This is a genomic window from Kitasatospora sp. NPDC015121 (assembly GCF_055562955.1).
In genome coordinates, this window is record NZ_JBVHEH010000007.1 from 169,707 (window position 1) to 281,523 (window position 111,817).

General features: G+C 76.3%; 107 protein-coding genes (2 of these 107 only partly in view). 49 read left to right on the forward strand and 58 right to left on the reverse strand.

The features are described 5' to 3' along the window. A protein-coding gene (locus ACZ3J7_RS12515) for an acyl-CoA dehydrogenase (protein ID WP_465619664.1) crosses the window boundary here: on the reverse strand, positions 1–1,226 show its 5' portion. Its footprint begins 571 nt before the window's first position; the window shows 1,226 of its 1,797 coding nt (coding positions 1–1,226); its start codon is at positions 1,224–1,226; the stop codon falls past the left edge of the window. Positions 1,227–1,412: 186 nt separating this feature from the next. On the opposite strand from ACZ3J7_RS12515, the gene ACZ3J7_RS12520 reads away from it, so the two are divergent. From ACZ3J7_RS12520 to ACZ3J7_RS12530, 3 genes are read left to right on the forward strand one after another with little or no spacing between them, the layout of a single operon-like run. After that, positions 1,413–2,027, forward strand: coding sequence for a (2Fe-2S)-binding protein (locus ACZ3J7_RS12520; RefSeq protein ID WP_465619666.1), 615 nt, complete (start codon positions 1,413–1,415; stop codon positions 2,025–2,027). Beyond that, positions 2,024–3,028, forward strand: coding sequence for an FAD binding domain-containing protein (locus tag ACZ3J7_RS12525; protein ID WP_465619668.1), 1,005 nt, complete (start codon positions 2,024–2,026; stop codon positions 3,026–3,028). The genes ACZ3J7_RS12520 and ACZ3J7_RS12525 overlap by 4 nt, the downstream gene beginning before the upstream one ends. Further along, a complete protein-coding gene (locus tag ACZ3J7_RS12530) occupies positions 3,025–5,130 on the forward strand; it encodes a xanthine dehydrogenase family protein molybdopterin-binding subunit (RefSeq protein WP_465619671.1) in 2,106 nt (701 codons plus the stop codon). The genes ACZ3J7_RS12525 and ACZ3J7_RS12530 overlap by 4 nt, the downstream gene beginning before the upstream one ends. 25 nt (positions 5,131–5,155) lie before the next feature. On the opposite strand, the gene ACZ3J7_RS12535 is transcribed toward ACZ3J7_RS12530, so the two are convergent. Then, positions 5,156–5,659 (reverse strand): Asp23/Gls24 family envelope stress response protein, encoded by a 504-nt coding sequence (locus tag ACZ3J7_RS12535; protein ID WP_465619673.1) that lies wholly within the window; start codon positions 5,657–5,659, stop codon positions 5,156–5,158. A 183-nt stretch (positions 5,660–5,842) separates the two neighbouring features. On the opposite strand from ACZ3J7_RS12535, the gene ACZ3J7_RS12540 reads away from it, so the two are divergent. Next, positions 5,843–6,448 (forward strand): flavodoxin family protein, encoded by a 606-nt coding sequence (locus tag ACZ3J7_RS12540; protein ID WP_465619675.1) that lies wholly within the window; start codon positions 5,843–5,845, stop codon positions 6,446–6,448. Positions 6,449–6,482: 34 nt separating this feature from the next. Here the strand turns inward: ACZ3J7_RS12540 and ACZ3J7_RS12545 are convergent, their stop codons facing one another. After that, positions 6,483–7,097 (reverse strand): DUF7691 family protein, encoded by a 615-nt coding sequence (locus ACZ3J7_RS12545; protein ID WP_465619677.1) that lies wholly within the window; start codon positions 7,095–7,097, stop codon positions 6,483–6,485. 62 nt (positions 7,098–7,159) lie between these two features. Further along, positions 7,160–7,726: a 3'-5' exonuclease gene (locus ACZ3J7_RS12550; protein ID WP_465619678.1), complete on the reverse strand. Its 567-nt coding sequence runs from the start codon at positions 7,724–7,726 to the stop codon at positions 7,160–7,162. 186 nt (positions 7,727–7,912) lie between these two features. Here ACZ3J7_RS12550 and ACZ3J7_RS12555 point away from each other — a divergent pair, with 186 nt between their 5' ends. Beyond that, the gene (locus ACZ3J7_RS12555) at positions 7,913–8,173 is read left to right on the forward strand and encodes a hypothetical protein (protein ID WP_465619679.1); all 261 of its coding nucleotides are present in this window, start codon (positions 7,913–7,915) and stop codon (positions 8,171–8,173) included. 25 nt (positions 8,174–8,198) lie between these two features. Here the strand turns inward: ACZ3J7_RS12555 and ACZ3J7_RS12560 are convergent, their stop codons facing one another. Genes ACZ3J7_RS12560 through ACZ3J7_RS12580 form a run of 5 tightly spaced genes read right to left on the reverse strand, consistent with a single transcriptional unit; the run spans position 8,199 to position 15,035 of the window. Next, positions 8,199–9,491 carry a dipeptidase gene (locus tag ACZ3J7_RS12560; RefSeq protein ID WP_465619680.1) on the reverse strand — a complete coding sequence of 431 codons (1,293 nt, stop codon included), beginning with the start codon at positions 9,489–9,491 and terminating at the stop codon, positions 8,199–8,201. After that, on the reverse strand, positions 9,488–11,206 hold the full coding sequence (locus tag ACZ3J7_RS12565; RefSeq protein WP_465619682.1) for a dipeptide ABC transporter ATP-binding protein: 1,719 nt from the start codon (positions 11,204–11,206) through the stop codon (positions 9,488–9,490). The genes ACZ3J7_RS12560 and ACZ3J7_RS12565 overlap by 4 nt, the downstream gene beginning before the upstream one ends. Beyond that, positions 11,199–12,164 (reverse strand): ABC transporter permease, encoded by a 966-nt coding sequence (locus ACZ3J7_RS12570; protein ID WP_465619684.1) that lies wholly within the window; start codon positions 12,162–12,164, stop codon positions 11,199–11,201. Before ACZ3J7_RS12570 ends, ACZ3J7_RS12565 begins: the two co-directional genes overlap by 8 nt. Then, positions 12,164–13,294, reverse strand: coding sequence for an ABC transporter permease (locus ACZ3J7_RS12575; RefSeq protein WP_465619685.1), 1,131 nt, complete (start codon positions 13,292–13,294; stop codon positions 12,164–12,166). The genes ACZ3J7_RS12570 and ACZ3J7_RS12575 overlap by 1 nt, the downstream gene beginning before the upstream one ends. A gap of 52 nt (positions 13,295–13,346) precedes the next feature. Further along, positions 13,347–15,035 (reverse strand): ABC transporter substrate-binding protein, encoded by a 1,689-nt coding sequence (locus ACZ3J7_RS12580; protein ID WP_465619687.1) that lies wholly within the window; start codon positions 15,033–15,035, stop codon positions 13,347–13,349. Between the two features lie 660 nt (positions 15,036–15,695). Between ACZ3J7_RS12580 and ACZ3J7_RS12585 the strand changes: the two genes are divergently transcribed. The 4 genes from ACZ3J7_RS12585 to ACZ3J7_RS12600 all read left to right on the forward strand — a co-directional run bounded on the left by ACZ3J7_RS12585 (position 15,696) and on the right by ACZ3J7_RS12600 (position 20,078). Then, positions 15,696–16,337: an HNH endonuclease family protein gene (locus ACZ3J7_RS12585; RefSeq protein WP_465619689.1), complete on the forward strand. Its 642-nt coding sequence runs from the start codon at positions 15,696–15,698 to the stop codon at positions 16,335–16,337. 134 nt (positions 16,338–16,471) lie between these two features. Beyond that, a complete protein-coding gene (locus tag ACZ3J7_RS12590) occupies positions 16,472–17,506 on the forward strand; it encodes an alpha/beta fold hydrolase (RefSeq protein WP_465619691.1) in 1,035 nt (344 codons plus the stop codon). 216 nt (positions 17,507–17,722) lie between these two features. Beyond that, on the forward strand, positions 17,723–19,375 hold the full coding sequence (locus ACZ3J7_RS12595; protein ID WP_465619693.1) for an alkaline phosphatase D family protein: 1,653 nt from the start codon (positions 17,723–17,725) through the stop codon (positions 19,373–19,375). Positions 19,376–19,547: 172 nt separating this feature from the next. Further along, a complete protein-coding gene (locus ACZ3J7_RS12600) occupies positions 19,548–20,078 on the forward strand; it encodes a hypothetical protein (protein WP_465619695.1) in 531 nt (176 codons plus the stop codon). Between the two features lie 7 nt (positions 20,079–20,085). Here ACZ3J7_RS12600 and ACZ3J7_RS12605 read toward each other — a convergent pair whose 3' ends face one another. Continuing rightward, positions 20,086–20,664, reverse strand: a complete 579-nt coding sequence (locus tag ACZ3J7_RS12605) for a hypothetical protein (protein ID WP_465619697.1) — start codon at positions 20,662–20,664, stop codon at positions 20,086–20,088. Between the two features lie 176 nt (positions 20,665–20,840). Here ACZ3J7_RS12605 and ACZ3J7_RS12610 point away from each other — a divergent pair, with 176 nt between their 5' ends. Then, positions 20,841–21,524 (forward strand): GNAT family N-acetyltransferase, encoded by a 684-nt coding sequence (locus tag ACZ3J7_RS12610; RefSeq protein WP_465619699.1) that lies wholly within the window; start codon positions 20,841–20,843, stop codon positions 21,522–21,524. Here ACZ3J7_RS12610 and ACZ3J7_RS12615 read toward each other — a convergent pair. Then, positions 21,488–21,829, reverse strand: a complete 342-nt coding sequence (locus ACZ3J7_RS12615; protein WP_465619701.1) for a cupin domain-containing protein — start codon at positions 21,827–21,829, stop codon at positions 21,488–21,490. The two genes, ACZ3J7_RS12610 and ACZ3J7_RS12615, sit on opposite strands and share 37 nt — an antisense overlap. An 85-nt stretch (positions 21,830–21,914) precedes the next feature. On the opposite strand from ACZ3J7_RS12615, the gene ACZ3J7_RS12620 reads away from it, so the two are divergent. Continuing rightward, the gene (locus tag ACZ3J7_RS12620) at positions 21,915–22,643 is read left to right on the forward strand and encodes a nucleotidyltransferase domain-containing protein (RefSeq protein WP_465619703.1); all 729 of its coding nucleotides are present in this window, start codon (positions 21,915–21,917) and stop codon (positions 22,641–22,643) included. Here the strand turns inward: ACZ3J7_RS12620 and ACZ3J7_RS12625 are convergent. Continuing rightward, the gene (locus tag ACZ3J7_RS12625) at positions 22,603–24,081 is read right to left on the reverse strand and encodes an alpha/beta fold hydrolase (RefSeq protein WP_465619705.1); all 1,479 of its coding nucleotides are present in this window, start codon (positions 24,079–24,081) and stop codon (positions 22,603–22,605) included. The two genes, ACZ3J7_RS12620 and ACZ3J7_RS12625, sit on opposite strands and share 41 nt — an antisense overlap. Positions 24,082–24,204: 123 nt before the next feature. On the opposite strand from ACZ3J7_RS12625, the gene ACZ3J7_RS12630 reads away from it, so the two are divergent. Beyond that, positions 24,205–24,870, forward strand: coding sequence for a TetR/AcrR family transcriptional regulator (locus ACZ3J7_RS12630; RefSeq protein ID WP_465619707.1), 666 nt, complete (start codon positions 24,205–24,207; stop codon positions 24,868–24,870). Positions 24,871–24,912: 42 nt separating this feature from the next. Here ACZ3J7_RS12630 and ACZ3J7_RS12635 read toward each other — a convergent pair whose 3' ends face one another. From ACZ3J7_RS12635 to ACZ3J7_RS12645, 3 genes are all read right to left on the reverse strand, one after another. Beyond that, positions 24,913–25,563, reverse strand: a complete 651-nt coding sequence (locus ACZ3J7_RS12635) for a lysophospholipid acyltransferase family protein (protein WP_465619708.1) — start codon at positions 25,561–25,563, stop codon at positions 24,913–24,915. 148 nt (positions 25,564–25,711) lie between these two features. Then, on the reverse strand, positions 25,712–26,482 hold the full coding sequence (lepB, locus tag ACZ3J7_RS12640; RefSeq protein ID WP_465619710.1) for a signal peptidase I: 771 nt from the start codon (positions 26,480–26,482) through the stop codon (positions 25,712–25,714). Between the two features lie 239 nt (positions 26,483–26,721). After that, positions 26,722–29,910: a M28 family peptidase gene (locus ACZ3J7_RS12645; RefSeq protein WP_465619712.1), complete on the reverse strand. Its 3,189-nt coding sequence runs from the start codon at positions 29,908–29,910 to the stop codon at positions 26,722–26,724. A gap of 325 nt (positions 29,911–30,235) precedes the next feature. On the opposite strand from ACZ3J7_RS12645, the gene ACZ3J7_RS12650 reads away from it, so the two are divergent. After that, positions 30,236–31,660: a helix-turn-helix domain-containing protein gene (locus tag ACZ3J7_RS12650; RefSeq protein WP_465619714.1), complete on the forward strand. Its 1,425-nt coding sequence runs from the start codon at positions 30,236–30,238 to the stop codon at positions 31,658–31,660. 39 nt (positions 31,661–31,699) lie between these two features. Here the strand turns inward: ACZ3J7_RS12650 and ACZ3J7_RS12655 are convergent, their stop codons facing one another. Then, entirely contained in the window at positions 31,700–32,272 is a 573-nt protein-coding gene (locus ACZ3J7_RS12655) for a hypothetical protein (protein ID WP_465619715.1), read from the reverse strand. A gap of 145 nt (positions 32,273–32,417) precedes the next feature. Here ACZ3J7_RS12655 and ACZ3J7_RS12660 point away from each other — a divergent pair, with 145 nt between their 5' ends. Together ACZ3J7_RS12660 and ACZ3J7_RS12665 are read left to right on the forward strand one after the other, a co-directional pair. Continuing rightward, positions 32,418–33,248, forward strand: coding sequence for a hypothetical protein (locus ACZ3J7_RS12660; RefSeq protein ID WP_465619717.1), 831 nt, complete (start codon positions 32,418–32,420; stop codon positions 33,246–33,248). 155 nt (positions 33,249–33,403) lie between these two features. Then, positions 33,404–33,943, forward strand: coding sequence for a putative immunity protein (locus ACZ3J7_RS12665; RefSeq protein ID WP_465619719.1), 540 nt, complete (start codon positions 33,404–33,406; stop codon positions 33,941–33,943). Between the two features lie 112 nt (positions 33,944–34,055). Here ACZ3J7_RS12665 and ACZ3J7_RS12670 read toward each other — a convergent pair whose 3' ends face one another. The 3 genes from ACZ3J7_RS12670 to ACZ3J7_RS12680 all read right to left on the reverse strand — a co-directional run bounded on the left by ACZ3J7_RS12670 (position 34,056) and on the right by ACZ3J7_RS12680 (position 36,232). After that, positions 34,056–34,640 (reverse strand): hypothetical protein, encoded by a 585-nt coding sequence (locus ACZ3J7_RS12670; protein ID WP_465619722.1) that lies wholly within the window; start codon positions 34,638–34,640, stop codon positions 34,056–34,058. 103 nt (positions 34,641–34,743) lie between these two features. Then, positions 34,744–35,691 (reverse strand): 5'-nucleotidase, encoded by a 948-nt coding sequence (locus tag ACZ3J7_RS12675; RefSeq protein WP_465619724.1) that lies wholly within the window; start codon positions 35,689–35,691, stop codon positions 34,744–34,746. Positions 35,692–35,797: 106 nt separating this feature from the next. After that, on the reverse strand, positions 35,798–36,232 hold the full coding sequence (locus ACZ3J7_RS12680) for a MarR family winged helix-turn-helix transcriptional regulator (protein WP_465619726.1): 435 nt from the start codon (positions 36,230–36,232) through the stop codon (positions 35,798–35,800). Positions 36,233–36,302: 70 nt separating this feature from the next. Between ACZ3J7_RS12680 and ACZ3J7_RS12685 the strand changes: the two genes are divergently transcribed. The 9 genes from ACZ3J7_RS12685 (at position 36,303) to ACZ3J7_RS12725 (ending at position 47,020) form a co-directional block, all read left to right on the forward strand. Continuing rightward, positions 36,303–37,259 carry an SDR family NAD(P)-dependent oxidoreductase gene (locus ACZ3J7_RS12685; RefSeq protein ID WP_465619728.1) on the forward strand — a complete coding sequence of 319 codons (957 nt, stop codon included), beginning with the start codon at positions 36,303–36,305 and terminating at the stop codon, positions 37,257–37,259. Then, on the forward strand, positions 37,256–38,125 hold the full coding sequence (locus tag ACZ3J7_RS12690; RefSeq protein WP_465619730.1) for an amidohydrolase family protein: 870 nt from the start codon (positions 37,256–37,258) through the stop codon (positions 38,123–38,125). The genes ACZ3J7_RS12685 and ACZ3J7_RS12690 overlap by 4 nt, the downstream gene beginning before the upstream one ends. 43 nt (positions 38,126–38,168) lie before the next feature. Further along, a complete protein-coding gene (locus tag ACZ3J7_RS12695) occupies positions 38,169–39,656 on the forward strand; it encodes an acyl-CoA synthetase (RefSeq protein ID WP_465619732.1) in 1,488 nt (495 codons plus the stop codon). Between the two features lie 54 nt (positions 39,657–39,710). After that, positions 39,711–40,166, forward strand: a complete 456-nt coding sequence (locus tag ACZ3J7_RS12700; protein WP_465619734.1) for a MaoC family dehydratase — start codon at positions 39,711–39,713, stop codon at positions 40,164–40,166. A 99-nt stretch (positions 40,167–40,265) separates the two neighbouring features. Next, positions 40,266–40,694, forward strand: coding sequence for a VOC family protein (locus ACZ3J7_RS12705; protein ID WP_465619736.1), 429 nt, complete (start codon positions 40,266–40,268; stop codon positions 40,692–40,694). Between the two features lie 40 nt (positions 40,695–40,734). After that, positions 40,735–41,016, forward strand: coding sequence for a hypothetical protein (locus tag ACZ3J7_RS12710; protein ID WP_465619738.1), 282 nt, complete (start codon positions 40,735–40,737; stop codon positions 41,014–41,016). A 41-nt stretch (positions 41,017–41,057) separates the two neighbouring features. Beyond that, the gene (locus ACZ3J7_RS12715; protein WP_465619740.1) at positions 41,058–41,717 is read left to right on the forward strand and encodes a TIGR03086 family metal-binding protein; all 660 of its coding nucleotides are present in this window, start codon (positions 41,058–41,060) and stop codon (positions 41,715–41,717) included. Positions 41,718–41,885: 168 nt separating this feature from the next. After that, complete coding sequence (locus ACZ3J7_RS12720; protein WP_465619742.1) at positions 41,886–45,254, forward strand: DUF4132 domain-containing protein; 3,369 nt, start codon at positions 41,886–41,888, stop codon at positions 45,252–45,254. A 158-nt stretch (positions 45,255–45,412) separates the two neighbouring features. Next, complete coding sequence (locus ACZ3J7_RS12725; protein WP_465619743.1) at positions 45,413–47,020, forward strand: hypothetical protein; 1,608 nt, start codon at positions 45,413–45,415, stop codon at positions 47,018–47,020. 50 nt (positions 47,021–47,070) lie between these two features. Here the strand turns inward: ACZ3J7_RS12725 and ACZ3J7_RS12730 are convergent, their stop codons facing one another. The 3 genes from ACZ3J7_RS12730 to ACZ3J7_RS12740 form a co-directional block, all read right to left on the reverse strand. Beyond that, complete coding sequence (locus ACZ3J7_RS12730) at positions 47,071–48,000, reverse strand: DUF389 domain-containing protein (RefSeq protein ID WP_465619745.1); 930 nt, start codon at positions 47,998–48,000, stop codon at positions 47,071–47,073. Between the two features lie 181 nt (positions 48,001–48,181). Beyond that, positions 48,182–48,931 carry a phosphotransferase family protein gene (locus ACZ3J7_RS12735; protein ID WP_465619746.1) on the reverse strand — a complete coding sequence of 250 codons (750 nt, stop codon included), beginning with the start codon at positions 48,929–48,931 and terminating at the stop codon, positions 48,182–48,184. An 85-nt stretch (positions 48,932–49,016) separates the two neighbouring features. After that, entirely contained in the window at positions 49,017–49,427 is a 411-nt protein-coding gene (locus ACZ3J7_RS12740) for a winged helix-turn-helix transcriptional regulator (protein ID WP_465619748.1), read from the reverse strand. A gap of 98 nt (positions 49,428–49,525) precedes the next feature. On the opposite strand from ACZ3J7_RS12740, the gene ACZ3J7_RS12745 reads away from it, so the two are divergent. Beyond that, positions 49,526–50,413 carry an NAD(P)H-binding protein gene (locus ACZ3J7_RS12745; protein ID WP_465619750.1) on the forward strand — a complete coding sequence of 296 codons (888 nt, stop codon included), beginning with the start codon at positions 49,526–49,528 and terminating at the stop codon, positions 50,411–50,413. A 195-nt stretch (positions 50,414–50,608) separates the two neighbouring features. On the opposite strand, the gene ACZ3J7_RS12750 is transcribed toward ACZ3J7_RS12745, so the two are convergent. Next, positions 50,609–51,472: a helix-turn-helix transcriptional regulator gene (locus ACZ3J7_RS12750; RefSeq protein WP_465619752.1), complete on the reverse strand. Its 864-nt coding sequence runs from the start codon at positions 51,470–51,472 to the stop codon at positions 50,609–50,611. Between the two features lie 143 nt (positions 51,473–51,615). Between ACZ3J7_RS12750 and ACZ3J7_RS12755 the strand changes: the two genes are divergently transcribed. After that, positions 51,616–52,395, forward strand: a complete 780-nt coding sequence (locus tag ACZ3J7_RS12755; protein WP_465619754.1) for an NAD(P)H-dependent oxidoreductase — start codon at positions 51,616–51,618, stop codon at positions 52,393–52,395. A gap of 162 nt (positions 52,396–52,557) precedes the next feature. Here the strand turns inward: ACZ3J7_RS12755 and ACZ3J7_RS12760 are convergent, their stop codons facing one another. Next, positions 52,558–53,283, reverse strand: a complete 726-nt coding sequence (locus ACZ3J7_RS12760) for a hypothetical protein (RefSeq protein WP_465619756.1) — start codon at positions 53,281–53,283, stop codon at positions 52,558–52,560. A 342-nt stretch (positions 53,284–53,625) separates the two neighbouring features. Here ACZ3J7_RS12760 and ACZ3J7_RS12765 point away from each other — a divergent pair, with 342 nt between their 5' ends. Next, positions 53,626–54,012 carry a peptidase inhibitor family I36 protein gene (locus tag ACZ3J7_RS12765; protein WP_465619758.1) on the forward strand — a complete coding sequence of 129 codons (387 nt, stop codon included), beginning with the start codon at positions 53,626–53,628 and terminating at the stop codon, positions 54,010–54,012. A gap of 89 nt (positions 54,013–54,101) precedes the next feature. Continuing rightward, positions 54,102–54,359 carry a hypothetical protein gene (locus tag ACZ3J7_RS12770; RefSeq protein ID WP_465619760.1) on the forward strand — a complete coding sequence of 86 codons (258 nt, stop codon included), beginning with the start codon at positions 54,102–54,104 and terminating at the stop codon, positions 54,357–54,359. Positions 54,360–54,581: 222 nt separating this feature from the next. Here ACZ3J7_RS12770 and ACZ3J7_RS12775 read toward each other — a convergent pair whose 3' ends face one another. Then, positions 54,582–55,217 carry a TetR/AcrR family transcriptional regulator gene (locus tag ACZ3J7_RS12775; protein WP_465619761.1) on the reverse strand — a complete coding sequence of 212 codons (636 nt, stop codon included), beginning with the start codon at positions 55,215–55,217 and terminating at the stop codon, positions 54,582–54,584. 133 nt (positions 55,218–55,350) lie between these two features. Here ACZ3J7_RS12775 and ACZ3J7_RS12780 point away from each other — a divergent pair, with 133 nt between their 5' ends. The 6 genes from ACZ3J7_RS12780 to ACZ3J7_RS12805 all read left to right on the forward strand — a co-directional run bounded on the left by ACZ3J7_RS12780 (position 55,351) and on the right by ACZ3J7_RS12805 (position 60,091). Then, positions 55,351–55,533: an NAD(P)-binding protein gene (locus ACZ3J7_RS12780; RefSeq protein WP_465619763.1), complete on the forward strand. Its 183-nt coding sequence runs from the start codon at positions 55,351–55,353 to the stop codon at positions 55,531–55,533. Positions 55,534–55,571: 38 nt separating this feature from the next. Beyond that, on the forward strand, positions 55,572–56,663 hold the full coding sequence (locus tag ACZ3J7_RS12785) for a flavin-containing monooxygenase (protein ID WP_465619765.1): 1,092 nt from the start codon (positions 55,572–55,574) through the stop codon (positions 56,661–56,663). Then, positions 56,660–57,499, forward strand: a complete 840-nt coding sequence (locus ACZ3J7_RS12790) for an SDR family NAD(P)-dependent oxidoreductase (protein WP_465619767.1) — start codon at positions 56,660–56,662, stop codon at positions 57,497–57,499. Before ACZ3J7_RS12785 ends, ACZ3J7_RS12790 begins: the two co-directional genes overlap by 4 nt. Positions 57,500–57,627: 128 nt before the next feature. Continuing rightward, positions 57,628–58,899, forward strand: a complete 1,272-nt coding sequence (locus tag ACZ3J7_RS12795) for an MFS transporter (RefSeq protein WP_465619769.1) — start codon at positions 57,628–57,630, stop codon at positions 58,897–58,899. 33 nt (positions 58,900–58,932) lie between these two features. Further along, positions 58,933–59,445 carry an LLM class flavin-dependent oxidoreductase gene (locus tag ACZ3J7_RS12800; RefSeq protein WP_465619771.1) on the forward strand — a complete coding sequence of 171 codons (513 nt, stop codon included), beginning with the start codon at positions 58,933–58,935 and terminating at the stop codon, positions 59,443–59,445. A gap of 76 nt (positions 59,446–59,521) precedes the next feature. Then, positions 59,522–60,091, forward strand: a complete 570-nt coding sequence (locus ACZ3J7_RS12805; RefSeq protein ID WP_465619773.1) for a hypothetical protein — start codon at positions 59,522–59,524, stop codon at positions 60,089–60,091. A 41-nt stretch (positions 60,092–60,132) separates the two neighbouring features. Here the strand turns inward: ACZ3J7_RS12805 and ACZ3J7_RS12810 are convergent, their stop codons facing one another. After that, the gene (locus tag ACZ3J7_RS12810; protein WP_465619775.1) at positions 60,133–61,218 is read right to left on the reverse strand and encodes a DUF5937 family protein; all 1,086 of its coding nucleotides are present in this window, start codon (positions 61,216–61,218) and stop codon (positions 60,133–60,135) included. 100 nt (positions 61,219–61,318) lie between these two features. On the opposite strand from ACZ3J7_RS12810, the gene ACZ3J7_RS12815 reads away from it, so the two are divergent. Then, positions 61,319–62,593 carry an MFS transporter gene (locus ACZ3J7_RS12815; protein WP_465619776.1) on the forward strand — a complete coding sequence of 425 codons (1,275 nt, stop codon included), beginning with the start codon at positions 61,319–61,321 and terminating at the stop codon, positions 62,591–62,593. Here the strand turns inward: ACZ3J7_RS12815 and ACZ3J7_RS12820 are convergent. Then, positions 62,545–64,011, reverse strand: coding sequence for an alpha/beta fold hydrolase (locus ACZ3J7_RS12820; protein ID WP_465619778.1), 1,467 nt, complete (start codon positions 64,009–64,011; stop codon positions 62,545–62,547). The two genes, ACZ3J7_RS12815 and ACZ3J7_RS12820, sit on opposite strands and share 49 nt — an antisense overlap. Before the next feature lie 459 nt (positions 64,012–64,470). On the opposite strand from ACZ3J7_RS12820, the gene ACZ3J7_RS12825 reads away from it, so the two are divergent. The 4 genes from ACZ3J7_RS12825 to ACZ3J7_RS12840 all read left to right on the forward strand — a co-directional run bounded on the left by ACZ3J7_RS12825 (position 64,471) and on the right by ACZ3J7_RS12840 (position 69,144). Then, complete coding sequence (locus ACZ3J7_RS12825) at positions 64,471–65,838, forward strand: discoidin domain-containing protein (protein WP_465619780.1); 1,368 nt, start codon at positions 64,471–64,473, stop codon at positions 65,836–65,838. A gap of 2 nt (positions 65,839–65,840) precedes the next feature. Next, on the forward strand, positions 65,841–67,133 hold the full coding sequence (locus ACZ3J7_RS12830; protein ID WP_465619985.1) for an MFS transporter: 1,293 nt from the start codon (positions 65,841–65,843) through the stop codon (positions 67,131–67,133). Continuing rightward, entirely contained in the window at positions 67,130–68,221 is a 1,092-nt protein-coding gene (locus ACZ3J7_RS12835) for a hypothetical protein (protein ID WP_465619782.1), read from the forward strand. The genes ACZ3J7_RS12830 and ACZ3J7_RS12835 overlap by 4 nt, the downstream gene beginning before the upstream one ends. Before the next feature lie 71 nt (positions 68,222–68,292). Beyond that, positions 68,293–69,144, forward strand: a complete 852-nt coding sequence (locus tag ACZ3J7_RS12840; protein ID WP_465619784.1) for a hypothetical protein — start codon at positions 68,293–68,295, stop codon at positions 69,142–69,144. A 26-nt stretch (positions 69,145–69,170) separates the two neighbouring features. Here the strand turns inward: ACZ3J7_RS12840 and ACZ3J7_RS12845 are convergent, their stop codons facing one another. After that, on the reverse strand, positions 69,171–69,755 hold the full coding sequence (locus tag ACZ3J7_RS12845; RefSeq protein ID WP_465619785.1) for a DinB family protein: 585 nt from the start codon (positions 69,753–69,755) through the stop codon (positions 69,171–69,173). A gap of 187 nt (positions 69,756–69,942) precedes the next feature. On the opposite strand from ACZ3J7_RS12845, the gene ACZ3J7_RS12850 reads away from it, so the two are divergent. Continuing rightward, complete coding sequence (locus ACZ3J7_RS12850) at positions 69,943–70,530, forward strand: mycothiol transferase (RefSeq protein WP_465619787.1); 588 nt, start codon at positions 69,943–69,945, stop codon at positions 70,528–70,530. 7 nt (positions 70,531–70,537) lie between these two features. On the opposite strand, the gene ACZ3J7_RS12855 is transcribed toward ACZ3J7_RS12850, so the two are convergent. The 8 genes from ACZ3J7_RS12855 to ACZ3J7_RS12890 form a co-directional block, all read right to left on the reverse strand. Then, on the reverse strand, positions 70,538–71,536 hold the full coding sequence (locus ACZ3J7_RS12855; protein ID WP_465619789.1) for an aldo/keto reductase: 999 nt from the start codon (positions 71,534–71,536) through the stop codon (positions 70,538–70,540). Further along, complete coding sequence (locus ACZ3J7_RS12860) at positions 71,533–72,507, reverse strand: Gfo/Idh/MocA family oxidoreductase (RefSeq protein ID WP_465619791.1); 975 nt, start codon at positions 72,505–72,507, stop codon at positions 71,533–71,535. The genes ACZ3J7_RS12855 and ACZ3J7_RS12860 overlap by 4 nt, the downstream gene beginning before the upstream one ends. Position 72,508: 1 nt before the next feature. Then, positions 72,509–73,813, reverse strand: a complete 1,305-nt coding sequence (gene ligA / locus ACZ3J7_RS12865) for a protocatechuate 4,5-dioxygenase subunit alpha (protein WP_465619793.1) — start codon at positions 73,811–73,813, stop codon at positions 72,509–72,511. Between the two features lie 5 nt (positions 73,814–73,818). After that, a complete protein-coding gene (locus tag ACZ3J7_RS12870; RefSeq protein ID WP_465619987.1) occupies positions 73,819–74,754 on the reverse strand; it encodes an amidohydrolase family protein in 936 nt (311 codons plus the stop codon). Further along, the gene (gene ligK, locus ACZ3J7_RS12875) at positions 74,754–75,440 is read right to left on the reverse strand and encodes a 4-carboxy-4-hydroxy-2-oxoadipate aldolase/oxaloacetate decarboxylase (protein WP_465619795.1); all 687 of its coding nucleotides are present in this window, start codon (positions 75,438–75,440) and stop codon (positions 74,754–74,756) included. The genes ACZ3J7_RS12870 and ligK overlap by 1 nt, the downstream gene beginning before the upstream one ends. A gap of 29 nt (positions 75,441–75,469) precedes the next feature. Further along, a complete protein-coding gene (locus tag ACZ3J7_RS12880) occupies positions 75,470–76,492 on the reverse strand; it encodes an amidohydrolase family protein (protein ID WP_465619797.1) in 1,023 nt (340 codons plus the stop codon). Between the two features lie 75 nt (positions 76,493–76,567). Beyond that, positions 76,568–77,806 (reverse strand): 4-hydroxybenzoate 3-monooxygenase, encoded by a 1,239-nt coding sequence (locus tag ACZ3J7_RS12885; RefSeq protein WP_465619799.1) that lies wholly within the window; start codon positions 77,804–77,806, stop codon positions 76,568–76,570. A gap of 172 nt (positions 77,807–77,978) precedes the next feature. Then, positions 77,979–78,746 carry an IclR family transcriptional regulator gene (locus tag ACZ3J7_RS12890; protein ID WP_465619801.1) on the reverse strand — a complete coding sequence of 256 codons (768 nt, stop codon included), beginning with the start codon at positions 78,744–78,746 and terminating at the stop codon, positions 77,979–77,981. Between the two features lie 77 nt (positions 78,747–78,823). Here ACZ3J7_RS12890 and ACZ3J7_RS12895 point away from each other — a divergent pair, with 77 nt between their 5' ends. From ACZ3J7_RS12895 to ACZ3J7_RS12905, 3 genes are all read left to right on the forward strand, one after another. Beyond that, complete coding sequence (locus ACZ3J7_RS12895; RefSeq protein WP_465619804.1) at positions 78,824–79,525, forward strand: substrate-binding domain-containing protein; 702 nt, start codon at positions 78,824–78,826, stop codon at positions 79,523–79,525. A gap of 132 nt (positions 79,526–79,657) precedes the next feature. Then, complete coding sequence (locus ACZ3J7_RS12900; protein ID WP_465619806.1) at positions 79,658–80,170, forward strand: hypothetical protein; 513 nt, start codon at positions 79,658–79,660, stop codon at positions 80,168–80,170. Between the two features lie 49 nt (positions 80,171–80,219). Continuing rightward, the gene (locus tag ACZ3J7_RS12905; protein WP_465619808.1) at positions 80,220–81,407 is read left to right on the forward strand and encodes an RNA-binding protein; all 1,188 of its coding nucleotides are present in this window, start codon (positions 80,220–80,222) and stop codon (positions 81,405–81,407) included. A gap of 23 nt (positions 81,408–81,430) precedes the next feature. Here the strand turns inward: ACZ3J7_RS12905 and ACZ3J7_RS12910 are convergent, their stop codons facing one another. The 17 genes from ACZ3J7_RS12910 to ACZ3J7_RS12990 form a co-directional block, all read right to left on the reverse strand. Continuing rightward, positions 81,431–82,165 carry a 4'-phosphopantetheinyl transferase family protein gene (locus ACZ3J7_RS12910; RefSeq protein WP_465619810.1) on the reverse strand — a complete coding sequence of 245 codons (735 nt, stop codon included), beginning with the start codon at positions 82,163–82,165 and terminating at the stop codon, positions 81,431–81,433. A 20-nt stretch (positions 82,166–82,185) separates the two neighbouring features. Further along, positions 82,186–83,337, reverse strand: coding sequence for an alpha-hydroxy acid oxidase (locus tag ACZ3J7_RS12915; protein ID WP_465619812.1), 1,152 nt, complete (start codon positions 83,335–83,337; stop codon positions 82,186–82,188). A 154-nt stretch (positions 83,338–83,491) separates the two neighbouring features. Continuing rightward, positions 83,492–84,175, reverse strand: coding sequence for a hypothetical protein (locus ACZ3J7_RS12920; protein ID WP_465619814.1), 684 nt, complete (start codon positions 84,173–84,175; stop codon positions 83,492–83,494). Next, entirely contained in the window at positions 84,172–84,429 is a 258-nt protein-coding gene (locus tag ACZ3J7_RS12925; RefSeq protein WP_465619817.1) for a phosphopantetheine-binding protein, read from the reverse strand. The genes ACZ3J7_RS12920 and ACZ3J7_RS12925 overlap by 4 nt, the downstream gene beginning before the upstream one ends. Before the next feature lie 25 nt (positions 84,430–84,454). Continuing rightward, positions 84,455–85,387, reverse strand: coding sequence for a 3-oxoacyl-[acyl-carrier-protein] synthase III C-terminal domain-containing protein (locus ACZ3J7_RS12930; RefSeq protein ID WP_465619819.1), 933 nt, complete (start codon positions 85,385–85,387; stop codon positions 84,455–84,457). Beyond that, a complete protein-coding gene (locus ACZ3J7_RS12935) occupies positions 85,384–86,730 on the reverse strand; it encodes a condensation domain-containing protein (protein ID WP_465619821.1) in 1,347 nt (448 codons plus the stop codon). Before ACZ3J7_RS12935 ends, ACZ3J7_RS12930 begins: the two co-directional genes overlap by 4 nt. Further along, positions 86,727–88,358, reverse strand: a complete 1,632-nt coding sequence (locus tag ACZ3J7_RS12940; protein WP_465619823.1) for a class I adenylate-forming enzyme family protein — start codon at positions 88,356–88,358, stop codon at positions 86,727–86,729. The genes ACZ3J7_RS12935 and ACZ3J7_RS12940 overlap by 4 nt, the downstream gene beginning before the upstream one ends. Further along, entirely contained in the window at positions 88,355–89,407 is a 1,053-nt protein-coding gene (locus ACZ3J7_RS12945) for an alpha-ketoacid dehydrogenase subunit beta (protein WP_465619826.1), read from the reverse strand. Before ACZ3J7_RS12945 ends, ACZ3J7_RS12940 begins: the two co-directional genes overlap by 4 nt. Position 89,408: 1 nt before the next feature. Beyond that, on the reverse strand, positions 89,409–90,356 hold the full coding sequence (locus ACZ3J7_RS12950; RefSeq protein ID WP_465619828.1) for a thiamine pyrophosphate-dependent dehydrogenase E1 component subunit alpha: 948 nt from the start codon (positions 90,354–90,356) through the stop codon (positions 89,409–89,411). Then, positions 90,346–91,281, reverse strand: a complete 936-nt coding sequence (locus ACZ3J7_RS12955; protein WP_465619831.1) for a phytanoyl-CoA dioxygenase family protein — start codon at positions 91,279–91,281, stop codon at positions 90,346–90,348. Before ACZ3J7_RS12955 ends, ACZ3J7_RS12950 begins: the two co-directional genes overlap by 11 nt. Next, positions 91,278–92,369, reverse strand: coding sequence for a 4-hydroxyphenylpyruvate dioxygenase (gene hppD, locus ACZ3J7_RS12960; protein WP_465619833.1), 1,092 nt, complete (start codon positions 92,367–92,369; stop codon positions 91,278–91,280). Before hppD ends, ACZ3J7_RS12955 begins: the two co-directional genes overlap by 4 nt. A gap of 79 nt (positions 92,370–92,448) precedes the next feature. Beyond that, positions 92,449–93,705, reverse strand: coding sequence for a beta-ketoacyl-[acyl-carrier-protein] synthase family protein (locus ACZ3J7_RS12965; RefSeq protein ID WP_465619835.1), 1,257 nt, complete (start codon positions 93,703–93,705; stop codon positions 92,449–92,451). Positions 93,706–93,789: 84 nt separating this feature from the next. After that, entirely contained in the window at positions 93,790–94,287 is a 498-nt protein-coding gene (locus ACZ3J7_RS12970; RefSeq protein WP_465619836.1) for a beta-ketoacyl synthase chain length factor, read from the reverse strand. Continuing rightward, positions 94,284–95,444 carry a beta-ketoacyl synthase N-terminal-like domain-containing protein gene (locus ACZ3J7_RS12975; protein WP_465619838.1) on the reverse strand — a complete coding sequence of 387 codons (1,161 nt, stop codon included), beginning with the start codon at positions 95,442–95,444 and terminating at the stop codon, positions 94,284–94,286. Before ACZ3J7_RS12975 ends, ACZ3J7_RS12970 begins: the two co-directional genes overlap by 4 nt. Before the next feature lie 96 nt (positions 95,445–95,540). Beyond that, the gene (locus ACZ3J7_RS12980) at positions 95,541–95,759 is read right to left on the reverse strand and encodes an acyl carrier protein (RefSeq protein WP_465619840.1); all 219 of its coding nucleotides are present in this window, start codon (positions 95,757–95,759) and stop codon (positions 95,541–95,543) included. A 2-nt stretch (positions 95,760–95,761) separates the two neighbouring features. After that, entirely contained in the window at positions 95,762–96,028 is a 267-nt protein-coding gene (locus tag ACZ3J7_RS12985; protein ID WP_465619842.1) for an acyl carrier protein, read from the reverse strand. Positions 96,029–96,137: 109 nt separating this feature from the next. Then, positions 96,138–97,550 (reverse strand): class I adenylate-forming enzyme family protein, encoded by a 1,413-nt coding sequence (locus ACZ3J7_RS12990; protein WP_465619845.1) that lies wholly within the window; start codon positions 97,548–97,550, stop codon positions 96,138–96,140. Positions 97,551–98,099: 549 nt separating this feature from the next. On the opposite strand from ACZ3J7_RS12990, the gene ACZ3J7_RS12995 reads away from it, so the two are divergent. From ACZ3J7_RS12995 to ACZ3J7_RS13015, 5 genes are read left to right on the forward strand one after another with little or no spacing between them, the layout of a single operon-like run. Then, positions 98,100–99,014, forward strand: coding sequence for a methyltransferase domain-containing protein (locus ACZ3J7_RS12995; protein WP_465619847.1), 915 nt, complete (start codon positions 98,100–98,102; stop codon positions 99,012–99,014). Next, the gene (locus tag ACZ3J7_RS13000) at positions 99,011–100,576 is read left to right on the forward strand and encodes a glycosyltransferase (protein ID WP_465619849.1); all 1,566 of its coding nucleotides are present in this window, start codon (positions 99,011–99,013) and stop codon (positions 100,574–100,576) included. Before ACZ3J7_RS12995 ends, ACZ3J7_RS13000 begins: the two co-directional genes overlap by 4 nt. Positions 100,577–100,610: 34 nt before the next feature. Next, a complete protein-coding gene (locus ACZ3J7_RS13005; RefSeq protein WP_465619851.1) occupies positions 100,611–101,375 on the forward strand; it encodes an ABC transporter permease in 765 nt (254 codons plus the stop codon). A gap of 33 nt (positions 101,376–101,408) precedes the next feature. Then, complete coding sequence (locus ACZ3J7_RS13010; protein WP_465619854.1) at positions 101,409–102,377, forward strand: ATP-binding cassette domain-containing protein; 969 nt, start codon at positions 101,409–101,411, stop codon at positions 102,375–102,377. After that, a complete protein-coding gene (locus tag ACZ3J7_RS13015) occupies positions 102,374–103,345 on the forward strand; it encodes an NAD-dependent epimerase/dehydratase family protein (RefSeq protein WP_465619857.1) in 972 nt (323 codons plus the stop codon). The genes ACZ3J7_RS13010 and ACZ3J7_RS13015 overlap by 4 nt, the downstream gene beginning before the upstream one ends. 64 nt (positions 103,346–103,409) lie before the next feature. Here ACZ3J7_RS13015 and ACZ3J7_RS13020 read toward each other — a convergent pair whose 3' ends face one another. From ACZ3J7_RS13020 to ACZ3J7_RS13035, 4 genes are all read right to left on the reverse strand, one after another. Then, complete coding sequence (locus ACZ3J7_RS13020) at positions 103,410–103,865, reverse strand: hypothetical protein (protein WP_465619859.1); 456 nt, start codon at positions 103,863–103,865, stop codon at positions 103,410–103,412. A gap of 319 nt (positions 103,866–104,184) precedes the next feature. Then, a complete protein-coding gene (locus ACZ3J7_RS13025; protein ID WP_465619861.1) occupies positions 104,185–104,835 on the reverse strand; it encodes a response regulator in 651 nt (216 codons plus the stop codon). Beyond that, the gene (locus ACZ3J7_RS13030) at positions 104,823–106,064 is read right to left on the reverse strand and encodes a sensor histidine kinase (RefSeq protein WP_465619863.1); all 1,242 of its coding nucleotides are present in this window, start codon (positions 106,062–106,064) and stop codon (positions 104,823–104,825) included. Before ACZ3J7_RS13030 ends, ACZ3J7_RS13025 begins: the two co-directional genes overlap by 13 nt. 128 nt (positions 106,065–106,192) lie before the next feature. After that, positions 106,193–106,696, reverse strand: a complete 504-nt coding sequence (locus ACZ3J7_RS13035) for a GNAT family N-acetyltransferase (RefSeq protein ID WP_465619865.1) — start codon at positions 106,694–106,696, stop codon at positions 106,193–106,195. Positions 106,697–106,876: 180 nt separating this feature from the next. Between ACZ3J7_RS13035 and ACZ3J7_RS13040 the strand changes: the two genes are divergently transcribed. Beyond that, entirely contained in the window at positions 106,877–107,944 is a 1,068-nt protein-coding gene (locus ACZ3J7_RS13040; protein WP_465619868.1) for a polyprenyl synthetase family protein, read from the forward strand. 95 nt (positions 107,945–108,039) lie between these two features. On the opposite strand, the gene ACZ3J7_RS13045 is transcribed toward ACZ3J7_RS13040, so the two are convergent. Continuing rightward, positions 108,040–111,817: the 3' portion of an amino acid adenylation domain-containing protein gene (locus ACZ3J7_RS13045; RefSeq protein WP_465619870.1), read on the reverse strand. It continues 3,677 nt past the right edge of the window; the window shows 3,778 of its 7,455 coding nt (coding positions 3,678–7,455); its start codon lies off the right edge, out of view — the gene reads right to left on this strand; its stop codon occupies positions 108,040–108,042.

Below are 111,817 nucleotides of genomic sequence, written 5' to 3' on the forward strand. Positions count from 1 at the left end.
GGCCAGCTCTTGGCGATCGGGGTCAGCACGTCCAGCAGCAGCCGGGCCCGGGCCCGCTCGGCCTCGTCGGGGGCGGTGCGCTCCTCGTCCAGCAGTCGGCTGCAGTACAGGCTCAGCGCGAGGCCGCCCTCGACGTAGCTCTTCTGGGCCAGCAGCATCCGCCTGACGTCGGCGTGCTCGATGATCGGCACCTGCGGCGCGGCGGCGTCCCTGCCGGTGGGCGGACGGCCCTGGGGGCGGGTGCGGGCGTAGTCGAGGGCGTGCAGGTAGCCGGTGTAGCCGAGCGCGGCGGCGCCCAGGCCGACGCCGATCCGGGCCTCGTTCATCATGTGGAACATGTACGCCAGCCCGTGGTGCGGCTCGCCGACCAGGAAGCCGACCGCGCCCGGCGCGCCCCCGGGGGTGTGTCGTCCCTCGCCGAAGTTGAGCACCGTGTTGGTGGTGCCCCGGTAGCCCATCTTGTGGTTGAGGCCCGCCAGCACCACGTCGTTGCGCTCGCCGAGCGAACCGTCCGGCGCCACCAGGTACTTGGGGACGACGAAGAGCGAGAGGCCCTTCACGCCCGCCGGTCCGCCGGGGATCCTGGCGAGCACCAGGTGGACGATGTTCTCGCTCAGCTCGTGGTCGCCGCCGGAGATCCACGTCTTGGTGCCGGTGATCCGGTGGGTGCCGTCCGGCTGCGGGACCGCACGGGTGGTGACGTCGGCCAGCGAGGAGCCCGCCTGCGGCTCCGAGAGGCACATGGTGCCGAAGAAGCGGCCCTCGACCATGGGCCGCACGTACGTGTCGACCTGCTCCTCGCTGCCGTGCGCGAGCAGCAGGTTGGCGTTGGCGACAGTGAGGAACGGGTACGCGGCGGTGCCGACGTTGGCGGCCTGGAACCACGCCATGCAGGCGTGGGCCACCACCTGCGGCAGCTGCTGCCCGCCCACCGCGTGGTCCATCGCCGCCCCGGCCAGGCCGGAGCCGGCGAAGACCCGCAGCGCCCGCCCGACCTCCGGGATGACGTGCACCCGCTCGCCGTCGAAGACCGGCTCCCGGGTGTCGTTCTCCTTGTTGTGCGGGGCGAAGTGCCGGGCGGCGATCTCCGCGCTGAGGTCGAGCACCGCGTCGATGGTGTCCCGGTCGTGCTCGGCGTAGCGCCCGCGCGCCGTCAGGGCGGTGACGTCCAGCCAGTCGTGGAGCAGGAAGTCCAGGTCGCGGCGGGACAGCAGGAGGGAGTCCATGGGCGGTGCGTCCAATCGGCGGCGGTCGGGCGGCCGCCCGCGTCGGCGCGGCCCGGCCGAGTTGACTCGCGAGTAACGTAGGCTCCCCTCCACCCCGCGTCAAGATCCTCGTGCGGAGCGCCCGCCCGGGTGAGTACCGGCGGGTCCCGTGTGAGCGGGACCGGCGCCGGGAACCTTCGTGCGGTGATGAGCGAGATCACCGTCCACGTCGACGGAACCCCGCGGCGGCTCACCGTCGACACCCGCACGACCCTGCTGGACGCCCTGCGCGAGCGGCTGGGGGTGACGAGCGCCAAGAAAGGCTGCGACCACGGGCAGTGCGGCGCGTGCACGGTGCTCTCCGGCGGACGGCGGGTGCTGAGCTGCCTCACCTTGGCGGTCACCCAGGACGGCGCCCGGGTCGTCACCGCCGCGGGACTCGCCGCCCACGGCCGGCCCGACGGCGAGCGGCCCCCCGACGAGGGGCTGCCCGACGGCGACGGGCTGCACCCGGTGCAGCGGGCGTTCATCGACCGCGACGCGTTCCAGTGCGGCTACTGCACCCCGGGGCAGGTCGTCTCCGCGGTCGGGATGCTCGACGAGTTCGCCCGGGGCTGGCCGAGCGCCGTCACCGAGGGCACCCGGCCGCCCCGGCTGGACCGGGCCGAGGTGGCCGAGCGGATGAGTGGCAACCTCTGCCGCTGCGCGGCCTACGTGAACATCGTGCCCGCCGTCCAGCAGGCCGCGGCGGAGTGCGGCCGAGCGGCCCCGGGCGCGGAGGCCCCGACTACGGAGGCCCCGGCTGCGGAGGTGGCCGGGTGAAACCGTTCGAGTACCGGAGCCCGGCCGACGCGGCGGCGGCCGTCCGCAGCGTCGCCGGGAACCCGGCCGCGGTGTTCCTCGGCGGCGGGACGAACCTGGTCGACCACCTCAAGCTCGGCGTCCTCGCGCCCGACCTGGTCGTCCACGTCGCCGACCTGCTGCCCGCCGGGATCGAGGAACTCGACGGGGGAGCCCTCCGGATCGGCGCCGGCGTCCGCAACAGCGACCTCGCCGCCGACCGGCGGGTGCGCGAGCGCTTCCCCGTGCTCTCCCAGGCCCTGCTGTCGGGCGCGTCGGGCCAGCTGCGCAACATGGCCACCACCGGCGGCAACCCGCTGCAGCGCACCCGCTGCGTCTACTTCCAGGACGTCACCACCCCGTGCAACAAGCGGCAGCCCGGCTCGGGCTGCTCCGCGGTCGGCGGCTGGACCCGCCACCACGCCGTCCTCGGCGCCTCCGAGCACTGCCTCGCCGTCCACCCCTCCGACATGGCCGTGGCGATGGCCGCCCTCGACGCCCGGGTGCGGGTGCTGGGGCCGGACGGCGAGCGGACGATCCCCTTCGTCGACCTGCACCGGCTGCCCGCCGACACCCCCGAACGGGACACCGTGCTCGAACACGGAGAGCTGATCACCGCGATCGACCTGCCGGCCAGCCCCCTCGCCCGCCGCTCCGCCTACCGCAAGGTGCGCGACCGGGCCTCGTACGCGTTCGCCCTGGTCAGCGTCGCCGCGGCGGTGGACGTGCGGGACGGGGTGATCACGGACGCGCGGGTCGCGTTCGGCGGCGTGGCCCACGTGCCGTGGCGCGCGCACCGGGCCGAGCGGGTGCTGCGCGGCGCCCCGGCCACGGAGGAGACCTACCGCGCCGCCGCGGACGCCGAACTCGCCGACGCCCGCCCCGTCGACGGGCTGGACGGCGGCAACGCCTTCAAGATCCCGCTGCTGCGCCGCACCCTCGCCGCCACCCTGCGCGGACTCGTCCGGGAGGACGCCCGATGACGTTCATCGACCGACCCGTCGCCATCGGCCTGGACCTGCCCCGCCGGGACGGCGCGGCCAAGGTGCGCGGCGCCGCCGTCTACGCCCACGAGGCGCCGGCGGAGAACGCCGCCCACGCGCACCCCGTCCAGGCCACCGTCGCCCGGGGGCGGGTCACGGCGCTGGACACCGCCGCCGCCGAGGCGCTCGACGGCGTGCTCGCGGTGCTCACCCCCGCCACCGCCGAACGCCTGGCCTCCACCGAGGACCGGGAGCTGGCGGCCCTCCAGGACGACGAGGTCGCCTTCCGCGGCCAGGTCGTCGCCCTGGTCGTCGCCGACAGCTCCGAGACCGCCCGGCACGCCGCCGGACTCGTCCGGGCGACCTACGCGCGGGCGGCGCACGACAGCGAGCTGCGGGCCGACCGCGACGACCTGTACGCACCCGAACGGGTGAACCCGGACTTCCCCACCGACACCGTCGAGGGCGACGTCGCGGCCGCCGCCGCCACCTCGGCGGTGGTCGTCGAACAGACGTACACCACCGCGATGTACCACAACAACCCGATGGAGCCGCACGCCACCACCGCCCGGTGGGAGCCCGGCGACGGCTCCCTCACCCTGTGGGACTCCACCCAGGGCGTCCACTCCGCCCGGAGCACCGTGGCGTCGGTGTTCGGCCTCGACGAGGCGAAGGTCCGGGTGGTCTGCCCGCACGTCGGCGGCGGCTTCGGCTCGAAGGGCACCCCGCACGTCAACGTGGTGCTCGCCGCGATGGCCGCCCGCGCCGTCCCCGGCCGCTCGGTGCGCCTCGCGCTGACCCGCCCGCAGATGTTCTCCCTCGCCGGCTACCGCACCCCCACCATCCAGCGCTGCCTCCTGGCCGCCGACCGCGACGGCACGCTGACCGCGCTCGCCGTCGACGTCGTCGAACAGACCTCGCGGATCAAGGAGTTCGCCGAGCAGACCGGCGTGCCCGCCCGGATGATGTACGCGGTCGCGAACCGGCGCACCACCCACCGCCTCGCCGCCCTGGACGTCCCGGTGCCGTCCTGGATGCGCGCCCCGGGGGAGTGCCCCGGCATGTTCGGCCCCGAGGCGGCGATGGACGAACTCGCCGAACGCCTCGGCCTCGACCCGGTCGAACTGCGGATCCGCAACGAACCCGCCACCGACCCGGAGACCGGCAAGCCCTTCTCCAGCCGCAACCTCGTCGGCTGCCTGCGCGAGGGCGCGGCGCGCTTCGGCTGGAGCGGGCGCGACCCGCGGCCCGGCGTGCGCCGCGACGGCGACTGGCTGGTCGGCACCGGCGTCGCCGCCTCCACCTACCCGGCGCACCGGATGGCGAAGTCGACGGCGACGATCCGGCGGGAGGGCGAGCGGTACGTCGCCGAGATCGGCGCGGCCGACCTCGGCACCGGCACCTGGACCACGCTGGCGCAGATCACCGCGGACGCGCTCGGCGTCCCGGTCGAGCGGGTCGAGGTGCGGATCGGCGACACCGACCACCCGGTGGCGTCGGTGGCGGGCGGCTCCTCGGGCATGTCGACCTGGGGCTCGGCCGTGGTCGAGGCCGCCCGCGCCTTCCGCGCCCGGTACGGCGGCGAGCCGCCGGACCGGGCGGAGGCGTCCGGCTCCGTCCCGCCGGCGGACGACCGCTGGGCGATGCACGCCTTCGGCGCCCAGTTCGCCGAGGCCCGGGTCCACCTGGACACCGGGGAGATCCGGGTGCCGCGCCTGCTGGGCGTCTTCGCCGTCGGCCGGATCGTCAACCCGCGCACGGCCCGCTCGCAGCTCGTCGGCGGCATGACCATGGGGCTGTCGATGGCGCTGCACGAGCAGAGCGTCCTCGACCCCCGGACCGGCCACGTCGTCAACCACGACCTCGCCGACTACCACATCACGGCCAACGCGGACGTCACCGAGGTCGAGGCCCACTGGCTCGACGAGCACGACCCCCACGTCAACGCGATGGGGACCAAGGGCATCGGCGAGATCGGCATCGTCGGCACGGCCGCCGCGGTGTCCAATGCCGTGTGGCACGCCTGCGGCGTGCGGGTGCGGGACCTGCCCGTCACGCTGGACAAGGTGCTGCCCGCCCTGGAGGACCCGCCCCGGCGCTGAACCGCCGCCCGGCCGCCCGCCGTGCTCAGACCACCCGTCCGGAGCCGCCGCTCCGGCCCTCCTCGTCCTCCTCCTCGTCGTCCTCGTCCTCGCCGGGGAGGTGGACGTCCTTGACGGCGACGTTCACCTCGACGACCTCCAGGCCGACCAGGCGCTCCACCGCCTGGACGACGCTCGCCCGCACGGCCCTCGCGACCCCGGGGACGGGCACGTCGTACTCGACGACGAGCTCCAGGTCGACGGCGGCCTGGCGCTCGCCCACCTCGACCTTCACCCCGCGGGTGGCGTCGCCGCCCTTGCGCCCCGGGACGCGGTCGCGCACCGCGCCCAGCGCCCGGGACGATCCGGCGCCCAGCGCGTGGACGCCCGGAACCTCGCGCGCGGCCTCGCCCGCGATCTTCGCGACGACGGTGTCCCCGATGGTCGTCCTCCCCCGGCCCCCGGACGCCGCGCCCGCGTCGGGACGGGGCGCGCCCGGCGGAGACTGCGGAGGACCCCCGAGGGGGCGGACGTTTCCGGTGTCTGTCATGACGGCCTCCTGTGTGCCGGCCCGGTGGTACCCGGTACGGGCGGACCGGGGGCTCGCCGGCCCGCCGGCCCCGCGCCTGCCCATCGGCGGACGGAAATCACCTGGACCCGGCTTCTTTTCGAATTTCCCGGACGACCGGCGGGGGAACCCGGTGGACGGGCCGCGGACCGGTAGGCCTGGTCCATGCGCGCTCTCGTGATCAACTGCACCCTGAAACCGTCCCCCGCCCCGTCGAATACCGAGGCGCTGGCCGCCGTGGTCGGCGCCGAGCTCGTCTCCCTCGGCGTGGAGGTCGACACCGTCCGCGCCGTCGACCTCGACCTCAGGCCGGGGGTGGCGACCGACATGGGCGACGGCGACCAGTGGCCGGAGGTGCACCGGAAGCTGCTGGCCGCCGACGTCCTGGTCGTCGCCTCGCCCACCTGGGTCGGCCGGCCCTCCTCGGTCGCCCAGCGGGTGCTGGAGCGGATGGACGCGATGATCTCCGAGACCGACGACGAAGGCCGGCCCGCCGCGGCCGGCAAGGTCGCGGGCGTGGTCGTCACCGGCAACGAGGACGGCGCCCACCACGTGATCAGCGAGATCTGCGGCGGCCTGGTGGACATCGGCTTCACCATCCCCGCGCAGGCGTGGACGTACTGGCACCTCGGCCCCGGGCCGGGGCCGGACTACCTGGACGAGGAGAAGGGCCACGAGTGGGCCCACACCACCGGCCGCACCATGGCCCGCCACCTCCACCACGTCGCCACCGCCCTCGCCGCCCGGCCCTGGCCCGCCCCCGCGCGGTGACCCCGGCGGCGACGGCGGTGGCGACGGCGGGGCGTCAGTAGACGAAGCCGACGACGGCCAGCTCCGGCCTGCGCACCGCCCGGCGCAGCCAGGAGACCACCTGCGAGGCGGCCTCGGCCACCTCCCGGTCCAACGCCGGGGCGAGGCCGTCCCGCTGCCCCCGCTCGAACTGCTCCAGGGCGGCGACGCACGCCCCATGCGACCACTCGCCGCAGGACGGGTACGTCTCGGGGGTCGGGATCCCGGCGGGCAGGCCGGAGCCGTAGAAGAAGTCCGCCACCGAGACGGCGGTGACGCCCAGCTCCTTCAGGCCCCGGTCCACCTCCTCCAGCCAGGCGCCGCGGAACGGCGAGAAGCCGTCGTTGTCCAGCCGCCAGCCGGCCACCGAGCACAGCCGCTCGTACGCGTAGCCGTACTGGAAGGCGTGCTCGGGCCGGGCCGGGTAGGGGCCGCCGTCGACCAGCGCGCGCAGCGCCTCGGCGGCGGTGGGCGCGCCGTCCGCGATCTCGGACGAGAACCAGTCGTCGGACGAGGCCAGCCGGCTCGCCAGGCGCTCCTCCAGCTCCCGCAGCAGGTGCGGGTCGGCGGCGCCGAGGAGGAGGCCCAGGCGGTCGGTGTCGACGAGGAGGACGCTCAGCGAAGAACTCATGTGATCATCTTAGGTACCCGCACTGACAGGCCGGGCGGCCGGGCGGCCGATCCGACGGCGGGTCAGGACTCCTGCGGCGACGGCCAGTTGCCCGTCCGGGCCAGGGTCAGCACCAGGGCCGCGATGTTCCACGCGTCGTCCGCGCCGCTGTGGTGGCGGCCCTCCAGCGGCAGGCCGACCAGGTCGAGCGCCCGCGCCATGCCGGGACGCTTCGGCAGGCCCCGGGCCTCGGTGAACACCGCCTTGGCGTTGGCGTGCCGACCGCCGAACGGGTACGCGACCCCCGTCGCCCGGCACTGCCGGGTGAACTGCAGCCGGTCGTAGTCGCCCCAGCTCGCCCACGGCCGCTCACCCGCCCGGTGCTCGACCGCCAGCAGCCGGCACGCCTCGGCGAACGGCAGGCCCCCGGCCACCTCGCGCGGCGTCAGCCCGGTCAGCCCGGTGCAGAACGCGCTCACGGACGAACGCCGGGGCCGGACCAGGATCCGGTGCCGGCCGACCCGCACCAGCGAGGACAGGTCGACCACCGTCAGCCCGATCTCGATGATCTCGCTGACCTGGCCGGGCGGCGGCTGCCCCTCCCAGCAGGTGGCCTCGACGTCCACCACGTTCAGCAACTGCGCGTCCATGCCCGGATCATCGGCGCCGACCCGGGCCCCGGTCAACGGGATATCCGGTGACGCCCCCGGCCCGGGACGGCGGCGCGGCCCGCCGTAGCACGAGCGGGCGGCGCGGGCGGGGCGAAGCGGCGGGGGTTCACCCGAGGGGTGGGGCGGGGCTGGAAGGGGCGGCGGGCGGCGGGTGAGGCTGGGGCGATGGAGACGGGACACGGGCCGCACGCGTTCGCCGACTCGGTGGTGCTGACGGCCGTCGCGCTGGTCCGGGCCGGGGGCGACGGGGCGCAGGCGGCGCTGCTGGACGAGTTCGTCGAGCGGCACGGCCTCGGCGCCTGCCGGGCGCTGGTGGCCGCGCTCACGGAGCTGGTGGTGCGGCAGGCCGCCGACCCCGAGGTGCTGGCGGAGCGGTTGGAGGAGTGGGAGTTCGCCGTCCTGACCGGGACGTACCGGCAACCGTAGGCCCCGGCCCGGGGACGCGGCGGGTTCAGGCGCGCGGCCAGAGCGGCTCCTCGGCGCACTCCTCGGCCGCGCGCAGCACCCGCAGCACGTTGCGGCCGGTGAGCGCCTCCAGCTCGGTGGCGGACCAGCCCCGGGCGGCCAACTCCCGCAGCAGCACCGGGTACCCGGACACGTCCGGCAGGTCGACGGGCTGCCGGTCGACGCCGTCGTAGTCGCCGCCGAGGCCGATGTGGTCGAGGCCGGCCACCTCGCGGGCGTGCTCGACGTGGTCGGCGACCCGGGCGGCGGTGGCCTCCGGGCGCGGGTGGGCGTCCAGCCAGCGGCGCAGCTCCGGTGGCGGGGGCGCGCCCGGGCCGGCGGCGAACGCGGCGGCGTACTCGGCGGCCGCGGCGGCCGGGCTCTCGCCGGGGGCCGGGTGGCGCGGCCACTCCCAGCGCGGCGCGGGCAGGCCCAGGCGCTCCCGTTCGGCGGCGAGTTCGGCGCGCCAGGCGACCACGTCGGCGGAGACGAAGTCCGGCACGAAGGTCAGCTGCACGACGCCGCCGTTGTCGGCGAGCAGCGCCAGCACCTCGTCGGACACGTTGCGCGGGTGCTCGTCGACCGCCCGGCAGGACGAGTGGCTGAAGACCACCGGGGCGGTGGAGGCCGCCAGCGCGGCCCGCTGGGTGCGCTCGGCGGTGTGCGAGAGGTCGACCAGCACGCCGATCCGGTTCAGCTCGGCGACCACGGCCAGGCCCGCCGCCGACAGCCCGCCGACGCCCGGGGAGTCCGGGTCGGTCGCGGAGTCCGCCCACGGGGTGTGGTGGTTGTGGGTCAGCGTCAGGTAGCGCACGCCGAGCCGGGCGTACGCGCGCAGCACGCCCAGCGAGGACGCCAGCGAGTGCCCGCCCTCGACGCCCAGCAGCGAGGCGATCCGGCCCTCCGCGACCGCCGCCTCCACCTGGTCGGCGGTGACCGCCGCCCGCAGCCGCTCCGGGTAGCGGGCGATCAGCCGGTGCGCCAGGTCGAGCTGTTCCAGGGTGGCCACCGCCGCGACCGGCTCGGGCAGGTCCGAGGGCACGTAGACCGACCAGAACTGCGCGCCGACCCCGCCCGCGCGCAGCCGGGGCAGGTCGGTGTGCAGCTCGGGCCGGGGCCCGTCCAGGCCCTCCACCGAGCCGCCGGCGCGGGCCCGCAGGGCGACCGGCAGGTCGTTGTGGCCGTCGAACACCGGGGTGCGGCGCAGCGCCTCCTGGACGGTGGCGTCGGCGTCGGCCTGGCGGGTGGCGGCGCGGTCCGTGCGGTCGGTGCGGACGGTGTGGTCGGTGCGGACGGTCATGCGGTGGTGGCTCCGGTCTGTCGCGGGGGCGGGGACGCGGCGGCGCGGCGTTCGGCCTGCCGGTCCGGGTCGGGCACCGGCAGGGCGGCGATCAGCTGCCGGGTGTAGGCGTGCCGGGGGTCACCGAGGACGCGGGCGGTGGGGCCGGTCTCGACCACCCGGCCCCGGTGCAGGACGGCGACCCGGTCGGCGACCCGTTCGACCACGGCCAGGTCGTGGCTGACGAAGAGCGCGGCGAAGCCGAGTTCGCGCTGCAGCCGGGTGAACAGCTCCAGCACTCGGGCCTGCACCGAGACGTCCAGCGCCGAGGTGGGCTCGTCCGCGATCACCAGCTCCGGGTCGAGGGCCAGCGCCCGTGCCAGCGAGGCGCGTTGGCGCTGGCCGCCGCTGAGTTCGTGCGGGTGCCGGTCGGCGGTGCCCTCCGGCAGCCGGACCTGGTCCAGCAGCTCGCGGACCCGGGCGGCGACGGCCGCGCCGTCCAGCTCGGGCCGGTGCACCCGGAGCGGTTCGGCCACGCAGGCGCCGATGGTGAGCCGGGGGTCGAAGCTGGTGGCCGGGTCCTGGAAGACGAAGCCGAGCCGTCCGCCCCGGCGCGGGCGGCGGCGCCGGGCCCCGCCCAGCTCCTCGCCGAGGACGGTGAGGGTGCCGCCGGTGACGCCGGTCAGTCCGGCCAGGGCGCGGCCGATGGTGGTCTTGCCGCTGCCGCTGCCCCCGACCAGCCCCAGCACCTCGCCGGCCCGGATCTCCAGGTCGACCCCGTCCACCGCCCGGAACGGCCGCCGCCCCAGCCGCCCCGGGTACTCGACGGTCAGGCCCCGGGCACTGACCACCGGCGCGCCGCCGGTCGGGGCGGTCGCACCGGTCGGGGCGGGTGCGGCCGGCTTGGCCGGGGCGGTGCCGAAGTCCGGTACGGCAGCCAGGAGTTGCCGGGTGTACGGGTGCCGCGGCGCGGCGAACAGTTCGCGGACGGGGGCCTGTTCGACGATCCGGCCCGCGCGCATCACCGCGACCCGGTCGGCCAGGTCGGCGACCACCCCCATGTTGTGGGTGATCAGCAGCAGCGCGGTGCCCGACTCGTCCCGGAGGCGGCGCAGCAGGTCGAGGATCCCGGCCTGCACGGTGACGTCCAGGGCGGTGGTCGGCTCGTCCGCGACCAGCAGCCGGGTGCCCAGTGCGAGCGCCATCGCGATCACGGCGCGCTGCTGCTGCCCGCCGGACAGCTGGTGCGGGTAGGAGGCGGCCCGCCGGGCGGGCTCGGGGATGCCGACCTGGTCGAGCAGGTCGACGGCGCGGGCCCGGCGGGCGGCGCGGGTGCCCCAGCCGTGGGCGCGCAGGCCCTCGGCGAGCTGCCAGCCGATCGGGAAGACCGGGTTGAGCGCGGTGGACGGCTCCTGGAAGACCATCGCCGCCGCCGTGCCGCGCAGCTCCCGCAGCGTCCGGCGGTCCGCGCCCAGCACGTCCACCGGACCCGCGTCGCCGTGGTCGAGCAGCACCCGGCCGCGGGCGGCGGCCGAGCCCGGCAGCAGGCCGAGCACGCTGCGCGCGGTGACGGTCTTGCCGCTGCCGCTCTCGCCGACCAGGGCCACCGCCTCCCCGGCCGCCACCGACAGGCTGACGCCCCGGACGGCCGGGGCCGGACCGGCGTCGGTGGCGAACGCCACGTGCAGGTCCTCGATCCGCAGCAGTTCGGCCGGAGCGGTACGGGCGTCAGGCACGGGACGACTCCTCGGCGGCAGCTGTAGTAGCGGGGGCGGGGACGGTGGTGGGTGCCCGGCGGCGGCGCAGGCGGGGGTCGGCGAGGTCGTTCAGGCTCTCGCCCAGCAGGGTCACGCCGAGCACGGTGAGCACCATCGCGGTGCCCGGGGCGAGCGCCGTCCACCAGATGCCCGAGGTGACGTCCGGGACGGAGCGGTTCAGGTCGTAGCCCCACTCGGCGGCCGCGTTCGGCTCGATGCCGAAGCCGAGGAAGCCGAGGCCGGCCAGCGTGAGCACCGATTCGGCGGCGTTCAGGGTGAGGATCAGCGGCAGGCCGCGCACCGAGTTGCGCAGCACGTGCCGGAACACGATCCGCAGGTGGCCGGTGCCGATCACCCGGGCCGCCTCGACGAACGGCTCGGCCTTGACCCGCAGCACCTCCGCGCGCACCACCCGGAAGTACTGCGGCACGAAGACCATCGCCACCGAGCAGGCGGCCGCCGTCAGCCCGCCGCCCAGGCTGGACTGCCCGCCGCTGATCACGATCGACAGCACGATCGCCAGCAGCAGTGAGGGGAAGGAGTACAGCGCGTCGGCGACCCCCACCAGCAGCCGGTCCGGCCAGCCGCCCAGGTAGCCGGAGGCCAGGCCGAGCAGGGTGCCGGGCAGCACGGAGATCAGCAGCGACAGCCCGATCACCGCCACCGCCGTCCGGGACGCCCACAGGGTGCGCGCCAGCACGTCGTAGCCGCCGACCGTGGTGCCCAGCGGGTGCTCCGCGCCGGGCGGCCGCTGCGAGCCGAACAGGGCGCCGCCGTCCTGGAGTTGGGCGTGCCCCCAGGGCGCGAGCCAGGGCGCGGCGAGCGCGGTGAGCAGCAGCAGGGCGGTCAGCGCGGCGCCGGCCAGCAGCATCGCGCGCTGCAGGCCGACGCTGCCGCGCAGCCGCTTCGGGACCAGCCGGGTGAAGGGGACGCGCATCAGTACCTCACCCGCGGGTCGATCAGCGCGGCCAGCGCGTCCACCAGGAAGTTGACCACCGCGACCACCACGGCGAACAGCGCCACGATGCCCTGGACGGCGACGAAGTCCCGCGCCGTCAGGTAGTGCGCCAACTGGTAGCCCAGGCCCTTCCACTCGAAGGTGGTCTCGGTGAGCACCGCGCCGCCCAGCAGCCCGGCGACCTGGAGGCCCAGCACCGTCACCACCGGGATCAGCGCGGGCCGGGCCGCGTGCCGGGTGACCAGGCGCAGGCCGCCGACGCCGCGCGAGCGGGCCGCCTCCACGTACTCGGCCTCCAGGGTGGAGATCAGGTGGGTGCGCACCAGCCGCAGCAGCACGCCCGCCAGCAGCAGGCCCAGCGCCAGCCCCGGCAGCACGGCGTGCCGCAGCACGTCGGCGACGGCCGGGCCGTCGCCGCTGCGCAGCGCGTCCAGCAGGTAGAGGCCGGTCGGGTCGGCGAGGTCCTGCAGGCGCAGCTCGACGTCGATCGAGGCGCGGCCGGAGACCGGCAGCCAGCCGAGCCCGACCGCGAGGACCAGTTTGAGCAGCAGGCCGACGAAGAACACCGGGGTGGCGTAGGCCAGGACGGCGGCCAGCCGCAGCACCGCGTCCGGTGCGCGGTCGCGGAAGCGGGCCGCCAGGGCGCCCAGCGGGACGCCCACGGCGACGGCCACCAGCAGGGCCCAGCAGGCGAGTTCGAGGGTGGCCGCGCCGTAGGTGCGCAGCACGTCGGAGACGGCCCGGTTGTCGGTGGCGGTGCGGCCGAAGTCGCCGGTGGCGGTCCGCCGCAGGTAGTCCAGGTACTGGGTGAGCAGCGGCCGGTCGTAGCCGGCCGCGTGCAGCTTCTCCTGCAGCTGCGCCGGGGTGAGCCGGTCGGCGAAGGCGGTGCTGACCGGGTCGCCGGTGGCCCGCATCAGGAAGAACACGGCGGTGAGCAGCAGCAGGACGGTCGGGAGGACGAGCAGCAGGCGGACGGCCAGGTAGCGGACCAGCGGCGAGCGCGGCAGCGGCAGCCGTCCCCGGAGCGCGGCCCGCCGGGGCCGGCCGCGCTCCGGGTCGTCGCCGTCGTCCTCCGTCGCGCTACCGCCCAGGGGCTGGGCGAGCGTCATGGCAGTCCCTTTCGGAGGGTTCGGGTGGGGGAGCGGGGGCGCGGGGCGCCGCTCAGCCCTTGCTGATCTCGGCCCAGCGGAACCGGTAGGCGCTGTTCAGCCGCTCCGGCACGCCGCGCACCTCGGAGCGGGTGACGATCGCGGTGGAGCCCTGGAGCAGCGGCAGCAGCGGCACCTGGACGGCGGTGGTGTCCTGGATCCGCTCGATCTGCCCGGTCCGGGCGGCCGGGTCGGTCTCGGTGGCCTCCTGCCTGATCAGCGCCTGCACGGCCGGGTCGTCGTAGCCGCTGTGCACCCAGCTGTCGCGGGCGAAGAAGGTGCCGACGTAGTTGTCGGCGTCCAGGTAGTCGGCGTACCAGCCGAGTTGGTAGACCGGGTAGAGGTCGGCGACCCGGTCCTTGCCGTACTGCGACCACTCGGTGGACTGCAGGTCGACCTTGAACAGGCCGGTCGCCTCCAGCTGGGTCTTCAGCAGCGCGTACTCGTCGGCCGAGGAGGAGCCGTAGTGGTCGGTGTTGTACTGCAGCTTGAGGGTGACCGGGGTGCTCACACCGGCGGCGGCGAGCACGGCGGCGGCCGCCTCCTTGCTCGGGCCGCCGTTCTTGTCGCCGTACAGCTTGCGGTACGAGGGGGTGGCGCCGGTGATGCCGTCCGGCACCGAGGTGTAGAGCGGCTCCAGGGTGTTCTTGTAGACCTGCGAGGCGAGTTGGGCCCGGTCGACGGCGTGCGCGACGGCCTGCCGGACGGCCAGCGCCTTCGCCGGGTCGGCCTGCGGGGTGCCGCTGCCGTAGGGCTGCGACGTGAAGTCGAAGACCAGGTAGCGGATGCCGTTGCCGGAGCCGGTGTGGACGGTGACGCCCTTCTTGGTGGCGAGGTCCTGCAGGTCGGCGGTGGCCAGCGTGCGGTAGACGATGTCGATGCCGCCCTGCTGGACGTCCAGCTTCAGGTTGTTCGGGTCGGTGTAGTACTTCAGCCGGACCTTCGGGGTCTTCGGCGTGCCCAGCTGGCCCTGGTAGGCGGAGTTGGCCTCGAACGCGACGAGTGAGTTCTTGCCGTAGCTGGTGATGCCGTACGGGCCGCTCCACGGGCGGCCCTTGACGACGGCGTCGTCGTCGAGGACCTTGTCGGCGGGGAAGACCTCCTCGTCCAGGACCAGGCCCGCGCCGGTGGAGAGCACCTGCGGGAAGAGGCTGTCGTTGGCCGACTTGAGGGTGAACACCACGGTGGCCGGGTCGGGGGCGGCGACCGAGGCGAGGTTGGCCAGCAGCGGGGACGGGCCGTTCTTGTCGGCGATCCGCAGCTGCCGGTCGAAGCTGAACTTGACGTCGGACGAGGTCAGTTCGTGGCCGTTGGCGAACTTCAGGCCGGGCTTGAGGGTGACGGTGTACTGGGTCGGCGAGGTCAGCTTGATGCCGGAGGCCAGGTCCGGCGCGACGTCGGAGGTGCCGTTGGGGGCGCTCAGCAGCGTGGCGTAGACCTCGCCGGCGATGGTGCCGGAACCGGCGTCCCAGGAGCCGGCCGGGTCGAGGCTGACCACCTGGTCGGTGGTGCCGACGGTCAGCACCGCGGCGGCGGCGCCGTCGCCGGAGGTCGCGCCGGCGCCGCCGGACTTGGCACTGGTGCAGGCGGCGCCCGCGACCAGCACGGCGGCGCTCAGCGCGAGCGCGGTGCGGCGGCGGACGGGGGCGGCCGTTCTGGAGGGGCGGGGTGAACCGTCGAGGTGGGCGGGCGGACGGGGCATGGCTGGTCTCCGGGTCTCACAGGTGCGGCGGTACGCGCGCGGGCGGGTCGGCGGCGGGCGTCGGAGCTGCGCGCGGCGGTCGAACCGGCCGGTGCGCCGGTGGTGTTCCGGCGGGTCGGGACGTTCGGCGCGGGCGGGGCGCGGACGCGGGCGCGGCGGGGCCGGGCGCGGTCGGGCGGTCGCGTGGGCCCGAGCGGGCCCGTCCTGTTCAGCTACAGAGCGAGCTGGAGACCATGAGCAGGTCGATGTGGCGGCGGCTGTACAGAGCCGTGGGCACCCTCGTCCTCCCGGTCGTGGTAGGTCCGGCGCGGCGGCCGGTGGCGAGGCACGAAGGTAGATCACCGGGGCGGGCCGGTCAAGGGGGTCCGGCGGCCGGGCCGAACTGCTGAGTGGCGGTCAACTCCGGTTTCGAAGAGCCCAGTTGGTGATCAAGCGGTCGGCCGGGCGGGGTTCGGTGCGGTGGCGAACGTTCACATCGCGCGCCGGTATCGCCATACGACGGTAATGCAATCTTCACGGCTCGGTATCTACCCGCATAGACAACCGGCTGCCAGTCTGGCCCGGCAGCGCGGCCGAGCCCCCTCGCGGGGTGCCGCGGCGCGCCCCCGCACCAGCAACTCCGCGCCTCCCCCCGCCCGTTCGCCGAGCCCAGGAGCCCCCGTGCCGAACCGTTTCCTCCGCCGCCTGGCCGCCACCGCCGCCACCGCCCTCCTCGCCGCCGGTGTCGTCACGGCCGGCGCCGGCAGCGCCCAGGCCGCGCTGCCGACCCCCGTCTCCGCCGCCACCGCCCGCACCTACCTGGCCCAGCTCACCGTCAAGGCCGAGAACCGCACCGGTTACAGCCGCGACCTCTTCCCGCACTGGATCACCGTCTCCGGCGCCTGCAACACCCGGGAGACCGTGCTCAAGCGCGACGGCTCCGGCGTGGTCACCGACTCCGCCTGCGCCGCCACCTCCGGCACCTGGTACTCCCCGTACGACGGCGCCACCTGGACCGCCGCCGCCGACCTGGACATCGACCACCTGGTGCCGCTCGCCGAGGCCTGGGACTCCGGCGCCTCCGCCTGGACCACCGCCCAGCGCCAGGCCTTCGCCAACGACCTGACCCGCCCGCAGCTGATCGCCGTCACCGACAGCGTCAACCAGGCCAAGGGCGACAAGGACCCGGCCGAGTGGCTGCCCTCGGTGACGGGCTATCGCTGCACCTACGTCCGTGCCTGGGTGCAGGTGAAGTACTACTACCACCTGTCCGTGGACAGCGCCGAGAAGAGCGCCCTCACCGGCATCCTCAACGGCTGCTGACGGCCGCCCCGTTCTGCCGTTTGGTCCGTTTTGTCCATCCCGTCCCCGTCGTCCGGCGCGTCCCGTCCAGGCCCAAGTCCGGTTTCCGGCATGCTGGCCAGCGGCAACGCCAAGGACGGACGGAGGACGGGCGGATGGACAGGCGGACCTTCCACCTGGCGGGAGTCGCGGCCGGCACCGGCCTGCTCGCGACCACCGCCGGCGGGCGGGCGTACGGGGCGCCGTACGGCGCCCCGTACGGGACGGTGCTGTCGGACGTGCTGGCCGTGCCGTGGGCGCTGAAGCGGGTCGCCGCCGGGGAGTTGAACGTCGGCTACGCCGAGTGCGGCCCGGCCGGCGGGCCGGTGGTGGTCTGCCTGCACGGCTGGCCGTACGACATCCACAGCTACGCCGAGGTCGCCCCGCTGCTGGCCGCCCGCGGCTACCGGGTCGTGGTGCCCTACCTGCGCGGCCACGGCCTCACCCGGTTCCGCTCCGAGCACACCCCGCGCAACGCCCAACAGGCCGCCGTCGCCCGGGACCTGATCGCCCTGCTGGACACCCTCGGGATCAGCCGCGCCCTGCTGGCCGGCTTCGACTGGGGCGCCCGGACCGCCGCGATCGTCGCCGCGCTGTGGCCCGAGCGGGTCCGGGCGCTGGTCTCCGTCGGCGGCTACCTGATCACCGACGTCCGGGCGCAGGCCGACCCGCTCGCCGCCGAGGCCGAACACACCTGGTGGTACCAGTACTACTTCACCACCGAGCGCGGCCGCCGCGCCCTGGTCGACCGCCGGCTGCGCCGCGACCTGTGCCGACTGGTCTGGCAGAACGTCTCGCCGAACTGGAAGTTCGAGGAGGAGGTGTTCGACCGCACCGCCGCCGCCTTCGACAACCCCGACTACCCCGACATCGTGGTGCACAACTACCGCTGGCGGCTCGGCCTCGCCCCCGGCGAGCACCGCTACGACGCCGACGAACGCCGGCTCGCCGCCCGCCCGGTGATCACCGTCCCCACCGTCGCGCTCGACGCCGCGCTCGACCCGTTCACCGCCCCCGGCGGCGGCCGCGCCCACCGCGACCGGTTCGCCGGACCGTACCTGCACCGCACCATCGAGGGCGTGGGCCACAACCTGCCGCAGGAGGCGCCCGGCGAGTTCGTCCGGGCGGTGCTCGACGCCGACCGGCTCTGAGCGGCCGACCGGGCCGGGCGCGGCCGGGCCGGGGCGGTTGGGCCGGGTGCGGTCGGGCCGGGGCGGTCGGGCCGGGTGCGGTCGGGCCGGGGCGGTCGGGCCGGGGCGGTCGGGCCGGGGCGGTCGGGACGGGCCCGCCTCGCCGGGGTGAAGACCTGACGAACAGTCAGTGGGCGCTCTGGACAAGCCGTTACCGATGGGTAAGGGTCGGGGGGTGTGACCGAACCCACCCGCACCACCGCGCCCCGCCCGCCGCGCCGCCGGGTCCTCCAGGCCGCCGCCCTCACCGCCGGCGCCCTCGCGCTGCCGCTCACCGCCGCCGACCCGGCCGGCGCCGCCGACACCCCGCGCTTCCTGCACGGCGTGGCCTCCGGCGACCCGCTGCCCGACGGCGTCCTGCTGTGGACCCGCCTCACCCCCACCGCCGACGCCGTCCCCGGCTCCGGACTCGGCCCCGACACCGTCGTCCGCTGGCAGCTCGCCACCGACCGCGACTTCACCGCCGTCGCCGCCACCGGAACCGTCACCACCAGCGCCGCCACCGACCACACCGTCAAGGCCGACGTCCGCGGCCTGCGCCCCGACACCGCCTACTGGTACCGCTTCCTCACCGACGGCGCCGCCTCCCCCGTCGGCCGCACCCGCACCACCCCCGCCGCCGACGCCGCCACCGACCGGCTGCGCCTGGGCGTCGCCTCCTGCGCCAACTGGGAGGCCGGCTACTTCTCCGCCTACCGCCACCTCGCCGCCCGCGGCGACCTCGACGCCTTCCTCTTCCTCGGCGACTACATCTACGAGTACGCCACCGGCGCCTACGCCGCCCGCGGCACCGTCGTGCGCCCGCACGCCCCCGCCCACGAGATCCTCGCCCTCGCCGACTACCGCACCCGGCACGGCCGCTACAAGACCGACCCCGACCTGCAGGCGCTGCACGCCGCCGTCCCCACCATCGCCATCTGGGACGACCACGAGTTCGCCAACGACGCCTGGTCCGGCGGCGCCGAGAACCACACCCCCGGCACCGAGGGCGACTGGACCGCCCGGGTCGCCGCCGCCAAGCAGGCCTACTTCGAGTGGATGCCCGTCCGCCCGTCCGTCTCCGGCACCACCTACCGGCGGCTGCGCTACGGCAAGCTCGCCGACCTGCACCTGCTCGACCTGCGCTCCTTCCGCTCCCAACAGGCCGCCATCGGCGACGGCGACGTCGACTCCGCCGACCGCACCCTCACCGGCCGGGCCCAACTCGACTGGCTCAAGGCCGGACTCGCCGCCTCCGACACCACCTGGCGCCTGGTCGGCAACGAGGTGATGATCTCCCCCGTCGCGTTCCTCGCCGTCCCCGACTACCTGCTGCGCCCGCTCGCCCAACTGCTCGGCCTGCCCGGCGAAGGCCTCGCCGTCAATGTCGACCAGTGGGACGGCTACACCCACGACCGGCGCGAACTGCTCGGCCACCTCAAGGACCGCCACATCACCAACACCGTCTTCCTCACCGGTGACATCCACTCCGCGTGGGCCTGCGACGTCCCGTACGAGGCCGCCACCTACCCCGCCTCCGGCAGCGCCGCCACCGAGTTCGTGGTCACCTCCGTCACCAGCGACAACATCGACGACATCCTCAAGGTCGCCCCCGGCACCCTCTCGCTGGTCGCCGCCGCCGCGATCCAGGCCGCCAACCGGCACGTCAAGTGGACCGACCTCGACTCGCACGGCTACGGCGTCCTCGACCTCACCGCCGAACGCGCCCAGATGGACTACTACGTGCTCTCCGACCGCACCAGGCCCGACGCCACCACCCGCTGGGCCCGCTCCTACCGGACTCGCACCGGCACCCAGCAGATCGAACGGGTCTACGCACCGGTCTCCTGACCTGCGGTCTGCGGTCTGCGGTCTGCTGCTCGCCGCCCGCCGCCGTCGCCCGCCGCAGCCGGGTGCCGCCCACCGGCTCCCGGCCACGGCGGGGGCCCGACGCGGGCCCGAAAACCCTTTGCCCCCGAACCGCGCCCCGGCGGATACTCCGACCGCCGAGAAGGAGCGCCGTTTGGAGATCCTCGTCCGCGCGCACTGCGCGGCCGCCCTCACCAGGCCCGTCACCCGGGTCCGGTTCCCGCCCCACGCCCACCGGAAGACCGGCAACGGCCCCCTCCCGGTCCTGAGGGAGACCGGCAGCCACGCCGTCGACCCCGCACCCTCCGGGCCGCCGTGGCGGCGCCGGGAGGAGCTCGCCGAGGGCGAGGCCGAAGCCCGCGGCCACCACCCGCCGGTCCGGACGACCTCCCACGGCCCGGCCGGCCGGGTGCTGCTCGCCCCCGCCGACGCCACCGGCACCGTCCCGGCCCCCGAACGCGTCCGCCTCGCCTGCTGCGGGACCACCGGCGACAACCTCTCCTGCGCCGCCTGCCCGCGCCCGGTCGGCGGCCACGACGACACGTGCGGGTACCGGCCCGCCGTCCGGCTCCACCCGGGCGGCGATCCGCCGCCGCGCAACCGGCGCCACGCCTGGTTCGGCGACCGACTGGTCGACGAAACCTTGGCCCGGCACTCCGCCGCCCGGGCCCGGTCGACGCGGTGACCCGCCGTCAGCTCGCCTCGGCGCCGGGTGTCGCGGCGGCGGGCGTTGCGGCGGCGGGCGTCGCGGACTCCCGAGCGGTACCGAGCAGCCACGTCCGGAAGTGCTCGAACGACAGCGCGGGCGACGCCGGGGAGTCCGGCCGCAGCGCCCCCGCCGGGAGGAACACCGCCCGGCAGCCCCGGCACAGCCAGGACGCCCGCCACGCCCGGTACGCCAGCTTCCACTGCTCGTGCGAGGCCAGCCCGCTCGCCGCCAGCCGCCGGTGCTCCGTCGACCGGCGGACCGCCACCGACGCCCAGTACAGGCCCGCCGCGAACCCGACCTTCAGCACGAGGGCGCCCAGGGCGCCCGGCAGGTCCTCGCCCCCGGATTGGACCAGCTCCACCACGGCGCGCAGCGAGGAGAGCATCGCGAACCCCGCCAGCAGGAGCAGCACCGTCCCGGTCCCGCTCGTGCCGGTCGGCTCGGGCGGCACCTCCAGCAGCCGGCGGGTCGGCCGGTCCAGTGGGGCGTCGTGGTCCCGCAGCGCGTCCGGGACGGGCAGGGTGCGGTCGGCCAGTGAGCAGGAGGGGCAGGCGGCAGCCATCGGCGGCGGCTCCAGAGCGTCGGACGCCCCGCGGCACGACGGCGCGCGAGGCCGGGGAGAGACAGGTCGGCCAGCACTATAAGCCCACCGCGCGACAATGCTCTTCCCACGGACGATCACCCGTGCCGTCCGCACCGCCCGTACCGCCCGCAGTACCTGAAGGAAGGTCACCGACCGTGCCCGCCGCACCCCACCCCCCGCTCGCCCACCCCCTGCTCGCCCACCTGCTGGCCGCCGCCGACGGCCGCTTCCCCCCGGCGGACGGGCGGGTCACCGTCCTGCCGCCGCTGCCCGGCGGCCTGGAGTGCTCGGTCGCCCTCACCGGCCACGCCCTGGTCGCCACCGCCCTCGACCCCCGCCAGGTGGCCGCTGCGGGCGCGGACGGCTACGGCGGCTCGCTCGACCCGCGCTTCCTGCTCCGCCTCTCCGGCCCCGACGGCTGGATCGGCGTCACCGACGCCACCCTCACCGCCCGCGCCACCGGCGGCCCGCCCCGCCTCCCCGCCCGCACCGACCAGGACGACCACCCCCGGGTCCGCTTCGCCCGCGACCTGCGCACCGACGTCACCGTCCACGGCGACGAACGCGGACTGGTCACCCTCTCCCACGGCCTGGCCGGCCGCCACGAACTCAGCATCGAACTCCACCCCACCCACCCCGACGGCCGCGGCCACGGCCGCTCCCTCCTCCGCGACGCCCTCACCCTCCTCCCCGCCGGCACCCCCGTCTTCGCCGCCGTCGCCCCCGGCAACGCCCGCTCCCTGCGCGCCTTCCTCGCCGCCGGCTTCACCCCCGTCGGCAGCGAGGTCCTGCTGCGCCCCGGTCAGTCCAGGTCGTCGGGGGCGGGCACGCCGCTGTAGGCCGGGGCGAAGAAGACCAGGACGGTCAGGTCCTCGGTGACGTCGTGGAAGCGGTGCCGTTCGCGGGCCGGGACGAACAGGGCGGTGCCGGGGCCGACGTCGACGGTGCGGTCGGCGGAGGTGAAGCGGGCCCGGCCGCGGCTGACCACGTAGACCTCGTCCTGCAGGTGGGGTGACTGGTCGTCGGTGCAGCCCGCCGGGAGCGAGTAGGTGCCGAAGCTCAGGGCGGGCACGCTCAGGTGCTCGGCGTAGTGGGCCGAACCGCCCGGGCCCGGGCGGAACTCGCCGCTGTCGATGATCTCCATGGCGGCCGATCCTCGCACGGGCGGGACGGGCGCGCAGGGGTTATCGCGGGGATAGCGGGGCGCGGGCGGCCGGTAGGTTCGGGGGATGGGTGCGCGGGAGGGGCCGCCGTCCGGCGGGATCGGGATCGGCGGGGCGGAGCTGGAGGCGCGCTGGGCCGGGGCCTGGCGGCCCGGGCGGGTGGCGCGGCGGCTGGAGGGGATCGCCGCGCCCTGGTACCTGGCGGCGGGCTGGGCGCTCGACCTGTTCCTCGGCGGGCAGTCGCGGCCGCACGAGGACCTGGAGATCGCCGTCCCGGCCGGGGAGTTCGCCCGACTGCGGGCGCGCTTCCCCGAGTTGGAGTTCGACGCGGTCGGCTGGGGGCTGACCTGGCCGGACGCCGGCCCGGCGGCGCTGGCCGCCACCCGGCAGACCTGGGCGCGGGACCCGGCGAGCGGGCAGTACCGGTTCGACGTGTTCCGCGAGCCGCAGGAGGACGGCAGGTGGGTCTGCCGGCGCGACGAGGGCCTGCGGCTGCCCTGCTCCGAGGTGATCGAGCGGACCGTCGACGGCATCCCCTACCTGCGGCCCGAACTGGCCCTGCTGTTCAAGGCCAGGGCCCTCCGGGACAAGGACCGGGGGGACGGGTGCTGCCCCGGCTCGGCCCGGACCGCCGCGCGGCCCTGGCCGGCTGGCTGCGCCGGGCCCACCCCGGGCACGAGTGGCTGGAGCGGCTGGGGCGGGGGTGAGGGCCCCGGCCGGGTGGGGGTCCGGCCGGGGCGGCTGCGGTGGCGGGTCAGCCGGTGGCGGGCCGGTCGGTGTTGGCGGCGAGGGTGACGGCGGTGATCCGGGCGCGCGGGAAGGCGTTGCGCTCCAGGGCGTCGACGGCGGCGGAGGCGAAGTCGCCGCTGGTGAGGCGGGCGGTGCCGGCGCCGTCCGGCAGCGGGGCGTCGGTGGCCGCCACCCGGTAGCGGCCGGTGCGGGCGCCCGGGACGAGGTCGATCGGGGGCGGGCTGAAGTACGTCCACTCCACCGGGGTGTCGGCGGCGCGCAGCAGGTCGAGCGCCGCCGCCTGGTCCCGGGCGGTCTCCAGGTACTGGGCGGGGAAGCCGGGGGAGTCGACGAAGCGCTCGCCCGGCGCGCGCTCCAGACTGCCGCCGCCGCCCACGAACAGCAGCCGCGGCACCCCCGCCTCCGGCAGTGCGGCGAGCAGCGCCCCGGCGGCGCGCGGCACCAGCCCGTCCGGCCCCTTGAGCGCGGCGACCACCGCGTCGTGCCCCGCCAGGACGGTGGCCAGCGCGGCCGCGTCCGCCGCGTCCGCGTCCGCCCGGCCGAGCGGGGTGACCCGGTGGCCCCGGCGCTCGGCCTCGCGGGCCACCTCGCCGCCGAGGTGCCCGCTCGCGCCGAGCACGGCTATCCGCAGCGGCCGGGGCTCGGCCAGCCGGTCGAGGAAGTCGGCGAGCAGCGGGGCGATCTCGGGCAGGCACTCCTCCAGGGCGAAGTGGCCGGTGTCGAACAGGTGCACCTCGGCGTCCGGCACGTCCCGCCGGTAGGCGGCGGCGCCGGCCGGGAGGAAGAACGGGTCGTTGCGGCCCCAGAGCACCAGCGTGGGCGGCCGGTGCTCGCGCAGCCAGCGTTGCCAGACCGGGTACGCCTCGACGTTGCCGTGGTAGTCCAGCGCCAGCGCGGTCTGGGCCTCGCGGCGGCCGGGCAGGTCGAGGAAGTGCTGGTCCAGCGTCCAGCCGTCCGGGGCGATCAGGGCGGGGTCGGCCGTGCCGCCCTCGTACTGGCCGCGCGTCACCTCCAGGGTGAACAGCGGCTGGACGGCCTCCGCCGCGCCCGGCTCACCGGTGCGGTGCGCGATCGTCTCGACCGCGAGCTCGGACAGGCCCTCCCGGTAGGCGTTGGCGTTCTGCACCACCAGCCCCGTGACCAGCTCCGGCCGGCGCGCGGCCAGCCGGAAGCCGACCGGGCCGCCGAAGTCGAAGGCGTACAGCGCGAAGCGCTCCAGGCCCAGGGCGTCGACGAAGCCCTCCAGCACCTCGGCCAGCGCGTCGAAGGAGTACGCGAAGGAGGCCGGGGCCTCGGTGTGCCCGAAGCCCGGGTAGTCCGGCGCGACCAGCCGGTACCGCGAACCGAGGACGTCGAACAGCCGGCGGAACTGGTGCGAGGCGGACGGGAAACCGTGCAGCAGCAACAGCACCGGAGCGCCCTCCGGCCCGGCGGCGCGGTAGAAGACGCGGACGCCGTCGACCTCCACGAAACGGTGCTCCACGCGGGGCACGGACAGGGGAAGCGGCATGCGGGCCCTCCAGGACGGGGCGGGGCAAACGCAGGTGATCCTGCGTTAGGCTCGATCCTGGCGGACCCGCCGCCGCTAACGCAAGGGGATTTCCATTTGGCCGCCGAGGAGACCGACGCCGCGCCGGGGAACGGGACGGACGGACCGCCCGCCCCCGGCACCCGCCGCCCGGGCGGCCGCACCGCCCGCACCAGGACCTCCGTCCTGGAGGCCGCCCTCGCCGAACTCGTCGAGCACGGCTACGCCGACACCCGGATCGACCGGATCGCCGGCCGCGCCGGAGTCGCCGCCACCACCGTCTACCGGCGCTGGGGCAGCCTGGAGAACGTCGTGGTCGACCTCGCCGACCACCTCGCCGTGACGATCACCCTGGGCGCCGGCACCACCCTGGAGGACGACCTGCGCACCGTCGCCCGCGCCGTCGTCGCCCTGCACGAGGACCCCGCGCACCGGGCCTGGCTGCGCGCCATGGTCTCCGCGGCGGCCGGCTCGGCGAAGGCCCGGGAGGCGCTGGCCGCCGTGCTGGCGGGCCGCCGCGAGAGCACCTCGGTGGCGGTGGCGGACGCGGTCGCCCGGGGCGAGGTCCCGCCCGGCACCGACCGGCACGAGGTGATCCGGGCCACCGTCGCCCCGCTCTACCTGCGGATGTACGTCACCGGCGAGCCGGTCGGCGCGGCCGAGGCCGACCGCGCCGCCGCGGCGGCCGCGCTGGCCGCCCGGGCCGGGCTGTACGTCCTGGCGGCGGGGGCGGACGAGGGCTGACCGGGGGAGGGCCGGCGGGGACCGACGGGGGCGGACGGGCGGTCAGCCTCGGCGGGACGCCAGGTGGGCGGCGGCGGTGCGCCAGGCGTCCGTCACGGCGGCGTGCGCCCGGGCGGTGGCGGCCGGGACGTCGCCGCGGAGCAGCAGCGGGGCCCCGAGGTGGACGTGCACCCGGGGGCGGCGCAGCGGAGCGGTGAGGACGCCGGCGACCTGCTTGGCGGTGGAGCCGGAGCTGATCCGGCGGGCGCCGGCCTGGCCGAGCGGGACCACCGGGGCGCCGTCGGCGGCGAGCCGGGCGAGGCCGGAGCGGAACGGGCCGGGCGGGGTGTCGGCGGCGTCCACCCGGCGGGGGAGCCGGCCCTCGGGGTAGATGACGACCACCCGGCCGGCGGCCAGCGCGGCCGCCGCCTCGTCCAGGGCCCGCGCGGCCCGGGCGGTGCCGCGGTGCACGGGGACGTGCCCCTCGCGGACCAGCGCGCCGCCCAGCAGCGGGATCCGCCACAGCCCGGCGGTCGCCAGCACGACCGGTTCGACGCCGAGCCGGCTGACGGCGGCCAGCACCAGGCCGGGGTCGATCAGCGAGGAGTGGTTGGCCGCGACGATGCTGCCGGGGGCGAGCACCGCGTCCTCGTCGGCGGAGAAGGTGAACCGCCCGAGGACCGGGACGACGGCGCGGGCGACGGCACTGAGCACGGGGCGTTCCTAGCGGCGGGACGGGCGGGGGCGGGGTTCGGCCCGGCCCATTGTGCCGGGGGCGCGGGCGCCGGTCCTGAGCCCGGGTACTCAACCCGGCGGGGCGGCGGGGCGGCGGGGCGGCGATGCGGCAGGGCGGCGGCGCGGTTCAGCGCAGGCGGCCGAAGGCGTCCGGGACGGGCAGGGTGGTCCAGCGGCCGACGGGCCAGACCAGCACGCGGGCGCGGCCGATGACGTCGTCGACGGGGACGAAGCCGCCCCCCGGGTTGTGGAGCTGCTGGTAGCGGGAGTCGCGGGAGTCGTTGCGGTGGTCGCCCATCACCCAGACGAAGCCCTCCGGGACCTCGACCGTGCCGACCGGGAAGTCGTCGCAGGGGGTCGATCCCGGGTACAGGTAGGGCTCGTCGAGGGCGGTGCCGTTGACCCTGACGGGCTGGCCCGCGGTGCACTCGACGGTGTCGCCGCCGATCCCGATCACCCGCTTGATCAGGTCCTTCTCGTCGACGGCGGGCATCAGCCCGAGGTGGCTCAGCACGCTCTGCAGCACGTTGCCGGAGCGGGTCGGCTCGGTCAGCCAGCCGCCCGGGTCCCGGAAGACGACGACCTCGCCCCGCGCGGGCCGCTCGCCCAGCCACGGGCTGAACTTGTCGACGGCCACCCGGTCGTCCTTCTGCAGGGTGCCCATCATCGAGCCGGACGGGATCACGAAGACCTGCACCAGGAAGGTCTTGACCAGCAGCGAGAGCAGCAGCGCCGAGACCACGCAGCCGACGAACGTCCGGGCCCGGGACGGGGCGAGCACCCGGCGCAGCAGGCGGCGGGCGGGCCCCTCCGGGGCGCCGTCCGGGGCGCCGTCCGGGGCGTCGGCGGGGGACGGGGGCTCCGCCCCCCGCGCGGGGTCGGTGGCGGTGCTGGTCACGGCGGCTCCCGCCCGGGGCGGTCGGGCCGCACCCGGAGGCGGGCGGCGGCGGGTGGTGACGTGCGGTCAGGACGGCCGACATCGTACGTGCACCGCGCGTGTGCCCGGCGTAAACCCGGTGCGGGGGCCGGGAACGCGCGTGTGCCGCGACCCGTCCCCCAACCGGTCGCGGCACACCCGTCCTACTGGGCCTTGCAGTTGTCGTTCAGGTGGTTCAGGTGCTCAGGAGCTCCCGGTGGCTACAGGCGCTGCCACAGGGCCGGGACGACGTCCGGGGTCCAGGTGCTCTGCGAGGTGTGGGCCTGCAGGCACTTGTAGCTGGCGCCGTTGTAGGTGACCACGTCGCCCGCGTTGTAGGCCACGCCGGCCGCCCAGGTGCCGCCGCCGGTGCCGCCGCCGTTGACCACCAGGGTGTAGCCGGTGGTGTGGGTGGCGGAGGTGCCGGTGCCGGTGACCGTGATGGTGTAGGTGCCGGCGGGGGTGGAGGAGGAGGTGGAGACCGTCAGGGTCGAGTTGCCGCCGCTGGTGACGGTGGACGGGCTGAACGAGACGGTGGCGCCGGACGGGGCGCCGCTCGCGGACAGCGACACGCTCTGCGCGCTGCCGGAGCTGGTGGTGGTGGAGAGGGTGGCGCTGGCGGCGGAGCCGGCCTGGACGGTGCCGGTGGACGGGTTCACCGCGAGGGTGAAGTCGTTGACCGGGGTGGTGGTGCCGCCGACCGAGGTCTTCCAGATCGCGTACGCCACGCCGTCCGCGTTCCGGTTCAGCACCGTCGCGTTGATGTTGGACGTGGTGTCGCACGAGGAGTGGTAGCAGGAGTCGTACGAGGCGCCCGCGGTGCCGCCCCACTTGGTGGCCTGCGAGGAGGACTTGGTGGCGCTGGCGCCCGCCGCATAGCCCGAGGTCGGGATGCCGCCCTGCTGGAAGGAGTAGTCGTCGGAACGGCCCTGGCCCTCGACGTTCTCCTCCGGCTGGAGGTTCAGCGAGTCCCAGTACGCCTTCAGCGGCGCCGCGGTGGCCGAGTTGACGTTGTTGATGAAGTAGCCGGCGTTGGTGGAGCCGACCATGTCGAAGTTGTAGTAGCCCTTGATCGCCGAGCGCTGGGTCGAGGAGAGCTGGCCCACGTAGTACTGCGAGCCCTGCAGGCCCTGCTCCTCACCGGCCCACCAGGCGAACCGGACGTGCCGGGTCAGGGTCGGGTTCTGCTGCGCCAGGACGAGCGCGTTCTCCAGCAGGACGGCCGAGCCGGAACCGTTGTCGTTGATGCCCGGGCCGGCCGAGACCGAGTCCAGGTGCGCGCCGAACATGGTGACCTGGTCGGACGGGCCGCCCGGCCAGTCGGCGATCAGGTTGTTGGAGGTGTAGGTGCAGGAGGTGCAGGTCTGCTCGCTGACGGTGTAGCCCGCCGCCTGCAGCTTGCCCTTGACGTACGCCAGCGACTGGGAGTAGCCGGCGGTGCCCGCCCGGCGGTTGCCGCCGTTCTGCTGGGCGATGGTGTACAGCTGGCTCAGGTGCGCCTGCACGTTGGCGACGTTGATGTCCGGCGCCGAACCGCCGGGGTTGCCCCCGCCGTTCACGGTCAGCTGGTACTGCGCGGTGTGGGTGGCCGGACCGGTGCCGGTCACCGTCAGGGTGTAGGTGCCCGCCGCGGTGTTCGCGCCGACGTTGACGTTCAGGGTCGCCGAGCCGCCGGACTGCACGGTGGACGGGGAGACCGTCGCGGTGGTGCCGGACGGCGCGCCGGTCACGGAGAGCGAGACGCTGGCGGCCGAGCCCGCGGTCACGGTGGTGGAGACCGTCGCGCTGGTGGAGCTGCCCGCCTGGACGGTGCCCGAGGACGGGTTCAGCGCCAGCGAGTAGTCGCTGTTGGTGCCGGTGCAGGTCGGGTCGCCGGCCTGGGCCGGAACGCTGACGGCATCCCAGGCGGCCTTGGTGCGGTTGAAGAAGTTGCAGCTCGCGTCGAGGTTCTTGGCCGCGGTCAGGGTCGCGGTCCGGTACTTCTTGTACGTCATGCCGCTGGTCTTGAGCAGCATGCCGCCGTAGAAGACCCGGCCCGCGTCACGGATGCCTATGCCGGTGACGGACGAGGAGTTGCAGGTCGGGCTGGTCGGCTTGCCGCCGCCCGGGTTGGAGCCCTCGGCCAGCAGGTAGAACCAGTGGTTCAGCGGGCCGGCCGCCGCGTGCTCCTCGGTGTTGGGGATCGAGGAGGAGTAGCAGTTCGGGTTGCCGGAGACCTGCGACGGGTTGTACATCACCCGGATCGGACCGGTGCCGACCAGGTTGATCATCTCGCCGACGGTGTAGTCCGGGCTGTCGTACGGCGCCGGCTCGTTGGCGTAAGCCTCGGTCAGCGCGCCCATGATGTCGCCGGTCGCCTCGCCCAGGCCCGCCTCGTTGTTGGCGCCGCCCGGGGTGTACTGGTCGAGGCCGTGGCCGAACTCGTGGCCCACCACGTCGATCGAGGCGATCCACTCGTTGGCCTGGCTGTGGCCGATCGAGACCGACGAGCCGTCCCAGTACGCGTTGACGTCGTTCAGGCCGACCTTGACCGGCCAGCTGCCGCCGTTGCCGTTGTGCCCGTTGCGACCCAGCCAGTCGCGGAGCATGTCCCACTCCTTCTGCGCCGCGAACATCACGTCGGCGCAGCCGGTCTCCTTGGAGGTGGCACTGCCGGTGCCCCAGGAGTCGGTGGACTTGCTGAAGACCTGCCCGGTCGAGTAGTCCGCGCACTGCAGACCCGGACGGCCCGGGTCGCGCAGCGAGTAGGAGCTGCCCGAACCGGTGGTGTTGATGGTCAGGCCCGCCGGGCCGTTCCACTTGCTGTTGATCGTGCCGGCCTTGACGTCGTCGTAGCTGTCCGCCACCTCACCGGTGACCGCGTCCACGAACACGTGCAGGTGGCTGGGCCGGTTCTCGGTGCTGCCGGTCAGCACCGACTCCCAGGCCAGCCGCGAGGTGCCGTCCTTGACCCGCACCACCAGCCGGGGCGCGTCCGCCGAGTCGACCTTCGCCAGCCGGGCGCGCGCCGCCTTCTCCGCGGCCGCCGCGCTCACCTTCGCCTTGGTCGGCACGCCGACCGGCCCGGTCGCCGCGTTCTGCACGCCGCGGACCTTGCCCTGACCGTCGGCGAGCACCACCGCGTCGCCGCCGACCACCGGCAGGCCCTTGTAACTGCGCTCGTAGGACACCGAGTACAGGCCGTTCAGGAACTGGGTGACGTTCCGGCGTTCATAGCTCTCGTCCGGGCCCTTGGCCAGCGCGTCCAAGCCGGCCGAAGCCGCCAGGTCCGCTGCGGAGACGGCGGCCGCCAGTGGGGTGGGGGCCGGCGGGGTGGGCAGGGGCGCGGCGTTCGCCTGTCCGGCGAAACCACCGAGCATGCCTCCCAGCACGGCCAGGGTGGTGCCGGCGGTCAGCAATCTGCGTTTCATCAGAGCTCCTCAGCTCCTCGGGTGTGGGGGTGCCCGGAACCCTCACACCGCCGCCATGGCCCGGTCAACGAACCTGACAACCTCCGGAGCGGGATGGCAAATTCCGTCAAAGACGGTGATCTAGAAGGCATTTGGCACCCCGTCAGCAAGGGTGCGAGGGCCCCCGCGAGGGGACGGGGGCGGGCGCACGCAAGGGCCCGAGCAAGGGCGATGGCAAAGAAGAGGTACAGACCACACCATGTACGCGGCCGGTCCCGGCGGGTACCGTCTGCTCACAGGAGCACCACGGAACGGAACGGAACGGCACCGGGGGAGGTGACGGCGGATGCTGGGAGCACCCAACCCGGTCGGACTGCCGGACGGCGGGACCCGACAGGAGTTCGGCGCCCTCTTGCGCCACTGGCGCCGCCACGCCGGCTGGACCCAGGCCCAACTCGGCGCCGCCGTCGGCTACGACCACACCGCCGTCAGCCGCCTCGAACACGGCGCCCGCCGCGCCACCCCCCGCCTGGTCCGGCAGATCGACGAACTCCTCGGCACCGGCGGCGAACTCACCCGCAGCCACGCCCGCGCCGAGAGCGCCGAGGGCGGCCGCCCCGCCCTGCCCTCGCACCTGCTCCGCCCCCCGCTGCCCCCCGGCACCGGACCCGCCCCCACCGCCACCCCCGCCGACCCCGTCCCCGCCTCGCTCCCCGACCACGACGTCCAGTGCCCGCTGCACGGCGCCACCGGCTGCCAACTCCCGCCCCCCGCAACGGCCGTCGCCCTGCACGCCGCGTTCTGCGCCGACCCCGCCGCACCCCTCGACACCGACACCGTGCACGCCCTCGCCGCCGTCCTCGCCGCCGCCCTCGGCGCCCAGCACCACGGCGCCGGACGGGCCGTCGGCGAACGCGGACCCGGCGACCTGATCGAAGGCACCCTGCGCGCCGTCGTCACCCGCCTCGCCGACGCCCCCACCCGGCACCGCCGCGTCCTCGCCCGCCTCGCCGCCGAACACGCCCACGCCGCCGGCAGCCTGCGCCTGCACGGCGGACGGCCCGCCACCGCGATGGCCTGCTTCGACCGCGCCCTCGGCTGGGCCGCCCTCGCCGACGACCCCACCACCCAGGCCGCCGCGCTCAGCGACATGGCCGTCCTCGGCCTGCTCGACGACGACCCCGCCTCGGCCGGCGACTACGCCCGCGAGATCCGCCGCGCCGCCCCCGGACGCCACTGGTCCGACGCCCTCGCCGACCTCGGCGAAGCCCGCGCCACCGCCCTGGCCGGCGACATCCGCAGCACCGTCCGGCACATCGGCCGGGCCCGCCAGCACCTCGACCGGCCCGGCACCGTCGCCGCCGAGGAACACGTGCCCTGGCTCGCCCCCGCCGCCCTCCGGCTGCGCGTCGAATCCGGCTCCTCCGCCGCCCTGCGCGACCTCGCCGCCGCCACCGCCGACCCCCGCCTCGCCCGGCGCGCCCTCACCGCCGCCACCGCCGCCCTCGAACTCCTCGGCGACGGACAGCTCCCCGCCGCCCGCGCCATGCTCACCGTCCGGATCGCCGACTGCCACCTGTGCGCCGACGACCCGCACACCGCCCTCGCCGCCCTCGCCCCGCTGCTCACCGCCGACCGCACCCCGCCGCCCGCGCTGCCCGCCCTCGTCCGCCACGAACTGCGCGGCCTGCGCGGCCGGTTGGCGGCCGGCGCCGACCGCTGGGGACCGACCGCCGCCGCGGCGGCGGCACGGCTGGGCGCGGTAGTCTGACGGCGCGGCGCGCCGCCGTCCCCCACCGGACCCCGCTGCTCAGCAGGCCGTCGCCTGAGCGCCGACCAGCCCCCACCCGGCGTCGCGGGCCCGCCGCCAGACCGGCACCAGCGAGTCCAGCAGGGCGTCCGCGTCCTCCGGCCGGACCTCGTCCAGCACCTCGTGCAGGCGCCGCCCGGCCGCCGCCCGCCGCGCCGGGTCGAGCGAGAACGCGGCCTCGACGGCCGGGAAGGCGGCCCGCACCCGCGCCGGGTCCAGGACGAAGTTCCCGCACCAGCCCGGCAGCGCCGCGAACCGCTCCGCCCCCACCGCGTGGGCCAGCCCCAGCGCCGGCCACCCCTTGCGGCAGGCCACCGCCAGGAACGGCCCCGACTTCCCGTGGGCGTCCCACACCTCGTACAGCGCGCCGAGGTGGTCCTCCAGCAGGTCGGGCGCGGCCCACGCGTACCCCGCCTCCCCGTCCCGTAGGTCCAGCCCGCCGGCCCGCCAGCGCTCGAACGCCGCCCGGCTCCCGGCGGCCCGCGCCGCCACCAGCGGCCCGAACAGCGCCGCCAGGTCGGCGGCGACCGGACCGGGGACCGGCATGACGACCCACCACCCCGTGACACTCACGCGCGGCAGCCTACGCGGCGCCGGCGACACCCGGTGCCCGGTGCCCGGTGGGGGAAAACCGTTGGAGCCGGCGGGACCGGCGCACCAGACTGTCCGGCGGGCCCGGCGACCGGGCCGTCGGAGAACCACGACGGGAGCAGCCGGTTTGACGGAGACCACGCCCCACGACGCCGCACGCGGCACCTTCACCCGGGCGGCACTCGCCCGCCTGGCCCTGAGCGACACCGGCGTCGACCTCGCCGACGCGGCGGGGAGCCTGGCGATCACCCGCTTCGACGACCAGACCGGCCCGGGCGGCCGGGTCAGCGAAGCCGTCACCCTGCGGGCGGTCGCCGACCGGCTGCTCGTCCGGGCGGTGGTCTTCGAACGCGAACGCGGCAGCTCGTGGGAGCGGATCGGCCACTACCTCGGCACCGACGCGGCCGACGCCCGGGCCCGCTTCACCCCCGCGGTCGACCGCTGGCAGCGCGCGTTCGAGCAGCCGTACCGCCCGGACGCGACCGGCCGCAAGCGCGTGCCCCAACTGCCCACCGCCGCCTACGACCCCGAGACCGCCTGCCGCCGACTCGACCTCGCCGTACGCCTGCGCACGTTCTTCCGCGACGAGCACCCGGTCAGCGGCGCCCTCCGCCCGACCCCTCCGAGCGATGACCGGCCGCCGCCGGACTACGACCTCGACGGCCGGATCCGGCGCCGCGACCTCGGCCTGTTCACCCACCTGCTGGCCGAGTTCGCGCACGAATCCACGCCCACCGACTGGGACGCCGCCACGGCACACGTGCGCAGCACCGACCAGGACGACCCCGCCACCTGGGACACCCACCCGGTCGAGGGCCCGAGCACGTCGCTGCGCGTCCGCCTGGCGACCGTCACCGGCCGCGACGACCTCGTCGAGGCCGTCGTCACGGGCGCGACGGACGCCGCACTCCGGCTGCGGATCGACACCCTATTCGCGGCCCTCGGCCCGGACGCCTGAGCCCGCCCGGGCGCGGCGGTGACGTCAACGGCGTCGACCCGAACCGGGGCGGGCCGTGACGCCGCCGCACGCGCCGCGCACCAGGAGCCGACACCGAACGGCTCGACCGTCCGGATACCGGACTTCAGCCGCTGGTCGGTGGAAGAATCGGATCCGTGACGACCGTACGAGGGGACTTCGAGCTGACCATGGACGAGTTGCGCGCCGTCGCACGCTACGCGGTGGAGAGCGCCGAGGACGTCCTCCCCGTGTTCCGGGCCGCCAACCCCCGCGACCCTCGTCCTCGTGCGGCCATCGACGCCGCATGGGAGTTCGTGAACGGCGCGAGAAGGACCAATCTCCAGCGCGTCACCGCCCTGGAAGCTCACCGCGCGGCGAAGGAGGCGGCCACCGAAGCCGAACGGCTCGCCGCGCGCGCCGCCGGCGATGCCGCCGCCGCGGCGTACCTTCATCCGATCGCGAAAGCCACCCAGGTGGGCCACATCCTGCGGGCCGCCGCGAGCGCGGCGCTCGTGGGGGAGCTGAACGCAGGCGGTGACTCCGCCGTCGGGCTCCAGTTGATCGAGCAGGCCCGGCAGCGCGCCACACCGGTCCTGATCGACGTCCTCCACCGGTACCCCCTCGCACCGACCGGCAAGAGCCGTGCCGCGCGACTCATGACCATCCTGGACACGTCCCTGCGCGCGTCCCGCTGACCGACCGTTGCGAAATGAGTCCGGCTTGAGCGCCGGGCGGTCGAGGTGCCGAGCCGGCGGAGCCCTGTTCGTGTCGGCCGGCGGGGTGGCCGTCGGCGGTGGAGGGGACGCCTCAGGAGCAGGTGTCGCAGATCCGGGTGGCGGGGAGCTGGACGCGGCACCGCGGGCAGACCGGGGCCGGTCGTTCGGCGGCGGCGGCCGCGCGGCGGCGTTGGACGGCCTGCTGGTAGCGCGGTGCGAGGGCGGCGGTGCCGCCGCCGGGCGGGAGGTCGGGGCAGAACGTCCGGTAGCAGGCCAGGCGGGCGTCGGCGGCGTGCAGTTCGCGGGCGTGCGCGTCGGCGGCCGGGGGCAGGCCGGCGGCTTCGAGGACTTCCCGGTAGCCCTCGCCGACCATGCCGTCGTCGGCGTGCACCACCAGGGCGGTCAGCGGCGGGTGCGCGCGGTCGAGGGTGGCGCGGATGACCCGGCCGAGCACCCCGCCGATCCAGTTGTGCAGCAGGACGCTGGTGTGCACGCCGGACTCCCGCTGCACGGCGGCGCCGAGGTCGCCGTAGGTGATGACGGCGTGGTAGCGCGAGGCGACGCCGACCAGCAGCGGGTAGGCCGCCGCCCCCCAGGCGTCCAGGGCGTCGGCGCGGCTGACCGGTGCGTTCCGGCCCTCCTCCGTCCGCCAGTACCCCGAGGTCCGCTGCGCCATGATCTCCCCGCCCCGTCCGCCGTCGTCCGCTGCTGTCCGGAGGCTACCGGTACGGCCCGGCGCGGCCCCGACCGGGGTGCGGTGGAAGGGAGGTGACGAATCGTCAGCTCGACGGGTCGCACTGTTCGTTGAGGCGGCCGAAGGGGACGTGGACGCTCGGGGTGGTGCGGGAGGCGCTGGCGACGTGGGTGGTCTGGTCGTCGAAGAAGAGGTGCGGGCGGAGCACCTTCATGATCTCGCCCTTGTCGATGCCGCCGAGGAAGAACGCGTCGTTGGCGCGCAGGCCCCAGCGCTTCAGGCTCAGCACGGCGCGCTCGTGGGCGGGCGCGTTGCGGGCGGTGACGAGCGAGACCCGGACGCGGGGGCGGTAGCCGGGGTCCTTGCGGCGTTCCTCCTCCTCGTGGTGCTGGATCCGGTTCACGGCCGCGAGGAAGTCCCGGAGCGGCCCGGCGTCGTGCGGGACGTCGGCGTGGGCGAGCTCGTGCGCGCGGAAGCCCTCGATGCCGTCGGCGGTGAAGACCCGCTCGGAGGCGTCGTCGGCGAGGATCCCGTCGAAGTCGAAGGAGATCCGCAGCTCCCGGTCGTCCGGGTCGTCCTCGACCAGCGGGCCCAGGACGTGTCCGGCGGGCAGGCCCGCGTCGACGGCCGCGCGGACGTCGGCCCGGTTCGCGGAGAGGAACAGCGACATGTTGAGCGCCGGCACGAACCGGTGCGGCGACCTGCCCTGGGTGAACACGGCCCGGCTGATCGGCAGGCCGCGGCTGCGGATGGAGCGCATCACCCGCAGCCCGGTGTCGGGGTCGTTGCGGGACAGCACGATGACCTCGACCAACGGGTCGTCGGCGGCGGGGGAGAGGTCGTTCAGCGCCAGCAGGCGCCGGACGAACGGGAAGGCCGCCCCGGGGCGGAGGGTGTCGTCGAGGTGCTCCTCCTGGTGGGCGCGGTAGCCTTCCTCGCCGTGCTCCCGGAAGACCGCGTCCGACTCGGTCAGGTCGAACAGCGCGCTGGAGGCGATGCCGACGACGAGCCGCCGGGAGAGGTCGTAGGGCATCTCGTCCACCTCTCCGCGCCCGAACGCCCGCCATTCTCGCACCGGCGTGCGAACGCTCCGGCGGGAGGGGCCCGGGGCGGGAGTCGGGGGGCCCGGGGAGGGGCGCTCAGAGGGCGGAGATGCGCTGCAGCAGCTCGTTGAGGGTGGCGCGGTCGTCGGGGGAGAGCGGGGCGAGCAGGTCCTCGGTGACGCGGCGGCTGTCCCGGTCGGCGGTGCGCAGCAGCTCGCGGCCGGCGGCGGTGAGGACGACCTGGCGGCTGCGGCGGTCGGCCGGGTCGGGGCGGCGCTCGGCCAGGCCCAGGCGCTGGAGGTCGTCGAGCAGCGAGACGATCGCGCTGGGGTCGTAGCCGAGCCGGTCGGCGAGTTCGCGCTGGCGGACGCCGTCGACGCTGTCGAGGTAGCGCAGGACCGCGTGGTGGCGCAGGCGCAGGCCGTGCTGCTCCAGGGCGGCGTTGAACGCGCTGCCGGAGCGCTGGCCGAGGCGGTACAGCAGGTAGCCGGTGTCGGCCTGCAGGCCGTGCATCCAGGGGGCGTCGCTCATGCGGCCATCATGCCAGAGCGAAGATGTTCAAACCAATCATTGACAACAACAATGATTGTTCCTAGCTTCAATGGCCATGAGCAACGAACCCCGCAGTGAAACCACCCACCCCCTCGACCTCACCGGCAAGGTCGCCGTGGTCACCGGCAGCGGCCGCGGCCTCGGCCTGGCCTACGCCACCGCACTGGCCGCCGCCGGCGCCTCCGTCGTGGTCAACGACCTGGACGCCGGGGCCGCCGGGGCCGCCGCCGAGGCGATCGGGGCCGCCGGCGGCCGGGCCGTCGCGGTCGCCGCCGCCGTCGGCACCGCCGAGGCCGCACAGGCCCTGGTCGACGGGGCAGTCGAGGCCTTCGGCCGGCTCGACGTGATGGTCACCAACGCCGGCATCCTGCGCGACAGGGTGCTGTGGAAGATGACCGACGAGGACTTCGACGCCGTCGTCACCACCCACCTGCGCGGCACCTTCACCTGCGCCCGGGCCGCCGCCGTCCGGATGCGCGAGCAGGGCGAGGGCGGCCGGCTGATCATGGTCGGCTCCCCGGCCGGCCAGCGCGGCAACTTCGGCCAGACCAACTACGCCGCCGCCAAGGCCGGCATCGCCGCGATGGTGCGCACCTGGTCGATGGAGCTCGGCCGGGCCGGCATCACCGTCAACGCCGTCGTCCCGATCGCCGCCACCGCGATGACCGAGACCGTCCCGGCCTTCGCCCCGTACGTCGAGGCGATGCGGCGGGGCGCCCCGCTGCCCGACTTCCTGCGCAAGGGCGAGGGCTTCGGCACCGCCGAGGACTGCGCCACACTGGTCCCGTTCCTCGCCTCCGACGCCGCCGCGGGCGTCACCGGCCAGTGCGTCGGCATCGGCGGCGACAAGCTCGCCCTCTGGTCGCACCCGCAGGAGGTCGCGGTGGCCTACGCCGACGGCGGCTGGAGCCCCGGGACGATCGCCGCCACCTGGGCCACCGGCGTCGGCCGCGAGCCGCAGACCGTCGGCATCCCCGCCCCCGCCGTCCCGGGGCGGGCGGAGTGAACCCCGCCGAACTGACCGCGATCGACGTCCACACCCACGCCGAGGTCTCCGCGCACGGCCACGCCTCGCTCGACGCGGAGCTGAACGACGCCTCCAGCGGCTACTTCAAGGTCGACGGGGCGCACCGCAGGCCGACGCTGCCCGAGACGGCCGCGTACTACCGCGAGCGGAAGATGGCGGCCGTGGTCTTCACGGTCGACGCCGAACACGCCACCGGCCGCCCGCCCGTCCCCAACGAGGAGGTCGCCGAGGCCGCCGCCGCCAACGCCGACGTCCTCATCCCGTTCGCCTCGATCGACCCGTTCCGCGGCAGGGCGGGCGTCCGGCAGGCCCGCCGCCTGGTCGAGGAGCACGGGGTCCGGGGCTTCAAGTTCCACCCCAGCATCCAGGGCTTCTTCCCCAACGACCGGCTCGCCTACCCGCTGTACGAGCTGATCGAGGAGACCGGCACCGTCGCGCTCTTCCACACCGGCCAGACCGGCATCGGCGCGGGCGTCCCCGGCGGGGGCGGGATCCGGCTCAAGTACTCCAACCCGCTGCACGTGGACGACGTCGCCGCCGACTTCCCGCACCTGAAGGTGATCCTGGCCCACCCGTCCTTCCCCTGGCAGGACGAGGCGCTGGCCGTCGCCACCCACAAGCCCGGCGTGCACATCGACCTCTCCGGCTGGTCGCCGAAGTACTTCCCGCCGCAGCTCGTCCAGTACGCGAACACCCTGCTCAAGGACAAGGTGCTGTTCGGCTCCGACTACCCCGTCCTCACCCCCGACCGCTGGCTCGCCGACTTCGCGAAGCTGCCGATCAAGGACGAGGTCCGGCCGAAGATCCTCAAGGACAACGCCGCCCGCCTGCTCGGCCTGACCTGACCGGACCCGGTCCCCCGCGCCCCCGAAAGGCTGACCCACCCTCATGCGCAACCAGGGAATCGGCTCCTGGCCCGCCCGCCGCGCCCGGAAGACCCCGCACCGCACCGCCCTCGTGCACGGCGGCCACCGGCACAGCTACGCCGACCTGCACGAACGCAGCACCCGACTGGCCCACGCGCTGCGCACCGCCGGCGTCCGCCGCGGCGACCGGATCGCCTACCTCGGTCCCAACCACCCCTCCTTCCTGGAGGCGCTGTTCGCCGCCGGCCTGCTCGGCGCGCTGTTCGTCCCGCTCAACACCCGCCTCGCCCCGCCCGAGATCGCCTACCAGCTCGACGACTGCGGGGCCCGGGCACTGATCCACGCCCCCGGCTGCGCCCCGCTGGTGCCGTCCGGCGCGGTGCCGGTGACGGTGGAGACCGGCGGGGTCTACGAGTCCTGGCTGGCCGGGGCCGACAGCACCCCGATCGACGAGCCGGTCGGCCCTGACGGCACCTGCCTGATCATGTACACCTCGGGCACCACCGGCCGTCCCAAGGGCGCGCTGCTCACCCACGGCAACCTCACCTGGAACGCCTACAACGTGCTGGTCGACACCGACCTGCTCGCCGACGACGTCGCCCTGGTCTCCGCCCCGCTGTTCCACACCGGCGGCCTCAACATGCTCACCCTGCCGGTCCTGCTCAAGGGCGGCACCTGCCTGCTCACCGAGTCCTTCGACCCGGCCTCGGCACTGGAACTGATCGCCCGGGAGCGGGTCAGCTACATGTTCGGCGTGCCGACCATGTACGACCTGATGGCCCGCCAGGACGGCTGGGCCGACGCCGACCTGCGCAGCCTGCGGATCCTCAACTGCGGCGGCGCACCCGTCCCGCGCCCGCTGATCGACACCTACCTGCGCCGGGGACTCTCCTTCCAGCAGGGCTACGGCATGACCGAGGCCGGCCCCGGCGTGCTCTTCCTGGACGCCGAGCACGCCGTCGGCAAGGCCGGCAGCGCGGGCGTCCCGCACTTCTTCACCGACGTGCGCCTGACCGTCGCGGACGGGCGGGAGGCCGGCGTCGGCGAGGTCGGCGAGGTCCTGGTCAGCGGCCCCCACGTCGGTCCCGGCTACTGGGGCCTGCCCGAGGCCACCGCGCGCGCCTTCCACGGCGAGTGGTTCCGCAGCGGCGACGCCGCCCGCGCCGACGCCGACGGCTACCTCACCATCGCCGACCGGATCAAGGACATGTACATCTCCGGCGGCGAGAACGTCTACCCCGCCGAGGTCGAGGAGGCCGTCCTCGCCCTGCCCGGCGTCGCCGAGTGCGCCGTCTACGGTGTGCCCGACCCCAAGTGGGGCGAGGTCGGCCGGGCTGTCGTCGTCCCCGCCGAGGGCGCCACCGTCGACCCGGACGCGCTGCTCGCCGCGCTGGTCGGCGTCCTCGCCAAGTACAAGCTGCCCAGGACGGTGGTGCTCGCGGACGAACTCCCGCGTACCGCCTCCGGGAAGATCCTCAAGCAGCGGCTCCGCGCCCAGCACGGCGGCTGACCACCCCAGATCCACCCCACCCCACCCCACCCCCTCGCACCAGAAGGCCCTCCCATGGCACTCACCGTCAACGGACTCGACGCCCTCAAGGCCCTGGCCGGCACCGACCTCGGCACCAGCGGCTGGCTCGACGTCACCCAGCAGCGCATCGACACCTTCGCCGACGCCACCGACGACCACCAGTGGATCCACACCGACCCCGAGCGCGCCGCCGCCGGCCCGTTCGGCGCGCCCATCGCGCACGGCTACCTGACGCTCTCGCTGTTCATCCCGCTCTTCACCGAACTCCTCGAGGTCGAGGGCGTCACCACCAAGGTCAACTACGGCCTGAACAAGGTCCGCTTCCCCTCCCCGGTCAAGGCCGGCTCGCGGATCCGGCTGGCCGCCCGCCTCACCGAGGTCGAGGAGGTGCCCGGCGGCCTGCAGATCACCGTCGACGGCGCCATCGAGATCGAGGGCGCGACCAAGCCCGCCGCCGTCCTGCAGAGCGTCTCCCGCTTCTACGCCTGACGACGGCCCGGGGGGCGGGCGGGGGGCAGGCGGGGGAGGGGGTCGGCGGCGGGCGATATTCGGACGACATCCGGCTGACGCACTGTTAGGGTCCCGGCCATGGCAGTGCTCAGACAGTTCCAGGTCACCTTCGACTGCGCGGATCCCGTCCGCCTCGCCCGCTTCTGGTGCGAGGTGCTCGGCTACGAGTCAAAGCCCCCGGGGGGCGCCGCGAGCTGGGAGGAGTATGAGGCCGGGCTCCCGACCGAGAAGCGCGGCTCGTGGGCCGCGTGCACCGACCCCACCGGTGTCGGGCCGCGGCTCTACTTCCAGCGCGTCCCCGAGGGCAAGGTGGTCAAGAACCGCGTCCACCTCGACGTCCGGGTCGGCACCGGCCTGATCGGCAAGGAACGGCTCGCCGTGCTGGAGGCCGAGTGCGCCCGGCTGCTGCCCCTCGGCGCCGTCCGGGTCCAGCTGCTGTACGACGGCGGCGACGACTCGTGCATCGCCATGCAGGACATCGAGGGGAACGAGTTCTGCATCGACTGACCTCGGGCCGTCGGCGCCCCCACTGTGGGAGCCCGGCGGCATGACCGCCGGGACCGGGGACCTGCTCGACGGGGCGGCGCGCAGCACGGACGGCCGGGTCACCGCCGAGGTGCTCGGCTTCGACGGGGAGCGGGTGCGGCTGTCGCTGAACGCCGCCGCGCCCGCCGAACCCCGGGCCTTCCGGCGCGGCCTCGAACGCGGAACGCCGCTCTCCGGGACGCCGTTCTCCGGGACGGTCGCGGCGATCGAGCGCTTCGGCGTGTTCGTCGCATTGGACGACGGCCCCGCGCACCCGCTCTTCCCCGGTGCGCGCCGGGGATGAATTCGCACGACCGTGCTGAAACCTCGGGTAGGCTCGGCGGCATGACGGAGACCCAGGCGGGGGACGCTCCCGCACTCGACCTCGTGACGCTCGACGCCCGCGCACTGGCGGTCGCCCGTTCCCTCGTCGACCGGATCGACACCGGCATGCTCGGCCTCGCGACGCCCTGCGGCTCGTGGACGCTCGGGCGGCTGCTCGCGCACATGACCGGCCAGAACCACGGCTTCGCGGCCGCCGCCCGAGGCGGCGGCCGCGACCTCGCCGACTGGTCGGACCGCCCGGTCGACGACGACCCGGCCGGGCTGTTCGCCGCCTCGGCCGCGGACGTCGAGACCGCCTTCGCCGCGGAGGGCGTCCTCGAACGCGACTTCTGGCTGCCCGAGATCCGCGACGGCGGCCGGTTCCCCGGCCGGCAGGCCGTCGCCTTCCACTTCCTCGACTACGTCGTCCACAGCTGGGACGTCGCGGTCTCGATCGGCGTCGAACCGGCCCTCGCCCCCGCCCTGCCCGCCGCCGTCCTCCCGATCGCCCGGCTCGTCCCGGCCGGCCCCGCCCGGGAGGCCCCGGGCGCCGCCTTCGCCCCCGCCCTACCGTCCCCGACCGGGGACGGCGACGGGCACGACGGCGACCCGCTCGCCCTGGTGCTGCGCCTGCTCGGCCGCGACCCGGACTGGACCGCGCCGTCGGCCGACCGTCGCTGACGGGCCGTCAGGGGCGGGGCAGGCGGCTCGGCGCGGTCGAGACGCCCGCCGACGGGGACGGCGACGAACCGGCCCGCCCCGCCGGGCCCGGCCCGGCCGTCGGGGACGACTTGTCCGAACGCCCGGTTAGGGTGCCGGCGAACGGTCGTCGGAGGGTGCGGAGGGGCAGTGGCGCGGTACGGGGGAGAGCACGGGACCGAGGCGGTGGCGGCCGAACTGCCGGACGAGGACGCCTTCGTCCTGCCGGAGGCCTGGCGCCCGCTGGTGGCGCCGCTCCGCCGGGGCGGGGCGCCCGTCCCGGCGGCGGACCGGCCGGCGGTGGACCCGGAGGAGGCCTACCAGCGGGAGGTGCGGGCGGTGGACGCCCGGGCGGAGCAGATCGAACGGCTGCTGGCCGCCGAGGGGGCCGACCCCCGGGCGGTGGCCGCCGCCCTCACCCACCTGAACGGGCAGGGATGGGACGCGCTCGGGGCGGCGCTCACCGCCGCGATGATCCGCGAGTCGGTCGAACCGGACCACCTGCGGCGGGAGTTCGCGGACCGGGTGGCCTGGACCGGGCTGTCGTTCGCGGTCCGGGCCGTCCTGGCCTCCTTCGACGCGGACCTCCTCTGGAGCGGCAACCGCCGCCGGCCGGCCGTCCTGGACCTGGAGGGCGACGACTACGTCGACCTGACCGCGCAGTACGGCCTGCTGGCGCTCGCCCGGCAGGCCCTGGCCGAGGCACCCGAGGACGAACACGCCGCCCTGGTCCAGGAGTTGGCCCGGCTGCGGACCACGCCGGTCCGGCGGGCGGCCATCGCGCAGCTGGTGCCGGAACGGGCCGACTGGGTGGACGAGAGCCTGGCCGAACTGCCCGCCGGCCACAGCCGGACCGCCACCGTGCTGCGCACGCTGCTGCTGCCCGCGCTCGGCGGCCCGGAGCAGGTGGAGCGCTTCGGACCGGCGAACGGCGGACCGCTGCACCGCTGGACGCCCGCCCTGGTGGCCACCCTCGCCGACCGGGCCGGCCCGGCGGCCGCGCCGCTGCTGGCGAGCGCCCTGCACCGGGACGCGTACGGCGAGAAGCAGCGCGAATTCGCCGGGATGCTCGCCGAGTTCCCGACCGACGGGGCGATGGCCGCCCTCGCCGCACTCGTCGGCCGGCCGCACCTGCGCGGCGTCCTGCAGGCGGCGGCGCAGCGCTTCCCGGTGCGGGCCGCGCGGGTGCTGTCGACGGCGGCGCGGGCCGGCGGCGCGAACGGGCCGGTCCTCCGGGACGTGCTCGACCGGACCGTCGCGCTGTGGCGTGCCCGGCTGCCGGAGATCCTGGAGCGGCTGGACGAGGACGGCGCGGCGTACGTCCGCACGCTGGAGAGCGCGCGGGAGCGGCTGCCCGAGGCCCCGCCGCAGGCGCTGCCCGCGCTGCTGGTCCGGCCGCCGTGGGAGGAGCGGCGCACCGCCCACCGGCCGGTGCCGCTGACCGGCCTCGTCGCGGACCGGGAGGCTCGACTGGTCTGGCGGGAGGGCGAGGCGCAGTCGTTCGCGGCCGGTGCGGACCCGTCCCGGCGGCACCCGGCGGAGGGCGACCGGCCGCAGGCCGCCGCGCCGCCGCCCGACCGCTTCGACTGGCGGGCGGCCCGGATGCTGGCCGAGGGCCCGCCCGAGCGGGTGGCGGGCCTGCTGGAGAGCTGGCAGCCGACGGGGTACCTGGGCGGCGACGGCTACCTGAAGCAGGTGCTGGGCCGGCACGGGACGGCGGCGTTGCGGCTGCTGCACCTCGCCGCCCGGGACCGGCCGGAGGGCGTCGTCCCGCTGCTGCTGCCGGTGCTGGACGCGCGGACGGCGGAGCTGATGGCGCACGCCCTGCTGCGGTCGAAGCCGCTCCGTCCGGTGGCCCGCTCCTGGTTCGCCCGGCACGGGGTGGCGGGCGCGCTGCCGCTGGTGCCGGCCGCGGTCGGCGCGGCCGGCCCGGAGCGGCAGGCGGCCGAGCACGCGCTGCACCGGGTCGCGGCCCGCGCGGGCGCGCGGGAACTCGGGGCGGCGGTGGCCGAGCGCTACGGGCCGGAGGCCGGGGCGGCGGTCGCCGAGGTGCTCGGCACCGGCGGCCTGGTGCGGGCGCTGCCCGCCCGGATGCCGAAGCCCCCGCAGTGGCTGCAACCGCGGACGCTGCCGCAGGTGCTGCTGGCGGACGGCGGCGGCGCGCTGCCCGAGACGGCGGTGCGCAACCTGCTGACCATGCTGCGGCTGGGCGGGCCGGGCGAACCCTACCCGGGCCTGGCGCTGGTGACCCCGGCGCTGCGGGCCGACACGGCGGCCGCGTTCGCCTGGGCGGTGTTCGAGGAGTGGCGGCACGCGGGGACGCCGTCCAAGGACAGCTGGGCGCTGCACGCCCTCGGTGAACTCGGCGACGACGGCACCGCCCGCCGGCTGGCCCCGGTGCTGCCCCGGCTCTCCCACCAGCGCGCGGTGGACGGCCTGGACGCGCTGGCCGCCATCGGCAGCGTCGAAGCCCTGGCGCAGGTGCACGGCATCGCCCGGACGGCCGGCCCCGGCGCGTTCCGGGACCGGGCGCGGGAGCGGGTCGACGCGATCGCCGAGTCGACGGGCCTGACCGCCGAGCAGCTGGCCGACCGCCTGGTCCCCGACCTGGGCCTGGCCCCGGACGGCACCGAGGTCGTGGACTACGGCGCGCGGACGTTCACCGTCGGCTTCGACGAGGGGCTGCGGGCGTACGTCCTGGACGCCGGGGGCAGGCGGCGCGCCGGCCTGCCCGCGCCCGCCACCGGGGACGACCCGGCCCTGGCGGCTGCCGCGCGCAAGCGGTTCACCGCGCTGAAGAAGGACGTCCGGGCCTTCGCCGCCGAGCGAACCGCCCGGCTGGAGGCCGCGATGATCGCCGAACGCTCCTGGAGCACCGACGAGTTCACCCGCCTGCTGGCCGGCCACCCGCTGCTCGGCCCGCTGGTGCGCCGACTGCTCTGGACGGCCGACGGCACCGCGTTCCGGATCGCCGAGGACCGCAGCTACGCCGACCGCGACGACAAGCCGTTCGCCCTGCCCGCGGACGCCGCCGTCCGACCGGCCCACCCCCTGCGCCTGGGCGCGGACCTGGCGGCCTGGACGGAGCTGTTCGCCGACTACGAGATCGTCCAGCCGTTCCCGCAACTCGCCCGGCCGGTGCGTGCCTTGAGCGCCGAGGAAGCGGCCGGGCACCGGCTGCACCGGTTCGAGGGGCGCACCGTCCCGGTCTGGCGGCTGCTCGCACTGGCCCGGCGCGACTGGCAGCACGACGACCCCGGGCACCGCCTCGGCGCCGTGGCGGACCGGTTCGCCAAACCGCTGCCGGACGGCGGGCACCTGGTGGTCGAACTCGACCCCGGCGTCCGGGTGCACGCCCCCGCCGAGGCGGTCGAGCAGACCCTGGTGGCGGTGCGGCTCGACGGCCGCCCCGGCCCCCGCCCGCCGGAGGGAGGGGCCCGGGCCGGGCGGTTCGGCGGGCTGGGTCCGGTCGTCGCCTCCGAACTGCTCGCCGAACTGGAGGAGTTGACGGCCGACTGAGCGGGCGGCGGGAGCGCGGGAAACGAGCGTGCGGCGGGGCCTGCCCCCGGGGCCGAGGCCGGCCGAGGCGGGCCCGAATGCGTTTGACGCCGGGTCGGCCCCCTGACAGAGTGCTCCCGCAGCGCGACCGAACGCGTTCAAAAGAGGGGGGAACCTCCATGTCAGCCACCATCGGCAGGCGCCTGGCCGCCACGCTCGGAGCCGCCGTCGTCCTGATGGCCGTCGGCGTGCCCGCGGCCACCGCCCGGGCCGGGCAGTCCGCCGTGACCGACCCCGCGGCCGTCCCGACGCCCGGCTCGCTCGCCACCGGCGCGGCCACCGACGCCTGTGACGACACCACGGCGCCGGGCTGGATCACCACCACCGAGCCCGCGCTCACCGCCCGCACCACCGCGCCCGGCACCCGCTTCAAGGTGTGGGACGCGTCCGGCGCCAAGGTCTTCGACCACACCGCCCCGACGGCCGCCGACGGCACCGTCCAGGTCCGGCCCACCGGCCTCGCCGAGGGCGCCGGCTACTCCTGGCAGGCCTGGCCCGACTACGGCCCGGGCGGCGGGCAGCCCACCGCGGTCTGCCACTTCGGAGTCGACACCACCGCCCCGCGGTTCACCGTCGGGTCCACCGACTTCCCGTCGACCGACAGCGGGGCGGCTCCGTCGAAGTACGCCGGACAGACCGGCACCTTCACCGTCCGGGGCACCGACCAGGGTTCGGGCGTGGCCTGCTACCGCTACGTCCTCAACGGCACGCTCAGCACCGGTGCCCCCTGCCAGGGCGCGGGCATCGCGGCGGCGGCCGCCGACGGCACCGCGACGTTCCAGCTGAGGCCGACGCAGTGGGGCACGAACGTCCTCACCGTGCAGGCGTTCGACAACGCGGGCAACGCCGCCCAGCCGGTCACCCACGTCTTCTACGCGCCCTCGAACCCGAACCCGCCGACCGCCCCCGGCGACGTCAACGGCGACGGCGTCCCGGACATCCTGCTGCCCGACGCGGCCGGAAACCTCCAGGTCATCAGCGCGGACGCCGCCAGCACCGTGCCGACCTCGACCGTCGCGGCCGTCCGCGCACCGGGCGGCGAAGGGTGGAACGGCCTGCAGCTGCTGCACCGCGGCTGGGACCGGTCGCACGCCCCCGTGGACGACCTGCTGGCCCACCGGCCCGGCAGCGCGGGCCTCGCCCTCTACCGCAACTTCGACCTGGGCGGCTTCACCCGGGGCTACAGCTGGGTCCAGCGCGATGTGGACCCGTTCGACCCGCCGGTGCTCCCGGACGGCTTCAACCCCGACTGGTCGAAGGCCACCCAGCTGGTGCCGCTCGGCGCGCTCGGCGCGGACCAGCGGACCTCGGTCCTCACGGTCGAGGACGACAGCCTCTGGCTCTTCACCAACCCCGGCACCATGTACAACTACACGACGTTCGTGCGGATCTCGACCTCCAGCGCCTGGGCCGGCCACGACCTGGTCGCCCCGGGCAAGGCGGCCGACGGCACGCTCGCGCTCTGGGCCCGCGACCGGGCCACCGGCGAGCTGCGGACGTACCCGATCCCCAGGGGCGCCGACGGCGCGTACGACTTCGCCGCGCTGGCCGACCCCGCGACGGGCACGGTGATCGGCACCTTCCCGGTCGCGCAGTACCCGACGCTCGGCAGCTCCGGCGACGGCAACGGCGACGGGCGGCCCGACCTGTACGCCGTCACCGCCGACCGGCACCTGCTGACCTTCGACGGCACCACCACCCCGAAGGACCTCGGCGCCCTGCGCTGACCCCGACGGCCGACCGGCCGGGAAGCCGCACTCCCGCGTCCGGTCGGCCCTCAGCGGGTGCGGCGGGCCAGGCGCCAGGCGCCCTGCTGGACCAGCAGGGTCAGGACACCGGCCAGCACGATGCCCGACAGGTTGAGGGCGAGCTGGACGGCCGAGCCCCAGCCCTGGGCGTACTCGCCGTAGCCGACCGCGACGGCGGCGTTCGCGGCGGCGGGCACCGTGGTGACCGAGATCGCCACCCCGACCAGGGCGGAGGCCTTGGCCGAGGTGAGCGAGAGCAGCCCGGCGACGCCCGCCAGGAACGCGACGACGAACGACATCGCGTCCGGCTGCCAGATGAACGCGGTGTTGGGGCGCTCGGCCGCGAACTTCGCGTCGCTGAACAGGTCCAGCGCGTCCATCAGCAGCGAGAAGCCCACGGTGAGCGCCATCGCCACGGTGAAACCGACCGCCAGCGCCAGCAGCGAGCGCAGCGCCGGACGCAGCCGCCGCTGCACGATCGCGACGCACAGCCCGGCGAGCGGGCCGAACTCCGGGCCGACCGCCATCGCGCCGACGACCAGGATCGCGCTGTCCAGCACGGCGCCGCAGGCCGCCAGCATGGTCGCGACGGTGAGCAGGGCGAGGAAGACCCCGCTGAGCGTCGACTCGTCGTGGACGACCTCCGCCACCTCCTCCCACACCAGCGCGTCCACGCCCTCGCCCGGGGCCGCCTCCTCGGCCGCGTCGGCGGCCGCCGAGAGGGTCAGCCCGGTCTCGTCCATGCTGATCGCCCCGCGCTCGGCAACCCCCAACGCCCGCAGCTCGCCCAGCAGTTCGTCCACCGCCTCGCGCGCCACGTCGCACAGCACCACGTCCCCGGCGGGCCGCACCGCCCCACCCGGCAGCACCACCACGTGGGCGACCCCCACGCAGGCGTCGAGCCGCTTCACGACCTCCTCGCGCAGGTCGGCGGGAACGATCAGACGGAGCTGGAGCACGGGGTCCTCCGGACGAGTGGCGCGAACTGCGCCCACCCTAAGGCGTTCCCGTCAGGACGGCCGCTCCCGGGCCGGGCCCCTGACGCCACCCCGGCTGCCCCGGCCGCCGCCCGCCGGGGCGCCTGCGGGGGAGCGTCGACCGGCCCGCGCGGCAACGGCGTGCACGGCCGCCGGGACGGCCTCAGCGCCGGGCCCGCAGCACGTCGACCTCGCAGCCCGGCGCGAAGGGGTCGAAACCGTGCTCGGCCAGCCAGCGCACCGCCAGCAGGCTGCGCAGCGACCACCAGGCGCGCACCACGTCCAGGTCGACGCCGGCGGTGCCGTAGCCGGCCAGCAGGTCGGGGAGGCGGTCCTCGTGGCCGAGGGTGAAGGTGGCGAGGTCGTACAGGGCGTCGCCGCGGCCCGCCTCGGACCAGTCGATCACGCCGGTGACCCGCCCACCGTCGACGAAGAGGTGCGCGATCTGCAGGTCGCCGTGGGTGAACGCCGGGCTCCACGGCCGGAACGCGGCCTCGGCCACCCGGCGGTTGCGGGCGACCAGGTCGGCGGGCAGCAGGCCGCTCGCCGTCAGCCGCCCGCACTCGGCGTCCAGTTCGGCCGCCAGCTCGGCGGCGCTCCGCCCGGCCCGCCCCGGCCGGGCCGGCGGCGGCGCGTCGTGCAGCCGCCGGATCGCGGCGCCCGCCGCGGCCCACGCCGCGGGCGAGCCGGTCGACGGCCCGCCCAACCGCCCGAGCACCGCCCCCGGGAGGGCGGCGAGCGCCAGCACCGGCGGCCGGTGCCACAGCACCCGCGGGGTCGGGACCGGCGCCAGCGCCATCAGCTCCACCTCGGCGGCCAGCCGCGCCCGGTCGCCGTCCACCTTCAGGAAGACGTCGCCGACGCGCAGGGTCGCACGCTCGGAGTGGGCGACGATGACTTCGACCTCGGCCACGGGTGCCTCCACGGGATCCACGGGCACCCAGTATCCCGGGAACGGCCGCGGCGGTCACCGGCTCCGCCGCCGGGGCCTCCCCCCGCTACCGTGCGGCCGGCGCCCCCGCCCTCGCCTCGGCGTGGGCCGCCCGGGCCGCCAGCACCTCCGGGACGCGCGACTCGGCCCAGCGGGCCAGCGCCCAGACCTGCCGGGCGGCCTCCTCGCCGAGCGGCGTCAGCGAGTAGTCGACGCGCGGCGGGATCACGGCCTGCGCCGCGCGGTGCACCAGGCCGTCCTGCTCCAGGGTCTGCAGGGTCTGGGCGAGCATCTTCTCGCTCACCCCGCCCACCGCGCGGCGCAGTTCGCCGAACCGGTGGGTGCCGTCCAGCAGCACGGCGAGCACCAGCACGGCCCAGCGGCTGGTGACGTGTTCGAGGATGCCCCGGGAGGCGCAGTCGGCCGAGTTGACGTCGGCGGCGGGCCCGCCGGTCAGTTCCTTCACCCTGGCGTTCATGCCAGTAGCTTACCCGAAGGTGGGTACTTCCGAATGGTGAGCGACTTTCCTAGGGTGGGGTGCACAAGCCGTCCTCCCCCTCCAGGAGCTGCATCACCATGAGCATCGTCGTCACCGGCGCCACCGGTCAGCTGGGCCGCCTCATCATCGAGGAACTGCTGGCCCGCGTCCCGGCCGCCGAGGTCGCCGCCGCCGTCCGCGACCGGGACCGGGCGGCCGACCTGGCCGCCCGCGGCGTCGAGCTGCGCACCGCCGACTACGACCGGCCCGAGACGCTGGCCACCGCGATCCGCCCCGGCGACACCGTGCTGCTGATCTCCGGCAGCGAGGTCGGCCGCCGCACCGCCCAGCACCGCGCGGTGGTCGAGGCGGCGAAGGCGGCCGGCGCCGCCCGCCTGGTCTACACCGGAGTGCTCGGCGGCCCGGACGCGGACTTCCGGCTCGCCGACGAGCACAAGGAGACCGAACGGCTGATCCTCGACTCCGGCCTGCCGCACACCTTCCTACGCAACGGCTGGTACACCGAGAACTACACCGCGCTGATCCCCGTCCAGTTGGAGCACGGCGTGGCCGGCAGCACCGCCGGCGGCCGGATCGGCTCCGCCGGCCGCGCCGACTACGCCGCCGCCGCGGCCGTGGTGCTCACCGGCGAGGGCCACGAGGGCCGGGCGTACGAACTCAGCGGCGACCAGGCCTGGACGCTGGCCGAGTACGCCGCCGAACTGTCCCGGCAGAGCGGCCGCCCGGTCGCCCACCACGAACTGCCTGCCGAGGCCAACCTCGGGATGCTCACCGGCGCGGGCCTGCCGCAGCCGCTCGCCGAGATCCTGGTCGACGTGGACGTGTCCGGCATCGCCCGCGGCCTGCTGGCCGGCGGCAGCGGCGAACTCTCCCGGCTGATCGGCCGCCCGACCACGCCGCTGGCCACCACCGTCGCGCAGGCGCTGGCCGCGCACGCGCCCGCGCCCGCGGCGACGGCGGGCTGAGGCGGCGGGCCGGGGGGCGGATCCAGGGCGCGTCTTCACGCCCCCGTCGCAGCCCTGCGGCCTCTGGTGCGTGCTCTCGGCGTGCCGGGTGGAAGGCCTCGTACGGGATGCACTCGGCTTTTCGCCCGGTGCGGCGAGAGGGCGTGCCAGGCGTCGCGGGGCAGGCGGGGGTTCGACGACGGGCCCTGGGGGACGTCACTCGTCGGCCCGGACGTCCTCCCGTGCCGGGCGGGCGGCCGCGGCCGCGTCGGCGTCCGCGGCCAGGCCGGCGAGCAGGCGCAGCCCGTCCTCGGCCGGGCTGCCCGGGGCCGCCGAGAGGACCAGCAGTTCGGCGCCCGAGTCGTCCGGCAGCGCGAAGTTCTCCTGGTCCAGTTCGAGCAGCCCGACCAGCGGGTGCCGGTACGCCTTGCGCCCGTGCATCCGGGCGCGCACGTCGGCGCGGGCCCACAGGCGGCGGAAGCGCTCGCTGCCCATCGCCAACTCGCCGACCAGCGAGGCCAGTCCGGGATCGTTTGGGTACTTGCCCGCGGCCAGCCGCAGGTGCCCGACCACGTCCCGGGTGCAGGACTCCCAGTCCGCGTACAGGCCGCGCTCGCCCTCCTCCAGGAAGATGTGCCGGGCGGTGTTCAGCCCGGCCGGCTCCGGCCGCCCGTACAGCAGTCCGGCCAGCCGGTTCCCCGCGAGCACGTTCATCCGGTGGTCCATGATCAGCGCGGGCGCCCCCCGGACCAGCCCCAGCACCCGCAGCAGCTCCGGCCGGATCCGCCCGCCCGGCACCCTCGCCCGCCGCCGGGGCTGCCGGGCCAGCCGGTGCAGGTGCGCCCGCTCGGTGCCGTCCAGGCCCAGCACCCGCGCCAGCGCGTCCAGCACCTGCTCGGACGGCTGGGTGGCCCGTCCCTGCTCCAGCCGCACGTAGTAGTCGACGCTCACCCCGGACAGGTGCGCGACCTCCTCCCGCCGCAGCCCCGCGACCCGGCGGCGGCCGTCGGTCGGGATGCCGGCCGACGCCGGATCGACCCGGGCGCGCCGGGTCCGCAGAAAGCCCGCGAGATCGTCCACGCCCCTCAGTATCGCCCGCCGCCGCCGCGCCGAGGGTGGCCCCACGAGTACCAGGAAGCCCGGTCCTACGGACGCCCGGTCCCTGAACGCCGGGCGCCGCGGCCGCCAGGATCGGAGGCAACCGCAACCGAGGAGCCCCTCCGATGAAGATCCTGATCGTCCACGCCCACCCCGAGCCCCGGTCGCTCAACGGCTCGCTGAAGGACCACGCCGTCGCCGTCCTCACGGACGCCGGGCACGAGGTGCAGGTCAGCGACCTCTACGCGATGGGCTGGAAGGCCGCCGCCGACGCCGAGGACTACGGCCCGCACGCCTCCAGCCCGCTCCAGGTGCCCCGCGACTCCGGCCGCGCCTTCGACGCCGGGACGCTCACCCCCGACGTCCGCGCCGAGCAGGAGAAACTGCTCCGGGCCGACACCGTCATCCTCCAGTTCCCGCTCTGGTGGTACACCATGCCCGCCATCCTCAAGGGCTGGGTCGACCGGGTCTTCACCCACCGCTTCGCCTACGGCGTCGGCGAGCACAGCGCCACCAAGTACGGCGAACGCTTCGGCGAGGGCACCCTGGCCGGCCGCCGCGCCCTCCTCTCCGTCACCGTCGGCGGCCCCGAGGCCCACTACGCCCCGCGCGGCATCAACGGCCCCATCGACGACCTGCTCTTCCCGATCCAGCACGGCATCCTCCACTACCCCGGCCTCGAAGTGCTCCCGCCCTTCGTCGTCTACGGCAGCGACCGCCTCACCCCCGCCGACTACCCGGCCGTCGCCGCCGCCTGGGAACAGCGCCTGCGCACCCTGGAGACCACCGCGCCGGTCCCGTACCGCCGCCAGAACTTCGGCGACTACGAGATCCCGTCCCTGCACCTGAAGCCGGGCCTGGAACCGGCCGGCCGCAGCGGCTTCGCCCTGCACCTGGAGGCGTAGCCGCGCCGGACGCGCCACGGCGCCTCGCGGGACCGGCGGCCACCGGGGAGCGCACGCGCCCGGGACCGGGTCTCCGGGGCCGCGGACCGGGAGCGGACGAAGAGCGGGGGGAAGAACGGCAACGCCGAGGTGCGGGACACCGCGTGCGACGGGGGCCGGTGTTCAAGGACCGGTCGGTGCCTCCGATTCGGTCACGGGGCCGAACTCGGCCAGGGCCAGCTCGGAGGTCAGCTGGTAGCCGCCGCCGGCGCAGTCCACCTCGAGTGCGGAGAGCCGGCCGTCGGTGTCGACGAGGAGGTCGGTGGCGCAGTCGAGGACGTGGTGTTCGGTCAGCCGCCGGAGGTAGCGAGTGCTCACGGCCTCCTCCAGCGCGGTCACCGGCAGTCGCCCGGACAGGTGGTGGGCCCGGCCGCCCCTGCGCGTGCGCAGCTCCTCCATCCCCCGGTAGGAGGCGGGGTCGGCGGCCAGCAGCGACCACACCAGGGGACGGTGGTCCGCCACCAGCCGGTCGACGGTGCGTTCCGTCCTGGTCCACGGCCCTTCGTCGACGCGTTGGTAGGAGGCGTCCCGGGTCAGCGTCAGGTACACCGTGGTGACGCTGCCTCCGATCAGCCCGAAGGCGGACACCTCTCCGGTCTGGACGTCCGCCACGTTGACGGTGCCGCTGAGCCTCGCGTCGGAATCGGTGTCCCGCACCCACCCGGACAGGCTGGCGGAGAACGGCACCCGCGCCGCGTCGACCAGCGCCAGCAGCTCTGCCGTCCCCTGCGCGCCGCCCGGAGCCGACGGCGAGGCGGGAGCGGGCCGGCCGCCGGGCGGGGAAATCGAACACCCCGCCAGGGCCGCGGCCGCGACGGCCACCACCGCCCAGTTCCGAAACGACGACACCGAAAGCCTCCCTCTGATCCGGACCACGGATCGACGGGGCATACGTTCTCGCAGCTCAACGCCATCGTGCAAATGGATTCGTGGGCGAAGGGAGAGTATTTTCCGTCGTTCGGTCAACTCTGTTCCCGCCCGCGTTCCTTGGGATCGTGATGCCTGTTCGATCCGCGCGGGCGCGCGGCTGGTGGTGGGGGAGCGTGGCGGCCGGGGCTTCGCTCCCGGTGCTTCGGGCGCTCCCTCGTAGGAGCCGCATTCGGCTCAACTCCCGGTGGCGGGGCGGGATACGTTCGCGTCCGACCGACCCCGCGAGCGGCCCCGCCGCCCGAATCGAAGAGGCACCCCCGGATGCGCCTGCGCGTGAAGACCGCGATGGCCGCCGCCATCGCCATGGCCGCGACCCTGCTCCCCGCCGGCTCCGCCCAGGCGGCCCCGGGCCGTACCGGCACCGCCGCCTGCCCGTCCGGCTACCTGTGCGTGTGGGACCAGCCCGACTACCGGGGCCGGATGTACCGGTTCCTCGGCGACAACGCGTCCTGGGGCAGCTGGGAGGTCGACAACAACGACCGGTCCTGGTTCAACAACGGCACCTCGGACCGGTACGCCTGCGTGTGGCAGTACGTCAACCTGATCGGCCACGCCAAGGCCCTCGCCCCCGGCGAGGCCTCCCCGGACGACCCCGGGCACGCGGGCCGGGGCAGTTCCAACGACTGGCGGCGGGGCGGCTGCGAGTGAGACCGGCGCGGCGGGTGGGAGACGGATCGGGTCCGGCCGGGTTACCGTCTGAGCAGCAGACGGGTGGCAGGGCAGGGGAGGGCAGAGGGATGACCTCGACGGCGGAGTCCGGGACGCTGCGGGTGCCGCGCAGCATCAACGGCATCGAGCAGGGGCTGACCTACGAGGAGCGGGCCCGGTTCTACGCCGAACTCGGACCGGTCGAGGACCCGGCGGACCGCGAAGCGGTGATCACCACCTGGTGGCTGCGGGCGATGTCCGCCGCCTACGGCGACGACCGGTCGGGCTTCCGCGCCGCCGTCGCCCCCGTCCTCGCCGACGGCCGCTCCCGGCGGGCCGCCGCCTGAGCGGCCGCCGCCTCCGGCGGTAGGGCGCGCCTCGTACCACGGCGCGGCCGGGCCGCCCGGCGACAGCCGAACCCGCCCGCAAGCGCCCGGACCCTTCACGAACCCCCTGTCGCCACGGCGGACTTCCGCACGGTCGTGACCGCGGCTCGGACCGGCTGCCGCACCTCCCGCGCCGCACGCCGACTGGCCGGACGGCCCCGCGACGGTGTTCTCGCGCGGTGGTCAGCCCTGGTCGAGGACGGCGGTGACGACCGTGTGCAGGTGGCGGCGGAAGCGGTCGAGGACGGGGAGGTCGAGCGGGCCGCGGCGGGTGCCGGCCGGGTCGATGACGCCGGCCTGGCCGAAGGAGTGGGACGTCCAGACGATGGTGAAGACCAGCATCTCGACGTCCGCGCGGGCGCCGAGGCCGGCCCGGGCGAGGACGGTGCGGACGGCGGCGGCGACCTCGGCCACCAGCGGACCGGCGAACTCGCTCTCGATGTCGGAGTGGTCGGCGCCCTCGGCCAGCCAGCGGCGCATCCACAGCGCCGGAACCTCGGGTCGGCGCAGGCAGAACGTCAGGTAGTCGTCGACGAAGGCGAGCAGCGCGGCCCGGGTCTCGGCCGGGGTGGGGCCGCAGGCGTGCAGCCGGGCCAGCGCCTCGGTGACCACCTCACGCTGGGCCAGGTGGGCGCGGCGCATCACCTCGCGGTACAGCTCGGGCTTGCCGCCGACGTGGTAGGCGACGGTGGCGATGTTGAGGCCGACTGCGTCGCCGATCGCCCGGGTGCTGGTGGCGTCGTAGCCGCGTTCGGCGAACAGCCGGGTGGCGGTCGCCAGGATCCGTTCGCGGGGGCCGTCCTCGGGCAGGGCGCTCATGGGCATCGAGGATAGCGCACCGGCGAGGAGGTTCCCATCAGGTGATGGAGCGGAAACAAGCAGGTCACCACCCATTGTGCCGGACTCCATCATTCGATTGAATGAGCGCCTTCCCACGAGAGGAGCACCCGGCATGGGCTCGACCAGGGTGGCGGTGATCGGCGCCGGCGCGGCCGGGCTGGCCGCCGCCAAGGCACTGCTCGACCAGGGGCTGTACGTCACCGTCCTGGAACGCGGCACCCGCGTCGGCGGCCTGTGGGCCGGCGACGACCCCGCCGGCGGAGGGGCTCCCCGGCGTACGACAGCCTGCACCTGAACACCAGCAAGGGCCGCACCGAGTTCGCCGACCACCCGATGCCCGCCGCCTGGCCCGACTACCCGTCCGCCGCCCGGGTGGCCGCCTACCTCGCCGACTACGCCGACCGGTTCGGCGTCACCGAGCGGGTCAGGTTCGGCACCACGGTGCGCCGGGTCGTCCGGGACGCCGACGGCTGGCGGGTCGACGGCGAGCGCTACGACGCCGTCGTGGTCGCCAACGGCCACAACCGCGAGCCGAAGTGGCCCAGCCCCGGCTACCCCGGCAGCTTCGACGGCACCCAGCTGCACGCCCACGACCACCGCGGCGCCGACGCGTACGCGGGCAGGCGGGTGCTGGTCGTCGGCACCGGCAACTCCGCGATGGACATCGCCGTCGACGCCTCGTACGTCGCCGACGGCCCCGTGCTGCTCTCCGCCCGGCGCGGCACCCACATCGTGCCCAAGTACCTGTTCGGCCGCCCCGCCGACGCCACCGGCGGCGCGCTCGCCGTACTGCCCTGGCGGATCCGGCAGGCCGTCGCGCAGAGCGTGCTCAGGCTCGCCGTCGGCACCCCCGGCCGGTACGGACTGCCCGAACCCGCCGGCGGCCTGTTCCAGGACCACCCCACCATCAGCGACACCGTCCTGCACCGCCTCACCCATGGCGAGATCGAGGCCCGCCCCGGCGTCGAACGGCTCGACGGCACCCGGGTGCACTTCACCGACGGCCGCACCGACGAGGTCGACGTCATCGTCTGGGCCACCGGCTACCGGGTCACCCTGCCCTTCCTGGACGAGCGCTGGACCGGCCCCGACCCCGAGCGACTCCCGCTCTACCAGCGGGTGTTCCACCTCGACGACCCCACCCTCGGCTTCGTCGGACTGATGCAGTCCACCGGCGCCGCGCTCCCCGTCGTCGAGGCCCAGGGCCGGCTGGTCGCCGCCCACCTGGCCGGCCGCTACGCCCTGCCCAGCGCCGAGCGGCAGCGCGCGCACGTCCGCCGCGCGCACGCCGCCGCCGTCCGGCGCTGGGGCGACAAGCGCCCGATGATGCGGATCGACTTCGACCGGTACGTCGCCGCCGTCCCCCGCGAACTCAAGGCCGGCGCCCGCCGCGCGGCAGCGAACGAGAAGGAGAACCAGCGGTGACGATCCTGAACCGCCGCCAGGACCCGCGCGGCCGCCGCGTCCTGATCACCGGCGCCTCCGGCACCATCGGCCGCGCCCTCGGCACCCGCCTCACCGCCGCCGGCGCGCACGTCCTCGGACTCGACCTGCGCCCCACCGGCGACGAACCCTTCCCCGTGCTGCGCTGCGACGTCACCGACGACGACGGCGTGACCGCCGCCGTCACCGAGGCGCTGGCCACCCTCGGCGGCCTCGACGTGCTCGTCAACAACGCGGGCACCGGCGGCCCCGCACCCGCCGAGCACGCCCCCGGCGACGAGGTCCGCCGCCAGCTGGAGATCAACCTGCTCGGCACCTGGCGCACCACCGCCGCCTGCGTCGACGCCCTGGTCACCGCCCGCGGCCGGGTCGTCATGGTCACCTCCCGGATGGCCGTCATGCAGCTCCCGCTCGCCGCCGCCTACGGCGCCTCCAAGCGCGCCATGGTCGCCTACGCCGACGCGCTGCGCCTCGAACTCGGCACCCACGTCGGCGTCAGCTGCGTCTACCCCTCCGCCGTGCGCAGCCCGATCCACGACTCCACCAAGGCCGCCGGACTCTCGCTGGAGGGCATGAGCGTGTACGAGCCGCTGGAGGGCGTGCTCGACGCGATCGGCAAGGCCGCGTTCTCCACCCGCCCGCACCGCGACGTCACCACCACCCGCAAGGGCGCCGTCGAGTTCTTCCTCGCCCGCCACCTGCCGGCCCTCACCGACCGGATCGTCAGCCGCACGCTGGCCGCCCGCACCCCCGCCGGGGCCTTCGACGGCGCCGAACTCGCCGCCGGCCTGGTCGCCCGCCACCGGGGAACGGAGTGACCGGGGTCGGGGCCGGAGCCGGGGCCGGGGCTGGGACCGAGGCCGGGGTCGGGGCCGAGGCAGGGGGCGCGACCGGCGCCGGGGCCGGGCGCGGGACGCTCACGCTGTACGCCGCCGGATCGGTCGGCATGGGCGTCTGGGTCACCGTGCCCGGTCTGCTCCTGCTGTACTTCCTCACCGACGTGCTCGGCGTCCCCGCCCTGATGGCCGGCTTCACCCTGCTGCTGCCCAAGGCCGTCGACGTCGTCGCCCACCCGCTGCTCGGCTCCCGCTCCGACCGGCAGGCCCGCCGCGACGGCCACCGGCGGCGGATGATGCGCACCGGACTGCTGCTCGGCCTCGCGATGACCGCGGTGTTCAGCGTCCCGTCCGCCCTACACGGCTGGGGCGCCGCGCTCTGGGTCGGCGGCTGGTTCACCGCCGGGAACCTGCTGTTCGCCGCGTTCCAGGTGCCCTACCTGACCACCCCCTCCGACCTGGCGGTCGGCTACCACGAACGCACCCGGGTCTTCATGTTCCGGATGGCGCTGCTCACCGTCGGCCTGCTCGCCGCCGGCGTCGCCGCCCCCGCGCTGTCCGCCGGCGGCGGCCGCGCCGACTACGCCCGGATGGCCGTCCTGCTGGCCGCCGCGATGGCCGCCTCCGCCGCCGTCGCGCTGCTCGGCGTGCGCCGGCTCACCGCCGAGTGCGGCTTCAAGGCCCCCGCCGAACGGGCCGGCCACTCCACCCGCGCCGACCTGCGCACCGCCCTGCGCGACCCGGACTTCCGCCCGCTGGTGCTGTCCTACCTGTTCACCGGCACCACCACCCACCTCTTCCTGGCCGCGCTGCCCTACGTCACCGCGTACGTCTTCCACGACAGCGGGCTCACCGCCCTGTTCATGGGCCTCTTCCTGGCCCCCGCGATGCTCGCCGGACCCGCCTGGACGGCCTGGTCGCGCCGCCCCGGCAACGGCAAGCAGCGCGGACTGCTCGCCTCCCAGGCCGCCTTCGCCACCGGCTCGGTCCTGCTGCTGCCCGCCGCCGCCCTGCTGGACGGGGGAGCGCGGGTCGCCGCCACCGCCGCCGTGGTGATGGTGATGGGCGTCGCCTTCGCCGGCCTGCAACTGTTCGCGTTCGCGCTGCTGCCCGACGCCGTCGCCGCCGCCGAACACGCCGAAGCCGGCGCCTACACCGGCGTGTGGACCGCCACCGAGGCCACCGGCACCGCCGTCGGCCCCTACCTGTACGCGGCCGTCCTCGCCCTCGGCGGCTTCGTCTCCAGCACCGCCGGCGAGCACGCCGCGCAGAGCGACGCGGCCCTGACCGCGCTGCTGGCCGGGTTCACCCTGCTGCCCGCCGCGCTGATGTCCCTCGCGCTCGCCTGCCAACGGCGCTGCGCGCTGGACGCCCGCCGATGACCGGCACGCTCCCCGCTGCCGGACGGCGCGCAGGTGCCGGAGGTCGGCGCGGGCGTGCTGCGCCCCGGCACGGCCCGGGCGGCTGGCGCGGTCGCCGACGCCGCGATCAGCCGGCTGACGCCGGTCGAGTACGTCCGGGACGTGCTGGCCCCGGCCCTGGGGGCGGGCGCCCGCGCCGCCGGACGGGAGCGGCCGCGGATCGTCACCGCCGTCCACGCCGCGCTGGACCGGCCGGGCCGCAACGCGATGGTGCTCGCCCGGCGCGCCACCGGGTTCCACCTGCGGGTGCCGCACTACGCGGACATGCTGCGCCGGGCCGGGCTGGACGTCGACCCGGCCGACCCGGTGACCTCCGCCCGGGAGCTGGTCGAGGAGGGCGTCTTCCTGTTCGGCACCCGCCGGGAGGTCCGCGCGGGCATCGGACGCCTCTTCGCGGCGGGCGTCGACGAGGTCGTGGTCAACCCGGTCGCGGTGGCGGAGAACCACGGCGTCCCGGCGGCCACCGCCGACCCGCGGGGACTCCTGGCGGACGCCCGAGATGGCTGACGGCGCGTCAGGTGACTTCGCGCGGGTGCGAGTCGGCCGTCTCCCGGCGGGGTACGGGAAGACCGGGGGTGAGGCCGTGGAGAAGTACCTGTGGGGTCCGGTCGGCGCGACGGCGGCCGTGTTCGTGCTGTGGGGGCTGCTGGCCCTGCGGGACCGGGGACTGGGCCTGCTCAGCCTGGTCGGCTTCGTGCTGGTCCTGGTCCTCGGCGTGGTGGGCGCGCTCCGCCTGGGCAAGCAGGGCGAGGGGATCGCGGGCGTGTCCCTGGTGGGGGTGTACGCGGCCTGGACCTTCCTCTGCGCCGCCGGACTCGGCATGCAGGACCAGCAGATCATGCACGACCGCGGCGTCACCTCCGACGCCGAGGTGACCCGCGCCGTCGTCACCTCCGACCCGATGGCCGGTGTCGGTCCGTCCGTGACCGCCGTGGACGTCCGGCTCGCCGACGGCACCGTGCTCCACAACGTCTCGACCGACGGCGACCACCCCGCGCTCGGTGACCGGCTCCAGGTCACCGTCGACCCGCGCGACACGGTCGACGCCCGGCTGGGCCCGCGCCCCGACCCGCCCGGCCGCACGCTCGCCTTCACCATGCTGGCCGTCATGGGCGTCTGCGCCGTCCTCACCGTCGTGGTACCGAGCGACTGAGCGCCCCTCCCGGGGTCCGCGGCCCCGCCGGTGCGGCCCGGTCAGCGCAGCACGGCGGACAGCAGGTCGCCGCCGAGGGCGGCGGTGGCGGCCAGGTCGAGGACGTGGTGGACGTGGCGGCCCCGGCGGTGGGCGGTGAGCAGGCCGGCCCGGCGCAGCACGGCGAGGTGGCGGGAGACCTCGGGCGGGGTGAGCTCCCAGGCGCGGGCCAGTTCGCCGGTGGTGTGCGGGCCGCGGGCCAGGGTGCGGACCAGGCGCAGCCGGACCGGGTGGGCCAGCGCCTCCAGCCGGAGGGCGACCGTCTCCAGCGCCACCGTCGCCGCCCGCTCCCCGTCCGCCGCCGGGTACTGGACCACCGGCTGCCAGCCCGGGGCGTACACGGCGACCAGGTGCGGGTGGCCGAACACGCTCGGCAGGAAGGTCACCCCGGCCGGGCCGGCCTGCGTCGTGGAGTCCTGCAGCTTGTCGAGGACCAGCGAACCGCCGTCCGGGGTCACCGCGACCGCCGCGGACACCTCGGCCATCGCCGCCGCCAGGCCCTGACGGCGGCTCAGCTCGGCCTTGTCCCGCACGTCCCGGCCCAGGCGGGCGGCCAGCGCCGGCCACTCGGGGTCGAAGAACGCCTCCGCGCACAGCTCCAGGGTCTCCCGCACCCGGGCCCGGACCGCCGCCGGATCGTCCAGCAGCCGCTCGACGAACGCCTCCTGGGCCGGGCCGCGGGCCTGTGCCCGGTCCAGCGCGGCGGCCCGGGCCGCCGGGTCGTGCAGCGGGGAGCGGTCGGCGAAGGTCCGCCGGTTGGAGCCGCAGGAGGTGACCAGCGCCGTGTGCGCGTACCGCTCGTCGTCCAGTCCGTCCAGCTCGTCCAGCTCCGCCGCCAGGGTGGCCCGCGGCCGGGCCGGCAGCAGGAAGTCCGCCCGCGAGGAGCGCCACAGGAACTCCGCCTCGCGCAGCCGCTCGGCCAGCTCCGGGCGCAGCCCCGCCCACACCCCCGCCGCCCACCCGGCCAGCCGCGGATGGTGCTCCGGCGAGGCCAGCACGTGCAGCATCGCGGTCAGTTCGGCGAGCGGGGAGACACCGAACCGGATCCGCTCCGGCGGCGTCCCGGCGAGGTCGATGCGCAGGGTCACCCCGGTATTCTCCCCGCGCACGGACGCCGGACCGGCGCCGGTTGACGGAAAGCGTCAACCGACGTGACCGCCCCGCCGCCCCGCCCGCAGCCTGGGCGCCATGACCGCCACCACCCGCCCCGCCGCGCCGCCGCCCGCCCCGCCGCGCCCCACCCCGCGCCGACTGGTCCGGGCCGGCGGCGGCCCGCGCTACGCCGCCGCCCTGCTCGTCGACGCCCTCGGCTCCGGCCTGCTCCGCCCGTTCCTGCTGCTGTACGGCATCGAGGTGCTGCGGTTGGACGCGGCCACCACCGGCCTGGCGATGACCGGCGGGATCGTCGCGGGCCTGGCCTGCATGCCGCCGCTGGGCCGCTGGCTGGACCGGGGCGCGCGCAGCGCGGCGGTCGCCGCCGCGATGCTGGTGCGGGTGCTCGGCGTGGCCGCGCTGCTGGCCGCGCCGACCGGGGGAGTGGCGCTGTTCACGCTGGCCGCGCTGTTCCTCGGCATCGGCAACCAGGCCTGGCCGGCCGCGCACGCCGCCCTGGTCACCACCGTCGCCGAGCCCGGCCTGCGGGACACCGCGCTGGCCGCCGCCCGGGCCGTCCGCAACGCCGGGCTCGGCATCGGCGCGCTGCTCGCCACCGTCTGCCTGGCCGGCGGCGCCCCCGCCCTGCGGGCCCTGGCCGCGGTGGCCGGCGCGGGCTTCCTGGTGGCCGCCGCGCTGGCCCGCTCGGTGCGGGTCGGCGCCGCCGGGCGGGGGGTCGGGCGCGGGTCCGACCCGGCGGCGGACGGGGTGGAGCGGGACGGCGGGGCGCGGCGGCTGTGGGCGGTGCTGGCGGCCAACGTGGTGTACGTGTTCTGCCTGAACGTGCCCGAGATCGCGGTGCCGCTGGTGCTGGTGACGGTGCTGCACGCCTCGCCGGCCTGGCCCGCCGCCGTGTTCGTCGCCAACACCGTGCTGGTGGTCACCCTCCAGGTGCCGGTCACCGCCTGGGCGGCGGCCCGCTGGCCGCGGGCGAGGGTGCTGGCGCTCGCCGGAGCCGTGCTGGCCGCGAGCTACCTCGCCTTCCTGGCGGCCACCCCGTTCGGCCCGCTCGCGGTGGCGCTGGTGACCGTCCCCTGCACCCTCGGCGAGATCCTCTACGCGGGCAGCGCCACCCCCCTGGTCACCGCGCTGGCCCCGCCCGGCGGGCTCGGCCGCGCGCTGTCCCGGCTGCAGTTCTCCACCGGCCTGGGCCTGGCCCTCTCCCCGGCCGTGATCACCGCCCTCGCCCCGGTCGCGCTCTGGCCGGCCCTGGCCGCGGGCACCCTCGCCGCGGCCGGGGCCGTCCACCGGGGCGGCGGGGCTCAGCCGCAGGTGGTGTCGCGGGCGGGCAGCTGGCCGGTGGTCAGGTAGCGGGTGACGCTGTCGTCCGCGCAGGACGGGCCGCCGACCACCACGCCGTGGCCCTCGCCGCCGGCCACGGTGACCAGCCGGGAGCCGTGCAGGGCGCGGCGCATGCCCTGCGCCATGCCGAGCGTGGTCTGCGGGTCCCACTCGTTCTGGACGATCAGGGCGGGGACGCCGTTGTCCACCACGGTGGTCGGCTCGCCGGTGCCGCGCGGCCAGAACGCGCACGGCTGGACGTTCGCGCCGAAGTCGCCGGCCAGCGGGGCGGCGGCCCGGTCGCGGACGGCGTCCCGGCGGTACTGCTCGGGGTCGCGCGGCCAACTGCCGGGGGCGTCGCCGCAGAAGACCGACCAGGCGACCGAGGCGGTGTTGTCGGGGGCGACGGCCTCCGGCAGCGCGGGCGCGGGCGGACCGCCCTCGGCGGCGGCCTTCAGCGCGGCGAGCCAGGCGCTGACCTCCTCGACGTGCACGAACGCGGCGTACCGGGCGCGGACGGCGTCGCCGTCCACCGGCCCGCCCCCGGTCGGGACGGGCGTCCGGTCGGCGCGGGCGACCAGCTCCCAGAACGTCCGGCGGACCCGCTCCGGGGTGGCGCCCAGACCGTACGCGCCGTCACGGGCGGCGGCCCACTGCGTCCAGCGGGTGAAGGCGAGTTCGGCGTCCTCGGCGCCCCGCCGGAGGGTGCCGCGCCAGGCGAGCGCCGGGTCGACCGCGCTGTCGAGCACGATCCGGTCCGCCCGCCGGGGGAACAGCTGGGTGTAGACGGCGCCGAGGTAGGTGCCGTACGAGTGCCCGAAGTAGGAGATCCTCCGCTCGCCCAGGGCGTCCCGGACCAGGTCCATGTCCCGGGCGGCGTTGCGGGTGGTCAGGTGCGGCAGCACGTCGCCGGCCTTCGCCCGGCACCGGTCGGCGGCCGACCTGGCCAGGGCGGTGTCCCGGGCGAACGTCCGCGCCGAGTAGGGGCGTTGGAAGACCCGCTGGTCCGCCGTCAGGTCGCAGGCGATCGGCGAGCTGCGGCCGACGCCGCGCGGGTCGAAGCCGACCAGGTCGAAGCGGGCCGACACCTGCGGCGCCAGGCCCGGGGCCAGGTCCACCGGCAGGTCGAGCCCCGACCCGCCCGGGCCGCCCGGGTTCAGCAGCAGCACGCCGTGCCGCCGCGCGGGATCGCCCGCCCGGACCCGGGAGACCGCGATGTCGAGCGTCCGGCCCGCCGGGTCGGCGTAGTCCAGCGGGACGGTGACCTTCGCGCACTCGAACGCGGCCGGGCGCGCCGGGTCGCAGCGCTCCCACCGCGGCCGCTGCCCGGTGTAGCGCCGCAGCGGGTCGTCCGCGGCGGACGCCACCGCCGGGGTCAGGGCTGCCAGCACGGCCGCCGCCGCGCCCAGGGCCAGGACGGTGGTCTTCCGTCCGCCGTGCAGAACCATTCATTCCTCCATGCGGGGCAGGGGGCCGGGAACGCCTCCAGTCTCCGGCCGCCGGTCGGCGGCCCGCGTACCGCGCGGGGACCGGATCGGGCTCCGACCTCCGGGGTACGGCGGGTTCCCGGCGTCATGCCGGAGGGCCACGCCACCCCCGACTCCGGTCCCGGTCGCGGCCACCGCCCGGGCCGCCGGGTGACATTGACGGGGCGTCCGGGTGAAGGGCGAACGGCGGTGCCGTGCAGGGGAGTTCGAGCGGAATTTCGAGCGGCGCCAGTACTGGAAGGAAAGTTTCCTTTCTACTACTCTCGCTGACGGCGGCCCGGCGCGGCGCCCGCACCGGACGGGGCGTGACGCGCTCAGCGAGAGCTCTGACCCGGCCGCCGCGGTGGAGTGCGGCCACCGCCCCCGGTGCGTCCCGCACCGGCGCCCAGCTCTCCCCGTTCCAGGTCAGGGAGTTCACAGATGCACCAGGCAACCACGGCCCGCCGGGCCCGGATCGGCGGCTACGCCGTCTCGCTCGCCCTGCTCGGCGGACTGCTCATCGGCTGGTCCGACCGCGCCGGAGCGGCGGCCGACCCGCTCCTCTCCCAGGGCAAACCCGCCACCTCCTCCTCCACCGAAGGCAGCTCGTACGCCGCCGCCAAGGCCTTCGACGGCAGCGGCAGCACCCGCTGGGCCAGCGCCGAGGGCAAGGACCCGCAGTGGCTGCAGGTCGACCTCGGCACCACCGCCACCGTCACCCGGGTCAAGCTCAGCTGGGAGGCCGCCTACGGCAAGGCCTACCGGCTGGAGATCTCCACCGACGGCACCACCTGGACCGCCCTCGCCACCGAGAAGGCCGGCAACGGCGGCACCGACGAGTTCACCGGCCTGACCGGCAGGGGCCGCTACGTCCGGCTGTACGGCACCGCCCGCGGCACCTCGTACGGCTACTCGCTGTACGAGATGGAGGTCTACGGCACCACCGGCGCCGGCACCCCCTCGCCGAGCCCCACGCCGAGCCCCTCGCCCACCGGCACGCCCGGCACCGGCGCGTTCACCGTCGTCGCGGCCGGCGACATCGCCGCCCAGTGCACCGCCGCCGACAGCGGCTGCGCCCACCCGAAGACCGCCGCGCTCGCCCAGCGGATCAACCCCGCCTTCTACCTCACCATGGGCGACAACCAGTACGACGACGCCCGGCTGAGCGACTTCAAGAACTACTACGACAAGAGCTGGGGCGCCTTCAAGGCCAAGACCCGCCCCGTCCCCGGCAACCACGAGACCTACGACCCCGCCGGGTCGCTGGCCGGCTACAAGTCCTACTTCGGCGCGATCGCCTACCCCCAGGGCAAGAGCTACTACAGCTACGACCAGGGCAACTGGCACTTCATCGCGCTCGACTCCAACTCCTTCGACCAGAGCGCCCAGATCGACTGGCTGAAGGCCGACCTCGCCGCCAACGGCAAGAAGTGCCTCGCCGCCTACTGGCACCACCCGCTCTACTCCTCCGGCGGCCACGGCAACGACCCCGTCTCCAAGCCCGTCTGGAAACTCCTCTACGCCGCCAAGGCCGACCTCGTCCTCAACGGCCACGACCACCACTACGAGCGCTTCGCCCCGCAGGACCCCGACGGCCGGGCCACCGCCGACGGCATCGTCGAGATCGTCGGCGGCATGGGCGGCGCCGAGCCCTACCCCATCGAGCAGATCCAGCCCAACAGCCAGAAGCGGATCAGCGGCGACTACGGCGTCCTGAAGCTCGACTTCACCGACACCGGCTACAGCTGGACCTACGTCGGCACCGACGGCCGGGTCGAGGACACCAGCCCCGCCTACGACTGCCACTGATGATGTACCTGGCCACCACCGGCCGCCGCCCCGACGCGCCCGCCCGCCCCGCCCGGCCGGGCGGGCGCGTCCCCGGCACCGTCCTCGCGCTCGGCGCGGTCAGCCTGGTCACCGACGTCTCCTCCGAGATGGTCACCGCCGTGCTGCCGCTCTACCTGGTGCTCGGCCTCGGCCTGTCACCCCTCCAGTTCGGCTTCCTCGACGGCCTGTTCAACGGCGCCACCGCACTCGTCCGACTCCTCGGCGGACGGCTCGCCGACCGCGGCGGCGGCCGCCACAAGCACGTCGCCGGGGCCGGCTACCTGCTCTCCGCGCTCTCCCGGCTCGGCCTGCTGCTGGCCGGCGGCGCCGCGAGCGGCATCGCCGCCGCACTCGCCGCCGACCGCCTCGGCAAGGGCGTCCGCACCGCCCCCCGGGACGCGCTCATCACCCTCAGCACGCCCCCCGCCGACCTCGGCCGCGCCTTCGGCGCCCACCGCGCCATGGACACCACCGGCGCCCTGCTCGGCCCGCTGGCCGCCTTCGCCGTGCTCCAGGCCACCGCCGACGCGTACGACGCCGTCTTCGTGCTCTCCTTCGGCACCGGACTGCTCGGCGTCCTGATCCTCGTCCTGTTCGTCCGCGACCGCCCCGCCGACCCGGCCGCGCCGGTGCCCGCGCCGCGTGCCCCGCGCCCCGCGCGGCGGGGGAACGCGGAGGCGGGGGCCGGGGCCGGCCGGCCGACCGTGCGCCAGGTGCTGCGCGACCCCGCGCTGCGGCGGGTGGCCGGGGCCGCCGCACTGCTCGGGGGCGCGACCGTCGGGGACTCCTTCCTCTACCTGCTGCTGCAGCGCCTGCTCGACCTGCCCGCCGAGGTGTTCCCGCTGCTGCCGCTGGGCTCGGCCGCCTGCTACCTGCTGCTGGCCGTCCCGGTGGGCCGGATCGCCGACCGCACCGGCCGCCGGGCCCCGTTCCTGGCCGGGCACCTCGCGCTGCTCGCCGCCTACCTGCTGCTGCTCGTCCCGGTCGGGTGGGCCACCGCCGCCCTTGTCCTCGTCCTGCTCGGCGTCTTCTACGCCGCCACCGACGGGGTCCTGATGGCGCTCGCCGGGCCGCTGCTGCCCGCCGCCGGCCGGGCCGGGGGCCTCGCCGTCGTCCAGACCGGCCAGGCGCTGGCCCGGCTGGCGGGGGCCGCCGCGTTCGGCGCCGCCTGGACCTACTGGGGCACCCGCCCCGCGCTCGCCGCCGCCGTACTCGCGCTGGCCGCCGCGCTGCTCGCGGCCCGGCGCGTCCTGCCCGAAGGGAAGACCGCATGAGCACACCGGAGAGCGGAGCGGCGCCGACCGGCGGCGCCGGACCCGGACCGGTCCGGACGGAGGACCGCCTGACCGCGTTCGACCTGCCCGGGGCCGAGGTGGAGGACGTCGGAGCGGGGCGCCGGATCGCCGGGTGGCGGCTGGTGGTGCTCGGCGTCGCCCTGCTCGCGCTGTTCGGCGGCTCGCTCGGGTACGTGCTGCACGCCCGGGCGCGCGGCGGCGCGCACCGGGTCGTCGCCGCCGACGGCTCCTTCACGCTCGACCGCGCCGGGCTCTACTACCGGGACGCCGCCACCGGGCGGGTCGCCCGGGAGGGCGGCGAGGCCGGCGGTCCCAGTTGCGAGCGGTTCTACGCCGGGGGCGAGCGGGCGCTGTGCCTGCGCGCGCTGCCCGGCACCCCGGCCCGGACCGAAGCCGTCGTCTACGACCGGCGGTTCCGGCAGCTGCAGAGCATCACCGTGCCCGGCATCCCGAACCGGGCCCGGGTCTCCGCCTCCGGCAACCTGCTGTCCTGGACGGCGTTCGCGGTCGGCGACTCCTACGCGGTCAGCGGGTTCTCCACCCGCACCTCCGTGCTCGACCTGCGCACCGGCTACCTGATCAAGTCGATCGAGGGCATCCCGCTGACCGTGGACGGCACCCGCTACCACGCCGCCGACGTCAACTACTGGGGCGTCGGCTTCGCCGCCGACGACAACCGGTTCTACGCCACCGTCTCCACCGGCGGCCGCACCCGCCTGGTCGAGGGCGACCTGGCCGCCTGGTCCGCCCGGACCCTGCGGGAGAACGTCGAGTGCCCCTCGCTCTCCCCGGACGGCACCCGGCTGGCCTTCAAGAAGAAGGTCTCCGACGACCCGGCCGCGCCCTGGCGGCTGTACGTCCTCGACCTGGCCGACCTGCGCGAGCACCCGCTCGCCGAGACCCGCAGCGTCGACGACCAGGCGGCCTGGCTGGACGGCGCCACCCTCGGCTACGCCCTCCCGAACGGCCGGGGCACCGACCTGTGGACCGTCCCCGCCGACGGGACGGGCGCGCCCGCCCTGCGCGTCCGCGGCGCCTCCTCGCCGGTGGCCGTGCCGGGCGGCTGACCGCGCGTCAGCCCGCCGGACGCCCGGCGGGGGCGGGAATGCGCCGGGCCGGAGCGGGCACACGGGCGGGCATGAGCGAAGCCGTCCCGCCGAAACCGACCACCCCACCGGCCCCGACCACCCCACCGGCCCCGGCCGCTCCGCCGGCCCCGGTCGCTCCGGCCGTCCCGCCGCGACCGCCCGTCCCGCCGGACGGGCACCGGGGGTGGCGGCGGTGGCGGATCGGCGCCGCGGCGGCCGCGCTGGTCCTGCTCGGCGTCTACGCGGTGGCCCTGACCGACCGGAACGGCGCCGTGGACGGCGTCGGGGAGGGGCCCCGGGCGCTGCCCGGCAGCCCGCGCGCGCTGCTGCTGGACGGGGTGTCGGGCCGGGTCGAGATCGTCGGGTCCGGTGGCTCCGCCCTCACGGCCGAGTACCTCCCCGAGGGCTCCGACACCCCCGGCCCGGTCGGGCTCGGCCCGGCCGGGAGCGACGGCGCGGTGCCCGTGCGCTGCGCCGCGGACGGCGGCCCGTTCGGCCGCTGCGGCGGGCGGCTGCGGCTCACCGTCCCGGAGGGCACCGCGCTGACGGTCCGCCAGGACTCCGGGGAGATCGCCCTGTCGGGGCTGCGCGGCGACCTCGCCCTGTCGCTGGCCTCGATCCGCTGCACCGCCGTCGGCCTGCGCCCGGAGCACGCGACGGTGTCGATCCGCTCCGGCAGCGCCGACCTCGGCTTCGCCGCCCCGCCCGACGAGCTGGCCCTGGACGCGACCTCCGCCTCGGTGGCCCTCCGGCTGCCGCCCGGGGACGGCGGCTACGCCTTCGACCCGGACCAGGCCTCCGCCGACGTCCGGATCGCCCTCCCCGCCCGGGCGGACGCCGACCACCGGGTGCGGCTGCGCGCCACCTCGGCCTCGGTGGCGGTCCTGCCCGCCGCCGGATAGGGGCGGGCGGGCCGGTCGGCCGCCGGTCAGTCGGCGGCCGGGGGGCGCCAGGGCTCGAACCACGGGTCGGGCCAGCGTTCGGCGGCGGCCAGCAGCGGGAACAGGGTCGCGCCGTCGATGCTCTCGCGGAGGAGGTCGGCGTGGCCGCCGTGCCGCGCGGTCTCCTCGATCAGGTGCAGCAGCACCCAGCGGACCGACCAGTTCTCCACCTCCGCCGGGAACCACGGCACCCCCCGGGGGACCGGCACGGCCTGCCCGAGGTCGGCGACGGCGGCGACCACCGCGTCCGTCTCACGGGCCGCCGCCGCGTACTGCGCCAGGGCGCCGGCCAGGGTCTCCCGGTCGGTGAGCGCGAACTCGGCAGAGTCGTCCTCGTCCGCCGTCCGCTCCGGGCCGCGCCGGCGCCGCAGGACCAGGTCGGTCCAGCCGGCCTCGCAGCGGGCGGCGTGCTTGATCAGGCCGCCGATGCTCAACGCGCTGGCGGTGGGCGTCAGTCGGGCCTGTTCCTCGGTCAGGCCGTGGGCGGTGGCGCGCAGGGCGCGGCGCTGGTGGGCGAGGTAGGCGAGCAGGCCGTCGCGCTCGTCGGCGATGGGCGGTACGTGTGCGGGCATGGGGCAGACCTTCTCGCCCCGGGTGGGGAGCGGTCAACCCTGCTGTGGAAGAAATTTCAGCCTATTGCGCAAGGCGAATGGCTACTAACTCTGGGGCTTATCGGGCGAGTTGCGGATCATCGGCGGAGTGGAGATAGGATCCGCCAGAAATTTTCTGCAAGAGTTTGCATGACCAGGGGGAGCCACCGTGCCGAGAGTCGTCCCGCCCGTCCCCGACGAGCGCACGGCGCTGACCGCCTACCTCGCCCACCAGCGCCGCGCCCTGCGCGCCACCGCCCACGGCCTGACCGACGACCAGGCCAGGACGGCCGCGTCCGCCGGCCCGCTGAGCATCGGCGGCCTGATCAAGCACGCCGCCCGCTGCGAGGCGTTCTGGACCGGACTGGTGCTGCGACGGCCCGCCACGCCGCAGGCCGGGGACGAGTTCCGGCTCGGGCCGGACGAGACGCTGGCCGGGGCGCTGGCCGCGTACGCGGCGGCGGCCCGCGCCACGGACGCCGCGGTCGCGGCCGTCGCCGACCTCGGACGGGCCGTGCCCGTGCCGCCGGGGGCGGCCTGGGTGCCCGCCGGGGTCGGGGCGTGGTCGGTCCGCTGGGTGCTGCTGCACCTGATCGAGGAGACCGCCCGGCACGCCGGCCACGCCGACCTGATCCGGGAGGGCGTCGACGGCGCCACCTTCGACCCGCTGCTGGCCGCCGCCGAGGGCGGGGACGTGCCGTGGGCCGAGCCGTGGCGCCCGGCCGGCCCGGCGGCGTCGGGCGCCGCCGCCGGGTGACGGGCCGTCAGCCCGCCGCGCCGCAGCGCTCGGTGTCGATCTCCGGCAGGTTCGCCGCCGCGTACCGCGAACCGTGCACCGTCTCGTCGGAGAGCACCCGGCCCGCCGCCGCCAGCAGCTCGGCCGGAACCTCCAGGTCCAGGACCGCGACGTCCTCCCGCAGGTGCTCGACCGAGCGGGTGCCCGGGATGGCGACGACGTGCTCGCCGCGGGAGAGCACCCAGGCCAGCGCCAGCTGCGCCACCGTCAGGCCCGCGTCGGCGGCCAGCGCGGCCAGCTCGGCGCGCAGCGCCAGGTTGGCCGGGTAGTGGGCGTCGGTGAAGCGCGGCATGGTGTGCCGGATGTCGCCGGGCGGCAGCTCGGCCATCGCGGGCGGCGCGTCGGTGAGGAAGCCGCGCGCGACCGGGCTGAACGCGACCAGGGCGACCCCGAGTTCACGGGTGGCGGCCAGGGTGCCGCGCTCCGGGTTGCGGGTCCACAGGCTGTACTCGTTCTGCAGCGCCGCGACCGGGTGCACCGCGTGCGCCCGGCGCAGGGTGGCCGCCGACACCTCGGACAGGCCGATCTCGCGGACCTTGCCCGCCGCGACCAGCCCGGCCAGCGCGCCGACGCTCTCCTCGACCGGGACGGCCGGGTCGAGCCGGTGCAGGTAGTACAGGTCGATCACGTCGGTGCCCAGCCGGGCCAGCGACTCGTCCGCGGTGCGCCGGATCGTCTCCGGGCGGCCGTCGATGACGCGCCGTCCGTCCACGCCCGTCATGCCGCACTTGGAGGCCAGCACGATCCGGTCGCGGTGCGGGCCGAGCACCCGGCCGACCAGCTCCTCGTTGGCGCCGAAGCCGTACAGCGCGGCGGTGTCGAAGAGCGTGACGCCCGCGTCCAGCGCGGACAGCAGCAGCTTCGCGGCGTCCTCCGGGGAGGGCGCGGTGCCGTAGGCGTGGCTGAGGTTCATGCAGCCGAGGCCGACGGCCGGGACCTCGAACGGGCCGATCCGGCGGGTGCTCACACGCCCACCGGGAGGGCGAGCTGCCGTTCGAGGTCGGCCAGGGTGCGGTAGCAGGGCAGCACCTGGGCGAGCGAGGCGTTCGGCTCGCGCCCCTCGCGGATCGCGGCCACGAACTCGCGGTCCTGCAGTTCGATGCCGTCGAGGGAGACGTCGATGCCGCTGACGTCGATCGGTTCGTCTTCTCCGGTCACCAGGTCATCGTAGCGAGCGAGGTAGGTGCCGGTGTCCCCGATGTAGCGGAAGAAGGTGCCGAGCGGGCCGTCGTTGTTGAAGGAGAGCGAGAGGGTGCAGATCGCGCCGCTCGCCGCCTGCAACTGGATCGACATGTCCATCGCGATGCCCAGCTCGGGGTGGACCGGGCCCTGGACCGCGTTGGCCCGGACGATCGGCGAACCGGTCTGGTAGGCGAACAGGTCGACGGTGTGCGCGGCGTGGTGCCACAGCAGGTGGTCGGTCCAACTGCGCTTCCGGCCGAGCGCGTTGAGGTTGGTGCGGCGGAAGAAGTAGGTCTGCACGTCCATCTGCTGGACGGTCAGCTCGCCGGCCGTGATCCGCCGCCGCACCCACTGGTGGCTGGGATTGAAGCGGCGGGTGTGCCCGGCCATCGCGACCAGGCCGGTGCGCTCGGCGGCCGCGACGGACGCCTCGGCGTCCGGCAGCGAGGCCGCGACCGGGATCTCCACCTGCACGTGCTTGCCCGCCGCCAGGCAGGCCCGGGTCTGCTCGGCGTGCAGCGGCGTCGGGGTGGCCAGGACCACCGCGTCCACGTCGTCCGCCGCCAGCACCTCGGCCAGGCTGCCGGCCGCCCGCTCGACGCCCTGCTCGGCGGCGAACCTCCGCGCGCTGTCCGGCGAGGAGGAGACCACGGCGGCCAGCTCCACGCCCTCGATCCGGCGCAGCGCGGCGGCGTGCTTGGCGCCGAACGCGCCGCCGCCGGCCAGGGCGATCCGCAGGGGCTGCTGGGTGGTCATGTCAGTTCTCCTCGGGGTGCCGCGGGTGGTTGTTCAGGATCAGGTGGCCGACGGCGGTGTTGGAGGCCGGCACGTGGTAGAAGCGGTGCTCGACGTCCACCGTGCCGCCGCCGTCGACGTCGCTCAGCGCGCCGCGCGCGATCAGCCACATCACCAGCTCGATGCCCTCCGAGCCGGCCTCCTCGACGTACTCCAGGTGCGGCACCCGGGCCAGGCCCGCCGGGTCGGCCACCAGCCGGTCCAGGAAGGCGTTGTCCCACTCCCGGTTGATCAGCCCGGCCCGCGGGCCCTGCAACTGGTGGCTCATCCCGCCGGTGCCCCACACCTGGACGTCCAGCGGACGCGGGTACGACTCGATCGCCCGGCGCAGCGCCCGGCCCAGCTCGAAGCAGCGCGACCCGGACGGCACCGGGTACTGCACCACGTTGACGTGCAGCGGGATCACCTTGCACGGCCACCTCTCGACCTCGCCGAACATCAGCGACAGCGGCACCGTCAGCCCGTGGTCGACCGGCATCTCGTTGGCCAGCGTCAGGTCGAAGTCGTCCTGGATCAGGCAGTGCGCCAGGTGCGCGGCCAGCTCCGGGTCGCCCTCGACGCCCGGCACCGGGCGCGGGCCGTAGCCCTCGTCGGCGGTCGGGTAGGCGGCGCCGGTGCCCAGCACGAAGGTCGGGACCAGCGAGAGGTCGAAGGCGCTGGCGTGGTCGTTGTAGACCAGCACCACGACGTCCGGGACGTGCGCGGCGGCCCACCGCCGGGAGTGCTCGTACCCGGCGAACACCGGCCGCCAGTACGGCTCGTGGGTCCTGCCGTGGTCCAGCGCCGCGCCGATCGCCGGGACGTGCGAGGTGAACACGGCGGCCGAGACGGCGGCGTGCTCGGCGGGCGGCGCCTGGCCGGCGTGCGCGGCCTCCAGCACGGCGTGGTCGATCCGGCCGGCCGGGGCGGTGGCGGAGCGGCCGCCGGCCACCATCATGTCCCGGTACTCCTGCTCGGTCATGCCGGTCATCGAGCCCGCCATCTGCTGGAACGAGAACCCCAGCGTGGCGCCCCACTTGGCGAGGAAGTAGATGTTCCCGCCCTCGCGCACCGCCGCGTTCAGGTCCCGGTCCAGCAGCGCCCGCCTCTGCTCCTCGCGCAGCGGCCAGGCGTCCAGGTAGGCGCGCTCGTCGGCCAGGTAGGCGGCCCGGTTCTCGGCCGTCATCAGCGACATGCAGAACTGGTTGAGGTGGTAGCCGCGGGCGGACTGCTCGGCGTCGAAGATGGTGGTGCCGGGGACGAGCCGGTACCTGCGGTCCAGTGCCACGCCGCTCAACTCCCTTCGTTCTCGGGGCCCTCGGGCCAGTACAGGCGGGTCGGGTTGTCGACCAGGAGCTTGTGCCGCAGCTCGGCGGTGGGCGCGACGTGCGACAGGAAGTCGACCAGCAGGCCGTCGTCCGGCATGTGGTCCCTCAGGTTGGGGTGCGGCCAGTCGGTGCCCCACAGCACCCGGTCGGGGAACTCCCCGACCACCCGGCGGGCGAACGGCACCACGTCCCGGTAGGCGTTCCGCTCGCCGTCCAGGGCGGCCGGACCGGTCAGCGAGAGCCGCTCGGGGCAGCCGACCTTGCACCAGACGTCCTCCCGGGCCCGCAGGAAGGACAGGAACTCGGCGAACTCCGGGCCGTCCGGGTCCTTGGAGACGTCCGGGCGGCCCAGGTGGTCGACCACCAGCGGCACCGGGACGGACAGGAGGAACTCGCGCAGCCCGGCCAGGTCGGCGGCCTCGAAGTACAGCACCACGTGCCAGCCGAGCGGGGCGATCCGCTCCACCACGTCCCACAGGTCCGCGCGCGGGGTGACGTCGACCAGGCGGCGGACGAAGTTGAACCGGACGCCGCGCACCCCCGCCCCGTGCAGCTCGCGCAGCTCGGCGTCCGAGACGCCCGGCCGCACGGTCGCCACGCCGCGCGCCCGGCCGCCGGAGCGGCGCAGCGCGTCCACCAGGGCGCGGTTGTCGGCGCCGTGGCAGGTCGCCTGGACGATCACGTTGCGGGCGAAGCCCAGGTGGTCGCGGAGCGCGAACAGCTGCTCGGCGGAGGCGTCGCACGGGGTGTACTTGCGCTCGGGCGCGTACGGGAACTCGGCGGCCGGGCCGAACACGTGGCAGTGCGCGTCCACCGCGCCCGCCGGGAGCGCCAGTCCGGGGCGGCTGGGGGCCGGGTGCCAGTCCAGCCAGCCCGGGGTCTTCCCCTGGTCCACGGCGATCAGTCCTCGTAGCGCAGGCCGAGCTCGGCCAGCGGGCCGCGCATCGCGTACATGTCCAGGCCGAGCTCGCCCGAGCGCAGCCGCTCGCGCTTGCCCGCCTCGTTCTCCTCGCGCCGCGCCGAGGCCCCGGCGACCTCGGCGACCCGCTCGCGCGGCACCACCACCACGCCGTCCGCGTCCGCCAGCACCACGTCGCCCGGGCGGACCAGCGCGTTGGCGCACACCACCGGGACGTTCACCGAGCCCAGGGTGGCCTTCACCGTGCCGCGGGCGTTCACCGCCCGGGAGAACACCGGGAAGTCCATCGCCCGGAGCTCCGCGACGTCCCGCACCCCGCCGTCGATCACCAGGCCCGCGCCGCCCCGGGCGCGGAACGAGGTCGCCAGCAGGTCGCCGAAGAACCCGTCCTCGCTCTCCGTCGTGCAGGCCGCCACCACCACGTCGCCCGGCCGGACCTGCTCCGCCGCGACGTGCAGCATCCAGTTGTCGCCCGGCTGCAGCAGCACCGTCACCGCCGGACCGCACAGCCGCGCCGACGGGTACACCGGGCGCAGGTACGGGCGGGTCAGGCCGGTGCGGCCCATCGCCTCGTGGACGGTCGCCGTGCCGAAGGCCGACAGCGCGGCCACCGCGGCCGGGTCGGGCCGCTCGATCTTCGTGCGGACGACACCGAGTTCGGTGTGCATGGGTCTCTCCTCCTAGGGGGTCGGGGCGGTCAGCGCGCGGCGAGGCGGGCGGCCAGCCGGGGGTGGACGCGCAGCGCGTTGCCGGCGTACACGGCCGCCCGCTGCGCGTCGGTGAGGCGGTCGGTCGCGTCCACGTACCGCCGGGTGTCGTCGAAGTGGTGGCCGGTCAGCGGGTCGACCCCCCGGACGGCGCCGATCATCTCGCTGGCGAACAGCACGCCCCCGGCCGGCACCACCGAGGCCAGCAGGTCGATGCCCGGCTGGTGGTACACGCAGGTGTCGAAGAAGACGTTGCCGCCCACCAGCTCCTCCGGGGTCGGCCCGCCGAGCGCCTGCGCCAGCCCCCGGAAGCGCCCCCAGTGGTAGGGCACCGCGCCGCCGCCGTGCGGCACCACCAGCCGCAGCGTCGGGAAGTCCGCGAACAGGTTCCCCTGCAGCAGCTGCATGAACGCGGTGGTGTCGGCGTTCAGGTAGTGCGCGCCGGTGGTGTGGAACGCCGGGTTGCAGGACGTCGACACGTGCACCATCGCCGGCACGTCGTACTCCACCAGCGCCTCGTACAGCGGGTACCAGGAGCGGTCGGTCAGCGGCGGGGCGGTCCACCGGCCGCCGGACGGGTCCGGGTTGAGGTTCACCGAGACCGCGCCCAGCTCCTCCACCGCGCGCCGCAGCTCCGGCAGGCAGCTCGCCGGGTCGACGCCCGGCGACTGCGGCAGCATCGCGCCCATCGCGAAGCGCTCCGGGAACAGCGCGCTCACCCGGTGCACCAGGTCGTTGCAGATCCGCGCCCAGGCGGACGAGACCGCGAAGTCGCCGACGTGGTGCGCCATGAAGCTGGCGCGCGGCGAGAAGACCGTCAGGTCGGTGCCGCGCTCGTCCATCAGCCGCAGCTGGTTGGACCCGACCGCCTCGCGCAGCTCGTCGTCCGAGATCCGCAGCTCGTCCGGGCGGGGGGCGTTCGCCGGGTCGTTCACGGCGGCGCTCTGGCGCTCGCGCCAGGCGGCGAGCTGCGGCGGGGCGGTGGTGAAGTGGCCGTGCGCGTCGATGATCACGGTGGGTCTCCGGGGAGTCGGGAGGGCCGGGAAGGCCGGGGGAGCCGCAGGAGGGGCGGGCGGGGCGGGCGCAGGTCAGGCGGAGGACGGCCAGCCGGTGTACTGCTCGGCCAGGTACGCGCGGCCCGCGCGGGTGCCCACCACGCCGTCCAGCTCGCCCAGTTGGCGGCGCAGCTCGAACGGCGAGGCACCCGGCGCGGTGTGCAGCAGGCGGGTCATCCAGGACGAGAAGTGCTGGGCCCGCCAGATCCGGCGCAGCGCCAGCGGCTGGTAGTCGGCCAGGGCCGGCTCGCCCTCGCCGCCCAGCGCCCGCAGCAGCACGCCCGCCAGCACCTTGACGTCGTGCAGCGCCAGGTTCAGCCCGCGCGCGCCGGTCGGCGGCACGGTGTGCGCGGCGTCGCCCGCCAGCAGCAGCGAACCCCAGCGCATCGGCTCCTGCACGAAGGACCGGAAGCGCAGCACCGTCCGCTCCAGGACCGGCCCCTCGACCAGCCGGAAGCCGTCCTCGCCCGCCACCCGGGCCTGCAGGGTCGCCCAGATCCGCTCGTCCGACCAGTCGGCGGTGGACTCGGCCGGGTCGCACTGGAAGTACATCCGCTGGACGGTCTCGGTCCGCCGGCTGATCAGCGCGAACCCGTGCTCCGAGTGCGCGTACACCAACTCCGGCGCGCTGGCCGGGGCCTGGGCCATCACGCCGAACCAGGCGAACGGGTACTCGGTGCCGTAGCGGGTGCGCAGCGCCTCCGGGACCAGGCCCCGGCACATGCCGCGCGAACCGTCCGCGCCCACCACGTAGCGGGCCCGCAGCTCGTGCCGGGTCCCGTCCGCGGCGGTGAAGCGGACCCGGGGACGGTCGGTGTCCACGTCCAGCACCTCGGGGCCGGTGACGCCGAAGTGCACCGTCCCGCCGTCCCGCGCGCGGGCGTCCGCCAGGTCGACGAACACCTCGGTCTGCGGGTACAGCCACACCGAGGCGCCCACCAGCGCCCGGAAGTCGATCCGGTGCGCCCGGCCGCCGAAGCGCAGCTCGGTGCCCCCGTGCTCGTGGCCCTCGCGCAGGATCCGGTCGCTCACCCCGGTCTCCACCAGGTCGCGGGCGGCGTCGGCCTCCAGGATGCCCGCCCGGTGGGTCGACTCGATCTCGGCCCGGGTGCGCAGGTCGACCGCCACCGCGTCCACGCCCGCCCGGCCCAGCAGGTGGGCCAGCATCAGCCCGGCCGGGCCCGCGCCGACCACCGCGACGGGCACCTCGGTGACGGTGTCGACTTCCGGGGCGTCGACTTCCGGGGCGTCGACGTGGGCGGATTCGGGCATGACGGCTCCAGGGCACGGCGGGGGAGGGTTCGTGCACCCGGGGCGACGGGACGCCGCCGACCGGGCACGCCCCGAACGTTGGCAGCCCGCCGGGCCGCCCGTCCGCACCCTTTCCGCCTGACGGAAAGACCCCGGCCGCGGCCGCCCCGCCCGACCAGACTGCGTGACGTCCCTACAGCGCCGTGCGGGCCCGCCGCCCCAGCTCCTCGGAGATCCCGTGCACCGCCCGCAGCAACGGCTCCCGCAGCCCCCGCGCCCGCTCCGCGCCGCGCGCCGCCACCACGATCCCCAGCGCCGCGCCCACCGGCCCCGACCGGCCGATCCGCACCGGCGCGGCCACCGCCACCGTGCTCTCCGACAACTGGCGGTCGCTCACGAACACCTGCTCCCGGCGGATCAGGTCCAACTGCGCGCGCAGCGTGCGCGGATCGGTCACCGTGTGCGGCGTCCAGGACCGCAGCGGCTCCGCCAGCACCTCCTCCTGGAACTCGCGCGGCGCGTGCGCCAGCAGCACCCGGCCCATGCCGGTCGACGCCACCGGGAAACGGGTGCCCACCATCGTCAGCAGGTCCACCGAGCGGTGCCCGGCGATCCGCTCCACGAACACCAGCTCGGTGCCCTCGCGCACCGCCAACTGGACGTTCTCGTGCGTCGCCTCGTACAGGTCCTGCATGAACGGCAGCGCCGCGTCCCGCAGGATCTGGGTCCGCGGACACCCCGAGGCGACCTCCCACAGCCGCAGTCCCACGTGCCACGACCCGTCCTCGGCCCGCTCCAGCGCGCCCCACGCCGCCAGCTCCGCCACCACCCGGTGCGCCGTGCTGACCGCCAGACCCGCGCCCCGGGCGATCTCCGACAGCGTCCGGGACGGGTGCTCGCGGTCGAACACCGCCAGCACCCGGAGGACCTTGCCCGCAGCCGAGACACCGTTCGCACTCATCCCGCCAGTCTCCCACCCCGTCCGGTCCCACCCCGTCCGGTCCCGTCCCGCACCGTCCCGCACCCGGAGGAACCCTCGTGAACCAGCCCGCCCAGCCCGCCCCGGCCGCTCTGCACGTGCTCGGCTCGATGGCCGTCCGCCCCGCCCTCGCCGCCCTCGCCCCGCTGCTGCCCGCCGTACGCCTCGAAGCCGCCGGCGGCGTCGAGATCGCCCGCCGGATCCGCGACGGCGCCCCCGCCGACCTCGCCGTGCTCGCCGCCGACGCCCTCGCCGCGCTGCACGCCGAAGGGCTGGTCGAACCGCCCCTGCCGCTCTGGGACTCGGCGACCGTCGCCGCCGTGGCCCCGGACGCGCCGCCCGCCGCCCTGGACACCGTCGCCGACCTGACCGCCCTGCTCACCGGCGCCCGCGCCGTCGCCCACTCCACCGGCCCCAGCGGCACCGCACTGCGCGCCCTGGTCGGACGGCTCGGCCTGACCGGCCGCGTCCGCCTCGTCCAGGCCGAACCCGGCGTCCCCGCCGGCCGCCTGCTCGCCGACGGCCGCGCCGACCTCGCCTTCCAGCAGCACAGCGAACTCGCCGGCCTCCCCGGCGTCCGCGTCCTCGGCCCGCTGCCCGGCGACACCGCCATCACCTCCACCTTCGCCGCCGCCGTCCTCACCACCACCCCCGCCCCCGACCGGGCCCGCGCCCTGCTCGCCCTGCTCGCCGACGAACGGGCCGCCGCCACCGTCCGGGCCCACGGCATGCACCCGCACCGGCCGGACCTCCCGCGCTGAACCGGCGCCCCCTCCCGCCCGGGCGCCGGCTCCCGGCCGGCCGGCGGGCGGGTGAGGTGCGGCGTCGACCCGCCGTCACGCCGGGTCGATAAGGGTTGGACGCCCGCCGGGCCGGGGCGGAGACTGGGTGCGGTGACGACCCAGACGGACCCCTCCCCGGACCTGTACCCCGACGCCTCCACCGACCTCGGCGCACTGCGACGACACCTGGCGGTGCTGCACGGCGGGAAGGTGGTCTCGGTGCACGTGCCCAGCGGGGGCGAGGGCCTGTTCGGGCTGCTGCTCGGCCTGACCCACCGCCACCCCGACGGCCGGACCGAACTCGTCCACCGCTGGTTCACCGTCTGCGGCCCCGCCTGGCGCCTGGACCGCGCCGCCCCCGGGCCGGCCGCCCCGGCCGCCGCCCCGGGCGACGCCGTCCCGCGCCCGGCCGCCGACCTGCGGGTGCTGATCGGCCGCGAGATCACCGGCGTCCGGCTCACCGAACCCGGCTGGGACACCCTGCTCGACTTCGGCGACCACCGGCTGAGCGTCCTCCCCACCGCCCACCGCACCCCGGACACCACCCCCGACTGGGTCCTGCGCCTGCCCTCCCGCCGCCGCCTGCTGGTCGGCCCCGGCGCCCGCTGGACCGAGCACGGATGAGCGCCGCCCCCCGGGCCCGGCCACCGGGGTGCGCTGGCATGATCGCCTGATGCTGCCCCACGTGCACCGCGTCACCAAGTACGACCCCGCCGACCGCGACGAGAACGGCTACTACACCGGCACCGAGGACATCCTCAGCGACCACGGCCCGGTCGAGGCCGCGTACGTCGCCGCCGTCGCCGCGTTCGCCGCGGAATCCGGCGTGGACGTGCTGGAGGTCCGGGAGCCGTCGCTGCCCTCCGGACCGGTCCACTTCGGGGCCGAACCCGCCTACGGGGACGAGGAACTGGACGCGCTGCTGCCCGGCGGCCGGGAGGCGCTGCACGACGGGCTGCGGGTCGACCTGGCCACCGCGCAGGGCCTCGTCCGGGCGATGCTGCGCGACAGCGGGTTCTGGGGCCGGCTGGAGGCCGAGGGCCGGTTCGCCGTGCACGTCGGCTACGACCAGTACCTGTACGTCGGCAGCCACCTGCCGTGCGAACGGGCCGTCGCCGCGACCGCCGCCGCCGGCCTGTTCGCCGAACGGATCGACGCCTCCCCGTACGACCCGGAGCCGGAGGAACGCGAGGTCGCACTCCGCCCCGCCGACCGGGAGTTCTGGGAACGGCTGCGCTGGTGCGTCGAACGCGGCGAGGCCGGCCTGCTGGAGGAGCACTCCGCCGCCACCCGCTGGCACCGGCTCACCCCCGCCACCCTCGACACCGTCCGGGCCGGCCTCGCCCCGCGCGCCCACCTCGCGGTGCGGCCCGACGTCCTCGGCGACCCCGCCGCCGTGGCCGGGGCGCTGGCCGCGACGGCCGGCGGGACCGACACCCGCACCCTGCTCGTCGAACACGCGGACGGCCGGATCACCGGCGACGTCCACCACCCCGACGACCCGCTCCCCGACCTCTCCTCCGCCCGGGGCGCTGCCCTGCTGTCGACCGCCGCCGACGAGGACCCCCCGCTCTTCACCGCCGCCCGCCCCGACCCCGACGGCACCCTCCGCCTGCGTCGGCACCCCGACCCGGCCCCCGGCGACCACCGCTGGGCCCGCCTGCGCGCCCTGGAGCCCGGCACCCCCGTCACCGTCGAGGTGGGCCCGGACGGCACGGCCGAACTCGACGGCCTCCCCGCCCTGCTGCGGGGCGGCCACCCGGCCCCCGGGCGGGTCGAGGGCCGGATCACGGCGGTCGACATGGTCCGCGAACGCGTCGAGGTCGAGGCCGGCGGCCCCGCCGGCGGGGCCGCCCGCTGAGGCGCCCGGCGCGGCGGGGACGTTCACGGCCCGGGGCCGACCGGACGGGGTTCCGGCCGGTCCCAGTGCCAGTGGCGGGTGGTGAGGTGGAACGGGGCGGTGCCGGCCAGGGCGACGGCGGCGTGGTAGCCGGGCGGGGCGGGGGCGTCGGTGACCTGGTAGGAGCGGGACCAGGCGTCTTCCGGGGGGAGGGCGGCGACGGGGTGGGACTGCGGGATGCGCAGGCCCTGGACGAGGCGGCCGCCGTGGGCCTTGACCAGGGCCTCCTTGCGGGCCCAGAGGCGGGCGAAGGCGTCGCCGGGGTCGGGGGCGGTGCGGAGCTGGTGGGCCTCGGCGGGCGGGAAGTAGCGGGCGGCCATGGCACTGGTGTCGGTGGCGGGCAGGACGCGCTGGATGTCGACGCCGACCGGGCGGGCCGGGGAGAGGGCGACCAGGGCGTAGGCGCCGGAGTGCGAGAGGTTGAACTCCGGGCCGCCGCCCGGGAGGGCGGGTTTGCCGTGCGGGCCGTGCCGCCAGCGCAGTTCGGCGGGGGCGGTGCCCAGGTGCGCGGCCAGCAGGCGGCGCAGCGCCGCGTGGGCGAGGACGTAGCGGCGGCGGGTCCCGGCGTCCCGGCAGGTGTCGGCGCGCAGGCGTTCGGCGGGCGAGAGGTCCGCGAGCAGCGGGGCGAGGGGGAGGCCCGGGCCGGGGTCGGGGACGAGGTGCAGCAGGACGGTGTCCCGGGGCGGGCCGGCCGTCGCAGCGGTCGTCGCAGCGGTCATCGGTCCGGCCGTCGGTCCAGTCATCGGGGCGGGTGGAGGGTCGCGGCGGAGCGGTCCACGGCGGCGAGGGTCGGGCGGCCGGTGAGGGCCATGGTGTGGGCGAGTTCCTCGGTGGCCAGGCCGAGCACGCCCGCGACGCCGTCCGCGCCGTCCGCCGCCAGGCCCCACAGCACCGGGCGTCCGAGCAGGACGGCCCGGGCGCCCAGGGCCAGGGCCGCGTAGGCGTCGTCGCCGCCGCGCACCCCGCCGTCGAACAGCACCGGGCAGGCGCCGCCGACCGCGTCCGCGACCTCCGGGAGGGCGTCCAACGCGGCCGGGGCGCCGTCGAGTTGGCGGCCGCCGTGGTTGGAGACCACCAGGGCGTCGGCGCCGTGGGCGAGGGCGAGCCTGGCGTCCTCGGGGGTGAGGACGCCCTTGAGGACGACCGGGAGGGGGGAGCGCTCGCGCAGCCAGGCGAGGTCGGCCCAGGTCACCGACGGGTCGACGGCCTCGACGGTGTGGGCGGCGAGCGCCGAGCGGCCCGGCGCGGGGCGGTGGGCGGTGGCGGTCAGCGCCGGGTCGAGGTTGGCGGCGCGCACGTCGGGCGGGAGCGCGAAGCCGTTGCGGGCGTCCCGGTGGCGGCGGCCCAGCCTCGGGGCGTCCACGGTCAGCACCAGGGCCCGGTAGCCGGCCGCCGAGGCCCGGTCGACCAGTGCGGCCAGCACGTCCCGGCGGCGCAGCCAGTACAGCTGCAGCCAGCACGGCCCGGTGGCCTCGGCGGCGATCTCCTCCAGCGTCCGGGAGGAGAACAGGCTCGCCACGTACAGCGCCCCCGCCCGCCCGGCGCCGCGGACCGAGGCCAGCTCGCCCTCGGGGTGCAGCAGCCGGTGGTAGGCGGTCGGGGCGACGCCCAGCGGGGTGGCCAGCGGGGCGCCGAACAGGTCGGTCGCGGTGTCGCACACCGAGACGTCGACCAGCACCCGGGGCCGCAGCACCACCCGCCGGAAGGCCCGCCGGTTGGCCCGCACCGTGCGCTCGCCGCCCGCCCCGCCCTCGACGAAGTCCCGGACGGGGGAGGGGAGTCGGCGGTGCGCGGCGGCCCGGTAGTCGGTCAACCGGAGCGGTGCGCCCGGCGGGACGCGCGGGGGCGCGGGAGAGGGGGCGGGCGGGGGGACGGGCGGGGGCGCGGTCATCGGGTCACCTCGGCGGGTCGGTCCGGGAACAGGCTGCGGCGGTGGCCCCGGGAGAGCCCGGACGGCGGCTCCGGGCCGGGCGCCGGCGGGAAGGGCAACGGCGGGAAGGGCAATGACGGGAAGGGCAATGACGGGAAGGGCGACGGCGGCCGGTTCACCGGGGCGGCGCGGGGTCGGGCGGCGCGCCGAGCTCCCACCACGGGCCGGTGCCCGGCTGGGCCGGGTCGGCGGGGCCGGGGCCGGGGCCGGCCGGGTCGAGCCGCCGGACGCGCTCGCCCGGCAGCGGGTCGCCGAACAGCAGCGCGACGCCCCGGCTGGTGGCGGGCCGGGCCACCGGGACGCCCGGGTCGTACGGCAGCCAGTCCTGCTCCAGGACGAGCAGCAGCGCCCGCCGCAGCCCCGCCGAGTCCGCGTACGCGGTCAGCAGTCGCAGCGCGGTGGACGCGGCCGTGCCGTCCGGGCCGGTGACGGCGAAGGAGAGCGGGCCGCCCGGGCACAGGTGGCTCAGCCGGCAGGCGGTGGCCCGGCCCGGCGCCAGGTCCGGCAGGGTGTGCGCCAGCACCAGCAGGTCGACCTCCTCGCCCGCCGGGACGGCCGCCGCGATCAGCGCCTCGGCCATCTCCCCGTACGACTGCCCGCCGGGCGGCAGCTCGGCCGGGGCCGCCAGGCCGTACGGGGCCAGCAGGTCGGCCAGGTAGCGGCGCAGCCGGGCGGCGTGCACCGGGTCGGCGGCCAGCGCGGACGGCTCCGGGAAGACCAGCCGGGCGGTCCGGCGCACGCCCCAGCGGGACGGCGCGGTCCGGGAGTCCGGTGGCGGGAGGAGGGTGCGCAGGGTCACGCGTCCGCCAGCAGGTTGGCCGCGACGTACGCGGCGAGCGAGCCGACGGTGGCGAAGTCGTCCCGGCCGAGGTCCTCCACGCTGATCTCCAGGCCGAGGCGCTCCTCCAGTTCCAGGACGAGTTCCAGGCCGGTGGTGGAGTTCAGGCCGAGGGCGTCGAGCAGTTCGGTGCCGGCGTCCGCGCCGGCCACCTCGCGCTTGAGCACGACCGGCAGCAACGCGCAGATGGTGTCGATGAGTTCGGGAGAGGACACGAGGGGTTCCTTGGGGGGGAGGGGGTCAGTGCCGCAGGACCATGGCGGCGAACGTCGCGCCGCGGCCGGCGCCCGCCGCCGCCAGCACGTACGGTTCGCCCGGGCGGAGCAGGCCGAGTTCGCGGGCGGTGCGGTGGTTGACGAAGTGGTCGGCGCAGAAGACGTGCCCCACCGCCGCCACGTTGGCCAGCACCACCCGCTCGCGCGGGAGGCCGAGCAGGCGGCACACCTGGTGCCAGGCCACCCGGTTGACGTTGTGCGGCAGGACGGCCGTGACCTGCTCCAGCGCCAGCCCGGCCCGCTCGACGGCCGCCAGCACCGCCGACGCCAGCGCCTCGCCGTAGATCCGCTGGAACTCCAGCGCCAGCTCCTCGCCCTCCGGGTCGAACTCGCCGCGCAGGTCGACCGCGTACGACAGCAGCCGGTCCCGCTCGCCGCGCGCCGACACCAGGCAGGCGCCCGCGCCCTCGCCGAAGAACGACGTCCCCGGCACCATCCCGGCCTCCGGGGTGAACGCCTTCTCCCCGGCCAGCACCAGCGCCAGCGCCTCCGGGTCGCCGTCGGCGGCCAGCAGCCGGCCCGCCGCGTCGATCGCCAACAGGCCGGAGGCGCAGGCGTGGTGGCCCACCGAGAGGACCGCCGTCCCCGGGTCCAGGCCCAGCTCCGCGCACAGCTCCCGCACCGGGTCGTACGGGAACGGGACCACCGTCGGGAACGAACGGGCGTGCAGCACGTACCGCACCCGGTGCTCCCGGCCGCGCAGCGCCGGCAGCGCCGCGACCGCCCCGCGCAGCAGGTCCAGCAGGCTGCCGCCCGGGTCCCGGCTGACCTCGCCCAGCCCGTGGTAGCGCCGGAAGATCCGCGCCTGCACCGGCGTCAGCCCGTACTCCCCGGCCAGCTCCTCGACGGTGACCCGCCCGGCGGGAAGGTGGTCGGAGACCGCGAGCAGCGAGGTCACGGCGCCACCCCCGCGGCCTCGGCGGCCAGGAAGCCGAGCGCCGCGTCGACCGCCAGCTCCTCCACCGTGCGGGCCAGCAGCTCCGCGTCGGCGGGGGAGACGTGGTGGGTGTCGGTCAGGACCTCCAGCAGCAGGCCCTCCGGGGCGTCCTCGAACTGGGCCTGCAGGATGCGGCCGGGCAGGTCGGCGCGGCGGGTCCAGCGGAAGGTGCCGCGGGCGCGGGCGGCCGACAGCTGTCCGGCGGTGGCGGGCGGGTCGTCCGCCGGGCGGGGCGCGGTGCGGTCGTTGAAGAAGCACTGGACGTCGAGGTCCTCGCCGCGTTCCGCCGCGACCCGGGCGATCAGCTCGTTCAGCCGCTCCGGGTGGAAGTAGGCGTGCTTGTACGCGGCCAGGGTCGCGCCCCGGGCCGCCGCGACGGCCGCCGGGACGCCGCCGTCGCCCAGGTCGAGGACGGCGATGCCGGCCTGCGCGGCCATGCAGACGCTCTCGCCGATCGCCGGCCGGAAGCGGTTGCTGACCACCGGCCGGAGCACCACCGGCTGCGCGGCGCCGATCCGGCGCAGGGCCAGCGCGTACAGGCCGAGCAGGGCGGCGCGGACGTCGGCGCCGGTGCCCGCGGCGACCAGCGGCAGGGCCAGCCGCAGCGCGGGGGAGCGGAACTCGCCCGTCCAGTGCCGGGGTTCGCGCGGGTCGGCGGACGGGGCGAAGCGCCGGGCCGGGACGGCGCGCAGGACCCGCTCCCAGTGGCGCAGCGCCCGGGCGTTCTGCCGCAGCCCGTCCGGCGAGTGCTGCCAGGCCGCCTGCTCCAGCTGCTGGAGCCCGGCGACCGGGCCGCTCGCCCGCGCGCGGACCTCGCGCAGCATGATCGCGCCGCCCGCCGCGTCCGCCACCAGGTGGTTCATCACGCTGACCAGGTGGGTCGGGCGGCCGCCCGCGCGGACCACCGCCATCCGCACCGGCCACTCCCCGACGTAGTCGAACGGCCGCTCCCGGTACGCGCGTTCGACCCGGGCCGCGAGCGCGGCCGGATCGGACCCGGCCGGCGCGTCGTACAGCTCCAGGCCGATCCGCCCGGTGGCGGACAGGAGTTGGGTCGGATGCCCGTCCGGGCCGAACCGCAGCCGGGTCCGCATCGACGGGAACCGGCCCATCAGGTAGCGCAGTTCGCCCGCCACCGACTCCACCGTGCTCCCCGCCGGGAGGACGGCCGTGCCGCCGATCGGCAGCGAGCTGCGCTGGGCGACCATCGCGTGCCAGATCTCCCACATGCCCCAGGAGAGCTCGCCGCCGCCCGCGCCGTCCCCCGCGAACGCCACCTCGACCACCGCGGAGGGCCCGGTCACGGCGCCACCGCCATCGCGGCCCGGTGCCGCTCGCGCATCAGGAACTTGCGGACCTTCCCGGTCGGCCCGAGGATCAGCTCCTCCTCGCCGACCACCAGCACCGCGCGCAGCGTCGCCGCCGCGGCCGGGGTCAGCGCCGCCCGCACCGCCGCCGTCCGGTCGGCGCCCGGGTCGGCGCCCGGGCGCGGCGACAGCAGGACGTCCGTCACCACCGTGCCGTCCGCCGCCCGCAGCGACACCACCGTGCAGTCGTGGACGTCCGGGCAGGCGGCCAGGACCCGCTCCTCGCTGAGCGCCGTGTACAGCCACTCGCCGCCGCCCAGGTCGACCGCGTCCACCGCCCGGTCGACGTGGAAGTAGTAGCCGTCCTCGTCGCGGTACAGCAGGTCGCCGGTCAGGTAGTAGCCGTCCAGCCGGTTGCGGTACGTCGCCGCCGAGTCGTTCCAGTAGCCCGGCGCCAGCGTCGGCGCCTTCAGCCCGAAGTGGCCGACCGCGCCGACCGGCACCTCCCGGCCGGTGGCCACGTCCAGCAGCGCCACCTCGGCGAAGCCGTGCGGCACGCCCACGCAGCGCCCGTACCGCTCGGTGTCCGGGCCGTGGGTGAGGTGGAACGCCGAGTGGCCCATCTCGGTGGAGCCCAGCCCGTCCACGAAGTGCGAGCCCGGCACCCGCCGCACCCCCTCCCGGGACACCGTCAGCCGCGAACCGGCCGCCACCAGGCGGCGGACGTGCGGCTCGTGCGCGCAGTCGCCGGTGTTGAACCAGAGCGCGACGGAGTCCAGGCGGCGGCTGGACAGGTCGTGCCGGGCCAGCTGTGCCCAGGTCGCGGCGAATCCGAACACGCCGGTCGGCCGCCACTCCTCGATCGCCGCCAGCACCGCGTCTCCGTCCTGCGCGGACAGGAACAGCACCTCGCTGCGGTGGCAGAGCGCCAGGTTCAGCGTGGAGACGCCCGCCGCGTGCGCGGCCGGCAGCGCGCTGAGGATCCGCTCGGTGCCCCGCGCCCTCGGCGCCGCCAGCCGGAACAGCTTCGTCGCGGCGAACAGGCTGGCGTGCGAGTGCACCACCGCCGCGGGCATCCGGGTGGTCCCCGACGAGTGCGTGATCACCACCGGGTCGTCCGCGTGGTGCCGGTACGGGACGGGCGCCGCCGCCGGGTCGCCGGTGCCCGGACCGGCCGCGTCCGCGTGCAGCGCCACCCCGAGCTCCTCGCCCGCCAGCCGCTCCCGGTGCCCGGCGTCGGTCAGCAGCGCCACCGCCCGCAGCCGGCGCACGTACTCGGCCGCCACGTCGCCCGGCAGGTGCCGGTTCAGCAGCGCCGGGACGGCGCCCAGCCAGGCCAGCGCCAGGAAGTTCAGCAGGCAGTCCGCCGACCCCGACACGTACAGCGCCACCGCGTCGCGCGGCCCCACCCCGCGCCCGTGCCACCACGCCGCCCGGGCCGCGACCCGCTCGCGCAGCTGACCGAGCGTCAGCCCCCGCCCGGCCGGGAAGCCGTCGACCGGGACGTCGAACGCCGCCCCCGGCCCGTCCGGGTCCGCGCCGTGCGCCAGCAGCGCCGTCAGCACGTTGCCCGTGCCCAGCCCCGGGTCCGCGGCCAGCCGCGCCCTGATACCGGTGTCCCTCACGTCCTGCCGCCTTCCCCGATCACGCCCGCCACCTCTCCGATCACGCCCGCCACCACTCCGATCACGCCCGTCCCTTCCGCGAACCCGCCCGTCACCTCCCCGATCGCCGCCAGCAGCCCGGCCCGGCCCGGCTGGCAGGCCCGGTCCAGCGCCGGGGCGAACGGCAGCACCGCCCCCTCCGGGCGGGTCACCCGGCGCGGCGCCGCGCGCAGCCTCGGCCCCTCGGCCGCCGTCGCCAGCACCTCGGCGGCGAACCCGCAGGAGCGGTTCGAGTCGTCCAGCACCACCAGCCGCCCGGTGCGCCGCAGCGAGGCCGCCAGGCCCGCCCGGTCCAGCGGGTGCAGGGTGCGCGGGTCGAACACCTCCACCGAGACCCGGCCCGCCAGCTCCGCCGCCACCGCCAGCGCCTCGTGCACCAGGTGGCCGACCGCCACCACCGTCACGTCCGTGCCCGCCCGGTGCACCCGGCCCCGCCCCAGCGGCACCGGCCCGAGCGCCGCGAGGTCCACGTCCTCCCGCACCCCCAGCGCGCCCGCCGGGGCGAACACCACCACCGGGTCGTCGTCCCGCAGCGCCGACAGCAGCAGCCCGTACGCGTCCGAGGGCGTGGCCGGCACCACCGTCTTCACGCCGACGTGCGCGAACAGCCCGTACGGGTGGTCCGAGTGCTGGCCCGCCCAGGACTCCCGGGAACCCGAACCCGGCAGCAGGTACGTCACCGGCACCCGGGCCTGCCCGCCCGTCATCAGCGAGAACTTGTGCGCCTGGTTGGCGATCTGCTCGAACGCCAGGAACAGCAGCGACGGGATCTGGAACTCCACCAGCGGCCGCAGCCCGGCCAGCGCCGCGCCGGTCGCGAACGAGGTGAACGCCTGCTCCGAGATCGGCGTGTCCAGCACCCGCTCCGGACCGAACCGCCGCGCCAGCCCCGCCGTCACGTTCGACACCGCGACCCGCACGTCCTCGCCGAACACGCACACCGCGCCGTCGCGCGCCATCTCGTCGCCCAGCGCCCGGTTCAGCGCCTTCAGGTACGACAGCTTCGGCACCTCAGCCCACCTCCGTCGCGTACAGGTGCGCCAGCGCCGACGCCGGATCCGGATGCGGCGCGGCGACCGCGAACTCCACCGCCGCGTCCAGCACTCCGTCCACCTCGGCGTCGATCGCGGCCCGGACGGCCGCCGGGATCCGGGCCCCCTGGAGCGCCAGCGGGTCGCGGGCCCGGCCCGCCGCCTCCTCCGCCGCCGTGCGGTAGCCCGGACGGGCCGTGTGCTCCCAGGTGTGGTGCGCGTCGAAGCGGTACGCCGCGCACTCCAGCAGCGTCGGCCCGCCGCCCGCCCGGGCCCGCGCCACCGCCACCTCGGCCGCGTCCCGCACCGCGCGCGGATCCGTCCCGTCCACCGCCAGCGCCGGGATGCCGAACGCCGCCGCCCGCCCCAGCACGCTGCCCGCCACCGCGTCCGCCGTCCGGGTCGAGGTGGCGAAGCCGTTGTTCTCGCAGACCAGTACCAGCGGCACCCGCCAGAGCGCCGCCAGGTTGAACGCCTCCAGCACCACGCCCTGGCTGACCGCGCCGTCCCCGAAGAACGCCACCGCCACCCGGTCCGACCCCGACCGGCGCAGTGCCCACGCCGCGCCCGCCGCGATCGGCACCCCCGCGCCCACCATCGCGTTCGCGCCCAGCACGCCCAGCGCGAAGTCCGCCGCGTGCATCGAACCGCCCCGGCCCCGGTTCAACCCCGGCTCCCGGCCCGCCAGTTCGGCCATCATCCGGGCCGGGTCGGCGCCCTTCGCCAGCACCTGCCCGTGCCCCCGGTGGGTGGCCGCGAGCAGGTCGTCCGGCCGCAGCGCCGCGCACACGCCCGCCGCGATCGCCTCCTGCCCGGTGTACGGGTGCACGCCGCCCGGCACCACCCCCGCCCGGACCAGCTCCACCGCCCGCCGCTCGAACCCCCGCACCAGCGCCACCGTCCGGTACAGCTCCGCGTCAGCGGTCATCCCGGACCGCCTCCGGGGAGCGCCACAGCACCGGACAGAACTCCGGGTCCGCGTAGTCCGGCCGCCCGTCCGGCAGCCGGCGCACCAGCACGTCGTGGTTGTACACCGCCGCGCGGCCGTCCGACAGCGCGAAGCGCCGGTACGCGTTGGCGCCGTCCTGCAGGTGGAAGGAGACCGCCCGGCGCGGCCGGCCGCTGAGGTTCGGCCCCGAGCCGTGGTACGTGCGGCAGTGGTGGAAGGAGACGTGCCCCTTCGGGATCACCAGCGGCACCTTCCGCACCTCCGCGCCGTTGTGCGCCGCGTTCACCGCCAGCAGCCGCTCCAGGTCGTCGCGGTCGCGGTCCGCGAAGTGCCGGGTCACCGAGTCCTCCCGGCCCACCTCCCGCCAGCGGTGGCTGCCGTCCACCACCGTCAGCGTGCCCATCTCCTCGCCGCAGTCGTGGAACGGCACGAACGCCGTCAGCATCCGCTCCGAACTCGACGTCGACCAGTAGTGCTTGTCGATGTGCCACGGCACCACGTTGCTCGGCTCGCCCGCCACCGCCGGCTTCAGGATCAGCGTCGACTGGAACACCCGGACCTCCGACACCCCCGCCAGCAGCGCCGCCACCGCGCCCAGCAGCGGCTTGCACAGCACCCGCGCGATCGCCGCGCTCTCGTAGTGCACGTAGTCGTTGTGCCGCTGCACCGGCCCGTCCTGCGGCCGCCAGGCCGCCAACCTCGGCGGCCGCACCGGAAGTTCACGGCTGCGCTCACCCGCGTAGTACGCCTCGGCGGCCGCCGCCAGCGCGTCCACCTCGGCGTCCGAGAACAGCTTCGCCGACAGGTACCAGCCGTGCTCCGCGTAGAACGCCACGTCCGCCGGACCCGGCAGCAACTCCAGCTCCTCGGCGGTCAGTTCGAACCGCATCGTCTCGGGGCTCACCGCGCCACCGCCGGAACCTGCGCCGCCGCGACCCGCGCCGCCGGTGCCTGCGCCGCCGGAACCTGCGCCGCCGCCAGCTCGCGCTGCTTGGCCGCGTACAGCGCCGGGATGTTCGCGGTGCCGAAGGTGCGGGCGCCGCGCCGCTCGATCAGCTCCCAGAAGAACGTCCGCCGCACGTGCAGCGAGGTCGCGAAGATCTGGTACAGCTCGCCCCAGTGGTCCCGGTCCAGCAGGATCCCGCGCCCGCGCAGCCGCTCCGCCACCGGCTCCGCCACCGTGTCGTAGTACGCGTCCGGCGTCGGCGCGAAACCCACCCCGCGCGCCGCCAGCGCGTCCACCGCCACCGCGACGTCCGGACACGACAGCGCCAGGTGCTGGACGCCCGGACCGCCGTGCCAGGCCAGGAACTCGTCCACCTGGCCCGGCTCGCGCGCGCCGTCCGGCTCGATCAGCGTCAGGGTGATCCCGCCCGACGGGCTCTGCACCACCCGGGAGAACATGCCCTGCGCGCCCACCTCGACGTACTCCTCGAAGACCACGTCGAACCCGAACGCCTCCCGGTAGAACGCCACCGTCGCCTCCAGCGCGCCCGCCGGCACGCACACCGCCGCGTGGTCCACCGACCCCACCAGGCCCCGATCCGCCTCCACCGGGACGCCGGCCAGCCCCGGCAGGAACCCGCCGGCCCCGCCCCGCCGCTCCACCAGCCGGTGCACCACGTCGCCGAAGCCCGACACCACCGCCGTCACCACCCCGTCGCGCTCCCGCGGCGGCTCCAGCCCCAGCGCCCCGCCCGCCACCGCGGCGGCGTACGCGGCCGCCGCGTCGCCCGTACCGAAGGCGATCACCGCCACGCCGTCCCCGTGCCGGGCGACGTACCGCGCGGCCGGGTGCCCCGGCTCCAGGCCCGAGGTCAGCAGCACCCGGCAGCCGCCCTGGCCCAGCAGCAGACTGCGCTGCCCGGCCAGACCGCTCTCCGGACCGCCCTGCCCCAGCAGGCGGAACCCGAGCCCCGCGGACAGGACGTACGCCGCCTGGCGCGCGTCCCCCACGTGGAACTCGACATGGTCGACGTCCAGGTAATCCATGACGCTGGTGATCCTCTTCCCTAGTGGATGAAGGCAGTTGAACGGTGAGGCGCCGACCGGCCGGGGAGGTTCCGGCCGGTCAGACCGCGCGGGCCAGCCGGGTGCTCGGCAGGCCCAGCGCCAGGCTGACGTTGTGGCCGCCGAACCCGAACGAGTTCGCCAGCACGTGGCGCACCCCCGGCGCCGCCCGCGCCCCCCGCCGGACGTGGTCCAGCGCGCAGCGCGGATCCGGATCGTCCAGGTTGTGCGTCGGCGGCAGCAGCCCGCGCCGCAGCGCCAGCACCGAGACCGCCGCCTCCACCACCCCCGAGGCGCCCAGCAGGTGCCCGGTCACCGCCTTGGTCGCGCTCACCGGCGGCCCGCCGTCCGGCCCGAACACCGCGCCGACCGCCGTCGCCTCGGCCACGTCGCCCAGCTTCGTACCGGTGCCGTGCGCGTTCAGGTAGCCCACGTCGCCCGGCTCCAGACCCGCGCAGCGCAGCGCCAGCCGCATGCAGGCCGCCGCGCCCGCGCCGTCCGGACTCGGCGTGGTCGGGTGGTGCGCGTCGTTCGTCGCGCCCCAGCCCAGCACGTCCGCGTACCCCGCCGCGCCCCGGCCGTCCGCGTGCGCGGCCCGCTCCAGCACCAGCACGCCCGCGCCCTCGCCCAGCACCAGACCGCCCCGCCGCAGGTCGAACGGACGGCTCGCGCCCGCCGGATCGTCCGCCCAACCCCGCGCCAGCGCACGGGCGTTGGCGAAGGTGTCGGCCAGCGTCGGGAACAGCGGCGCCTCCGCGCAACCCACCACCACCACGTCCGCCAGCCCCTCGCGCAGCAGCCGCCAGCCCTCCGCGACCGACTGCGCCCCCGCCGCGCACGCCGTCCCCACCGAGGAGCTGTAGCCCCGGATGCCGTGCCCGATCGCCACCCGGGCCGCCGCCATGTTCGGCAGCATCCCCGGCAGCAGGTACGGGCTCACGGCCAGCCGCCCGCGCTCCGTGCGCGCCACCACCTGCGACTCCAGCGTCGCCAGCCCGCCCGTCCCCGACAGCACCACCGCGACCCGGTACGGGTCCACGTCCCGGCCCGCCACGATCCCGGCGTCCGCCAGCGCGTCCGCCGCCGCCCGCAGCGCCAGCAGGATGGAGCGGTCCACCACCCGGGCCTCCGGCGCCGGCAGCACCGACAGCGGATCGATCGGCGCCGCGAACCCCGCCACCTCCAACGACCCGGCCAGCGGGTCGTCCGCCGCCGGCCGGCGCAGCCCCGACCGGCCCTCGCACATCGCCGCGAACACCGCCTGCGCGCTGTCGCCGACCGGCGTCACCAGGCCCATCCCGGTGACCGTGACACCCATGTCCATGGCTCTCCCTTCCCGGAGGCGGTTCGGTCCGCTTCAGTGCGGCGTGGTTCGGTGCGGTTCGGTGCGGTGCGGCGTGGTTCAGTGCGGTTCCGGTGGCGCGAGCAGCACGGCCGCCGCCCGGTCCGAACCGTCCGGCGCGGCCGACTGCTCGACCAGCACCAGCAGCGCCAACGCGGCGTCCCCGTCCGCGAGCAGCAGCTCGGCGACCTCCGCCCCGGCCCGCGCGTCACCGACGCACACCACCGGACCGGTCAGCCCCCGGCGCGCCGCCAGGTGACCGGCCACCGCGTTCGGGACGGCCTGGAAGAACAGCAGCGGACCGATCCGCTCCCCGCCGTCCACCGCCGCCGCCACCCGCACCGCGCCCGCCACGTCACCCAGCGCGCTGGCCACCAGCACCGCCGTCACCGGCAGCGCCGCCACCCCGTACGCGTCCAGGCAGCGCCCGGCCGCCTCGGCGGCCAGCGGGGCGAACGAGGAGCCGACGAACCCCGGCAGCGCCGGCACGTCCCCCGCCGCCGCGCCCGCCGCCAGCACCCGCAGCCCGACGGCCGAGGCCGCCGCGCCGAGCGTCACGCCGCACCCACCAGCAGCGCCGTGTTCGCGCCGCCGAACGCCGAACTCAGGCTCAGCGCGTGGTCACCCGCCGCACCCGGCCAGGCCGTCGGCCCGTGCACCAGGTCCAGCGGGCACTCCGGGTCGGCACCCAGCAGCCCCGCGTTCACCGGCAGCCGGCCCGCCCGCAGCGCGGCCACCGTCACCACCAGCTCCAGCAGCGCCCCCGCCTCCAGCGCCTGCCCGTGCACCGACTTGGACGAGGACACCGGCACCCCCGCCGCCCCCGGCCCGAGCGCCCGCAGCAGCCCCGCCGCCTCCGCCCGGTCGCCCAGCACGCTGCCCGCGCCGTGCGCGTTCACGTACCCGACCCGCTCCGCGCCCACCCCGCCGCGCCGCAGCGCCGCCCCGACCGCCCGGGCCGCCCCCGCGCCGTCCGGACGCGGCCGGCACACGTGGTACGCGTCGCCCGCCCGGCCCCAGCCCGCCAGCAGCGCCGGCGGATCCGCGCCCCGGGCCCGCGCCGCGTCCGCCGCCTCGACCAGCACCGCCGCCACCCCGTCGCCCAGCAGCAGACCCGTCCGGCCCGCGCTGAACGGGCGCACCCGCCCGTCCCGGGCCAGCGCCCCGCCCGCGTCGAACAGCGCGAACTGGTCCGACTCCACCAGGTACCCGGCCGCCACCAGCACCCGGTCCGCCCGCCCGCGCGCCACCGCCGACGCGGCGTCCGCGACCGCGTCGGCCGAGGCCGTGCAGCCCGAGGTGTACGCCCGCGCCCCGCCGGCCAGACCCGCCCGCCCGGCCACCGCCGCCGCGAACGCGTCCACCCCCAGGCCCGCCCGCCGCTCCGGCGCCGACCGGGCCAGCGCCGGATCGCCGTGCACCGCCAGGAACAGCGGGCACCCCGCCCGCCGCGCCCCCGACAGGCCCGCCGCCGCCTCGTCCACCACCCGGTCCAACTCCGCCGCCAGCGACGGCCGGCCGGGGAGCACGGCGGCCCGGTCGGTCCGCCGACCCGCCACCTCGAACCGCCCCACCGGTCCGAACCCCGCCCGCCCCGCGAGCGCCGCGTCGAGCAGCGGCCCCACGCCGCGCCCGAACGCGCTCAGCACGCCCAGCGCGCTCAGCACCACGGGACGGGCGCCCCGGCGGGCCGCCGCCACGGTGTCGGTCGTCATCGGTCACCCCTCCTCTCTCTCCTGATGCCTCGGGCCGGGAGCCGGCGGTACGGTGCCGCCCCCGGGACGTCCGGCGGGCCCTTCGACGCGGGCCGTTCAGCGGGACCGCAGCCCCTCCAGCAGCCGCGCCGCGTCCGACACGGTGGCGATCCGCGCCAACGCGTCGTCGTCCGGCCGCCGGCCGTGCCGCTGCTCGAACACGTGGGCCAGCCAGGCCAGTTCCATCGAGTCGACCCGCTCCGGGACCTCCTCGGCCGCCCGCCCGCCGAACTCCGCGAGCAGCGCCAGCACTTCCTCCCGCGCCGTCGCCCCCACGGTCAGCCCCGCAGCCGGGCGGCCACCGCCGCGCCGAACTCGCCGACCGTCATGGTGCCGAGCAGCTCCGCCTCGTCGTCCTCGAACCGGACGCCGAACCGCTCCTCCACCCGGACGCCCAGCTCGGCCAGCGCCAGCGACTCCAGGTCCGCGCCGGCCGGGCCCAGCCGGGTGTCGTCGTCGACCCCGGCGGTGTCGTAGTTCATCTCGTGCAGCGCGGACAGCACGAACGCGCGGATCTCGTCGAGGGTGGTCGTCTCGGTGGACATCGGGCCCCTTCCAGGGTCGTGGTGGGTCGGTGGTGCGTGGTGGGCCGGTGGTGCGTGGTGGGCCGGTGGTGCGTGGTGCGTGGTGCGTGGTGCGTGGTGGGCCGGTGGTTCAGGGGGTGCGGACGGCCGCCGCCAGCGCGGCGCGCTCGCGCACCGGCTTCCCGGTCGCGGTGCGCGGCAGCCGCTCCAGCACGTGCAGCAGCCGGGGCCGCTTGTACGCCGCCAGCCGCTCGGCCAGCCGCGCCTCGACGCCGGCCGCGGTGCCGCCCGGGGCGAGCACCAGGTACGCCTCGATCGCCGAGCCGTACAGCACGACCGCGGACTCGACCTCCGGCAGTGCGGCGACGACGTGCTCGACCTCGGTCAGGTCGACCTTCAGGCCGCCGACCGACACCTGCGAGTCCAGCCGCCCGCGCACCCGCACCCGGCCGGTGCCGGGGTCGAGCGAGCCGCCGTCGCGGGTGCGGAGCCAGCCCGCCGACCAGCGGTCCGCGCCGACCGGGTCCAGGTACGGCGAGCGCTCGGCGGCGACCAGCAGCTCGCCGTCCACCGCGCGCAGGCCCAGGCCCGGCGCGGGCGTCAACTCGGGGCGGTGCGCGCCGAACAGGTCGGTGGCGATCACGCCGACCTCGGTCATCCCGTACATGCTGCCCAGCCGGACGCCGTACCGGTCGACGAACGCCGCGTGCACCTCCGGCCGGACCGGCTCGCCGCCGGTGGTCATCCCGGTCAGCTGCGGCAGCCGGGGCGGGTCCGCCGCCCAGCAGAGCAGCTCCAGGTGGAACGGCACGCCCAGCAGCACGGTCGGCTCCGGCCCCGCCGCGACCGCCGCCGCCACGCCCCCGGCCGTCACCCGCTCCGGGAACGCCAGCCGGACGCCCGCGCGCAGGCAGTGCAGCAGGCCGCCGACCAGGCCCAGCACGTGCACCGTCGACGCCAGCGAGACCATCCGCTCGCCCGCCCGGGGCACGCCGTCGATCCGCCGGTAGCGGTCGAGTTCGGCGACCAGGTCGGCCGCCGTCCGGCCGATGACCTTCGCCGGGCCGGTCGAGCCCGAGCTGAGCTGGACCAGTGCGTGCGGCCCGTCCGCCGGCCGGCCGTCCGGCCGGGTGGTGACCCGCGCGCGCTGCCGGTACCAGCCGCGCGGCGGACCGGCCGGCACCGGCCGCCCGTCCGCGACCAGCACCTGCGGGGCCAACCGGGTCAGGGCCTGCTCGACCTCGAACGGGGTCAGCCGGTGGTCCAGCAGCGCCACCCGGGCGCCGATCCGCCAGCCCGCCAGCAGCTGGACGACCAGCTCCGGCGAGGGCGCCAGCCGGACCGCCAGCGAACCGCCCCGGCGCAGCCCCGCCGCGGCCAGCGCGGCCTGCCGCTCCCCGACCAGCCGGCGCAGCGCGTCCCGGCTCAGCGGCGGGTCGGGGTGGAAGGACAGGACGGGCTCGCCGCCCGGGCCGCCCAGCAGCAGTTCGTCGACCCAGCCGGGGTCGAGGCCGGCCGCCGCCGGAGATGGGAGCGCTCCCACCTTGCTCGGTGGAGCTGCCGAAACGTCTTTCATGGAGAACCAGAACCTCTTCCGGATCGCGCCGCCGGTCGCGTCGCCGGGCTAGCCGGTCGCGGTCGTGGGGAACCTGTGAAATTCCCACGCCGAACTTTCAACGCTGAATTGACCGGGTGTCAAGCCCCGTCGACCGAATCGAATTCCCCGGCCGGTCGGACGGCGGCGGCGGGCCGTCCGGTGACGACGCCGGATCCGTTGACGAGGGGGCGGGCCCTCGCTAGTGTGACCGCCGGTTGGTCAACTTGCCTGGTACGGCAGCATGTTGCCAGCACCTGACAGTCCGTCCGCTGACTGTCCGTCAGTCCTGGCCGGTGACTCCCCACTCCCGGCCGGCTCCCGTCCGGGCGGCGCGCCCGCCGCTCTTCCGCATGCCCACGGGCCCTTTGTCCGCCGGGGCGATCATGCGATGGACCAGACCAATCGGGCGTTATCGCGCCCATTTCCCGCTTTTCCCCGGCCATTTCGGCCGCCATTTTTTAGCGCATCCATGTCAACCCAGCGAGGACCGGCCCCGTGGAACCTGCAGTGGAACCAGCCCGACGAGCCGCGCCGCGACCCGTCACCGGCAGCGGCCTCAACGCCGCCGTCGAGCGCTACTACGACACCACCCTCGACCTGTACGAGGACCTGTGGGGAGAACACGTCCACCACGGCTACTGGGACGAAGGCCGGAGCCCCGCCCAGGACGGCGCCGACCGGCACACCGCCACCGACCGCCTCGTCCGCGAACTCGTCGCCCACGCCGCCCTCCCCGCCGGCGCCCGCGTCCTCGACGTCGGCTGCGGCATCGGCGGCCCCGCCCTCCACCTGGCCGGCCCGCTCGGCTGCACCGTCGAGGGCGTCACCCTCAGCGCCCGCCAAGCCGACCGCGCCAACCGGAAGGCCCGGGCCGCCGGCCTCGCCGACCGCGCCCGCTTCCACCAGCAGGACGCCCTCTCCACCGGCCACCCCGACCGCAGCTTCGACGTGGTCTGGGCCATGGAGAGCCTCATGCACCTCCCCGACCGCCCCGCCTTCTTCGCCGAGGCCCACCGCCTGCTCCGCCCCGGCGGCACCCTCGCCGTCGCCACCTGGGCCGTCCGCGACGGCCACCTCGACCCCGACGAACAGGACCTGGTCCGGCAGGTCCTCATCCACCAGGTCATGCCCGACCTGTCCTCCCTGGAGGAACACGAACGCCTCGCCCGCGCCGCCGGCTTCACCGACGTCGCCGTCGCCGACTGGAGCAGCGCCGTCGCCCACTCCTGGGACCCCGGCTTCGCCCGCGTCCCGCTGATCGAACGCGGCCCCGCCGCGATGCGCGACCTCGCCCGCGAACGCGGCGTCGACGTCCTCGGCTTCTTCCACGCCGGACCGCTGATGAAGAAGGGCTACGACACCGGCGTCCTCACCTACGGCGCCCTCCGCGCCGTCAGACCCCGCCCGTGAACCCCCACTTCCACCAGGTCGCCGAACTCCTCCGCGCCACCCTCGACCAGACCCCCGCTTGGGCCCGCACCCTCACCCCCGGAACCCGCCTCGACGGCGAACTCCTCCTCGACAGCCGCGACCTGGCCGCCTGGAGCCTCGCCCTCCGCACCCACTACGGCCCCGCCGCCGACCTCGCCACCCACCTCACCACCCTCGACCTCGACGCCCTCACCGCCCTCACCCTCGCCGACGTCGCCCACCTGGCGGCGACCGCCGCCGCGCGGGGCGGCGACGCGGCGCCACGCTCCGTGGCGCCGGCGCCGTCCGTGCCGTCAGCGCCGTCCCTGGTGCCCGTGCCGTCCGTGCCGTCGGCGGCGCCCGTGGCGGCGGCCGCCGGTGCGGCTCCGCCGGGGCGGTTCCTGTTCGTCTCGTTGCCGCTGTTCGGGCATGTGCACCCGATCGCGGCGGTCGCGCGGGAGCTGGTGGCGCGGGGGCACGAGGTGGTGTGGGCCGGGTCGGAGGCGTTCCTGCGGCCGTTGGTGGGGACGGGGGCGGTGATCGCGCCGATTCCGCTGCGGGCCCACCGGGGACAGGCGGACCTGGGGCTGGCGGCGGCCCGGTCGCGGTGGGAGGGGTACGTCGTGCCGCACGCCCGGCACACGCTGCCGGGGATCGAGCGGGCGGTGGCCGCGTTCCGGCCGGACGTGCTGGCGGTGGACCAGCACGCCGTGGCCGGGGCCGTCGCCGCGCACCGGGCCGGGCTGCCGTGGGCGTCGCTCGCGCCGACCACGATGGAGCTCACCCGCCCGTACCGGACGGCCGTGCCCCGGGTGGAGGCGTGGATCGAACGGCGGATGGCCGAGGTCTGGACGGCCGCCGGGATGCCCGGCGAACCCCCGCACGACCTGCGGTTCTCCCCGCACCTGCTGGTCGCCTTCACCGGCGAGGCGCTGACCGGCCCGCTCGCCCGGCCGGACAACGCGGTACTGGTCGGCCCGGCGCTCGCCCCCCGCGAGCCGGACCCGGACTTCCCGTGGGAGTGGATCGACCCCGGCCGCCGCCTGGTGCTGGTCACCGTCGGCACGCTCTCGCTCGACCAGGCCGCCGACTTCCACGCCCGGATCGTCGACGCGCTGCGCCCGCTCGGCGACCGCCTGCAGGCGGTGGTCGCCGCGCCGGACGGCACGGTCGCCGACCCGCCGCCGCACGTACTGGTCCGGCCCCGGGTGCCCGTCCTCGACCTGCTGCCCCGGCTGGCCGCGGTGGTCAGCCACGGCGGGCTGAACACCGTCTGCGAGACGCTGGCCCACGGCGTGCCGCTGCTGGTCGCCCCGATCAAGGGCGACCAGCCGATCAACGCCGCCCAGGTCGCGGCGGCCGGCGCCGGCCGCCGGGTGCGGTTCGCGCACGCCTCCGCGCGGGTCCTGCGCGCCGAACTGCTGACCGTCCTCGACGACCCCTCGTACCCGGCCGCGGCCCGCCGGATCCGGGACTCGTTCGCCGCCGCGGGCGGCGCGGCCGCGGCCGCCGACCACCTGGAGACCCTGCTCCCGCGCCCCGGGCGCCCCCGGAACCCCTGAACCCCTGAACCCCCGGACGAGAGAGAACCCGCCCGTGAAAACCCTCCGCGACACCTGGCTGGTCTTCCAGCGGCACCTGCTGCTGATGACCCGCTCACCGCTGCAGATCCTCCTCGGCGTCGCCCAACCCGTCGTCTACCTGGCCCTGTTCGCACCGCTGCTGAAACCCGCGCTGGCCTCGATGGGCGCCGGCTCGACGGCCGACGCCTACCGGATCTACGTCCCCGGCATGCTGGTCGCGCTCGCCCTCGGCGGCGGCCTGTACGTCGGCTTCGGCCTGCTCGCCGAGCTGGGCGCCGGCGTGGTGGAGCGGGCCCGGGTCACCCCGGTCAGCCGGGTCGCGCTACTACTCGGCCGCTCGCTGCGCGACGTCGTGGTGCTGGCCGTGCAGGCCGCCGTGATCATCGTGCTGGCGATCCCGCTCGGCCTGCTGCTGCGCGCACCGGACCTGCTGCTGGCGTACCTGCTGCTCGCGCTGATCTCGCTGACCAGCTCGGCGGTCTCCTACGGCCTGGCGCTCAAGGTCGGCAACCCGGACGTGCTGGGCCAGCTGGTCAACAACCTGGCCCAGCCGCTGATGCTGCTCTCCGGCACCCTGCTGCCGCTCGCGCTGGCCCCGCTGTGGCTGCGCCGGGTCGCCGACTGGAACCCGTTCAGCTGGGCCGTGGCCGGCATGCGCGAACTGTTCGCCGGCCACCCCGGCGACCCGGCCGTCCGGCACGCCCTGGCCCTGATGGCGGCCGTCGCGCTGGCCGCGCTGCTCTGGTCGGCCCGCCGCTTCGCCCGCGCCGTCCGCTGAAACCACCCCCACCCCCCGTAGAGAAGGACCCCGATGATCGAGACCCGCGGACTGCGGAAGTCCTACCGCACCGGCCGCCGCCGCCACGCCGGCACCGTCGACGCCGTGGCCGGACTCGACCTGCACGTGGCCGAGGGCGAGATCTTCGGACTCCTCGGCCCCAACGGCGCCGGCAAGACCACCACGCTGCGGATGCTCGCCACCCTGCTGACCCCCGACGGCGGCACGGCCACCGTGGCCGGTGCCGACCTGCTCGCCCGGCCCGCCGAGGTCCGGCGCGCGATCGGCTACGTCGCCCAGGGCGGCGGCACCTGGGACGACGTCACCGCCCGGGAGGAACTCGTCCTGCAGGCCCGGATGCACGGCCTCGGCAGGACCGAGGCACTGGCCCGGGCGGCCGCCGCCGTCGAGGACTTCGACCTCACCGAGTACGCCGACCGCCCCTGCCGCGGCTACTCCGGCGGCCAGCGCCGCCGCCTCGACCTCGCCCTCGGCGTGGTCCACCGCCCCACCGTGCTCTTCCTCGACGAGCCCACCTCCGGCCTCGACCCGGCCGCCCGGGCCCGGCTGTGGGCCGAGGTCCGCCGCCTGCGCGACGCCGGGACGACGGTCTTCCTCACCACCCACTACCTGGACGAGGCCGACGCGCTCTGCGACCGGATCGCCATCGTCGACGGCGGCACCCTCGTCGCCGAGGGCAGCCCCGCCGCGCTCAAGCGCTCCGTCCACGGCGAGGTGGTCACCGTCGGCGTCGCCGAACCCCACCTCGAACCGAAGGCCGCCGAGGTGCTCGCCGCCCAGGCGTGCGTGCGCGCCGCCGAGGCCCGCGCCGACGGCGGCGGCCTGCGGCTGTCCGTCGACACCGGGGAGAGCGCGATGCCGCTGATCATGCGGGCCCTCGCCGAGGCCGGCATCGCCACCGCCACCATCGAACTGCACCGCCCCACCCTGGACGACGTCTTCCTCGCCCACACCGGCCGCTCGCTGCGGGAGTCCGCATGACACCGCCGACCCCCGCGACCGCCCGCCGCGCCGTCGTCACCGGCGGCGCGGGCTTCGTCGGCTCCCACCTGTGCGACCGGCTGCGCGCCGCCGGCACCGAGGTGCTGTGCGTCGACAACCTGCTCACCGGCAGCACCGCCAACCTCACCGCCCTCGCCGACGACCCCGGCTTCACCTTCCGCCACCACGACGTCTGCGACCCCTTCGACGTCGACGGCCCCGTCGACCTGGTCGTCCACCTCGCCTCGCCCGCCTCCCCGCACGACTACGCCCGCCACCCCGTCGAAACCCTCCGGGCCGGCGCCCACGGCACCCACAACGCCCTCGAACTCGCCCGCCGCAAGGGCGCCCGCTTCCTGCTCGCCTCCACCTCCGAGGTCTACGGCGACCCGCTCGTCCACCCGCAACCCGAGACGTACTGGGGCAACGTCAACCCGATCGGCCCGCGCAGCCAGTACGACGAGGCCAAGCGCTACGCCGAGGCCCTCACCACCGCGTACCGCACCGCCCGAGGCACCGACACCGTCATCGTCCGGCTGTTCAACACCTACGGCCCCCGGATGCGCCCCACCGACGGCCGCGCCGTCCCCGCCTTCATCACCCAGGCCCTCACCGGACGCCCGCTCACCGTCGCCGGCGACGGCAGCCAGACCCGCTCGCTCTGCCACGTCGACGACACCGTCCGCGGCATCCTCGCCGCCGCCGCCACCCGCCACCCCGGCCCGATCAACCTCGGCAACCCCGCCGAACTCACCGTCCTCCAACTCGCCCACCGCATCCGCGACCTGTGCCGCTCCGCCTCCCCGATCACCTTCGTCGACCGCCCCGGCGACGACCCCTCCCTGCGCCGCCCCGACATCACCCTGGCCCGCACCGCCCTCGACTGGCACCCCGCCGTCGACACCGACCACGGCCTCACCACCACCATCGCCTGGTTCGCCCACCACCTGGTCGCCGCCGGGACGTAGGCCCCCGGGCGGCGGCACCACGAACGCCCGGGGGCCGACGGCGGGCCGGCGGAGGAGCCCGGCGTCAGCAGACCACCACGGCCGAGACGGTGGCGGTCGAGGCGGGCCAACCGGGCTGGTCCACCGAGAAGCCGCCGATGACGGTGGCGCCGCACGGGGCGCCGGAGAAGACGCTGCCGACCTGGTTCGGGCCGGCCTGCACGAGCACGGTCGGGGCGACGGGGGCCAGCGGCGCGCCGCCGACGACCGTGCCGGAGACGGTGAAGCCGACGGACCGCGCCTGCCAGGACGGGTCGTCGGGCGTGGCCTGCCCGTAGAAGCGGACCTGGGTGCCGGTCACCTCGACGCAGGCCCTGGTCAGCAGCGGCCCGGGCGCGCCCGGAACGCCGCAGGTCACGGTCGCGCCGACCGGCCCGGTCGGACCGGCGGGCGCGGCGACGGCGCCCTGGGCGGTGGTCGGCGTGGTCAGGACCGCGACGGCGGCGGCGACGGTGGCGAGGGTGGCGAGGGTGGTCTTCACGGGCGTGCTGCTCCTCCGGAGAAGGGATGGGACCATCGGCGGAATGTGAAATGTCACATTCCGCTGGCGCCAGCATGGCAGGCCGCCCGCCTCCCGGGGTGCGGCTCCCGGGAAGACGACCGGCTGCGGCGGCTATCGGCCACCGAATGACCTGAACCGCCTGTCGGTGACCACGCAAGCCCGACCCGTCCCGGCGGCCGAACCACCCACCGGGAAAGCGGAGTTCGAGGCCGACGGACACGGGTACGTGACCCTCGCGCAGCCGTACCGCCGCCGCTGCTACCGCCCCTTCCGCGGATCGTGGTCGCGGGGGAGGGGGTCAGGCCCGGGACGCGCCGAGGAACCGCAGGACGGCCAGGACGCGGCGGTGGTCCGCGTCGACCACCGGCAGGTCGAGCTTGGCGAAGATGTTGTTGATGTGCTTCGCCACGGCGCTCTCGCCGACCACCAGCGCCTGCGCGACGCCGGCGTTGGAGCGCCCCTCGGCCATCAGGCCGAGCACCTCCCGCTCGCGCGGGGTCAGCCGCGCGAGCGGGTCGCTGTCGCGCCGCAGCAGCAACTGGGCGACGACCTGCGGGTCCAGGGCCGTGCCCCCCGCCGCCACGCGCCGGACCGCCGCCACGAAGTCGGCGACGTCCGCGACCCGCTGCTTGAGCAGGTAGCCCACCCCGCTGGTGTTCGCCGCCAGCAGGTCGGCCGCGTACCGCTCCTCCACGTACTGCGAGAGCAGCACCACCGGCGTCCCCGGCCAGCGCCGGCGGATCTCCACCGCCGCCCGCACCCCCTCGTCGGTGAAGCCGGGCGGCATCCGGACGTCGACCAGGGCGAGTTCGGGCCGGTGTTCCGCCACGGCCGCCAGCAGCCCCGGCGCGTCGTCGGCCTCCGCGACGACCTGGAAGCCGCCCGCCTCCAGCACCTTGGCCAGGCCGACCCGCAACAGCACCGAGTCCTCGGCGATCACCGCGCGCACGGCAGCTCCGCGGTGACGGTGGTGGGCCCGCCGACGGGACTGCTGACGTGGAAGGCCCCGTCGAGGGAGCCGACCCGCTTGGCCAGCCCGGCCAGCCCCGTGCCGGCGGCGTCGGCACCGCCCAGCCCGTCGTCGGTGACGCGCACCCGCAGCACCCCGCCGACCCGGCGGACCACCACCTCCGCGCGCAGCGCCTCGGCGTGCTTCGTCGCGTTGGTCAGCGCCTCGGAGATCACGAAGTACGCGACCGACTCCACGTCGGGCGCCACCCGCCCCTCCAGATCGACCCGCAGCCGCACCGGCAGGGGCGTGCGGGCGGCCAGCCCGGACAGCGCCGCGTCCAGACCCCGGTCCTCCAGCACGGCCGGGTGCAACCCCCGCACCAGGTCGTCGAGTTCGGCGATCGCCTCCTTCGCCTCCAGGTGCGCCCGCGCGATCACCTCGCGGGCGTCCGCCGGCAGGTCCGGGCGGGTGGCCACGGCCAGGCCCAGGTTGACCGCCAGGGACACCAGCCGCTGCTGGGTGCCGTCGTGCAGGTCGCGCTCGATCCGGCGGCGCTCCGCGTCGACGGCCTCGATCAGGTCGCTCCGGCTCACGGCCAGCTGCTCGACCCGCTCCTGGAGCCGCCGCGCCCGGTCGGGCCCGAGCAGGCCCGCCGCCCGCGCCTCGGCCCGGGCCACCGCCCGCGCGGTCCACGGCAGGGCGCACAACAGCAGGAGGCCGGCCGCCGTGAAGGCCGGAAGCCGGATCAGGTGGCCGGACCAGTCCCGGGCCGGCAGCGCCCACGACCAGGCGCAGGCCGTGACGCCCGCCAGGCCCGCCACCGCCACCGCGAGCACCAGCAGCTCCAGCAGCGCGAGCGGCGGACCCAGCACGAGGTGGTAGCCGATCCCGCGCCAGGGCCGCGCCGCCACGAGCCGGCGGGCGGTCGGGGCCCACGCCCACCGCTCCGGCGCGGCGGGGGCGGCGGGGGCGGTTCGGGGGACCTCCACCCCGATGAGCACCCGGTGGCGCACCCGCTGAACGGCCGTCAGCACCGGGGCGCCGAGCAGGACCAGGGCGGCCGACACGGGAACCGTGAGCAGCCAGTCGCCCGTCCTGGCGGTGGTCGTCGCCGCCCAGGCCCACACGGGTACCAGCGCCAGGTGCGGCAGCACACCGGCGGCGAGGAAGCCGGTGTCCCGCCGCGCCCGCAGGGCCGTGCGCCTCAGTCCAGCTGGAATCGTCATGGCACGACGCTAGAACACCGCGGGCGGACGGTGCCATGAAGCCCGTGCCCGGTTCCGTGGTGAACCCAGCACCACCCCCGGCCCCCGGCCGCGGTCCGCCGTCCGGGACGGGTGCGGGCGGCGACCGTTCACGCGCCGGGAAGCTCCGGCAGGGCGAGCCAGTCCGACCAGGAGACCTCGCGGCCGAGGAAGCGCGGCCGCTCGAACGGCCAGTCGGCGGCGATCCACCTCGGCACCAGCGCGTCGAGGGCCCGCTCGACCTCGCCGCCCGCCAGCTCGTCCACCACCCACCAGGAGATCTCGGCGTCCGCGCCGACCCGCTCCGGCGGGTCGACGTACACGCAGCCGAGCAGGGCCGTCTCCGCCGCGTCGAACAGCGCGTAGTTGAAGGACTGGTGGGCGGCGATCTCCCGCTCGTGCCGCAACAGGTCGGCCCGGTCGGCCTCGTAGGTCATGGTGGCCGCGGGCCAGCCCCAGGCCGGGCCGAAGAGGGTCCACAGCCGCTCGCGCGAACCCATCACCGCCGGGTAGTCGAGCGGGGCGTCCGCCTCCCGGATCGGCCGCAGGTGGTGGCCACCGCCCGGCAGCGGTACCAGGACGGGGTGGACGAAGTCATCGGGAAGCCAGCTCATGACGCCCGACCGTAGCAGCGCACGGCCCCCCGCTCCGCCGGATTTTCCCCCGCCCCCGGTCGGCCCCGCCCGGTGACCGCGCAGGCGGGGCCGACCGGGGGCGGGGGAGAGGGCGGGGGGCGGGGAGTTCGGGCGGACCGGGGCGTGAGCGGGCGTGAGCGGGCGTGAGAGCCTGACGGGATGAACGACGTCCTCGCCGCCGCCCTGCACCGCGCGGCCGGCCACCAGCACCGGTTCGAGAGCGCCTTCGCGGCCTACTTCGACGCGCTGGCCGACCCGACGGCCGGCCCGCCGACGGGCGGCGCGCCGCAGCTGCCCGGGCGGGGGCGCTTCCCCCGGCGGGCGCTGGAACTGGTGCGGGAGCTCTCGCTGCGCGGGGGCAAGCGGCTGCGGGTGGCGCTGCTGCACGAGGCGGCCGCACTGGTGGCGGAGGAGCCGGTGCCCGGGCTGGACGCGGCGGCGCTCAGCATCGAACTGCTGCACACCCACGGGCTGATCCACGACGACCTGATCGACGACGCCCCGGTGCGCCGGGGCGGCCCGTCCACCCACTACGCGTACCGGGCCGAGTTCCCCGACCGGCCGGACACCGCGCTCGCGCTCACCGTGCTGGCCGGCGACCTGGCGGCGTTCCTGGCCGTCCGGGTCCTGCTCGGCTCCGGCGGACCGCCGCCGGAGCGGGCGCAGGCGATGGCGGCGGTGGTCGCCGACGCCGGGGCGGCCGCCGTCAGCGGGCAACTCCTCGACCTGGAACGGGACTTCCCACCCGAACCGGACACCGCCTTCCTGCACGAGGTCACCGCGTACAAGTCCACCAGCTACTCGGTGCTCGCCCCGCTGCGCCTGGGCCTGCTCGCGGCCGGCACCGACCCCGCCCGCCACGACGCCGAACTGCGCGCCTACGCCGACGCGCTGGGCGTCGCCAACCAGCTCCACGACGACCGGCTCGACCTGTTCGGCGACCCGGCCGTGCTCGGCAAGCCGCTCGGCACCGACCTGCGCTCCGGCCGCCGCAGCTACCTGGTGCGCGCCCTGGCGGACGCCGGGATCGACCCGGCGGGCCGGACCCCGGACGAGGTCCGCGAGCTGGCCCGCGCCCGCGGCGTCGACCGCCGCCTGCGGGCGGAGGCGGCCCGGCACGCGGACCGGGCCGCCGGCGTGGCCGCCGGCTGGCGGGGCCGGTGGCGGGCCGAGGCGGTGGCGTTCTTCGCCCACCTGCCCGCCTGGTCCGTCACCCGCGACCACTGACCCGGGCCCGCCCCCTCCCGCCGCCTGCTGCCTGCCGCCAGCCGACCGCCGTCGCCCGGGAGCGCCCGGGAGCGCCGGGGCGGGCGGGGGCGGGCCTACGGCTCCGGGAGGAAGCCCGTCCGCCGGAAGTAGGACAGGTAGCGCAGCACCACCTCGTCGGTCAGCTCGGGCAGCGCCACGCCCAGTTCCGCGACCACCCCGGCCGTGTGGCGGGAGTCGAAGCGGCGGCCTGCCTCGGCCGTCCCGGACGGGGTGCCGCCCTCGCCGAGGAAGAGCTGCGCGGCGTTGTCGTGGCGGGCCGCGCCGGCGGCCCGCCACTGTTCGGCGGGCAGGGTGCGCAGCCGGTAGCCGAGGGTCTCGGCGACGGCGAACACCCGGTCCAGGGCGGGCGGTTCGGGGTGGGTGAGGTGGAAGGTGCCCTCCATCCGGGCGTCCACCAGGGCGGTGACCGCCGCGCTGACGTAGTCCACCGGCACCCAGCCGGTGGACCCGGCCGGCAGGTCGGGCACGGCGCCCGCCTGCAGGCAGCCCTTGACCAACTGCCAGAGCAGGTCGCGGTCCTGGCAGGCGCCGCTCGCCGTGTCGCCGCTGATCCGGCCCGGCCGGTGCACGGCCACCGGCAGCCCGCGCCGCCGGGCCAGCGCGACCAGGCCCTCGGCGACCCACTTGCTCCGCGCGTACCCGTCCGGCAGGTTCTCGGCGGGCCCGGCCGGGGTGGTCTCGGTGACCGGCTCCGGGCCGCCGCCCGGCGGGTGGACGCCGGTGGTCGACACGTAGTGCAGGCCCGGCGAGCCGGAGTCCGCCAGCAGCCGCAGCAGCTCCTCGGTGCCGCCGACGTTCGCCGCCCGCAGTTCCCGGTAGCCGGCCGCGAAGTTCACCCGGGCGCCGTTGTGCAGCACCGGCCCGAGCCGGCGCAGCAGCGCCGCCCGGACGCCCGGCTCCAGGCCCAGGCCCTCCGCGGCCAGGTCGCCGGGCAGCGCCCGCACCAGCGGCCGGTAGCGCTCCTGCCACAGGCCGTACCGGCGCAGGTTCTCCTCCAGCCGCCGGGCCCCGTCCTCCGGGCCGGACGCCCGCACCAGGCAGTCGACCGGCCCGCCGGTGCGCTCCAGCAGGTCGCGCAGCAGGAACGCGCCGAGGAACCCGGACGCCCCGGTCAGCAGCGGCACGGGGGAGGGGCGGGCCGGGCCCCGGCGCAGCGCCGTGACGTCCGCCGCCAGCCGCACCTCCGCCGCCCAGTCGGTCACCTCCTCGGCGGGGGCGGCCCCCGACTCGTCCAGCAGCCGCCCGACGCCCGCCACCGTCGGCGCCGCGAACAGCGCCCGCAGCGACAGCCGCCGCCCGCAGCGCTCCTCGATCCGCTGGGCCAGCGTCACCGCCAGCAGCGAGTGCCCGCCGAGCGCGAAGAAGTCGTCCGTGACCCCGACCTCCGGCACGCCCAGCACCTCGGCGAACAGCCCGCACAGCTCCCGCTCCCGCGCGGTGCGCGGCGCCCGCCCGGCGGCCCGCGGGCCCCCGGGGGCGGGCAGCGCCCGCCGGTCCACCTTGCCGTTGGGCGTCACCGGCAGCGCCGCCAGGGCCACGAACGCGGTGGGCACCAGGTGCTCCGGCAGCGTCCGGGCCAGCCCGGCCCGCAGCTCCTCCGGCCCGCCGCCGCCCACCGTGTACGCCACCAGCCGGCGGTCGCCCGGACGGTCCTCCCGGACCAGCACGCAGGCCGCGGCCACGCCCGGCAGCGCGGTCAGCGCCGCCTCCACCTCGCCCGGCTCGATCCGGAAGCCGCGCAGCTTCACCTGCTCGTCCGCCCGCCCGACGTACTCCAGCCGCCCGCCCCGCCCCCAGCGGGCCAGGTCGCCGGTGCGGTACATCCGGGAGCCGTCCGCCGCCGCCGGGTCGGCGACGAAGCGCCCGGCGGTCAGCCCCGGACGGCCCAGGTAGCCGCGCGCCAGGCCCGCGCCCGACACGTACAACTCGCCCACCACGCCCGGCGGGACGGGCTCCAGCCGGGCGTCCAGCACCCGCACCCGGGTGCCGTCGACCGGGGCGCCGATCGGCACCGTCCGCCCCGGCGCGAGCGGCCCCTCGCCGCTCTGGAAGCCGCTCATCGTCGCGCACACCGTGGTCTCGGTCGGGCCGTACGCGTTGACCAGGTACCGCCCCCGCGCCCACCTGCGGGCCAGCGCGGGCGGGCAGGCCTCGCCCGCCAGCACCAGCGTGGTCCGCTCCGGCAGCGAGTCGGCCGGCAGCACCGCCAGCGCGGCCGGCGGCAGCGTCAGGTGGGTGATCCCGTGCGCCCGCACCCGCTCGGCCAGCGCCGGGCCCGGCAGCAGCGCCTCCCGGGCGTCCAGCTCCAGGCAGGCCCCCGACAGCAGCGCCATGCACAGCTCCCAGAACGCGGCGTCGAAACTCACCGACGCCAACTGCAGCACCCGGCTGTCCTCCGTCACCCGCAGCCGCTCCCGCTGCGTCGCCGCCAGCGCCGCCACGCCCCGGTGGGTCACCACCACGCCCTTGGGCCGGCCGGTCGACCCCGAGGTGTAGATCACGTACGCCGGGTGCGCCGGGTCGACGTCCGGCAGCGCCGCCGGAACGTCCTCGGCGAGCTCCCCGGGATACAGGTGCGGCACCCCGGAGGCGGGCAGCCCCCGGTGCGCCCCCGGCGTGGTCAGCAGCAGCCTCGGCGCCGCGTCCGCCAGCATGTACGCCAGCCGGGCCGCCGGGTAGTCGGTGTCCAGCGGCAGGTACGCCGCGCCCGCCCGCAGCACCGCCAGCAGCGCCACCACCAGCCCGGCGTCGCGCGGCAGCGCCACCGCGACCCGGTCCTCCGGTCCGACGCCGCGCGCCACCAGCCGCCGGGCCAGCGCCCCGGACCGGGCGTCCAGCTCGCGGTAGGTCAGCACCCCGTGCGGGTCGCGGACCGCCGGGGCGTCCGGCGTGCGGCGCGCCCGCGCCGCGAACAGCGCCGGGAACGACGCGCCGGGCCCGGCCGCCGGCCCGGTGCCCCAGCGCTCCAGCCGGGCCCGCTCGGCCGGGGAGAGCACCTCGTACGCGTGCAGCGGCAGCCCCGGGTCGGCGGTGACCGCCGCCAGCAGCCGCACCAGCCGTTCGGCCAGCGCCGCGACGGTGTCGGCGTCGAACAGCGCCGTCGCGTAGTCGACGGTGGCCAGCAGCCCGCCGTCCGGGTCCGGGTCGGCGGTGAAGGTGAAGGAGAGGTCGAACTTGCTGGCGCCCAGGTCCACCGGCACCGGCTCGACCCGCAGGCCCGGCAGTTCGGCGGGCGCGGCGGGGACGTGGTTCTGCAGCACCAGCATGGTCTGGAACAGCGGGTGGTGCGCGGCCCGCGGCGGGTTCAGCAGCTCCACCAGCCGCTCGAACGGGACGTCCTGGTTGGCGTACGCCGCCAGGTCGAACTCCTTGACCCGGCCCAGCAGTTCACTGAAGGTCGGATCGCCCGACAGGTCGGTGCGCAGCACCAGCGTGTTCACGAAGAAGCCGACCAGGTCGGCCGTCGCCTCGTCGGTGCGCCCGGCCACCGCCGTGCCCAGCGGCACGTCCCGGCCGGCGCCGTGCCGGGACAGCAGCAGCGCCAGCGCCGCCTGCAGCACCATGAACTCGCTGCAGCGGGCCGCCCGGGCCAGCCCGGTGAGCGCCCGCGCGGTGGCCGCGTCGACCGCGAAGCGGTGGGTGGCGCCCTCCCGTCCGCCCTCCCGCCCGCCGTCGGCCGGACCCGGCCGGTCGACCGGCAGCGCGACCCGCTCGGGCAGGCCGGCCAGCGCCTCCCGCCAGAAGGCCGACTGCCGCGCGAGCACGCCGTCCTCGTCGTCCTCCGCGCCCAGCAGCCCGCGCTGCCACAGCGTGTAGTCCGCGTAGTCCACC

Bases quoted from the DNA above. Each gene is read 5' to 3' on its own strand.
- ACZ3J7_RS12520 (WP_465619666.1), top strand. From the start codon at position 1,413: ATGAGCGAGATCACCGTCCACGTCGACGGAACCCCGCGGCGGCTCACC.
- ACZ3J7_RS12530 (WP_465619671.1), top strand. From the start codon at position 3,025: ATGACGTTCATCGACCGACCCGTCGCCATCGGCCTGGACCTGCCCCGC.
- ACZ3J7_RS12535 (WP_465619673.1), bottom strand. From the start codon at position 5,659: ATGACAGACACCGGAAACGTCCGCCCCCTCGGGGGTCCTCCGCAGTCT.
- ACZ3J7_RS12540 (WP_465619675.1), top strand. From the start codon at position 5,843: ATGCGCGCTCTCGTGATCAACTGCACCCTGAAACCGTCCCCCGCCCCG.
- ACZ3J7_RS12545 (WP_465619677.1), bottom strand. From the start codon at position 7,097: ATGAGTTCTTCGCTGAGCGTCCTCCTCGTCGACACCGACCGCCTGGGC.
- ACZ3J7_RS12550 (WP_465619678.1), bottom strand. From the start codon at position 7,726: ATGGACGCGCAGTTGCTGAACGTGGTGGACGTCGAGGCCACCTGCTGG.
- ACZ3J7_RS12555 (WP_465619679.1), top strand. From the start codon at position 7,913: ATGGAGACGGGACACGGGCCGCACGCGTTCGCCGACTCGGTGGTGCTG.
- ACZ3J7_RS12560 (WP_465619680.1), bottom strand. From the start codon at position 9,491: ATGACCGTCCGCACCGACCACACCGTCCGCACCGACCGCACGGACCGC.
- ACZ3J7_RS12570 (WP_465619684.1), bottom strand. From the start codon at position 12,164: ATGCGCGTCCCCTTCACCCGGCTGGTCCCGAAGCGGCTGCGCGGCAGC.
- ACZ3J7_RS12575 (WP_465619685.1), bottom strand. From the start codon at position 13,294: ATGACGCTCGCCCAGCCCCTGGGCGGTAGCGCGACGGAGGACGACGGC.
- ACZ3J7_RS12580 (WP_465619687.1), bottom strand. From the start codon at position 15,035: ATGCCCCGTCCGCCCGCCCACCTCGACGGTTCACCCCGCCCCTCCAGA.
- ACZ3J7_RS12590 (WP_465619691.1), top strand. From the start codon at position 16,472: ATGGACAGGCGGACCTTCCACCTGGCGGGAGTCGCGGCCGGCACCGGC.
- ACZ3J7_RS12605 (WP_465619697.1), bottom strand. From the start codon at position 20,664: ATGGCTGCCGCCTGCCCCTCCTGCTCACTGGCCGACCGCACCCTGCCC.
- ACZ3J7_RS12615 (WP_465619701.1), bottom strand. From the start codon at position 21,829: ATGGAGATCATCGACAGCGGCGAGTTCCGCCCGGGCCCGGGCGGTTCG.
- ACZ3J7_RS12620 (WP_465619703.1), top strand. From the start codon at position 21,915: ATGGGTGCGCGGGAGGGGCCGCCGTCCGGCGGGATCGGGATCGGCGGG.
- ACZ3J7_RS12645 (WP_465619712.1), bottom strand. From the start codon at position 29,910: ATGAAACGCAGATTGCTGACCGCCGGCACCACCCTGGCCGTGCTGGGA.
- ACZ3J7_RS12650 (WP_465619714.1), top strand. From the start codon at position 30,236: ATGCTGGGAGCACCCAACCCGGTCGGACTGCCGGACGGCGGGACCCGA.
- ACZ3J7_RS12670 (WP_465619722.1), bottom strand. From the start codon at position 34,640: ATGGCGCAGCGGACCTCGGGGTACTGGCGGACGGAGGAGGGCCGGAAC.
- ACZ3J7_RS12675 (WP_465619724.1), bottom strand. From the start codon at position 35,691: ATGCCCTACGACCTCTCCCGGCGGCTCGTCGTCGGCATCGCCTCCAGC.
- ACZ3J7_RS12680 (WP_465619726.1), bottom strand. From the start codon at position 36,232: ATGAGCGACGCCCCCTGGATGCACGGCCTGCAGGCCGACACCGGCTAC.
- ACZ3J7_RS12685 (WP_465619728.1), top strand. From the start codon at position 36,303: ATGGCCATGAGCAACGAACCCCGCAGTGAAACCACCCACCCCCTCGAC.
- ACZ3J7_RS12695 (WP_465619732.1), top strand. From the start codon at position 38,169: ATGCGCAACCAGGGAATCGGCTCCTGGCCCGCCCGCCGCGCCCGGAAG.
- ACZ3J7_RS12700 (WP_465619734.1), top strand. From the start codon at position 39,711: ATGGCACTCACCGTCAACGGACTCGACGCCCTCAAGGCCCTGGCCGGC.
- ACZ3J7_RS12705 (WP_465619736.1), top strand. From the start codon at position 40,266: ATGGCAGTGCTCAGACAGTTCCAGGTCACCTTCGACTGCGCGGATCCC.
- ACZ3J7_RS12710 (WP_465619738.1), top strand. From the start codon at position 40,735: ATGACCGCCGGGACCGGGGACCTGCTCGACGGGGCGGCGCGCAGCACG.
- ACZ3J7_RS12715 (WP_465619740.1), top strand. From the start codon at position 41,058: ATGACGGAGACCCAGGCGGGGGACGCTCCCGCACTCGACCTCGTGACG.
- ACZ3J7_RS12725 (WP_465619743.1), top strand. From the start codon at position 45,413: ATGTCAGCCACCATCGGCAGGCGCCTGGCCGCCACGCTCGGAGCCGCC.
- ACZ3J7_RS12740 (WP_465619748.1), bottom strand. From the start codon at position 49,427: ATGAACGCCAGGGTGAAGGAACTGACCGGCGGGCCCGCCGCCGACGTC.
- ACZ3J7_RS12745 (WP_465619750.1), top strand. From the start codon at position 49,526: ATGAGCATCGTCGTCACCGGCGCCACCGGTCAGCTGGGCCGCCTCATC.
- ACZ3J7_RS12755 (WP_465619754.1), top strand. From the start codon at position 51,616: ATGAAGATCCTGATCGTCCACGCCCACCCCGAGCCCCGGTCGCTCAAC.
- ACZ3J7_RS12765 (WP_465619758.1), top strand. From the start codon at position 53,626: ATGCGCCTGCGCGTGAAGACCGCGATGGCCGCCGCCATCGCCATGGCC.
- ACZ3J7_RS12770 (WP_465619760.1), top strand. From the start codon at position 54,102: ATGACCTCGACGGCGGAGTCCGGGACGCTGCGGGTGCCGCGCAGCATC.
- ACZ3J7_RS12775 (WP_465619761.1), bottom strand. From the start codon at position 55,217: ATGAGCGCCCTGCCCGAGGACGGCCCCCGCGAACGGATCCTGGCGACC.
- ACZ3J7_RS12780 (WP_465619763.1), top strand. From the start codon at position 55,351: ATGGGCTCGACCAGGGTGGCGGTGATCGGCGCCGGCGCGGCCGGGCTG.
- ACZ3J7_RS12785 (WP_465619765.1), top strand. From the start codon at position 55,572: ATGCCCGCCGCCTGGCCCGACTACCCGTCCGCCGCCCGGGTGGCCGCC.
- ACZ3J7_RS12795 (WP_465619769.1), top strand. From the start codon at position 57,628: ATGGGCGTCTGGGTCACCGTGCCCGGTCTGCTCCTGCTGTACTTCCTC.
- ACZ3J7_RS12815 (WP_465619776.1), top strand. From the start codon at position 61,319: ATGACCGCCACCACCCGCCCCGCCGCGCCGCCGCCCGCCCCGCCGCGC.
- ACZ3J7_RS12820 (WP_465619778.1), bottom strand. From the start codon at position 64,011: ATGGTTCTGCACGGCGGACGGAAGACCACCGTCCTGGCCCTGGGCGCG.
- ACZ3J7_RS12825 (WP_465619780.1), top strand. From the start codon at position 64,471: ATGCACCAGGCAACCACGGCCCGCCGGGCCCGGATCGGCGGCTACGCC.
- ACZ3J7_RS12830 (WP_465619985.1), top strand. From the start codon at position 65,841: ATGTACCTGGCCACCACCGGCCGCCGCCCCGACGCGCCCGCCCGCCCC.
- ACZ3J7_RS12835 (WP_465619782.1), top strand. From the start codon at position 67,130: ATGAGCACACCGGAGAGCGGAGCGGCGCCGACCGGCGGCGCCGGACCC.
- ACZ3J7_RS12840 (WP_465619784.1), top strand. From the start codon at position 68,293: ATGAGCGAAGCCGTCCCGCCGAAACCGACCACCCCACCGGCCCCGACC.
- ACZ3J7_RS12845 (WP_465619785.1), bottom strand. From the start codon at position 69,755: ATGCCCGCACACGTACCGCCCATCGCCGACGAGCGCGACGGCCTGCTC.
- ACZ3J7_RS12860 (WP_465619791.1), bottom strand. From the start codon at position 72,507: ATGACCACCCAGCAGCCCCTGCGGATCGCCCTGGCCGGCGGCGGCGCG.
- ligK (WP_465619795.1), bottom strand. From the start codon at position 75,440: ATGCACACCGAACTCGGTGTCGTCCGCACGAAGATCGAGCGGCCCGAC.
- ACZ3J7_RS12885 (WP_465619799.1), bottom strand. From the start codon at position 77,806: ATGCCCGAATCCGCCCACGTCGACGCCCCGGAAGTCGACGCCCCGGAA.
- ACZ3J7_RS12890 (WP_465619801.1), bottom strand. From the start codon at position 78,746: ATGAGTGCGAACGGTGTCTCGGCTGCGGGCAAGGTCCTCCGGGTGCTG.
- ACZ3J7_RS12905 (WP_465619808.1), top strand. From the start codon at position 80,220: ATGCTGCCCCACGTGCACCGCGTCACCAAGTACGACCCCGCCGACCGC.
- ACZ3J7_RS12910 (WP_465619810.1), bottom strand. From the start codon at position 82,165: ATGACCGCTGCGACGACCGCTGCGACGGCCGGCCCGCCCCGGGACACC.
- ACZ3J7_RS12915 (WP_465619812.1), bottom strand. From the start codon at position 83,337: ATGACCGCGCCCCCGCCCGTCCCCCCGCCCGCCCCCTCTCCCGCGCCC.
- ACZ3J7_RS12950 (WP_465619828.1), bottom strand. From the start codon at position 90,356: ATGACCGCTGACGCGGAGCTGTACCGGACGGTGGCGCTGGTGCGGGGG.
- hppD (WP_465619833.1), bottom strand. From the start codon at position 92,369: ATGGATTACCTGGACGTCGACCATGTCGAGTTCCACGTGGGGGACGCG.
- ACZ3J7_RS12965 (WP_465619835.1), bottom strand. From the start codon at position 93,705: ATGGGTGTCACGGTCACCGGGATGGGCCTGGTGACGCCGGTCGGCGAC.
- ACZ3J7_RS12975 (WP_465619838.1), bottom strand. From the start codon at position 95,444: ATGACGACCGACACCGTGGCGGCGGCCCGCCGGGGCGCCCGTCCCGTG.
- ACZ3J7_RS12985 (WP_465619842.1), bottom strand. From the start codon at position 96,028: ATGTCCACCGAGACGACCACCCTCGACGAGATCCGCGCGTTCGTGCTG.
- ACZ3J7_RS13010 (WP_465619854.1), top strand. From the start codon at position 101,409: ATGATCGAGACCCGCGGACTGCGGAAGTCCTACCGCACCGGCCGCCGC.
- ACZ3J7_RS13015 (WP_465619857.1), top strand. From the start codon at position 102,374: ATGACACCGCCGACCCCCGCGACCGCCCGCCGCGCCGTCGTCACCGGC.
- ACZ3J7_RS13030 (WP_465619863.1), bottom strand. From the start codon at position 106,064: ATGACGATTCCAGCTGGACTGAGGCGCACGGCCCTGCGGGCGCGGCGG.
- ACZ3J7_RS13035 (WP_465619865.1), bottom strand. From the start codon at position 106,696: ATGAGCTGGCTTCCCGATGACTTCGTCCACCCCGTCCTGGTACCGCTG.
- ACZ3J7_RS13040 (WP_465619868.1), top strand. From the start codon at position 106,877: ATGAACGACGTCCTCGCCGCCGCCCTGCACCGCGCGGCCGGCCACCAG.